Raw genomic sequence first — 115343 nt, 5'->3', positions numbered from 1 at the left:
AGCAGAGTGGTGATGGGGATAGCCAACCATGCAGAGAAAAGCATTCATAAGGGCCAGTATAAAACTGTTAGCCTGATGGGAAAGGCCACCCAGCTAAGTGGGAATATCGCTATAAAACTGGCTAAAACAGTCATTAAACAAGCGATCCAAAAAAGTGTTGGAATGGAAATAGGATATTAATTTGAAAACCAAAACAATATGGCAAAGCTAGACGAAATCACGGAATTATTGGTCGATGAACTGGAAGGACTGAAACAGATATTGGGACAATTGAGAACACTGACCAAGGAACTAACCAGTTCTGAGACCGTAAAGGAAATATCCCAAATACGGTACAAACAGGAGGAACTCAATAAAACACAGGACAACCACTTCAGAGAGCAAAACACGGGACTTAGTGAAGTAAAACAGAAAGTAAGTACGGCTCTCTTATTTCCGAAATGGTTCCTCATTATGATATTGGCGATTCCAATACTTTCCATCTCCACATTGGGCTATCTAGGCTATCAGGTTAGACAATTCGAGGAAGAAAAGGGAAAAGCCTTCCAGGAGGGAAAAACAACTATTTCAAAACAATTTAATACGTATTTCCGTGAGCACCCAGAAGTCTACAAGGGATTTCTGATTTGGACGGAAAAAGAGAAAGAGACAGATCCAAAGTAGGTTGCGCCCTATCCGATTTTTGCTATACGCTTATCTGCCTGAACACTACAAAAATCGGACAGGAACCATGCGCAAAGTTCTTGGGTAAGATTTGGGATGCTTTCTATTATAATGGATTTCTAACCAAACAATATGCACTTAAGAGAAGCTATTTAAGTATATTTCTAGAGCAAAGCTTTCTATCTTGTCGTGAAAAATTAATAATAACAAGGAGCTAAGAAACGATTTGCTCATTAGCGTCATCTAAAACAGAATTATCAAAGCTCTTTAAGTAAATATCAGTAGTTTTAACCGAATGATGTCCCAGCCCTTCACTAATAATTTCAGTAGAAATCCCCATGTTTTTGGCAATAGTGGCCCAAGAATGACGGATGTAGTAGGAGGTGATCTTTTCTTCGATACCAGCATCTTCAGCAATTATCTTGAATAACTTATTAACCAGCCTTCTGTCGGATTTATACTTTGTGAACATTTCAACGGACCCATCATAACCAATTGGGAAAATAAAATCGTTAGGGCTTTTTCCTTTTTTATAATATTCTAAGATACTCGCAAATTCCTCTGTTATTTTAACCGATAGAGGATCCCCTGTTTTGCTTCTTCCATAAAATATTCGACTTTCTCCAATATCTTTTAACCGCAATTTTGCAAGATCGATTAAGTTCATACCCCTACAATTGAACATACACAATAGATAATTTTGGGTGTGCCAGAGGTTGGAACCTTTCTTGTATTTTAAATTTCTAATGGTAACTATACTTTCTTTGGAGAGAGCTTTTTTCTTAGTACGTCGGGATGTTGGTATTTTATAATGATTAAATGGGTTTTTGATCGGGATGTACCTATCCTCCTTTATTGCACTGTTGTATATGGCCCTTACCCCACGCATATAGGCACTTATTCCGTTATTTGAATTTCCCTTAGCTTTATTAACTAGTTCAAACTCATTTAGAAAAGTTACGTTAAGGTGATAGAGTTTAATAGGTGCGCCATTATTGAAGTTTACAAATGCGGCTATTGAATTTTGATACCATTTTGCTGTACTGGGCTTTCCTTCCCTCAATTTCCGGTCAATCAAAACTTGTCCCCACTCCGATAAAGATATTTCATTGGAGAGGTTCTTTTTTAAATCGGAGTCTAATTTCTTATCCCAGGATTCCTTAATATTTTCTATTAGGACATCAACAGATATCTCATTGATAACTTTACCAAGTTTATCAATTATTGATTTGGCCGAGTACAATTTATCGTTCAGCTTTTTATTTATTTCATCGCAATCCTGTTCCCTATTAGCAATTGCTGATTTCTTAAATGCCATGTTTTTCTCGTCCCATCCGTCACTTGAAGTGTAAAATGGAAGTCGAACGATTCTTTGCTTCTTATGAAACACACGCAATGCAATCGGAAATAATCCTTCCGTGTTTTTTGAATGCATACGTACGTCTAAAATTAATCTTGCTCGAGCCATATCTCATAGGTTTTAACTGTAAGATAATTAAAAATGTGCATAGTTTGTGCATAGTTTTATTTGATGCCATTTGATATCATATGATATCAAATGTGTGCAAGTTATTGTTTTTCAATGAGATATAAGTATAAAGGAATCTATGGGAAACTAAAAAAAGCGCCTTCTAAGCAGGCGGTCGAAGGTTCGAATCCTTCTGCCATCACCAGTAAAATAAGGGCCTTATAGATTTTTTAATCTCTAAGGCCTTTTATTTGCACTCAATTTGCACTCATATATTGTCCTTATTTGTTTTAATATGGTTTTATATATATAAGGGATCAAGTCCAAAGTAATGATCGTAGGTCTACATACTTTCCTTTTCTTTGGCCCTAACGAGGCAATGTAGATGATAGAATTAATTTAGACCAATAAACCCTATGAGCACAATACCCGTTTTAGAGTATATCCATAAAATGATTAATGGAAGTCTGGATGAAAATGACTGCACATTTATGACTTATCCAACAGCTATTTCTAAAGTACTAGGTTTTAGGATAGCTGAAGATGATAAAGGAACAGCAATCATTGAAGTAGATACCGACCCTTTAAAATACGGAAACAAACAGGGTACTATACACTGTGGGTATGTATGTGAATTAGCAGATGTAGCAATTGGAAATTTAAAAGAGGAAGGTAAGAGTTTCTCCTCTATAGAGCTTAAAACAAACTTTTTTCGTCCCGTATGGAAAGAGTCACTAAGAGCGATCGCTAAACCAATACAAAATGGAAAAACAATAAGTTGTTATGTATGCGAAATTTATAAAAGCAATGGAAAACTGGCAGCTTCGGTAACTAGCACAGTGATGACGCTTCGGGGTGAAAAAGCTAAAGGGAGGTAGAACTGTTAAGCATTGGAATTTTTAAGAATTTCAGTTATTCGAGTTCTTCAACAATCCTCCTGTTTATTGTATAGACCCATTTAAACTACAGTAATATCAGAGGGTTACGCTAAATTTAATTGATCCAAAGTTTATTCGTGACAAATGAAATACATCATATACTTGATGAATATGGGTTGGCTCTTGATGAAGTTAAAGAGAAAAACCTGAGTGAGTTTTCAAATTTAGAAAAAGTATTAAAATATCTCGGAATATCAATATGCCAAGGTCCGAAATAAATGTATGACCAGGAAAATCAGAAATGGTCGAAATCAATGTACTAAGGTCCCCGGACAAGTAAGAGTACACCAGAATTATTTTCTATAAAAACAAAGGGATCGATTCGGCGATAATGGCCATGTCTTTTTTGCCCGTACCCCCTCGTTCCGTTTTCTTTCTCGACCTCGGAGAACTCAATTATGAAATTGCCCTTGTTCATCTTAATCCCAACTTCCAATATATAACGATCGTCCCTACTGCCTATTGTCTTTCTTAGCTTATTGGCCATTGCCCAGACCGGCTAATCCCGCATTGATTCAATCTGATTTTGGATTTCCGTAATAGGAAAGCCCTTTTTTGTTGTCATAATAAGAACATTGTTGTAATCTATAACAAAAAAGAAAAGGAGGAATTCTGCATGATGGAAACGCTGCGAAGTGATGTCAGGCTCTAGCTCTTTATCTAAAATCTAACTAAATGGCAGCACCTTTTTTGTCGTGATGTTCCTTAAAATATTAAAGACAGGAGGCCTCATTTTCGACATATACTATAAAACTTAACAGATTAATACTTTAAAGTTTAGTCCAGAATTTGTGTTTTTATAACCATTATGACAAAATAGGGATACTCATTTTTTTTCATTGTTATTTTAACTTATAGTTTGGCCATTTATCCCCGTATTTTTAATGTTTCTTTGAACTATTTTTAAATTCGTCGCAATCATTTCCATCTCCAATTCCTTGAACTGTTTAAGGGGAGGGGCCAGATATGGGCTGCACAAGCCTAGGAGTGAGGCGGCCCCTTTTAACCCTTTGAGATAGCTGGATCCATATTTGCCCACATGGTAAAGCATTTTGGCCACTTCCATTACCTGCTCTTGCAGTTGTGCCATTCTTGGGAAATCCCTGTCCAAGGAAGCCCGGTACAACGCAACGTACAGATGTGGAAATAAATTGGCCCCGCCATTGACACCACCATCACCACCCATAAGGACCGTTTCGGCGGTAATTTCTTCCGGACCAACAAAAAGGCCAAAATCTTCCCTTTGGATTCCATGGATGAGGGACTGGAAATAAACGGTGTTGGCAGAGCTGTCCTTCAGACCGATTATATTGGGGTTTTTGGAAAGTTGTATTGCAGTAGCGGTATCGATATGTACCTTGGTAAGTCCGGGCATATTGTACAGGTACAAGGGTAGTGGCAGGCTGTTTGCCAAGTCTTCATAATATTCCAACAATTCCTGCTGGCCCAAATTGAAATAGTAGGGAGGTGCCGCTACCACTGCCATCGCTCCATGTTCCTTGGCCAAATGGGCCAATTCAAGGCTTTCACCCAATGAAGTATCTGTTATACCTACCATTACAGGAATCTTATTCTTTGCCGCCAGGCAGGTCTGCTTTATCATTTCTTGTCTTACACTATACTTTAGGCCCGTGGCTTCACCCGTGGTCCCCAAAATAAATACGCCATGGACCCCTCCCTCCACTAAATGGGCAATTAATCCATGTACTGCGGGTACGTCCAAATTGTAATCGTTGGTCAAGGGGGTCAATAATGGTGGTATAATTCCTTTCATTTTTTGTATCTAATTATTATTATATTAAAGTTGCTTGGGGTCAATGACCACATGTTTTACGGATTGTCTTAGGTATGTATATGTAATATGTACCAAGCCATCCGAGGTCTGGATTATGGCAGGGTAGGAATATCCTGATTCTGCCGGGGCGTTTTCCAAGGTCATTACGGGTTTCCAATTGATACCATCATCGGATATGGCCAGATTTATCATATTTCTGCCTTTGGGATCTTCCCCTTTCTTTGTGGTGTGATTGTATATAAGTAATTGCCTGTAATCTGTCAGGGTTACGGCATCGGTTCCCGAATTGGGATTGGGAAGTTCGGTAGCCGTCATTTTGCTCCAGGTCTTGCCTTGGTCTTCGGACCAGCTTTGGGAAATTACATTTTGCCTTGTTCTGCACAATACCTGCATTTTTCCATTGGGATAGGTAAGTATACTGGGCTGAATTGCATCAAACTCTTTCCCGTCATTAATGGGCCCCACTACCTCCCAGGTTTTGCCATTGTCCTTACTTATTTCAAAGTGTACCATCCAATCCACATCTCCGTCCTCTAGCATAATTTCTGTACTGCTAGGGCTAAGGATAGTGCCGTCCTCCAATTGAATAGGCTTGTTTTTGACCGGGCCCAACAAATATCCAATTTTTTCGTCCATTCCCATTTTTTCTGGTTTGGACCATGTTTTTCCACCATCTGGAGAGGTCATCAACATGCCCCACCACTTAATGGGGTCCGGTCCCTCCTTATAAAATAATAACAGAGGCCCTTCCTTTGGCTGAAATAACACCGGATTCCATAAAGGATAACGTAGGCTGTCGTTTTGCACTCCATTTGCCACTTCTTCCGGCCTGGTCCATTTGCCTCGCACCATTCTGGATACACGGATCCCCACATCCGGATTTTTCTCATGGGTGCCTGCAAAAAATGCACTCACCAAACCAGTGGGCGTTTCCACTATAGTAGAGGCATGGCATTCCGGGGTGGGTTTTTTGTCCAAGGGGAAAATCAACTCTCCACTTATATAAGGACCCTGTCTTGGGTGAGACAAAGAGGGTAACGTGAATTTACCGGTAATGTCATTACCACTTTTGGTCTCATTGGTTGTGGCGGTTTCCCCTGTTTTGTTCTTACAGGAGATTAGTATCAAAGTAATTATGGCAAGAGTATAAATAGTATGTTTCATTGTAGTCTGTGGTTTACTCAGAATAGGTTTTTTGATTAAGACTGTTTGAGATAAATAATAAATGAATCTGATGAATGGATTAATTTTCGGCCCGGAAATCGAACCATAATTTAATGGGATAGTTTTGGTCTCCGGTCCTCCCGGAATAAAAGCCTTTCTGACTTTTAGGACCCAGTTTATCGGCATCCTTGAATTTGGTTCCTATGGCCGGGATATGGTACAAGAAGGAAAGATCGCCCTTGGGAAAAGAGGGGAATACCTTGCTGGTAGCATATTCCGGTTCTTTTGGGACAAAGAGCTGAAAATATAAATTGGGTGTTTCGGAAATAACGGTAAAAGGCGTTTCCGTGGTAGTAAACTTTACCCAATACAAATTACCGTGATATCCTTTAAATTCCGGATAAATTAGGTGGTTAAAGGTTGCTCCGGTAACGGTATTGTTGTACTGTTTTTTCCATACCCCAAAATTACTACCCTTTGTCCTGTTCTTCCATACCCTATAAGGCCCCCTACCCATCCATGTTGCCTCTGTACATTTCTCTTCTGGATAATCGAATGAAATGCCGAGGTAATCCATATCTTCCATCTTTTTTTGAAGGGGACTCGCCTCTAGTTGTAATAGGCCATTTTTAAAGAATTTCCAGATTATTTGTTCAGGATAGCCGTTCCTCAAAACTTCGAGCAGAAAGTTTCCTTCCCTGTCCTTTTCCCATTTTGTACTAATAATTTGCGAAGAACTCCCTGCCGGAACCGGTCCTCCGGAAATCGAAATTTTACCTTGGCTATTTTTAACGGAATTAAGGGTACCGTCCTTTTTGTTAAAAACAATCTGCACTCCACTTGTAGAAACACCAATCGTCTGATCTATTTCCAGTATCTCTATTTCTTTGTCGGTATTGGAAATGGGTTGTATTAGTTCTTTGGCCTTTTCATGGGGTTGAATGACTGGCCAGCTCCATGTATATAGTTCCTGTCCGTTGTAATCCTTGGCCGTAAATTCAAATATATCGGCAATTTGAAGGGCTTCGCTGCAGTCGATCGTTATTTTAGAGGAGGTTCCCGGTTTTGCATCCGGACCGGTAATATTCCCCGAACCGACCAGCTTTTTTTCCGTATCCCCTATGTCCGTCTTTAAGGCTCTCCAGCTAAAGGAACACTGGCTTAAATTGGTATAAATGTATTTGTTTTTTATAATCAACCTTCCGTTCCATTCCTTGTTAATGGTGACAGGTTCAACCTGTACAGGGGACCAAACTTCTTTTATTGTATAAAAACTAGCCTCTTTTTCGCGATGGGGCCCTAAGATTCCGTCAGGGGCATGGTGACCGTCACCATCGAATACTTTGCCCGATTTATCTGTACGCAAAACCGCCTCATCTGAGAACGCCCATAAAAAACCACCGGCAAATAATGGACTTGTTTCGTAATTTCGCCAATATTCATCCAGTCCGGCTCCCAGACCCCCATCATAAAGTCCATGCAAAAGTTCAGTGGCCATAAAGGGATCGTTTCCCGAAACAAATCTTCCAGTGGCATAATTATATTCGGGATAATGGCCCGTGTCTACTCCGTTGCGCAATAACCATGGGTAGATTACCGGTCGTTTTTGGATATCCCAGGTGTGGATCCACTTTTCATTAGCAAAATCCCAGCCTCCTTCGTTGCCATGGTCCCAAATGATCACACTGGGGTGATTTTCATCTTTTAAAATTACTTCTTTTATCATTTTTGGACCTACAATCGTATCGTAACCATCTTGCCAGCCCGTAATTTCATCCAATACAAAGATTCCCAGGGAATCACATAATTCAAGAAAACGTTTATCGGGCACATAATGTGACATCCGCACCGCATTCATATTCATTTCCTTCATTAGTCCAATGTCTTCGAGGTGATTTTTTTCACTAAGGCTTCTTCCCGTTTCTGGCCAGAAGGAATGTCTATTGACCCCTTTGAAGATTACTTTTTCTCCATTTACATAAAACCCATCATGTTTTCGAAGTTCTACGGTACGGAAACCTATTCGTTCCGTAACCTCATGTACAACTGTATTTCCACGTTTTAATTCAAACTTAAGGTCATACAAAGTTGGCCTTTCTGGGTGCCACGATTCTATGTTGTTGAACTTTGTTGAAAAATAACGTTCAGAAATACCTTTCTCCAAGTTGCCCAGAGTTTTTTGATCCATTTTATTGCCTTCCAAATCATAGAGATAAGCAGTGACCGTATAGTTTGATTTAGGGTTGTTGATGGCAATCAAGGTATTCAATGATCCATCGGCTTTGGCATTCACAGCTGTGCGGCTCATATGTGTTTTAGGAAGGATCTCTAAAAAGACCGGGCGGTAAATTCCACCAAAAATCCAAAAGTCGGCCTGTCTTTCGGCACGGTTTATCGATTCGTTTTCGGATTGCTTGGCCACATCCACTTCCAATAAATTGGCCTGGCCATATTTCAATAGCTTGGCTATGTCATATTTGAATCTTGTAAAACCTCCCTGATGTGTTGTTCCGGCCGATACGCCATTAATTTTAACCTTGGTATCGGTCATGGATCCATCAAAAACAATATTGACCGTATTGCCCTTCCAATCCAGGGCAACATCAAATGTATATTGGTAAAGCCCGTGTTCCAGGCCCAATTTTTTATCCTTGCTTTTCCAATCGTGCCCGTAGTTATAGGTACCAAAACCTTGAAGTTCCCAATTGGACGGAACCTCTATTTTGTCCCATTTATTACTATTTTGCCCATCCGTGCAGTAGAAATCCCATTTAACGGTATTGGCGGCATCGGTTCCGGAAAGATATACTATCTCTGTTTTTTGGGCATACAGTTGAATGGAAAAGCCCAACGCGATTAATGAATAAAATGCTTTTTTTAATATCATGTCCTAGTATTGATGGTTCAATTTTGATTTCTTGCAATTGTTGACTTTCGATTCAAATCCTAATTATTTATTAGTATATTTTTATTATTTTATCAGTGTAATGTTATTGAGTAATTTTAGTGGAATAATGGTCAATTCCGCATCAAGTTTATTTTGGTGATAAATGACGTACAAGTTATTATTGTATTCTAATGCATAAGGATATGCCCATTGTTGGTTTGTGAAGTCGTCACCTCCCTTGAAATAGGATGAAAAGGGCGCATCACCTGGCCTTAAACGGAAGATTTTGGAAAATCCGGAAGTTCCTTTTTCCCCAAGACTTATACAGATCCATTTGCGATGATTCAAATTACTGATCAAATACGGTCTTCCGCTGGATAAAATACCTCCATAAGGTTTCGATTTTGTTGCTTTGAAATTGGTTAGGCCAATCGATGTCCAATTTTTTCCATTGTCCGTGCTGGTAGACACACAAAAATGATCTTCATCTTCAGGAAGCGAATAATTACGGATAATCAATAGGATTTCATCTTCCAACACCAAAGTGGTCGGTTCTGGGAAGCCTTTTATGTAATTTTGAGGAATTGGGACCGTTTCCCACATTCCTGGGTTTTGCCCTTTACTTATGGCTACCCTAGCTCTGAGGTCTTTATCAAGTCCGGCCATAATGAAATTCCCATTTGCCATTTGTCTGGGTTCGTCCATCGGAAAAAAATTATTTATGACAATTCCTTTGGAAACCCAGGTTTGGGTTGTCTCTTCCAGATAAAATCGTTCTGTTTTTAAATCGGTAGCAAAAATTCTATTTCCCTTGAGATATCCCCTAGTATGTCCGGTAAAACTGGCACTAAAAAAATTCAATGTATCGTTTACGGACCAGAACGACCCATGACTGTGGTTATATAAACCATCCACGACCGGAGCCAAAACCTGTTCATCCTGCCATGTCGACCCTTGGTCCAATGACCTTTTTACTTTTACATGTTCTAAAGGGCCATTTTCCTTTATACCATCAGGACCGGTAGCCCAACTGGCATACATAATACCTTTGTGTTCCGCTATGGCGGAGCCAATTAGAAAAGTGGATGGCAATTCTGCAGATCGTACCTTTACATGCCTAATATTATCTTGGGGCAAGAGTGGTGGATTTTCAAAGCTTTCATCCGTGTTCTGCCACAAATTGTGTTGTGCATTAATCACCATTGTGCCCATAAACTGAAGAATAGCCAATAATATAGATCGCTTTTTAATTTTCATAATTTCAAATTTTACTGTATTATTCTTTCAATTGGATTTGTGCAAATATAGGAAGGTGATCGGATGGGAAAAGGTTGCCACGCTGTTCCGAAATGCTTACATATTGTTTCACCTTTACTTTTTTATTGCTGAAAATATAGTCGATACGTTCCCGATTTTTTACAGGGACACTTCCAAAACTATGGAAGGTCCAATCTGGACCATATTTGTTTTTTGCAAGTTTCGCCGTATCGAACAACCCTTTATTCTTTTTGTTGGATACTGTAAGTATTTGATAAGTTTGAGATTCGTTCTTAGAGTTAAAATCACCAATAACGATAGCTTGGGATCGGCCTGCAATGTGATGCACTTTTTCCAGTAGCAGTTTGGCACTTTTCTCCCTTGCATATTCCCTATTGTCAAAATGCGTGTTAAAAATGAAAAATGATTCCTCTGTAACCTTATCCTTAAATTTGCCCCAAGTAACAATTCTATAGGTAGCCGCACCCCAGCTAATAGACGGTTTTTCTGGACTTTCCGATAACCAAAATGTAGCCTTTTCTATAAGTTTGTACCGAGCCTTATTATAAAATATAGGACTATACTCCCCTTTGGTTCCTCCGTCATTTCTGCCTATGCCGATATGGCCATATTGGGAAAGTTTCGATTCTATGTAGAGGAGTTGGTCGTGAAGTACTTCTTGCATCCCGATTATACCTGGCTTGTAGAAATGGATTAAATCCCCGACCCATTTTTTTCTATGCTCCCAATCGTTGGAACCGTCTTTGGCATTGGAATTTCGGATGTTAAATGACATTATTGCAACCAAGGAATCCTTTTTTGCTTTGGAAGGGTAATTGGAAGACGCCAATGCAAGGGAGGAACTTACACAAATACCGTAAAATAAGACCAATATTTTTATCTTGGGCCGAACAAGGTTAAAGGTTGCATTCATCTTCTTTAAATTAATTTTATTATTAAATAGGGGTTACTTGATCATTAAGTTGACCGCTGGGATCTGCACATTTAAACTCCCGTGATTTGGCAGGGGATTGTAAAAGTTGGTATTCATTTGCTTTTAGGGTTCTATATAAATATTTTTCATGGGATACGCTTCTAGTTTTATAAGTTCGGCATCATTTCCCTGGGAAAAGAATGATACGCCTAAACTGTCGGCACGTGAGGGAAATACGCGTGCCCCTATACACTGTTTTCCATTTACAAAGACCTCAATTATGCTTTTATCAATAAATATTCTCAGGTTTAGATTCTCATCAGGGTCCAGTAGTACAGGAGCTGTTTCTGGAACCCTATAGTTAACATCGGACAGGCTGGAAGAATAAGTAGTTTCTAGACTCACCAAACTGTATCTTGCCCTTTTATAGTATTCTGCTTCTTTGGTTCCTTTGTTGTATTCCAAGCCTTTATAATCCCCTTTGTTTTTATAGAAAATTATTTTGGTGTACTCTTCCTTATCCGGAGACCTTAGTACATTGATTTCGACCATTTCTGATTTCCTCATATCAACTTCGGCAACAATTTCCAAGGTGTTTCCTTGTACCTTTTCAAGTAGTGTTTCTTTACTCCTGGGCAATTCTATATGATCCATTTTAATTCCTTCTTTTCTGAGACTGCTGAGGGCTTCCACTGGTTCAATTCTTATTTCATCTTCAGATACTAGGGATAGTTGGCGCGGTAAGGACATCACTTGATCCCATTCGTTAAATACCTTGCCTCTATTGATATTGAAAATGGCAATTACACCACCCTTTCCATCAGGAAATGCCGATGGTGCATGTATGCCTGAAGGACGTGATGTTCCAAAATTAAACTTGCCGTGCGAGGTTGCATTAAATTTATCGTTTAGTTCATCGTAATCTCCCAGCAAATATTGTGCTCCGCTCAAATGGCTAAAGAAAAGCAAGATATGCCGGTTTCCAATAGGCCAAAAATAAGGACAAGCACCATCATCTCCGATCTTGGTGAATCGATCATCAACTACAAATTCATGCAGATACTCCCAATCTAGTAGATTTTTGGATTTAAAAAGGTAATGTGCCCTAATGGGCTTTCCTCCCGGCCCGTTCGGCCCCCTGCTTCCCGAGAGGGAATAATAGGTGTTCTCCTTTTTCCAAATGAAGGGGTCGAATACGGTATAGGGTTGAGGAGATTTGGAATTGCTCTCCAAAGGAATAACTGCCTTACCACCTAACTTTTTCCAATTCAATAACAAGGGGTCATCTGCTATGGCAATCATATTCCCTTTTTCCGTACCATGGTACATGACAATGACGCGGTCATCCTCTACCCATGCCGAGCCTGAAAAGGATGCACGCTCAGGGCCGGGATAAATGGCATATGGTAAATCTTTCCAATGTACCAAGTCTTCGCTAACCGCATGCCCCCAATGTTGTCTAGGGTCCTCGGGAGGATAAGCCTGATAAAAAAGATGCCATTTCCCATTCCAGAAACTAAGGCCATTAGGGTCATTAAGCCTTCCTTCAGGACTTACAAAATGATAGGTTGGCCTGTAAAGATCATTGTTAAATTTTGCCCTGGAAGCTTTAAAACGGTGCATTAAGGGGTCAGCTTCCAAGGCTTTCATCTGTTGTTTTAAAGTTGTTGGATAATTAAATTTTGGAACACGTGATTCAAAGTTGTTTTCCTGCCCTTTAATCTCCATATGTGTATTAAAAAATAGGGTAATAAGCCAAATATTTTTAAAAAGAAGATTATGGGTGTTCATAGGGTCGTTAAATTAAAATTAGTAGGGTCTGCTTTTACCAAGAGTTAGGTTGCTGAATTTAACCTTTCCTTGGGCAATTGTAAATTGCAGACTAACGTTTAAAATATTTATATTTTGCGGGTTGTTGTTTTCCTGTTGTGGTCATGGTTGTCGTTATCTCATGATTGGGCCTTTCCCAATAGAATAACGCTCCTGTTTCTGTTCCCACCAATAAGTCAGGAACCCCGTCGTTGTTAAAATCGGAAACAACTGGACCGTCGGTATGCCCCATAAGTGTTTTGGATACTACCCTGCCCATGTATTGCAGTACCATTTTTCCATCTTGCATTCCTATATTTTTCATCCAATCGACTGCAGGTTTAGAGGAAAAGATAAGATCTTCCATGCCATCACCATCCCAGTCGACAAATGTAATTTTCAACCTGCCATGACTTGAACCTGTTCGTTGGTTTAATAAAATGGGGTTTCCATCGGGGAATATGAAATTGCGTTCTGGGTGCCCCAATTTTAAGCTGTCCCCTTCCTTAATTCTTGGATAGACAACTAGGTATCCCTCGTGGTCCAACATCACCAAATCGTTAAGTCCGTCTTGATTTAAATCCATAATGAATGGAGACGTGCGCCATGGTGCAAGCAATTCTTTTCCCTTCGAAACTCCTGGGGTCCAAGCAGGTTTTTGCGGTTCTCCTTTCCACTCTACCTCAATAGGTTTTGGAGCAGAAAGTTTTGGCGCTTTCCGACTTCCAATGTTTTTTAACCAAACGATATTTCCGTTGTGCTCGTTTACCAGGATATCGGCCAATCCATCACCATCCCAATCGCCTACATCAATAGTGGTATACCCCCAATGAGGTTCTTCGGTATTGGGTAGTGTCTCGGTCGGGATTATGCGTATAGGAACTCCTTTCAACTCTAAGGGTTTGGGAGCATCCCATTTAGGCAAATATCCTCCTAAATTTTTTACAAAATATATGTCACCTGCTCCATTTCCACTTATAATGTCTTGGAGTCCGTCCCCGTCCCAATCATAGACACGGGGCGTGGCCAAAGCACCTAAGTCAACGAACTTGGCTTCTTGTTGCAAGAACCTTGGGGGAAAAAACTCCGGGATTCCATCCACTATTTTACCCGTGTTTTTTAGAAAAGAGACTTTTCCGTCTTCATCCCCTGCCAAGATATCCACGAAACCATCTTGGTCTAGGTCAACGGCACGTAATTTGGAAGCATTGCCATATAAAGAATACAATTGGATAGGTACATTTGCAGATTTCAAGGGTACGCCTTCCTGATAACTATGTGTTTTTGAAGTTCCCTCGTTTTTAAAGTATATTATATTTGAAAAATCACTGATGGCAATATAATCCAGATCTCCGTCATTATCGTAATCTGCCAAAGGAACTTCCAAATAAAGATGATTGCCAATAGGTTCTCCAGTGGCGGTAACTACTTTTTGGGGAGCTTCATATTCAGGGGATTCATTACTGCCCTTATTTTTGAAGAAAAGCAGGTAGTTTCCAATCTTGGAGGACAGACCGCACATTAGATCATAATTGGAATCACCATCAAAGTCGATTAATTTCCATGTATTGTAATTGGTGTCCTGTATATGGCCCTTTGCGGGAAGAGGCAATGTGATACGTTTCCAGAATACATTTTCGGGAACATCCGCGTACATCAATAATTGATCGTTAGTTCTATCTGGTGTTAAAACATGGTAATGCCCATTAACATCGGATACCTCAAAAAATTTTCCGTCATAGCCAAGGCGGAACCTATCCGAGGAAATCTTTTCACCAAATCTAAAAACCGGCATATCAACATTTCCACTAATATTTTCATAATAGAAGATTCCCGATTCCACATAACTTCCTGATTGGGATATGAGAAGATCCAGATCCCCGTCCCCATCAAAATCCATTGGCATGGGTACGGATTTGAATCCCACGTCTAGATCTACCAACAAGCCCAGATTGTTGAATTCAAGTTTTTGTATGCCACTATTCAACATGTTGGAAGATATAGGTTTATTACTTGGGTCGGTTTTACAGCAGACTAGGGTGCATAATATTACAAACCCAAAGACACCCATATTTTTAATTAACATTTTATACATAGAAAAAAAGAATTTTAAATTTTAAAAATAGCTCAATAACCATTTTTAGTAATAGCATGCCCAGCAATTATTATGAATTCACCTAATGGCAAAAAAGGCATAATAGGGCAGGCATTCCAAACTTCATCGTATCAAATTGGCCAATATATTTCCTGAATTGTAATTGACCCAATTTAACATTTTACCAACCTGGATTTTGGTTATAAGCATTGGAGGTCCTATCGATCTGATTTTGTGGTATGGGCCGTAATGTGTGCTTTTCAGTAATATTATTCTTTGCATAATTGGGACTGTTGGTGGCATTGGAATACATCTTAACCCTATCCAACAAAACCCCCATACGTGATAAATCATACCATCTTTGCATTTCTCCTAGCAATTCCCTACCACGTTCTTCCAAAATTAAATCAAGCCTCACCTCGCTTTCTGTGATTTTCATTTGGGATTCAAACCCAGGCCATGCAGCTCTTCTTCTGACCACATTTAGCATTTTGGCTGCATTAACTTTATCATCAATTTTTATATAGGCTTCAGCGGCAATAAGATAAGCCTCAGCCAATCGCATTACAAAAAAATCACGCGTTCCTTCTTTCAGATTCGTAGATTCTCTGGTAGGGTCAATAAATTTACCTAAGGATGCATAAACCCTCTCCGTATAACCTGTTCCGGCCTCTCCATTACGTTCTTCCGGAGTATAGATTACATGTGTTTGGTTATGATGTGCGTCAACATAGTTTTGGGTTAATATTTTCTCTACCCTTGATCCGTTTTCGCCAGAAATATAATATTTCTGTCCTATATTGACCCCTGGAAGGAATATGGCAGTGTCCCCAACTTTTTGGGCAGGCAATAGATTGCCAGTATTGTTGGCAAACCATACATGTTGATAACTTTTATAATATCTGGAATCGTATTCCCGATTCCATAAGGAAAGGGCATAAGGTGTTGGGGAATATCTAATATACGGCCTACCATAATCAATGCTTCGCTTCATCCCTGGAAGTTTGTCGTACCCCATAAGAAAGAACAGGTGCGATCTATTCCCGTTGCCACGTGTAAGTGGGTCGGTTGAGTTTTGAATGCCCCATATTACCTCGCTATTTTTTTGATTATCAATTTTCCATAGATCAGCATAATCCGATAGCAGTGAATAATTTTCATTTTTAATTATATCTTCTGCCAACCTAATCGATTTTTTAAAGATTTCTTTATCGTTCTCTAGCCATCCATAAGTTAAATATACCTTGGAAAGAAGAAATTGTGCGGCCGCTTTAGTTGCCCTACCATAGTCAACTTGTTTATCCGGAAGATTGGCTATTCCATATTCCAAATCAGGAATTATGGCCGTTTGGTATATCTCGTTTCTTGAAGTTTTATTTGCCTCTGTTTCAATACCAATGGTTTCTGAAAGAGTAAGATGTACATCACCAAACTGCCGAACCAAAATAAAATAATACATGGCACGCAAAAACCGTGCCTCGGCAGTTAATTCTATTTTAAAGTCTTCGTTAACCTCCTCATTTTTGTCAGTTCTTTCTATGATGGCGTTGCACTGGTTGATTCCTTGGTACATTGTGGACCATACCTCCCAAAGTTCATCCAAGGAAGGGTCAAAGTTGTATTGACCAAGTTTTTTATTGCCATCGGAACCATTAGAGTGAAGGTCTGTACCATATACCGTCATGCTCATACCAGATTCTTGTCCAAAATATTGAACCTTTAGATAGGAATAGGCAGCATTCATGGCATCTTCAAGGCCTTCCTTGGTGGAGTAATAGGAATCTGAACTAACATCAGAAATCATATTTTCCTCTAAATAATCATTACAGGAAAGAAGAGCGAATATTGTTAAAAGCACTGTTGTAATAGCTGCTTTATGTTTTATATTGTCCATATTATTTTTTTTAGAAACTTACATTAATACCAAAAAGAATTGTTCTGCTGCTTGGAACATCATAATATAAAATACCCTTATCATGTTCAGGGTCCCACCCATCGTATTTCGTAAACATAAATAGATTGTCTCCAGAAACATAAAGTCTCATTTGATTCATTTTTAATGTTTTAATAACGGATTCGGGCATGGTATACCCAAGTGTTATGTTACGCAGCTTTACAAAGGAGCCATCAAAGTAATTATTGGAGGAATCAAATCTGGGGTAGTTTTGATTTTGATTGGGTCTTGGATAGGCATTTGTGGGATTATTAGGGGTCCAATAGTCTACATCCAAATTGTTATACCTTCCGGCAAGCGAATTAAATTCATGATGAAATCTGCTGTAAATGGTAGATCCCTGGCGTATATATAGGAATGCGGACAAATCAATACCATTAAATTCAAACCTATTTGTAATCCCCATGTTCCATTTTGGAACACTTGATCCTCGGATAATCCTGTCATCGGAATCGATGATCTTATTGTTGTCTTGATCTTTTAGTTTGATTTCACCTGGAATGAAACCATAGCTATTCGCCAATGTTTCTTCACTGGTCTGCCAAATACCTATTTTTTCATAATCGTAGAATACGGAAATTGGTTGTCCAATAAACCAATTGTTACCTATGTCATCTACTTTACCGTTATATAATTCCAGTATCTCCTCTTTGTTTTTGTACCAATTGAGGTCTATATTCCAGTTTAAGCCCTTTGGTCTCTCCAGTATAGCAGCACTTAAATTTAATTCTACCCCCTTATTGGCTGTTGAACCCACATTTTCAAGTATATTGGAATATCCGGATGTGATGGGCAATTGGCGGAGCATTATTAAATCTGAAGTTTTTGAGTTGTAGTAATCAATAGACCCAGAAATTTTGCCGTTAAAAAATCCAAAATCAATTCCTGCATCGATTGTGGCAGTAGTTTCCCATTTTAAATCTGGATTTGGGATATCACTTAAGGCATACCCATAGCCTGGTGAGCCATCCCAGTCATATACGGTTTGTGATAATGCCCCTTGGGTTTGATAAGGGTTTATTCCCGTATTTCCGGTTACCCCATAGCTGGTCCTTAGTTTTAAATTGGAAACCCATATCTGGTCTTTAAGCCAAGGTTCGTTTGTAATTCTCCATCCTAAAGCGGCTGAAGGGAAATACCCCCATTTTTTTCCTTTTGATAAGCGGGAGGAACCATCAGCTCTAACTGTGGCCTGCATTAAGTATTTTCCATCATAGTCGTAGTTTAGCCTTCCCATAAAAGAGGAAAGCTTCCATTCCTCCAACTGGCTATTCACTCCCAAAATGTTGCTTCCAGTGTCTAGATTGTAAAATTTTTGACTTTCGTAAGGAAGGTTGTCAACTGAAATACCGTAATTCTCCTCTGTAAAACCCTGAACAGATTGCATTGCGGTAAAATTTATGCCATGTTTTCCGGCAAAATCCCGTCCATATTTTAAAATATTTTCCAATGTGTAGGTAAATCTGCCCATATTTTCAACCATTGCATCCGATGCGCCGCCAAGATTTGCATCTGTATATGTTCCACGGAACCTTCCCCTTCTTTGATCTCTACTGTCGATCCCAATATTTATTTTATAGTTTAGATTTTTGGAGAAATCCAGTTCTGCATAAATTGAGGAAAACACACGGTTGATCTTATATTCATCTGTGAAGTTTTCAGATTCAATATCGAAAAGCGGATTTGATAATTGTCCGTCCGTGGTCGGTAAAAAAACGGGTTCGCCAGTAGTTAAATCATATGTTTCCCCAATTGGGGAGTTTAGTAGGGCACTTTCAACCGTGCTGCTATTGCCCACATCGTTTATGCTTCTTGTAAGTAAAGTTGAGGTGCCGACCTTGAACCAGTCGGTAAATCTATGGTCTAGATTTAGCCTTGTAGTATACCTTTTATAGTACATGTTCTTTATGGTGCCCCTTTCATTATAAAAGCCTACCGATAATGCAAACTGAGTTTTATCATTGCCCCCTGAAAAGCTTAATTGATGATCGTTCTTATATCCTTGACCAAAAATTAAATCCGGATAGTTATAGGACACCCCATTTTTTAAATTTGCCAATTGTATTGCTTCAAATAAATGTTCATCATCACTGTAAGAGTTTGTTGACCTATACGCTTCCCTGCGATATTCAGCAAACTCTTGGGCATTCATCATATCTACCATTCTACTAATAGAAGTAGATCCATAGAAATTATTGTAGGAGACCTTGGATTTGGAAGCACTGCCTCTATTTGTACTTACCAATATAACTCCATTGGCCCCTCTGGAACCATATATTGACGTAGAAGAGGCATCTTTTAAAATTTCTATAGATTTAATATCATTGGGGTTAATATCATTGATCCCTCCTTCCAATGGTATCCCATCAACAACATAAAGAGGTTCGTTGGAAGCGCTAAAAGATCTGTTTCCTCTGATCCTTACCGTTGGAGCTGCACCAGGAACTCCACTGCTTTGAACTATATCTACCCCTGCCGCTTTTCCTTGCATTTTCTCTACCATGCTCAGTGAAGGACGTTCTTGTAAATCTTTTACTCCAATAGAAACGACGGATCCTGTTATGTCGGATTTTTTCTGTGTGCCATATCCCACGACCACTACTTCATCCAACCCAGCTGCATCTTCCTTCAAGCTTATGGAAAGGTTGGTTTGCCCATCAACAGTTATTTCTTGTGTAGAAAAACCTAAGTATGAAATAACCAATATAGGCGACTCGTTAGTAAGTGTAATGGAAAAATTACCGTCAAAATCTGCGGTAACCCCATTAGTGGTCCCTTTTTCCACCACGTTGGCTCCTGGCAAGGGTTGCCCTTTGTCATCGGTTATTGTACCTGATATTATCTGTTGTACCAATTTCTCTTCTTTAATAGCTTTTCTTTTTTCTTTGCTTTTGGAAGGGGTTGGTGTATTCTTTACTTTTAAGACAATTTGCTTGTTTCTAAGCAAATAATAAAAGGAAGTACCCTTAAACAGGTAGTTTAGGACATCCGAGATTGGTTTGTTGTTGACCTTTATAGAAACCAATTTATTTGCATCGATTTTTTTATTGTCGTATAAAAATTTAAAATCGGTGAGCGATTCTATTTCCTCAAATACTTTCTGGATAGACACTTTTTCCAAATCTAAGGTCACCTTGGCCTTCTGGGCATAGGAGTTGGCCTGAACGGTAAAGATTGAAAGAATTAAAAGGATGGACGTTAGTTTCATGGCTAAACCAAAATTTACTGAATAAGGCTTGGGGTAGCCTATCCTATTATTTTTTTTCATAATTTTGTATAGTTTTTAGTTGACTAGTAATAGTTGATTATCGCTAATCGGGAAATGGTGCAACATTTTCCGATTTTTTTTATGGATATCAACAGCTTTTAATTGGATTGATCTTAATCTTATATGTTATTCCATAGGCATTTCATTTTCTTTTTTTGATTTATATATTTCAATGTGATTTTCGGTTTTGGTGTACTTAAAAGGGGTTTCAAGGGCAAATGTGGCGAGCACATCATCAATGGATTCTATGTCGAAGGTTGCCGTGAAATCTTGATTGTTCAATTGTTCGTATGTATTGTTTATTGTAACCTTATAATGGCGTTCCAATTTTTGTATTATATTCCGAAAGGGCATTTTCTTAACTACTAATTTCCCATTGATCCAACTAGTATATATCTCCGAGTCCACATTTTGTATAATAACTTTGTCGTTTGAACGGTTCCAGGAGGCTTGGTGGTTCGGTTCTAATAGGCTCGACGTTTCAGTATTGTATTCGGTCTTGTTATTATAAAGTCTTACAGAACCTTCAACCAGTACAGTGTTTATTTCATTGTCTTCCGGATAGGCCGAAATATTGAATTTTGTTCCCAATACCCTGACATCCATAGTTCCATTGGTGACAATAAAAGGATGTTTTTTGTCCTTATGAACATCGAAATAGCCTTCTCCTGTCAGGAATACCTGTCTGTTTTGGCCTTTGATGAATTTCGCCGGGTATTTTAAAGAAGACCCCGCATTTAAATATACTGTGGTACTGTCCGATAATATCAGTTTAAATGTTCTTCCAAAGGGGACCGTTAATATGTTATAGTAGAGTTTGTCGATGTCTGAACTGTTAAGATAATTTAGTTGAATTCCATTTTGTACACCTAGTACTTTTCCCTTGCTATTGGTAATGGTTTGAATCTTTTCAGGGGAAATTCGTTGTATTTCCCCACTTTCCAATTGTAGTGTTATTGCATCTTTATTAATAGGTAGAGTAGTTGCGGAATTGTTGGTTTGCCAGTGGAGGTAACTTATTGTAAAAATCCCAATAAAAATGGCCACATATTTGGTTATTAACGAAAGGACGGGTACTAACTTTTTGTTATTTTTCGTCTTAACAACCTTCAAAACATTGGTCCAAGCAGAATCAATATCCATTTCGTCTACTTCGGGTATTCTTTCACCAGTATTATGCAATGACTGTAAGCGTAGAAAAAGATTTCTGTTTTCATCAGATTCTTTGATCCAATTATCAAAATACTTTTGTTCTTCAACAGAAAGGTATCCTTTAAGTTTCTTTCCTAGTATGTAGGCAATTTCCATATTCACTCTTTTTCATAAAGGCCACATTAAATTGGCCTCTTATTGGTTGAACCATAAAAAGGAAATAGGGTGACGTTAAAATGAAAAAAAACTAAAATAAATGTGAAATATGTAACAAGGAGGAGTGTTGTTTTTACCAGCAAGGAAGGAAAATATATTTATATTTCTGAATCCAATTATAGCGATGTTTGTTGATTCAATAGGAAATTTAGATAGCACATCTTCAATGGAGACTAAGCCAAACGTTACTGTAAAAAATTGGCGCCCAGATGTTCGTTATCATTGTTAATGTTAGGCCTCTAATAACGTTTTAGATTTTTTTTATTTTTGAGCGGTATAATTTGATATTGGGTTCATCGACTTTTGAAATATTATGACCTCTATGATAAAATATCTTTAATCGCAAAAAAAGATATCTGTGATCATCAGATTCTTGGATCCAATTATCAAAATAATTTTTTTCTTCAACAGAAAGTGTTCCATCAAGCTGCTTAACGAGTAGATAGGCTATTTCCATTGTTTCTCTTCACCAGTTCTAGATCAAATATTATGGCGTCTATATTATAGAATCCGAAATAGGGAAATAGGGTGACGTTAAAATGAAAGGAAATTGAAATAAATGGAAATATTTAGTTTTCGAGGAAGAGGAGTATTAATAAATAGTAATTCTTTAGATCTTGCCTTAAAATTTTATAAGCCTTTTTCATCTGTGTTTTTACGGTGTTCACAGAAACGCCCAAATGGTCCGCGGCACTGCCATACTTATGTCCGTCCAAGGCACATAGTTCAAATACGCGCTTGCATCCAAGGGGTAAATTATTTATAGACTCTTGTAGAATAGAAGACCTATTAGTTTCTTCAATTAATGGCTCATCGTCTAATGGTATGGACAAACAGTTTTCATCCAGCGTTTCATTTTTTTTGGTACGAGTAATATATTTTATGCTATTATTCTTTATTGCTCTCCAAACATATGCACTGATATTTAAAAATTTGGTGTTGTCCTTCTTGGTCAAAAGTTGTACAAAGACATCCTGAACAATATCTTCAGCAATATCCCATTGGGCTACGTAACTATAGGAAAGCAAACAATAAATCCGATAGTTTTTTTTAAATAATTGCTCTATTTCAGTTTGCTTATGTGGTTCCATTGTGAAAATGAATCTGAATCTTATTGGTTACTTTAGTTGAATACTCAATTATTATGTCTTAGGTTACTATAATTGCTTTAACGATTAAGCTATATTACTAGAATTATTTAAAAAAAACAATACTATTTTAATTTAATTTAATATTTGGGTCTATTTTATTGTATAATTCTAATTATTGTTGTGAAAGGATTTCTATTTTACAATCTTTCATATCATATATTTATCAATATTAATGCTGGCCTTGAAAGGCCTAATCAATATCCTTTGCACTGCGGAGCATTAAAAGTAGTATTAAACTCTATGGGTATCAGTTTTTCCAATGATCCATTAATCATCTAGTCATTTTTTCCTTAACGTGAGTTCGATATAAGGATTACCCAATTCTTTGGAGGTTGTCAATATTGATGTTGGGTTTTGTGGGATAAAAGGCATATGCAATTAGTCCTGATATCATGTTGGTGATAAAGTTTCCAAAGCTTCTGTTCCTGGTATGCTCGATTTGGCACTGGTTTTTTAGAATATCGTTGACGCTCTACGACAGCCCTTTTTCTGAGCAATATCTTGTCGTATAAATGCATCAAGGTGTTCTTCATATTTTTCTTTATTTTGGTTACCAGATGTATCCCGTCCACGAAGAGCTCCTCGAACAGATCCTTTCCGATGTAGCCCCTATCGGCGAATATCTTCCCGTATCCTTGTTGTGGAAGGTCTTGTCCTTGAGCAGCTGTCTGTCGTCCACATTGCCCTGTGTAATGAGGAAGTCGATGATCTGCCCCCTTTCATTGATGATGATATGAAGTTTGAACCCAAAGAACCATCCCATACTGCCCTTGCCCTTTTCCGCTATTCCCTTAAAAACCCTGTTCTGCTTTTCTCTTTTGGTATGACATACCTTTATCAAGGTGGAATCCATAAAGGAGATTCCCTAACATTGGTCCAAACAGCACATTTGCAGGAACAGTACCATAGGGACCACGGCCTTTTGCTGCAGCTCCACAAAACGGGTATAGGATACCGTATGCGGGAAATCCTCCCGCATGTGTTCGCGTACATGATTGAGGTAAAAGTGCTTAAGGCAACGGTATCCTTTTTGATGGAAAAGCACCATAATGGTAATCACTTCGCTCTGGGTCATTTTAGGGGTCCTGTTGCGTCTTTTTATTCCAGAGCCATCATCGATCCCGTTCTTGTCAAGAACTTGGTCCAATCCTATGCAAAAATCGTCGATAAGGCAAAAAATTTCCGTAATTTTATCGGTAGAAATCATAAGCGGATAATTGGTTAAATATTTGAACGTCAAGAACTTAAATATACCAATTTTCTGCTTTTTCTACAATATAAAACCCTCTTTTATTAAGTCGAACTCACGTTCCTTAAGTTTTTCACGATTAACCAAAAATGGCTAATTCTCTCTCCATAGTCTATTTTTCCTGTACATAGCATTGTGTAATTTGTGTATGGTATGTACTAGACATTCAACGCAGGTGACCTTGTGATCTGCCAATACTTTATCAGCAAAGTATGGCCTTCCAATTGTTGGTAGCCCCTGTATTTTGCTAGCTATTCCTTCGGATTTTTCTGACTGGGCATATAAGGAAACTAAAAGAATCAATACTTGAACGGGATAGTGATGGACCAGCTGATATCATTGGCATACGCTACCCTTTTTGTCCCAATCCGACACTTTGATCGGGCTCTCATCGTTCCGAATATATTAGGACATCCATTTTTTTTTTTTTTTGATTCAGTATGTTAGCAGTTCCGGCAATTTGCAACAATTGGAAGGTCAGTCGATCAAATTATGTTTAGCAGTTTCCCAGCCAATATCGAGTTTTAATATTTCGATTTGGAAATAGAACAAAACCTATTCATGTGCCCGCCAAAATGTTTGCGGGCAAACAAGCTTTCGGCTGTCAATTAGTTGAGGAGTCGGGTCGGGAGTACATAGATTTGTGCCCTTTCGGCATTTGCCTTGGTATAATTGGACAAGAACGTTTGTCTTTGATAAGGCTTGAAGGAATGTATTTCGAAGCCTATGCGGCCTATAAGCAGATTCTCTTTGGCTCCGAGAGTCTCCTTCGGGCACTAAGGTGATTTCCTGCCCGGAATTTGTTCTATATGCACATTTATCGATTTACATGCTCTGGTTATATGTTCGTGCCGACGAAGGCACCGAAATAAAAAGTGCCCTTTACTTGATTCTACCTTTTTTATGGGATATGTTGATTTAATAGCATAGTTCTCCTTGGCTTGTTCAAGGGTATTGGTAAAGAGAAATTGGCATTGTCCCGGTTCATTATAATTGGTTTTAGTTTAGTCATTTTGGATACTGTAATGACTCAATGGTTTATGCCATTACATTTTATCCATTAGCTTAGGATTTACCTACTTCTTAAAAGAGTTATACATAGGCAGATGATTACATTAGTTTTAATTATCCTATGAAAATTGAGTGATATTTGATCTCCTTTGCTCTTAGGACACTCTGCCTTATGTGCCAGTTTATATTGATTACTTTTTAATTAAAATAAATCGTATTCGATTGATCTACTTGAACCAAATGCATTGAGTAAGATCCATCTTATTTCCTGGAAGATAAATTTGTTTGATGATATTCGACATATGTTGTACTGTTTTTTCTGAACCCACTTTTCAGTTACTATGATTTGTAGTTTTTTTATAATTAAATCTCTTATTATCAATATATTAATACTTAGTCCATTGGTGGGAAATCGGATTATTAGACCCAGCAAGTACACCCATAATACAGTGTAGTCCATAGTTCTAGGCAATTTGTTAAAGACATTTTTTATACATTTAACGTCTTTGATAGAATATAGTTGATTTATTAACAATTGTGTCGTTGAAAAATTTTCATACAAACGAATTACTTCTAGCTCACCTCAAAAAAGGTAATCAGAAAGCGTTTAAAACGTTGTTTGATGAGTATTGGGAAGTTATGTTCTGTAAAGCCAATTCCATTCTTCGGAACAGAGATGTGGCCCAAGATATTGTGCAAGAGATTTGGATAAATCTATGGAACCAAAGGGAAAATCTAGAAGTCTCAAATTTCGAAGCCTATATTTTTCGATCAGTAAGTTATGGTTGTTACAAATATTTAAGGGACATTAAATTTAACACCTCGCAGCTTAAAGTTATTGATTCACTGATTTTTACTAGGTCAGAGATCGAAAATCAACATAATGTAGAAGCAACCCAACTTATAATTGATAAATCATTAAAAGAACTGTCTCCAAGATGTCGACAAATTTATAAATTAAGTCGACTGGAGGATGTGACTAATGAAGAAATTGCCTTAAGATTGGGAATATCCAAAAGGTCTGTAGAGAATCAAGTTTCCATTGCATTAAAAGTTATAAGGCGCCATTTGGGCTATCTGCAAACTTTTATATTTTTCTATTTATAATTTTTTAGATAGTACTAAGTGCTACTTAATCAACGTCATATAGAAACGATTTAAGATATGATTTTATAATTCCACATGTTAATAATATGTTAAATTGCATTTTCATATGTGAGTTAAAGGCACTTCTAGGTTCTTAACGTTTGAGTAGTATCTCTATGAAAGAACAAGATTTTAGAAAATTATTGGATAAATACCTTGATGGATCGATTTCTAAAAGGGAAAAGGAACTATTGAATAGTTTTGAGGGAGAGTTACTTTCTAGTAACGACAATGCACATTTTATAAACGAAAGTAATAAAAGGAGAACTAGAAGGGCTATGTGGCAGAAAGTTCAACTTAAAACTATTCCAAATGCTCGTTTAAATGGAAATTGGAGAATTATTTCTACCGCAGCAGCCGTTGTGATAGGTTTTTTGGTGGTCGGTTACATTTACATCCGAAATAATAGTGATTTTAATAATGCAACAATTCCACAAGATGCCATTACTTTAGAACTAGAAGATGGTACGGTAAAAATTATCGATGAAAATGGTTCGATTACTGTGAATGGCAGGGACGGGAGAGTGCTTGGTCAACAACATGGGAATGAAATAGTGTATTCAAATACAGAAAGCGAATCTGAACTTGTGTACAATACTCTAACAGTCCCTTATGGAAAAACTTTTGAGTTGAGTTTGTCCGATGGCACCAAGGCACACCTAAATGCCGGGTCTTCGTTAAAATATCCTATTACATTTTTACAGGGCCAGGAAAGAAACATTTACGTTAGAGGAGAGGCTTTTTTAGATGTGGCAAAGGATTCCCTGCGACCGTTTATTGTAAACTGCGATAATATGAATGTAATGGTTCTTGGCACAAAATTCAATATTTCGGCCTATCCGGAAGATGAGACATATGACGTAGTTCTTATTGAAGGCGCGGTTAGTCTGTATGAGGCAAAGGGAAAATATGACTCCAAAAATGTTGTCTTATTAAAACCTGGTTTTAAAGGTAGCTTCAATAAGAAAAGTAAAATGATTAGTAAAGATTCGGTATTAACAGACCTGTACACAGCATGGATGACTGGAGAATTGATTGTTCGCAACATGGCCTTTGTAAATATCATTCAAAAATTGGAACGCCATTATAATGTCACGATAGTGAATCAAAATGAAGAATTAGCCTCCAAGAAGTTCAACGCAAATTTTGGGAACGAACCCATAGAAAGTGTTTTGGAGGAGTTTAAGATTAATTATGGAATAGACTATTACATCGATGGCAATGGAGATTTCATATTAAAATAACAATTAAACAAAAGTAACCAGTATAAAATCATAGCCAATGAATTAAAACAACCAACTTAATTACTTACATCACTTAGATCATGAAAATAAAAAAAATCGGAAAATGCTCGAACATTTCCCGATTGAATATAAGTGATTAAACTAAAAATTAACCACATTAAAACACTTTAAAAGTATGAAAAAACTTCTTAATATAAAAAGATGTCCATACCCTGTAATTGATTTAGACCTAAAAATGAAATTGAGTTTACTTTTTTTATTGGTCACTTTTTTCTCGCTTAAAGCCAGTGATAGTTATGCGCAGCGTACTAAAATTACATTAAATTTAAGAAATGTTACGGTCGGGCAACTTATAGATGAGATTGAAAGCACTACAGAGTTTCAATTTGTTTATAAGATTGAAGATGTCGATTTAGAACGAATTATTTCAATTCAAGCCCATAACGACAAGGTTGATAATATTCTAAACCAAATTTTTAACAATACAAGGACCACATTTAATTTAAATAAACGAAGGATTTTTTTAGTGCGGAGAAAGGAAGTTCCAATTTCCAAATCGCCCAAGGTTGGAATTAACAACCCTATTTTGCAAGATATCGTAAAGGGGACTGTATCAGATAAAGATGGAAATCCCTTGCCAGGTACCAGTATTGTGGAAAAAGGTACTGCAAATGGTGTGACTTCCGATTTTGATGGTAAATTTTCTATTGAACTAGGGAAAGCTGATCCTATTTTGATATTTTCCTATGTAGGATTTGCCAGTAAGGAAGTCTCTGTAAATGGTCAGTTTGACTTGAATGTCTCACTAGAGGAAAGTGCAGCTGGGCTGGATGAAGTAGTGGTCGTGGGATATGGCACCCAGAAAAGAACGAATCTGACAGGTTCTGTTACTGTTGTTAAAATAACAGAAATCAATGAACAGGCATCTGCAACAGGGAATGTTCTAAAAGCTATGGATGGTAGAATTCCGGGCATCAAGGCGACATACAATGGTGATCCGAATAACGCAGCTGGAATATTGATACGAGGAAAGGGGTCCTTAAGTAGTAGCAATGAGCCATTAGTAATTATAGATGGAGTGCCTACCAACAGAGGTTTGAATGAATTGGCAGTAAATGATATTGAGTCGATTCAAGTTTTAAAGGACGCTTCTGCAGCAACTATATATGGCTCAAGAGCAGCAAATGGAGTTTTCATTGTAACTACAAAATCTGCTGACGAAGGAATGAGAATCAATTTTACATCAACAGTTACTGCAGGTTGGTTGCCCAGAACCACTATTCCGTTGCTCAATACAGAAGAATATGGTAGGGCTCAATGGCAGGCGGCAAGAAATGATAAAGAAGATCCTAACTACGGTGTATATAGTTTTCAGGATCATCAGGATTCCAATGGAAACTGGGTGTTGGACAAAATAGACTTGCCTGAATACCTGGATGAAGCCAAAACAATGAAACCTGCCAATACCAACTGGGAAAAGGTTATAACTCGTTCTCCAATAAGTAGGAATTATAACGTTAGCGTTTCTCAAGGAGGCAAAAACGGAGGAGTGTTATTTTCATTTGATTATTTGGATAGTGAAGGTACTACAAAGGAAAATGGATGGAATAGAGGTACTATACGTTTAAACTCAACTTACAATTTATTTAATAATCGTGTCAAGTTCGGCGAAAATCTAGCATTGATAAAAATGCGATACACTGGGGGTTCGTATTTAAGTTTAGTGCCCACAATCCAATCTATAGTGCCAGTAAGAACAATTGATGGAGAAGGTTGGGGAGGACCAGTTGGTGGAATGAGTGACAGAAATAATCCTTTGTTGGTCATTATGAACAATAGACAAAATCATAAAGATGATATACGTTTAGTAGGATCGGCTTTTGGAGACTTCGAAATAATGAAAAATCTACATCTTAGATCTACTGTAGGCATTGACTACGATGGTTATTGGAATAGGCAAATGAATTTGCAATATCAGGCCGGATATATGTCCGAAACTGTTACAAAAATGCAAGTTAATTCTGGTTATGGCGGAAGTTGGACTTGGAATAATATAATTACATATGACTTTTCCTTTAAAAATAATGAATTTAACTTTATGATTGGTCAGGAAGCGACAAAAGCGAGTGGTACCTCTTTATGGGGTGCACGTGATGGTTTCGCTAGTGAAGATTTGGATTATCTGTATTTGGATGTAGGTGAAAGTAATGTGAGAAATGGGAATGGTGCTTGGGACAATTCCCAAAATTCTTATTTTGGGAGATTAAATTACAATTTCAAAAACCGTTATTTGTTGACAGCAATAGTGCGTCGTGATGGTTCTTCGCGTTTTGGAGCAAATAATAGGTTTGCTACGTTTCCATCTCTTTCTGGAGGTTGGGTATTAAGCCAAGAATCCTTTTTAAAATCAACAACTTGGCTTTCTTTTTTAAAAATCAGATATGGCTGGGGCAAAACAGGTAATCAGGAAATTGACAATTACGCTTCATATGGAATGTATCAAGCACGTTATGGAGATAATGATTCGCCTGTTACAAATGGTACGGCATATGATTTATATGGTATAGATGAGGGAAACCTCCCATCCGGCTATAGACGGTTGCAACTTAGTAATCCAGATTTAAAGTGGGAGGCTACAACGCAAAATAATATTGGATTGGATTACGCGTTTTTAGGCTCCAAATTAAGTGGAACATTTGATTATTATATAAAAAGAACCTCTAATATTCTTGTTAAACCGCCAACTCTTAGAGCTACTGGTTATGGCGCATCTTCGTGGATTAACGGAGCGAATATGAAAAATAGTGGTTGGGAAACTACACTTGCGTTTAATAATAGTTCCGGGGACTTTAATTATTCTATTTCAGCAAGCGCTTACAAAAATATAAATGAGTTTACTTATATTATTCCAGAAGCTGTCGCAGCATACCCTGGAAACGGAAATGATCAAACTATTTTAGGACGCCCGTTGAACTCATATTATGGTTACGTTGTTGATGGTATATTTCAGAATCAGGCTGAAGTTGATAATTCAGCTGTTCAACCGGGTAAAGGAATTGGGAGGCTTAAATATGGTGATATCAATAATGATGGTATTATAGATGCTGATGATCGTGATTGGATAGGCGTAAATGAACCTGAACTTACATTAGGTTTGAGTTCAAAAGTAGAATGGAAAGGATTTGATTTTTCTATGTTTTGGAATTCTGAATTGGGGAGGGAAGTTCCTAGTTCCACTGGTACGCGAACTGATTTTTTCGGTTTTTTTGGAGGACAGAATTACGGTAGGAAGGTATTGGATTCCTGGTCCCCAACTAATACATCTTCTACTATACCTGCAATTTCAAAAACAGGAATCAATGACGAGCAAAGATTTTCTTCATATTTTATTGAGAATACGTCTTATGTAAAATTACAGTCTTTGGTCCTTGGCTACACTTTGCCAAAGGAAATATCAAAGAAGGTATTTATGACGAATACTAGAATTTATTTACAAGGGGAAAATTTGCGATCAATTAATTTACCCGGAAATACATTTTCAGGATTTGATCCAAAAAGCCCTAATATTGATTATCCTCTTCCAACATCGATTACCCTAGGTTTTAATCTAACATTCTAAAAAAAAATATTATGAAACATATTCAACAATTATTAACATTAGGCATTTTATGTTTATTTGTGTCTTGCAGTGAGGATTTCCTTGATTTAAATCCCAAAGGGATAGCTTCGGAAAATTTATTGACAACACCAGAAAATGCTGAAAAAATGGTAATTGCAGCCTATTCCGGTCAAGGAAATGAGAAATATAATTTAAAGCCTTTGTCTCCCTGGCCATATGGTGATCTAAGAAGTGGTGATGCATATAAAGGGGGTGCAGGTGTAGGTGATAGGTCACAATGGCATTCTGCTGAAACGTTTATTAATTTGACACCTACCGATAGAGGGGTCCGGGGGAAATGGGAAATCGAATTTCAGGCAATTTCGAGAACTAATCAGGCGCTATATTTCCTAAATAAAGTTGATTTTGCTGAAAAGACAACTCGGATTGCAGAAATGAGATTTTTAAGGGCAAATAATTATTTTTGGTTAAAGGTGAATTTTAGGTACGTACCATTTATCGATGAGAATGTACCAGTTACTGAATATAATACCATTGGGAATGATTTGTCAGACGCTGAACTTTGGGGCAAGATTATTGAGGATTTACAATATGCGGTTGATAATCTTCCTACGACGCATATAGACGGGGCAGTGGGTCGGCCAACTAAATATGCAGCGCAGGCATATTTGGCTAAAGTATTATTATTTGCAGCATATGAACAAGATGAAACAAATCAAGTTATAAATATTAATACAGAAAAGCTCGACCGAGTGGTTTCATTAGCGGATGAAGTACTTCAGTTATCTGGAAAATCTTTGTTTTCTGATTTTGCTAATAATTTTACATGCGAAACACAAAATGGCATAGAATCACTTTGGGCTATACAATTTTCTCATAATGATGGTACACCTACGGGTCGTGTTAATGGCACAAATCAGGTGGTTTACCCAATGGTTGAGGAATATGGATGTTGTGGTTATCATAGCCCAACACAAAATTTGGTTAATTCATTTAAAACATCTAATGGAATTCCGGATTTTGAAAACTACAATGCGGGTAATATTGAAGGAGCAATTAATATCCAAGAATATTCAATTGATCCCCGTTTACTTCATACAGTTGCAATGGATGGCTTACCATATAAATATAAGGCGGATTTTCTATTAAATGCAAAAACTTGGCCTAGACAACCTGAAACATATGGCTCTTTTATGTCGATGAAAGAAACAGTTATTTATGATAGTCCATGCTATCAGCCTGTAAACCCATGGAAAGCCGATTCAAAGAATAGGGATGTTATCCGTATTGCTGATGTAATACTTTGGAAAGCCGAAGCATTAATCCAATTGGGGAAGGAGCAGGAAGCATTATCACTTATTAATAGCATTAGAAATAGAGCAGCGCAAAGTACAACTAGACTTGTGGATATCAATGGACAACCAACTGGGAATTTTGATGTTCAACCATATGTTGATGGAATCAATTGTATCTGGTCACAAGAATTTGCATTTAAAGCCTTGCAATGGGAACGTAGACTGGAATTTGCCTGTGAAGGTTTTAGGGCGTACGATTTACTTCGTTGGGGTATTATGTCAGAGACTCTGAATGACTATTTTCTTGTGGAGAAAACTCGTCGTGCACATTTATCTAATGCTATATTCACTAAGGGCAGGGATGAATACTTACCAATTCCTAAAGATGAAATTGATCTTAGCCGAAATCTTTATAAACAAAATTCAGGTTACTAAATAATTGTTAATGGCTATTACTTTTTGAGGTGGTTACTAACCTGTGAACTTGCCTTTCAAGGAATATTAGAATAAAATGTAAGTTGTATTAGGTTAAAATACAACCTAAGCTATTCAGCCATTTGTGAACAACACAAATAACTATCGACTTGTATTTGATTCGGAGATATCGAAAATTCGAAGGTAATAGTCTTTAATTGAAAGAACGTCCCTAAACTCCATTTGAATCACTTGGTTACTATAACTAATAGATTCATTTATTAACATTGAATGATTATTTATTGTGAGCTCAAAAAAAGGCGACAAGTATAAAGTTTGTCAATTATAAAAAACTTTGATCAAGCTCTAAACTTAAGGTCGTATTTATAAGTTAGAAATTCTAAGTTATAGGTTTAAGTAGGAATTAGTATTTACATTTTTTAATTGCATTTTGTAAAAGTTGAAAGAACAAATAAGTATGAAAAAAGTAATTGAATGGTCAATGGTTACAGCCTTAGCAGGTTTTCTATTCGGTTTCGATACCGTGGTGATTTCAGGTGCGGACAAAAAGCTTCAAGCCCTATGGCAGACTTCTGAAACTTTTCACGGAACCATAGTAATGGCAATGGCATTATGGGGAACTGTAGTAGGTGCTATTTTCGGAGGTATTCCAACTAATAAAATTGGGAGAAAGAGAACCTTAATTTGGATAGGAGTTTTATACACATTTTCGGCAATAGGATCTGCGTTAGCCAACGACCCAATTACATTTGCTTTTTATCGGTTTATAGGGGGATTGGGTGTCGGTGCCTCGACTATAGCTGCTCCTGCCTATATATCCGAGATCTCTCCAAAAGACAATCGTGGAAAACTAGTAAGTCTATACCAGTTCAATATTGTTTTCGGGATGCTTATTGCCTTTTTTTCCAATTATTTATTAAATAGCTTAGGTGATAATGCTTGGCGATGGATGATGGGAGTTGAGGCCATTCCTGCTATTATTTATACGCTTATAATGTTTAGTGTACCTCAAAGCCCACGATGGCTACTTTCCAAATTCAGGAAAGTTGAAGCCAGAAAAGTTCTAGAATTGATTAACCCTAATGCGGAAATCGATAAAGAAATTTATGATATTGAGCAAGAGATCAAGAATTCAGTAACCAGTGAGAATATATTTATTAAAAAGTATCGCTACCCGTTGTTGTTGGCATTTTTTGTAGCTTTTTTCAATCAATTGTCTGGAATTAATGCCCTTTTGTATTATGCTCCCCGCATTTTTGAAATTGCAGGCTTAGAGGAGAGTTCAGCTATGATGAGCAGTATAGGTATTGGTGCAACCATGGTTATATTTACTTTAATAGGAGTTTTTCTTATTGATAGGATTGGCCGAAAGAAATTATTGTTTTATGGTTCAATAGGATATATAATTTCACTTTCCCTAACCTCTTGTTCATTTTATTATGATTGGGGAGGTTTGACTGTTCCTACTTTTTTGTTTTTGTTTATTGCCGCTCACGGTATGGGTCAAGGAACAGTTATTTGGGTATTCATATCTGAGATATTTCCTAACCATTTGAGAGGTTCTGGTCAATCTTTCGGTAGTTCGGTTCACTGGATATTAGCTGCAGTTGTTCCGTCTTTGATACCATTACTTTTTTCAACTATTGGAGCGGGTACTGTATTTGCCTTTTTCTCCTTTATGATGGGCTTACAATTACTCTTTGTAATATTCATAATGCCAGAGACCAAGGGTGTTTCACTGGAAGACATGAGTGCATTGCTTACAAAATCAAAAGTGTAATTAAATATGTTATCCTCTATTTATTTGGAATATAAGGGTGTTTTTAGATTTAAATAATAATTATAAATGAATTTAACAATGAATATGAATATCAGAATTGCTGCAATGACATTTTGTTTGAGTGTATTATGTGCTTTTTCCAGTTATGGACAGTCGATTGATTGGATTAAAAAGGCTAAGGAAGCTGTTGAAGCAGCCATTCCTGAAGCAGAAAAGGATCCAACCCGACCCCTTTTTCACTTTCGTCCCCCTGCTCAATGGATGAACGATATATGCGGCACTATTTACTATAATGGGTATTATCATGCCTTTTATCAATATAATCCCTTTAGTGGAGATAGTTGGGGGGATGATTATACGCTTTGGGCGCATGCGAGAAGTAAGGATTTAACTTATTGGGAGGATTTGCCATGGAGTTTTATACCCATGAAGGAGCAAGGTGAAAGACGTTGTAATTCGGGTTCTATCGCACTTGATGGAAACGGACAGCCTACAATTCTATATACTTTTGTTCCAGAAGGCAAGAATGTAACCCAACTCGGAAAGCGAGAACAGTGGGCCGTAGCTCCTCTAGATGATGACCTAATTGAATGGAAACGGGTTGGGAATGATCCAGTAATGGCTGCTGGGATGAATGGTATTCCCTCAAGTATTAACGGTGGTTGGAGTGATCCGTTTGTTTTTAAATCAAATGAGCGAACTTTTGTTACTTTCAAAGAAAGCAATGGATTGGTGTGCGAAGCAATGAATAAGGAACTCACAAAATGGAAATTTGTTGGTAATATGGATGGGGTTATCGGAGAATGTCCAAATTTTTTCCCATTGGATGACAAATGGGTGTTAATACGTTCTACTAAACCTATTTCATATGTGGTTGGAGACTTTGATTCGAATGATATTTCCTTTAATCAAAGTGGCTCTGATGGTATTCTCGATTACGGTTTCGGTGATAATCCACCAACAGACCGTTCTTGGACCAGAGGACTTTACGCCACCAATATTTTTACGGATGAAATTGGACGGACCATAATGCTGGGTTGGATTAATGGTTTTAAAGCAAACAGAGGTTGGAATGGCTGCATGTCTCTCCCTCGAGTACTTACACTTGATGTAAAAAAAAGGCTTATTCAAACACCTGTACATGAGTTAAAGCAACTGCGTAATGAGCATCATACAATTAAAAGAATGGTACTAAATAGCAAGGAGAAGAAGTTGGAGGGTATCAGTGGAGATATGCTGGAAATCATTACAGAATTTGAACTAGGGAGTGCCAAGGCCTTCGGATTGAAAATCCGTCAAAGTGATGATGGCAAGGAATATATATCAATACGTTACGATGGCGAAGTACTTGATGTGGCAGGTACAAAGGTTACACTAGATCTACCAGAAGGTAAGCTTAAACTGCAAGTCTTTATTGATAAATCGGTGATGGAGGTCTTTATTAATGATGGTGTGACTAGCGTCAGTCGGGTCGAATATCCGGGCGAACATAATTTGGGTATTTCTGTTTTTGCTGAGAACGGTGATGTTATCGTTAACTCGTTTGATGCCTGGAATTTAAATTCGATTTGGTAACAAATATTTAAAATAATGATAAATACGATCTTACTTATAAGATCTTTTTAAATAAGTAAAGCATATTTTATTATGGAAAATGAAAACTCACGTAGAAAATTTATAAGGTCTATTTCAATGCTAACGGCAGCTACGGCCTTTAATCCAATGGCTTTTGGATTTGAATTAAATAGAAAATTAAAAATAGTTCTTGTTGGAACCGGTGTGCGTGGAACATCATTCTGGGGGAAAAGACTAGTTGACCAATATTCAGATGTTTTAGAATTTGTTGGGCTCTATGATATAAATCCTGGAAGACTTAAGTATGCCAAGAATTATATGCAGGTTAAATGCAATACCTATGATAATTTTGATAAAATGATTATTGACAACAAACCTGACTTAATTATTGTAACTACTACGGATTCAACGCATCATGAATATATTATCAGAGGATTGGAGTTAGACTGTGATGTGTTGACTGAAAAGCCGCTGACAATAGACGAAAATAAGTGTCAACAAATATTGGAAGCTGAAAGAAAATCACAAAAGAATTTAATTGTTGGTTTCAACTATCGATGGAGCCCATATAATACTAAGATAAAGGAATTATTAAAAAATGGATCAATAGGTAAAATTACCTCTGTTGATTTTCATTGGTATTTAAATACATATCATGGCGCTTCCTATTTTAGAAGGTGGCATGGCTTGAGGCAGACAGGAGGTACTCTGTGGGTTCATAAGGCTACTCATCATTTTGATTTGTTAAACTGGTGGCTTGATTCTGATCCAAAAGAAGTTTTTGCATATGGAGATCTAGAAAAATACGGAAGTTCTAATTCATTTTCAGGTAATAATTGTCGTGATTGTCAACATAGTAAAAATTGTGATTTTTATTGGGATATCACAAAATCTGAAAGAGATATGAATTTATATGTAAACCATGAAAAATACGATGGTTACATCAGGGATAATTGTCTTTTTAGAGATGAAATAAATATTTATGATAAAATGTCAGCGCAGGTAAAATATCAAAATAATACTGTAGTAAATTACTCATTAACGACCTATTCTCCTTTCGAAGGTTGGAGAATTGCCTTTAATGGAACGGAAGGGCGAATAGAAGCTTGGCTTGATATTCCATATCATAATAATGAGCAGTTAAGTCAGGAAGAATTACATGCCTTAGAAATGAAACATGGCGGTGAAAAGATAGAAGGTTATGAGCCTATAATTGTACACAAGCTTTGGGAAAAACATAAAAGTGTGCAAGTAGGTTATGGTAGAGGAGGTCATGGTGGAGGTGATGAAGCCCTGCATGAAAATTTATTTGTAAATCCTGGAAAGAAAGATCCTTTTGACAGAGCTGCTGGAATTAGGGATGGGGCAATGTCAATACTTATAGGAATAGCGGCTAGGAAAAGTATAGAGATAGGGAGACCAGTTAAAATAAATGAAATGACAGACCTAGAACCACGTGCAAAAAGGATATTATAAATAATACTCAGTAGGGTAATGTTCGGTTCAAATAATGCGTACATCTAGTTTTAATTAATCATCAATTATAAAACGGAATGGATATTTAGTATGTTTCCTCTGTTGATAGTAATATGTTGCCCTAAACTAGTGGCGTTAATTGTTGCTGTGAATTCTTTTGTGTATAGATCATTTTGCGGGTGATTCCCACTTTTATAATATCTGACCATTCATTATGTATGAAATCATGTAAGAATTAAAGTCATAAACTCTACAGGTATGTTGCCAAAGAATTAAATGATTTAAGTTAGTTAGTTGAGTTGAGTAAGGAACAACGGGAGACTGTTGTTCCTTTTTTTTATTGGTAAATTCTTAAAAGTAGTTGACCAAACTTTCCGTTTTTGGTAAACTTTATTCCCTGTTCTCAACCAACACCTAAGTTTGATTTGGAAATTTATAACACTCGAATTGAGAAAAAAATGGAAAGAAAAATTGAACAAATTAAAAACTGGTTACTATAACCAAGTATTCCTCTGGTCGGTACTGCCTATTCTGTAAATTTTACTAGAGCCAAACATGAAGGCCTTGGTGACTAAACCAGATTCTGTTTCGTCTTGCCATGGAAATAGCCTAATTACCAAATACTTGGTTTCGTTTTGAGCCTCTTTAATTAAAAGCTACCGCCAACTAGGATTTACATCCATTCTCCATCATTTTCCAACCAACTTTTTTCTTGTTCTGAATTGCAATTCCACTAGGGAAGCAAACTTAAATACCCAAGGCTGAATGGTCGCATGAACTACTTTAACATCTCTTATGGCCAATAGTTATTCAATATCTCGTTACTAGGACTGAATTGTAATTTCAAGTAAACAGCATGTAAGATGATTGATTTGGGAAAACAATGGCCTTTCAACATTTCTTTTTTTGCTGACAAATGTAAATGTTTGGTTTTTGCTAACTTAGATGAGACAGAACCATCATAGTTCTTTATACCAAATATCTTTAAACTGGACCAACATTGATTTTCCGGAATGTAGTTGCAAGGCCAGCAAACCGGACGGATCAAAATTTTCTGGATCATTATCAATTACTTCTGCTACTGGTTTTTCGTTTACAAAAAGAGTTATTTTATTTCCTTTACAAATTAAGTGGTAGTTGTGCCATTGCTCTAGTTTAAAATGTGCCTTTTCCTTTGCCTCAGGTAGTGTTGTTTTTGAGGCTACACCTTTTTCGCTAAAAATGGTTCTTTCTCCGCGAAAGGACAATGTATGTCTCCCGAATTCATCGTATAACCTTACCAGCCAGTCCGTTTTTGTATTGTTATCTACCTGGTAGCCCTTGCAATCGGCTAGGTCATAATGTTCGCTCCGAAACTGGAACCCTCCGTTCACATTATGCTGGCTTACTAACCGGTGTTTTAACTTTAGTTCAAAGTCAGCCATCTGACCGTATTCGGAAAAAAGGTATTGGTTTTCGGTGCATGGTTTTTCATCGGTAATCTCTGCTGTAATTGCCCCCTTTTTCACACTCCACCAGCTCATATCTGCAGCCTTCCAACCTTTTAATGTTTCGCCATCGAAAAGCGAAATAAAGCCTTTTGATACATTTTGGGTGGCACTTTCCAGCTCTTCTTTGTTCAATTGAAATTCAGTATTAATTTCTTTTAGAGCTAGATTTTCACTAATGGAGTTGATTCTATTTTGATTCCAATTATTAAGCATAAATGCTCCAAGAATACCTATGGTAATTACAAAAACCTCCAACGGGTAATTTCCCCATTTTCTTGTAAAAGCTTCAAGGATTAGTTTCATAGTAGTCAGAATAAAGGTTAACGGTCTAGCATATGGTTTGTTGCGATGTTTAAGCACCTAATTTACTTAATTAAAACGGAACAGAAAATCCGCAGGACTATTCGTGAGTAGACGAGAAGCAGCAATAAATTATATACATTTTAAGTTTGATTCTTTATAAACTGATAGCATAATCACACATAGGCTATAATTTGAACTTGCAACAAAAAACGGGACAAAAAGTTAAACTACATTTTTAAATTCCTGTATTGTTCGTTTACCCAAAGGCGAATGTCTTCTGTTTCGGTTGGACCCGGTTTCTAGCAACTCGAACACTTTTTCAAATGGATAAAACAGAACCTTCCGGTAAAAACCCTCTGGGTCCATCCCGAAAATGCGGTGAGGGTCCATTTACGGATAGCAAAATGCGTGGACTTGATCGTAGCTTACTAAAAACAACAGATACGAAGGCCGAACTCGGTCTATGAAATGACGCAAATTCTTGGAATATCGACCCTTGCCAAAACACTTGGAAATGAACTGTTTACAGGGAAACATATCAATCAAAATATCAAAGAATAACTTAACTTATTTAATAACAGTGAATTATTAACACAACTGTACTAATTGCCCTTAACTAAGTGTCCAAAAGAATGCAGCAAAACCAATTATATAAACAATTGTAAATCAGTATTTTGAAAATAAATGCTTAGCTAACTAAAGAATTTTAATTTCATTATTACATGCCTAAGGGGGGAGTTTAGTTACCCTTCCGCTCCAATCCTCCCTATACACTCAGGTTCCTCTTGTCCACTGGGGAAGTCTTTATGTTCCAATTTTCTTTAACACTCTCCTGACTGCGGGAGAGAACAAGCTGAAAAGATAGCTTGACTTTTCTTTTCCCTAACCACAGTCATTCCTATCCATTGAAATGATCATAGCCTCCTGGTTGCGCTTGGAACGATTAATTGCACCTAAGAATAAATAATACGGATTGCTGCGGTCACGATATATGTATATATGCCAATATCGATATATGTACATAGGATTTGCGTAATTGGAAGGTTTTTTTGTTTTAAAGTAGTAACAAATCCGACCCGCCCATTTTGAGTAATTTATCATTAAAAAAGAATTGAAAATATTAATCTTCACAGAAGATAGCAAGTTATGTTTTAAGCAACTTAAAACTCCTACTTCTGGCGAAGTGAAAACAGGGTCTGTGATGGTTAGGCGATAATAATTGAATGAGAATATGGCAATCAATAAGGCAGGATAAAACGTTATAGGAAAAAGAAACGTAAGTATTACTTAACACTTAGTTTCAATGGTTCGGAACTAGCTGATTTAAAATACGGATCCCTTAGGGATGCATTTTTGTGTCTAGGGGGAATAAGGGAAATGGGACAAATTCTACTGCACCGATATATATCCGGACAAAACTTATTAAAAATCTATAATTACATTAAATGCTTAATGTAAAACTTAAATCTCCAATCTTTCCTGGTATCCATCCATTATATGCGTAGGGAGATTTTTAATATATATTTCAGTTGTACTGATATCGCTGTGCCCTAGCATTTTACTCAGTGCATTAATAGGAACATCATTGAGGATAAGATTCGTTGCCATGGAATGGCGGCTTACATAGCTTGTCAAATGCTCTTCAATTTCACAAAGCTTGGCGATCTCTTTTAGACGTTTGTTATACCGCTTTCTTTCCCATTGGACATCCTTAAATTGATCTTGCATATCGTTACGCTTTACGATTGGAAAAATATAGTCGGTCTTGTCCTTGCCTATCAAATAACAATCCATAATCGATGATAACTGTGGAGTTAGCTTAATATCGTAATATCGGGCTGTTTTTTGTCTACGGTACTGGATGCGTCCATCAATAATATTATCCAGTTTTAAAAAGGCCATATCAATAAATGAAATGCCGTTCATAAGGTAAGAGCACAAAAAATAATTCCGGGTGTTAAATAAAGGCGTACCAGGTTCTAATTCCAAATTAAGGATCCGTCTTATTTTTTCTATGCTGATTGCCCGTTTTGCCGTTGGCTGGGATTTTATCTTGTATTTCCTAAAAGGATAAGAATCCGCAGATACAACCCCCTGATGTATGGCTTTGTTGTATATGGCCCGAAACGTTCTCATATACATGGATAATCCATTTATACTATTTCCTTTTTTCAAATGTGCCGTCTCAAATCGTTTAAGATAAGTGTAGGTCATCTCTTCAAACCGGAGAGACTCCTTTTTATTGAAGTTCTTCAATGAACCAAGGGCACATCTATAGGCTTTAGCGTTCCCGAAACGATTCGCTTCTTCCATTTCACTTATTAATCGATTGGTAAAATCAAAAAAGGAAATCGTGTTCGTCGGCTTGGTCAAAGTGTTTTTGAGTTCGGTGATGCTCAGCCCTCCGAGCTGTCCAATTTCTTCTAATTCATTAATCCCATCCCGTAATTCGGTCTTTTTCTTTATAAGGAGGTTATTTAAGCGCGCAACGGACGACACGCCATTATAGGTCCTTTTGACCTCTCGATTCTTCTCATTCCAGTACTCGGGCGGAACGGCAAATCCCGTTGAAATGGCAATCGTTTTTCGATGATGGCTCAATCTAAAAATTATCGGACACATGCCGTCCTTGCGCTTGCGCCTAGAGTCCATGGAAAGAGTGATGTTTGTTTTCATATTCTAAAGATATAAAAATTTGCACTCAATTTGCACTCAAAATCGGGTATTATATGGTTTAATATGAATCCTTATGAAATACATAATGTTGATAATCAATATTATACGTATTTATTAAGACAAATAAATACAATAATCCTCCTTCTTCTAAGCAGGCGGTCGAAGGTTCGAATCCTTCTGCCATCACCATCCGAAACCCTCAGTAGAAACTGGGGGTTTCGTCGTTTTAGAACTTTCAGTAAAACAGCTAAACTATCCAAAGTGTGCATAGTTTGTGCATAGTTTTCGATTTTAACAAACTATTAATACATTTTGATGTTAATTGAACCGTTTTGAATGCAAAAAGGTGAAATACATTCAATTTCAGTGAGTTTTCTAATGGGATATAATCTAATTGTGAATAGGTATCTTTCTTTTGCACTTTAATTCTAAAAGTGACCGAAGGATACTTTTAATAAAATATATTCCAATATTATCTCTTGAATCCAGAAAAGTACTTTTTAGAGACTTAATTAGACAGAATTTACCTATTAATTAAATCTTACCGGGAGTATTATAGTTGGCTCCTTTTATTCACCCCAATTTTCTAATTATTTAGGAACCTTTCGTTAAATACCAAAAATTATTTTAGACATTTAGTTATTTAAGATAATATTATATGACCTAAGGCACAAGTTATATTTAAGATTTGTAGTACATGAATTGATTAAATCATAAATTTAAATTTTGACTTACTTCTGTAATTATTCAATTGAAATTATATGGAGGTTTTAAAGGAGTATTTTAAATTTTGTTAAGTTTACCTGCTAAACTCAATCTTATGAGTCCCAATAGGTTTATATTCATATCTGTTTTATTTTTGACATCCATTTTTTTCTCCTGTACGCAGCCAAAAAAAAAGGAAGTGAGAATTGGATTTTCACAGGCCATGATCAATGATGAGTGGAGGCAGTCCATGAATAATTCTATGGAGGTACAGGCATCATTGTATTCCAATATTACTTTAAGTATTTCGAACGCCAACTACAATGTTCAGCAGCAAATAGCTCAGTTAAAGGAATTCATATCGGACAGTGTGGATATTATTATCGTATCTCCTATTCAATCCAAACCCATTACCCCTATAGTGGAAGAAGCAATGAATATCGGAATTCCTGTTCTGGTAGTTGATAGGAAAACCGATGATCAAAAATACACTGCATATGTTGGTGCCGATAATATTGAAGTCGGTAGAAATGCTGGCAAGATTATAGCCTCCAATGTCCAAGATTCATTAAAGGTTGTAGAAATAAGGGGTTTAGCGGGATCCTCTCCTGCGGAGGAAAGGAGTCTGGGCCTACATCAAATTTTGGATAAATTTCCCAAAATAAAATTTTCTGGAACCATTGAAGGAGATTGGGAGAAGGAATCTATTACCGATAGTTTTCGAGAACTATTGTTAAATACGGGACCGGTAGATTTTGTTTTTGCCCACAATGATAGAATGGCAAAAGGTGCATGGGAAGTGGCCAGGAACTTAGGTATGGAGGAAAAAATAAAAATTATCGGAGTTGATGGGCTTAATGGACCCAACGGAGGTATACAATTGGTTAAGGATGGAGTTTTAAACGCCACTATATTATATCCCACTGGAGGTGATGAAGCAATAAATATAGCTTTGAAAATTTTGAACAATGAGGTTGTTCCTGTAAATAATATCCTTGCCACTACAGTGATTGATCGGTTTAATGCCGATATAATGCAAAATCAATTTAATAAGATCAATGAACAACAAGGTTTAATAGAGACACAGGTTTCTGCCATAAAAATGCAGGAGCAGCTCTATTATTCACAAAATAATATTCTGAAAATCATTATCGCATTTTTGGTAATTATACTCGGACTAGCGGTTTATAGTATATATTCCAAAATTGCGATTTCTAAGAAAAATAGACAATTGGAGCTTACCAATAGAAAGATTACTGTCCAAAGAAATCAAATTGAGAAAATTGCCAATGAAGTCAAGGAAAGTAATGAGGCCAAATTAAATTTTTTTACAGGACTATCCCACGAATTTAAAACTCCTATCACTTTAATTATGAGTTCTATAGAATCGCTTAGAGAATGGGACAGGCAAAAAGGAAATAAAACTGGATTTGAAGTGGAGTTGATTCAAAATAACTCCAATCGATTACTCAGGTTAATCAATAATTTATTGGATTTTAGAAAGGTAGAGGACCAAAAGTTCAATGTAAGGGCTTCAAGAACTAATATTTTTAAGTTTAGCAACAACATCTTCAAAGAGTTTAAGGGGGAGGCGAAAAAAAGAGGCATAAAATTTAGTATTACTACTAATAATGAAGATTTGGACCTATACATAGATAGAAACCTAATGGATAAAGTCTACTTTAACCTTTTGTCGAATGCTTTTAAATTTACTCCAGAAAATGGCAGAATTGATATTGATATACAAGATAATTTAGAGGGGAGTAATGTAGAGATTCGTTTTAAAGACAATGGAATAGGAATCCCTGAAAATGAGTTGAAAAATGTTTTTACGCCATTTTTTAAGGGCTCCAATAACAGAAAGAATAGTTCAGGTGTCGGGTTGCATTTAAGTAAACAATTTGTGGAACTTCACTTAGGTAGAATTGAAGTTAAATCCTTTCACGGCACGGAGTTTAAAATTACCCTCTTTAAAGGGAATACTCATTTCAATGAAGATCAAATTGTTATCGATCCAGAATTGGTGGATACTCAATTAAGTGATTTGTCAGAAGAGATTAACTTGGAAGATAACTACATAGACCAGGATGAAGATATAGGGGAGGAGAAATATTCCATACTTTTAATTGAGGATAATAAGGATTTGACGTATTTTCTAAAAAACAAATTGAGTAGTGAGTATGAGGTGATATCGTCTGATGGAACTGATGGGCTCCAACTGGCGTTTGAGCATATTCCAGACGTTATATTATGTGATGTAAACCTGCCTGATAAAAATGGATTTGAAATATGTGAAATCCTTAAGGACGATCTGCGTACCTCGCATATTCCAGTAATTATCTTAACTGCCTTGGGCAATAAGGAATCTTTTATACAAGGACTACAGTGTGGGGCTGATCTTTATTTGACCAAGCCATTTAATTATTCCATCTTAACACAATCCATTAAGTCATTACTTTATAATAGGGAAAAGTTAAGATACTACTATACTAATAATATCCATAAAATAGATCAGGCCCAATCCTTTGGGAATCCTGAACAATTATTTGTACGCCAACTAAATCAACAAATTAAGGCCAATCTCGACAACGCCAATTTTTCTGTGGAAAATTTGGCCGATGCCTTGAGTATTTCTAGGGTTCAATTGTATAGAAAGGTCAAGGCTATGTTGGGAATAAGTGTTAGCGATTATATCGCCAATTATAGATTGGAAAGGGCAAAATCAATGCTAGAAAGCACGGATTATTCCATGTCGGAAATAGGCTATAGCACGGGGTTTTCTTCACCAAATTACTTTTCCACTGCCTTTAAAAGCAAATATGGAGTTACTCCTGGAGCATATAAAAAATCACTTTAATACAATTTGCACTATTGACACATACGCTATGTATCAATTTTAGACTTATGGGTTACATCAGTGTAATTGACCTATTCTAGATTTGTTAAAATATTTTCTTTAACTATTTGATTATAAGTTGCTTGGCATTATTTTTAACAATGTTAACGAAATCACAACAGATTGTAACATTGTCAAAATAACTACTAAATAATTTGTAATAATATAGTCTTCGTATTTAATAATTGCGATATGAAGAAAATATTGGTTTGGTCTATTACTGCAGCTTTGGCTGGATTTTTGTTTGGTTTTGACACGGTAGTGATTTCAGGAGCTGACAAGAAATTACAAATCTTATGGGGTTCTTCGGATGTGTTCCATGGTACCATAGTAATGGCCATGGCCTTGTGGGGAACAGTTGTTGGGGCATTATTGGGTGCAATTCCTACAAATAAGTTGGGAAGAAAGAAAACCTTGTTCTGGATAGGAATTTTTTATACCGTATCGGCTTTGGGTTCTGCATTTGCAAATGACCCCATAACCTTTGCCTTCTTTAGATTTTTGGGCGGATTAGGAGTAGGTGCGTCCACTATTGCGGCTCCCGCATATATATCGGAAATAGCCCCGGCAAAGGATAGGGGTAAATTGGTAGGTCTGTATCAATTTAATATCGTCTTTGGTATATTGATAGCCTTCTTTTCCAACTACCTATTAAGTGGAATTGGTGAAAATGCCTGGCGATGGATGCTAGGAGTCGAGGCCATACCTGCGGTTATATATACACTTTTTGTTTTGACCGTTCCGCAGAGTCCTAGGTGGCTTCTGACCAAGTTTCGTACCGAGGAGGCAAGAAGTGTGCTTCAAGTGATAAATCCAGGTCAGGATGTCGAAAAATTGATGTTGGAAATAAACCAGGAAAATGAGGGTAAGGTAGTCGGCGAGAATATTTTTATGAAGAAATATCGATTCCCATTAGTCCTTGCATTTTGTATGGCCTTTTTTAATCAAGCATCTGGGATAAATGCCTTCTTGTATTATGCGCCTCGAATTCTGGAAGAAGCCGGTCTTGGGGAAAGTACTGCCTTATTGAGTAGTATCGGTATCGGGGTCATCAATTTAATATTTACCCTCTTGGGAATTTTTTTAATAGATAGGCTTGGCCGAAAACAATTGATGTATGCAGGATCCTTTGGATATATAGTATCTCTGACATTGGTGTCTTGTGCTTTTTACTTTGATTGGGAAGGTATGTCTGTAGCTATATTCCTTTTCTTGTTCATTGCAGCGCATGCAGTAGGGCAGGGTACGGTTATATGGGTATTTATTTCGGAAATATTTCCCAATCATTTACGAGGCTCGGGTCAGTCTTTCGGTAGTTCCGTACACTGGGTCTTGGCAGCAATTATCCCTTCCCTAATCCCTGTGCTGTTTACTACCATTGGTGCGGGAACTGTATTTGCCTTCTTTGCTTTTATGATGTTTTTACAATTGCTTTTTGTTGCTTTCATGATGCCAGAAACTAAGGGGGTTTCGTTGGAAGTTTTGAGCAAATCCTTAAGCAAATCAAATACTAAAAAGGAAGTGAAAATTAAAGAGAATTCATAGGTCCAATTTTTTAAACCCAATTATTTGAAATTATGAAAAATTATAAATTAAAATTAGTTGTAACAATGGCAAGCCTTTGCACAGTTTTCGCCTGTAAAGATCAAACCAAGAAGGAAGACAAGGATATTACGGCCCAAAGTGAAATAACACTAAATACTGAGGAGCAATTATACCGTCCAAATTTTCATTTTACACCTAAGGTTGGGTGGATGAACGACCCCAATGGGATGTTCCATTACAATGGATATTACCATTTGTATTTTCAACATTATCCAGACGGTAATAAATGGGGGCCCATGCATTGGGGGCACGCAATAAGCACTGATATGGTAGTTTGGAAGGAGCAGCCGATTGCACTATACCCAGACGATATGGGTTACATTTTTTCTGGAAGTGCGGTAGTGGATTTGGAAAATACTTCTGGCTTTGGCGCTGGAGGGCAAGTGCCAATAGTTGCCATGTTTACTTATCATAACATGGAAATTGAGAAAGCAAAGGGAATTGATGTTGAATCACAGGCAATTGCCTATTCCTTGGATGAGGGGCTTACTTGGACTAAGTATTCGGGAAACCCCGTCATAGAGAATCCTGGAATTAGGGATTTCAGGGATCCCAAGGTATCCTGGAATGAAGAACATAAAAAATGGGTCATGGTCTTAGCTGCACAAGACAAAGTGATGTTTTATGGCTCCAAAGATCTTAAGAGCTGGGAGCTGTTATCGGATTTCGGAGCGGATTTGAATAGAGAGATTGGAACACACGGTGGGGTATGGGAATGCCCAGATCTTTTCCCTCTTCCTGAAGAGGGTACGGATAAAAACAAATGGGTGCTTTATGTAAGTGTTAATCCAGGTGGTCCAAATGGAGGTAGTGCCACACAATATTTTATTGGTGATTTTGATGGTACAAAATTCACCATGGATAAGGATTTTGAAGCGGACCTAAACAAGGGTCAAAACCATTGGATAGATTTTGGGAAGGATAATTATGCAGGTGTTACCTTTTCCAATATAACCTCTAAGGATGGAGGTAAATTTTATATGGGCTGGATGTCCAATTGGGAATATGCTAATGAAGTCCCAACTGAAACCTGGCGTAGTGCCATGACCGTAGCAAGGGAGATAAAATTAATCAAAGACACCCAATCCTATAGATTGGCGTTTGACCCTGTTGATGAAATTGAGGCCTATAAAGGTGTAAAGTATAAGAAAGAGAATATTATGGTTGATGGAGAATTGGAACTCATAAATTCAGAAAAGATAAATCTTTCACGTGCTGCAATCACCTTCAATATTTCAGATATAAAAAAGGATAGCTTCACTTTTAAACTTTCCAACAAAGAGGGGGACGATTTGTCCTTTGGATTCAACGGTATCGATAATACTTTTTTTATCGATCGCAATAAGTCAGGTAAAACAGGTTTTTCCGATACTTTCTCGAATAAGAAAAGTATTGCAAATCGAATTTCCAGTAATGAAAAGCTGTCTGGAACCATTCTCTTGGACAAGACATCGATAGAATTATTTTTTGATGAAGGGTCAACGGTAATGACGGAAATTTTCTTTCCCAATGCCCCGTACGAGACGCTTTCGGTAGAGACGGTAAATCAAGATTTTGTTCTTGATAGTATAGAAGTAAATGAACTTAATATTAACTAAATACAACTCAATTATGAAACTGAAACTCTTATTATTACTAATGACGTTTGTTCCTTTAGGGCTATTGGCCCAGGAACAGATAAAAGGTACTGTGACCTCCCAGGATGATGGAATGCCGTTGCCAGGGGCCTCTGTGGTAGTGGCCGGCACCACCAATGGTACAACCACGGATTTTGACGGTAACTTTTCCCTTGATCAAGTGCCTTCGGACGCAACACTTTCAATAAGTTATGTTGGCTTTTTAAAGATGGAGATTCCCGTAAATGGACAGTCTATCTTCAATATTGTATTGCAGCCTGATGCACAAATGTTGGACGAGGTTGTTCTAACGGGCTATACCACAGAACGAAAGGCCGACTTAACCGGGGCTATAACCGTAGTGGAACTTGGTCCTGTGGAAGGTCAAAGTTTAAGCTCGGGTAATGCCATGCAGGCTTTACAGGGAAGGGTGCCTGGTCTTTTTGTTGAAAAGTCGGGTAACCCTAATGGTACCAGTAGCAGAATTCTAATTAGGGGGGTTACCACCTTGGGAAACAACGACCCCTTGTATGTAATAGATGGGGTGCCAACAGTTCGGCAAGAAGTTTTTTCGGGACTTAATCCCAGTACTATTGAATCTGTTCAGGTTTTGAAAGATGCATCCGCTTCTTCCATTTATGGTTCCAGGGCAGGTAATGGCGTTATTATCGTAACCACCAAGAACAGCACCAAAGCTGGTGGGGAAGAGAAATATAAGGTAAGTGTAAATTCTAACATTTCCGTACAATCCGAAAAAAAGCAGCGTTATGATATGCTCAATTCCCTACAAAGGGGTGAAGCATTATGGAGGGCATCCGTCAATGATGGTGCCGATCCAGCTGGGGGTTATGGGGAAATCTATAATTTTGATTGGAATGGGGACTTTAATAATCCGGTACTAAACAGTGTAACGCTACAGCCCTTTGTTGGCGGGGATGCCAATGTACCTGCAGGTGATACGGATTGGCAGAAGGAAGCCTATGAAACAGGTTATGTGTACAATAATGAAGTTTCCATTTCAGGAGGAACGGACAAATCCTTTCATCTTATCAATATGGGACATCTTAAGAATACCGGGATTCTAAAACATACAGGATACGAAAGATTTTCAGGGAAATTGAATTCCAATTTCAAATTGTTCAATGATAAATTGAAGATCGGCCTAAATACAGCTTTTACTAGCTCTGATGAAACATTGGCCTCTACTGATATTGGTAGCGCCCCAACTCCGGCATTGGCAATTAGCTTGGCGCCTACTATACCTTTGTTTGACAGTAATGGTAATTATGGTGGGCCTTTGGGAGCTGGTTACTCGGATCGTAACAATCCGGTTCTAATGCAATACTTAAATAGATGGGACAATACGGAAAGGACCAATATTTTCGGAAATGTATTTGCCGAATTACAGATATTGGACAATTTAACTTTTAGAACGAGTATTGGACTTGATTTTGGCGACTATAAGCGCAAGGACATTGAGCCTAGGGTAGCCAATGGTTTTGTAAACAGGAGTAATAATAGGTTGATATTGGATACCAACAAATTTACCAGTGTTGTCTTTACCAATACCTTAAATTATAATTTGGAATTGGGCGATCATCGTTTTGGCCTGTTGGTGGGAGCAGAATCCATTAAAAATGATTTTGATTCGGTTACGGCCATCGCCGATGGCTTTGCGGTAGAGACCGAGTCTTATTTTGTATTGGATGCGGCTACTGGCGCTAGGACAAATACTGGACGTTCCAGTGGAAGTAGTCTGTTGTCCCAGTTTGGAAAATTAAATTATGCTTTTGCAGATAAGTATTTAGCCTCTGTTACCGTTCGTAGGGATGGTTCCTCCCGATTTGGTGAAGAAAACAGGTATGGTGTTTTCCCGGCCGCAACTCTGGGTTGGAGAGTTAGCAGGGAAGATTTTTTCAATGATGAAGGTGCGGTTTCGGATTTAAAATTCCGTGCAGGATACGGTGAAGTTGGTAACCAATCTATTGGTGACCTGGCCAGATTTGGTCTTTACGAATCAAGATATGGTCCCAACCAAGATCAATTTATTCCTGATTTTTTCAACCAGTATTATAATGTTGGAACAGCATATGATTTAGGAGGTAATAACGGGGGAACCTTACCTTCAGGATTTGTTTCCATTCAAGCTGCGAACCCGGCGCTTAAGTGGGAAACTACCAAGGAATTTAACTTTGGTGTAGACTTTGGGCTTTTTAACAATGCAGTAGTAGGAACTTTCGATTACTTTACCAGAGAAACCAGTGACATCTTGATTACACCTCCAATCGCCTCAGTCATTGGCGAAGGACAACAGCGTGTTCTTAATGGGGCTACCACAGAAACAAAAGGATGGGAGCTTTCGGTGGCCTATTCCAAAATGTGGGATAGTGGATTTTCAATGGCGGTATCTACTAATTTTGGAGCTTTCAAAGACGAGATAACCTTTTTGCCCGAAGAAGTTAGGGCAGGTTTTCCCGGAACGGCAGAGAATTCTATCCTAGGTCAGTCACAATTTTCCATCTTTGGTTATAAAACGGATGGTCTGTTCCAAAGTCAGGCGGACATTGATGCGAGTCCAGCACAGGTCGGTGCCAGGCCTGGAGGGTTGAAATTTCAGGACCTTAACGGAGATAATGTAATAGATTCCGATGACCGTGATTTCATTGGGAATACCTTGCCGGACTTAGAATATGGTATTAGGATTGACCTAGGATATAAAAACTTCGATTTTTCCATTTTTGGTTCGGGTGTAGCGGGAAGAATTGGTCAAGATCCTTATATATTTTGGAATAATTTTACCCAAGGGAGGGAGAATGCCGGTCTAGGGGTTCTCAATGCTTGGACTCCAACGAATACCAATACTGACATACCGTCTCTGTCATTGGCTTTCAACGATCAAAGAACATCAGATTATTTATTTAGAAAGAATTCCTATTTCAAAATCAGAAACTTACAAATAGGGTATTCTTTACCTGAGGAGGTGATCAATAAATTATGGGGGATGACTGGACTAAGGGTCTATTTTCAAGGAGAGAACCTCTTTTGGTTTACTCCAAAGGATTATATAGGATCGGATCCAGAGCGTACTACTGTCGACAATATTCCTGTGCCGACTGTGCTTTCGTTGGGACTTAATTTGAACTTTTAAAAAATGAAAATCATGAAAAGAAATAAAATATATATAATTGGGGTGCTGTTTACGTTGTTTTTGACCTCTTGTGACAAGGACTTTTTGGAATATGAACCAGAGGGAGTGCTTTCCAATGAAAATGTAGCTACAGCAGATAACGCAGAGGCATTGGTAGTTGCCGCCTATGCTGGGATTGCCAACGATGAAATGATCGGACCCTTGACTCACCAATGGGTATACGGAAGTGTGCGCTCGGATGATGCCTATAAAGGTGGTGGAGGCCGAAGCGATGTGGATGTAGTAGATCGCTATGAGCAATACAATTTAACAATTCCGGATTATGGGGATTGGATGGCGCCAAGAACTTGGACCAACTATTACAAGGCTATTTCAAGGGCTAATTTTGCGTTGACCGTGATCAATGATATCCCAGATGCGGAATATCCCAATAAGACCTTAAGGCAGGCCGAACTTAGATTTTTGAGAGCACATTCACATTTTATGTTGAAGCTTTTGTTCAAAAAAATTCCATATATCATAGAAGGTTTGTCTCAAGAAGAGACGGCTGCCATTTCCAATGATGTGTCCAACGATGAATTGTGGAACACTATAGCGGAGGATTTTATTTTCGCATATAACAATCTTCCCCAATCGCAGGACGAAGTAGGTCGGGCAGATAGGAATGCAGCAGCGGCATATATGGCAAAACTTAGGCTATATCAGGCCTATGAGCAAAATGACCAACACCAGGTAACCGCTATTAATCCTGCGCGACTACAGGAAGTAATAGATTATGCGGATGAAGTTACTTCAAGTTTGGAGGGGGACTATGGAAATAACTTTTTGGATGGTTTTGATAACGGCCCAGAATCAATTTGGGCAGCACAGTTTTCTATAAATGACGGAACAAAGGTAAGTAGAGTAAGTTTTGTGACTGGACTTAATTCGCCTCATGGATCGGCACTGTACGGATGTTGTGGCTTTCATCTGGCCAGTCAGAATATGGTAAATGCCTTTAAGACCGATGTCGCCGGTTTGCCATTATTGGACAGTTTCAATGATACGGATATTTTCACAACCGTCAATGAAGACGGAACTGTAACTCCATCTGCTGGATTAACAGTAGATCCCAGATTGGATCATACCGTGGGAATCCCAGGAAGACCTTTTAAATACAGAAATACTGTGGATGCTGCCGGCGATATGGTATATAACTTTAGTTGGGCCAGGGATCCAGGCGTTTATGGCTATTTCGGAAATATGAAGGAGCAACAGGCTCCCGATTGTTCCTGTTATGTTAAGGAAGGACCGTTTGTTGGTACTTCAAAGAATGTTGATTTTATAAGGTACGCGGATATTTTGCTGTTCAAGGCGGAAGCCTTGATACAATTGGATCGTTGGGATGAAGCTTTACCCTTGATCAATCAGGTTAGAGCACGTGCAGCGATAAGTACCCAACGACAGATCGATGCTGGTGCAACGGATATTTATAACATTCAACAGTACACGACCTTCCCTGATAAGGACTATGCCTGGAAAGCCTTGAAATTCGAAAGGAGATTGGAATTTGGTATGGAAGGACCACGTTTCTTTGATTTGGTAAGATGGGGTGAGGCAGCAACAGTGTTGAACGCTTATTTGGCCGAGGAAAAAACAAAAAGAGATTTCTTGTCCAGTGCAGTTTTTACGGCAGGAAGGGATGAGTATTATCCAATTCCACAACGTGAGATAGATTTTACAGGTGGACTCTATACGCAAAATCCTGGATATTAATTTAAGTCCGAGTTAGTTTGAGTTAGTTTTTAAAGGCACGGATAGTAGTATCTCCGTGCCTTTTATTTAAAGTTTGAATTATGAAAAAATTAAAAGCTATTTGTTTCGGTGAAGTTTTATTTGACAATTTCCCAACTCATTCGAAGATTGGAGGAGCACCATTGAACGTCTCTTTACGATTACAATCATATGGGGTAGAAGTATCCATGATAAGTAGCGTAGGTGATGATAGGGAGGGGAATAAAATTATTAACTATTTAGACAATTCTGGTGTCAATACGGATGGAATACAGATTAGTCCCAATTATGGGACTGGACAGGTAAATGTTGTCTTAAATGATAAAGGGGTGGCATCTTATGATATTGCCTACCCGGTTGCTTGGGATAAAATTTTGCCAAGGAAATTTTATGTAAGCCAATTAAAGATATCGGACATCTTTATTTACGGTAGTTTAGCCTGTAGGGATAATACTTCACGTACAACCTTAAAGCAACTTTTGGAAGTTGCTCAATACAAGGTTTTTGATGTTAATTTGAGAGCACCACATTACAACAAAGAACTGCTCTTGGAATTATTGCAACCCGCCAATTTTGTGAAATTTAATGATGATGAATTGTACGAAGTGGCTGGATATCTTGATTCTAAGTACAATTCTATGGAGCAGACCATAGCCTTTGTTGCCGAAAAAACCCAAACGGAAACCATTTGTGTTACCAAAGGCGCCTACGGTGCAGTCCTATATCACCGAAAGATCTTTTATTATAATAGTGGTTATAGGGTTAAGGTTCTTGATACTGTAGGTTCTGGTGATTCTTTTTTGGCCTCTGTAATTTATAAGTTGTTTACTGGTGAAGACCCTCAAGCCGCTATCAATTTTGGTTGCGCTGTCGGGGCCATGGTGGCTAACAGCGAAGGAGCTAACCCTATAATCACAATGCAGAAAATATCCAAATTTATGAATCCTTAATATATCGGTTGCATATTACTAATTTTAAATCCTCAGAAGATTATTCATAAAAAGCAACAGTGTATTATTACAATTGCAGTAATGTAGAAAAATAAATCTGCGTTTTTTGGGCTCGTATTTACTTCTTCATTGGATTTTAATTGTTAATAACTATAAAATCCCCTATAAATCGACTTTTTTCCACAGATATTAGTTGTTGCCATTTGATATCAAATGAATTCAAATAAAATTAAGGAACTCCATATGCAATAATATTTGTTGTGTTTTGGTTTAATTTGTTGTAATTCAATTAGTTGTGAATAACTATTTGCATTTCCTACTTTCCTCACTTGCCCTTTTTTATACATTTATCCCAACTACAAAACTGTAGGTAAACAAAAGCGCTTTTGTTCATTCTGTAACCCTAAAAAAGAAACAAATGGACAATTTATTAATCCTGGAACGACTTGATCGTTTGGAAAAACTGCTAACGGCCCATAAAGAGGTATTGACTTTTGAGGAAACCTGTGACTATACCGGAATATCGAGAAGTTATCTTTACAAACTGACTTCCTCGGGAAACATTCCCCACTCTAAGCCCAACGGAAAAATGATCTTCTTTGAAAGAAGAAGGCTGAACGATTGGCTACTTCAAAATGGCCGTATACCCAAGGCCAAAACCGTAGAGGAGGAGGTGGGATATCCGACCCAAAATAGAAGGGGATGATAGTCGGTGACCGGGGCGATCAACTTTACAAGGTAAAGGATGCCAAGAAAAAGACTGTCTACGATTATACCATTGAATACTTGGGAGGGAAGTACGATATCATGTACAATGAGATATCCCATGATTTCCAGATATCATTCAAGAAACGAGCTGAATGGTCCTATCTGAATCTCAATTCCCTGATTATTGAACTAGCCAAAGCAGGTGTCGAGATCAGTACCGGGAAACTTGAAATCTTGATCCGGTCGGAACTCATTCCCAAATACAATCCAATCAAGGCTTATTTTAAATCCCTTCCCAAATGGGAAGGGGAGGATCACATACAAAAATTGGCATCCTACGTCCCCACCTATGATGATGAGGCTTTTCTTTACCATTTAAAAAAATGGTTGGTCCGTGCCATAAAATGCGCACTGGAACCGGGCTACTTCAACAAACAAGCATTGATTATAAGCCATAAGGGTCAAAGCTCAGGGAAATCTACCTGGTGTCGGTTTATTTGTCCCCCAGAATTGGCCGATTATATGGCAGAGGATATCAGTAATGATAAGGATGCCCGCATCCAATTGTGCCGCAACTTTCTGTACAACCTGGACGAATTGGCCGTATTGACCAAAAAGGACGTGAATGCCCTAAAATCATTTTTCTCAAAGACCTTTATCAATGAACGCCTGCCCTATGACCGAAAGAACACTACCCTCCCCAGGATCTGCTCCTTTTTGGGCTCAACCAACATGTCCTCCTTTCTAAACGATGAGACAGGATCCGTACGCTGGTTGTGCTTTGAGCTCAAGGATAAAATAGATTTCTCCTACTCCAAGGAAATCGAGATCAAGAACGTCTGGATACAGGCCTACCACCTCGCATATTATGACCCCAGATTTAATCCAGAACTTACGTTAACGGATATTATGGAGAACGAAGAACGCAATAAGAAATATACCAAATTGACTACCGAGGAAGAACTTGTTTCTAAATACTTTGAAAAGTCGAATGATATCAACGACTTTGTGACCGCCTCGGATGTATTGGTCAAGCTAAGTAGCTTAAACGTAAGACTTAACCAAATAAACCTTGGGCGCGCCTTATCGGGGTTCAACTTCCAACGAGTGAAACATCCCAAGCGACAGGTGTATGGGTACCTGGCCAAATCGGTATTTGCAAAGAGCCCTTGGGAATTGGAACAGTAGAAAAGTGCCATTGCACCTACCTACTTACCTAACGGACCACGACCGCCCTAACTGCGGGAGCTACCATAGGTAAGATACATTAACCCCAAGTTACCTAGGTATTACCTATCCTACCTTTTAGGGTAAGAAGGGTAAGATCAAAAAAACATCCCTCCTAAGCGATCGACCCTTATAAACATTGATTTAGGTAAGAAGGTAAGAGAAAAACGAAAAAAAGAATTAACTGATGAAAAAAGAAAGAATTATTAAGCTGACGTGTGAAAGAGCCCGAGCTTTTCCCATCGAAAAAGCGTTGGCAAAACTAGGGCACTTTCGAACAAAGGAATCTAATAAAGAAGCTTGGTTCCTGAGTCCGTTCCGCTCAGAAACCCAAGCCTCTTTTAAGGTATCCAAGAAACTGAACCGTTGGTACGACCACGGAATAGGGAAAGGGGGAAATATAATCGACCTGATTTGCCTGGTCAACAACTCATCGGTAAGGGAAGCATTGGATTGGCTACAAAACGGCCAAATCTCTTTTTCTTTTCAACAGCCCCTTTTTGAAGAGGATAAACAGGATAAGATCGAGATAAAATATATTAAGGTACTGGGCCATTTTGCGCTAGGGGAATACGTAATGAAAAGGGGGATTTCCATCTTGACTGCCAGAAACCTATGCAAGGAAGTCCACTATAGGTTTAAGGACAAGATGTTTTTCGCCCTGGGATTAGCGAACAATTCCGGAGGTTGGGAACTGCGCAACAAATACTATAAGAATTCCAGTTCCCCAAAAGACGTCACCCACCTCCAGAACGGAAACAGTAGGCTGATCGTCACCGAGGGAATGTTCGATATGTTGAGCCTGATGGAGCGGGACAAGCATTTAATGGAAGACTGTGATCTTTTGATATTAAACTCTTTAGGCTTTTTGGAAAGAATGGTTAAAATGTTTGACACCTATGACACCGTTTCGCTCTATCTGGACAATGATAATGCAGGAAAAAGTGCAGTTAAATTGATAATGCGACATCAGTCAAAATGTACCGACAGGTCAAATTTATACGAGAATTTTAAAGACGTAAATGGATGGTGGATTGCTCAAAAGATATGATCTGATGATGATAATATTTTATCCAGAAAATGAAATAACTATTAATAAATACAATTTTAAAGCATAAATAAAATAATCTGATTGAGATGTAATTCAAGATGTGTCTTTGTTGCCACAAAGACAATCTTGCTTTGCTCCCGAAGGTCGCAAAGACGTAAAAAATGAAACGTACCTATGTTAAATTTCGATGTTCTCTATTTGAGAAAAAGTTGCTCCAGATAAAGGCTAAAAAGAGCGGTCTTAGCGTGAGTGAATATTGTAGGCGTGCCGCCTTTGGAATTAAGATCATTGAACGGTTAACAGAGGAACAAATAGACCTTTATAAGATGTTGGCCAAGTACGGTACCAACTTTAAATTGATCGGGAACATGTACCGAAAACGGGATCCTAATCTGACGGCCGAGGTGACCAAGCTGGCAGAAGAACTACAGAACCACCTTTATAATTTCAAAAAATGATAGGCATAGGAAAATCAATATCGCATACCGGAAATTCCATGAGCTATGGCTGGAACAAGGAGAAACAAGCCGAGGTCGTATACTCCAATCACGTAGCTGGGCAAACTCCAAACCAGATTACCAAGGAATTCAACATCATCCAATCCCAGAACTATCAATGCAAAAAGAACACCTTGAGTTTTGTCATCAGCCCTACCATTGAAGATGGAAAACAGCTAAAAGCCAAAGAGCTCAACGAGATGACTGCAAAATTTCTCAAGGAAATGAAATTACAGGAACATCAGGCCATCGCCTTTGTTCATAGGAATCAGCCACATACGCATGTTCATGTGTACGTAAACCGTATCGATTTTAACGGAACTGCTTATAACGACAGTTTTATTGGGAAGAGGAGTCAGCTAGCCGCTGAACGGGTGGCAGAGAAAATGGGGCTTACCACGGTACGGGAAGTACAACTGGAAAGATTGGAACAGCTACTGAATATAAGACAGGAGATTAAGCAGGTACATGAAAAAGTGATGAACGAACAACGCCCCAAGGACCTGGATAGTTATATCAAGCTAATGAAGGAAAAAAACGTACAAGTTATCCCAAGTATCAATAAGTCCAATCAGCTGCAAGGGTTCCGGTTCCAATACAAGGGCCAAAACCTAAAGGGAAGCGAGGTACACCGTTCCATGTCCGGTAGCAGAGTGGTGATGGGGATAGCCAACCATGCAGAGAAAAGCATTCTTCAGGGCCAGTATAAAACTGTTAGCCTGATGGGAAAGGCCACCCAGCTAAGTGGGAATATCGCTATAAAACTGGCTAAAACAGTCATTAAACAAGCGATCCAAAAAAGTGCTGGAATGGAAATAGGATATTAATTTGAAAACCAAAACAATATGGCAAAGCTAGACGAAATCACGGAATTATTGGTCGATGAACTGGAAGGACTGAAACAGATGTTGGTACAATTGAGAACACTGACCAAGGAACTGACCAGTTCTGAGACCGTAAAGGATATATCCCAAATACGGTACAAGCAGGAGGAACTCAATAAAACACAGGACAATCACTTCCGAGAGCAAAATACGGGACTTAGTGAAGTAAAACAAGAAATAAAAACGGCACTCCTAATTCCGAAATGGTTCCTCATTATGATATTGGCGATTCCAATACTTTCCATCTCCACATTGGGCTATCTAGGCTATCAGGTTAGACAGTTCGAGAAAGAAAAAGAGATAGCCTTCCAGGAGGGAAAAGCAGCTGTTTCAACAGAGTTGAATGTTTTTTTCAAGGAACACCCAGAGGTTTACAAGGGATTTCTGATTTGGATGGAAAAAGAGAAAGAGCCAAATCCAAAGTAGGTTGCGCCCTATGCTGTTTTTGCTGGACGCTTATCTGCCCAAATATTAAAAAATGGCCAAAGCTCCTTTTATTCCAATTCCATTTTTGTAATCTCAAAGGGCATGGCGCATATATCCTCCGTTTCAAATGTCTCATACATATACCCACTAAACCTTACCTTTAGACCATCCTCCTTAAATTCTTCTGAAAGGTTGCAGGGGACCAAAGGGAGGTAGATATTAGGAGGTGTAGAAATTCCAATTATGGTATAATTTGACTGACAGCCATCCTTGTCAATTTCGCCAATAAGATCTGTAAACCTTGCTTCAATTTTTCTGTTCTCCTCCTGAAAACAATTCGGCTGGGAGTCATCATTGGAACATGAATGGGTGACCATGAGAAGTAACAGCAGTTTGATAATATTCGTTGGTTTCATAATAGCTTCTTAATGGTATAATGCATGAACTAGTATAATAAAATATCTCTCTAGTCGCTAAATTGAGGATGCATTCTAATCAAAAAAGTTGCTTTAACTTTTAAATTTTTTTCCGGAGGGTTTTTAGGCGAATGATATTGTAACCCTACTACCAATACTGCCCAGGCTCATTTTTTTCCGAATATTGGGTTTTTATATAAAGACCACTTAACGGTCAGGAGTTAGAAAGATTTCTCTTGAGGGCCTTAATAGTCCTTGGTATATACAAGGATGACCGGATATTAGATTTTTAAAACGCCTCCCAAATATTCTCTTCCATGTATTCATCCCAACGTATTAATTTTTCAACGGTAATGTTATGGGGGATCAGTGATCTGTCCTTGAATGTTCCGGGCGGTTCTGCCATATAGAAACTGCCGCGGTATCTATGTTCCTTATACGAGCAATATACTGCCACATTGGGACCGTCATATTCCTCGTACACATACACTATTTTGGTTACAGTAACTAAAAACATATCGCCTTTCTGGGATTTTTCTATCATTTCCTTAAAATCCAAGGCCGATACTAGGCTACCCTCTTGCACCAATTTGGCCATTTTGTGCATGGCACTCAACAAGGCACCCTTAAAGGCTTGTTCTTCGTTACGGTCCAGTTCCATAAATAATAGTTTTAAGAATTCTCTACAACCTTGATTTCCTCCTCCGTTAAGCCGTAAAGTTCGTAGACCTTGGCATCAATTTCTTTTTCCGTTCGGGTTATGTGTGCTTGAATGTCCTGTATTTTTTTCTTTCGTTCGTTAAAATATGTAAGCCATTCGGCCTCCTCGGACAATGAAAGACCCACTTTTTCCTTTTTTAATTCTTTTAGAAAATCACTAAATTCCAATTGATGCCAATTTTCAAGTTTTCTACTAAATTTAACGATACCAAACTTGGATTGCAATAAATCTAATAATTGATTCAAATCACTATTTAATTCCTTTGTATTGACGATCATGGCATTGACCAGAACATCCAATTCGCCATTTAGGTTTGGGATAGGGATTTGACCAAAATACTTCCATATCAGCTGGCAACCATTTTGAATTTGAGTACAGTATTTGGTAATGAGCCACCAACCCATATTAGAATTCAGGATTCCCACGAGACTTTTATTGTTTGAAGGAATTATCCACATTGAATCATTACAGTAAAGACCTTGCTCATCATAAATAAAGCAAGGTTTGACTTGGAATTTTTGATACATGATTTTTGGAAGTTTGAAATCTCGATGGTACGCAATTGCATCTTGTGTCTCAAACCACCTATTGTTGGTTTTTTTTCGACTTCCTTTTCGTCCAGATTGTTCCAGTCTTTCTTTCCCAAAATCCAAAAGGTACTTCTTAACTCCTGGGTAATCCTCAATGTCAATATTTAGTGAAGGAAATGTGCAAATCATAAACATATCACCTAAAGGACCATGATAAGGTTTAATATCTCTTCCTCTCAAAACTGGATGTATTAATTCAGCACTTTTAGGATCTTCCAAAAGAATTTTATCTCGCTGATTACGTTCGAATACGAATGCGTCTGTCAACCCTGTAAGTACACCACGGAGTGATTTTCCATTTGTATATTCATCAAGTGAGGTAAACCTGGTTTCAAGTTTGGAAAGTAAATTATTACCTTTTTTGGACGAAATCACCCAAGTCCTATCATCAAAACTGTTGGTGGAGTAACTTTCAAAACTTAGGGCAACATTGGTTTGGAAATCGGATGCGGTTGCTGACTTTAGTACGGCTATATTAAATTTCTTAGTTGGCGCTGCATTTTCAGCTATAAAAATAAGTGGATATGTCGTTGCTCCCTGAAAAATCTGAATATCCCCAAAATCAATCAATTGCACTATTCTTTTTTTCAAAAAGTACTTTCTCAAGGGTTGACCGTAGCCAGCTTGCAGCCATTTATTTGGCATAATAAAAGAAATAACGCCAGATGGTTTTAAAATTTCAAATCCTTTCTCAACAAACAGCACATACAAATCACCCCTTTTATCAAAGGTTTCAAAACCAATTTGCTTTAATTGTTCAGATGTCTCCTTAATGACCTCTAGTTTAACATAAGGCGGATTCCCGATCACCACATCAAAACCTCCTTTTTTAAATACCTTGGGGAATTGTTGCTGCCAATCAAAGGCCTTATTCCCGGCCACTTTTTTGTCGTCTATGAGACTGTTGCCACATTTAATATTACTGCTAAGGTCGTTCAACTTTCTTCTGGGCTGGGCGGTACGAAGCCATAACGAGAGTTTGGCTATTTCCACACTTTCCTCATTAAGGTCTACCCCATAAATATTGTTTTCCAAAATGGTGTTCTCTATGTCCGCAAAGACCAATCCGCCGCCCAATACTTTGGCCTTTAGCTCATCTATGTACTTGTGCTCTTTGATCAAAAAATCCAGGGCTTGGTTCAAAAAAGCCCCAGAACCACAGGCCGGGTCGCAGATGGTGAGCTGTAAGAGCCAGTCCCTATAATGGTCCAACAACTGCAGTAGTTCTGCCAATTTCTTTTTGGGCCGGTTGGCACGGCTCTTGAAGTATTCCTCCTCAATAAAACCGAGTGTCGATTTCTTTTCTTCGCACAGTTTGCCGATAGTGTTCTCTACAATATATTTGGTAATGTACTTTGGGGTATAGAAAACCCCATCCTTTTTTCGTTTGCTTTTTTGTTGGTCAAAAACAGTTCCTTCGATCTCTGCATTGACACTTTCTATTTCGTTAAGCGAGTTCTCAAAAATATGTCCCAAAATGTTGACATCCACCTGGCTTTCAAAATCGTAATTGGCTAGTTTTAGGGTGTGCTTATAAAGCATTTCATCATCGATCTCCAGTCCGTCCAGAATAGTGTCGGGTTTGAAGAGTCCACCATTATAGGCGTATATTTCTTCCCTATTGGTTGTGCCTTTCCTGCCCGTATCCAAATAATGGAAATACTGTTTAAAGAGATTGTACAGCGGACGTTCGTCCCCAAAGTCCATATCCGCCCGCCATTTTTTCAAGATCTGCACGGTAGAATTGGGGGGTAATAAACCCCTGTCCTCAGAGAAGAAGATAAAAAGGAATCGGTCAATAAGTTTTTGGGATTTTTTAAAAAGTGCCAACTTTACGTTTTTCTCCAAACTTTGCAGCTCCTGTTCCAAAGCCGAGCCAATGGATATTTCCTCCAATTCTTCCTTTCGGGAATTTTTCAGTCTTTTGGCATTCTTTTTTACCAGATCGCGGTACAGTTCCCGTTTAAAAATGGAATAATCCTTATAAAATTCTTTGGTGATCTGTTCCTCTACCACAACGGAGTCTTCCTTTATTTTTTGGGGAAGGTTCTGGAAAATGTTGTCCTTATGGAGGCATAGGTAGAGCAGGGCAAACTCATCTTCGGAAAGTTCAAAGAGATTGAATTCCTCAAAATCGGATGAATCATTAATATAAAAGCGGAGTTTTTCAAAGTTGGAGGTGATGACATAGACACAGCCCTTTTGGTTGGCTTTGTAGTCAAAGGCCTGGCGCCGGATGCTTTCCAGGTCTTTGGTTTTGGTACCTTTTAGTTCTACCACTCCAATCGCTTTTTCTCCCAAAAGAATGGCCCCGTCCGCCTTTCTATTATTCTTTTCGTTCTTAAACTCAGTTGTTAGATCGTAATTTGGACTAGGATTGATAGTGTATCCCAATATATTTACAAACAACTCTGTAAGAAAGGTAGCTTGGAACTGCTCTTCCTTTGAGTTCCTAATATTCTCTTGAATAGTTTGATTTAGAAAATAAGAGGAATACCTTTTATATGCTTTTAGAACAGTTTTGCCATCCTGTAGTTTCAGATACTTTTTAAGGACAGAACTTTGGAAAAATGCCATTTAAATCTAGGTCTGGTTTAGGCTTTTAAAAATAGTGCTTTTTTATGATTAGGAAGGGTAATGTTAATTCAGCATATTAAATTAATTGCCTTATCTCAATTAAGTAGGTTGCGCCCTATGCTGTTTTTGCTTGACGTTTATCTGCCTGAACACTACAAAAACAGCATAGGATCCAAGCGCAAAGTTCTTGGGTAAGATTTGGGAGATTTTCCATTCTAATAGAATTGTAACCAACCGATATGTTTTTTAATGAAAATTTCATAGTGTTTTTTACAGAGCACAGAATCTCCGTCTTATTGGAATAAAAGAAAAACAATAAGGAGCTAAGAAACGATTTGCTCATTAGCGTCATCCAAAACAGAATTATCAAAGCTCTTTAAGTAAATTTCAGTGGTTTTAACAGAATGGTGCCCCAGGCCTTCACTAATAATTTCAGTAGAAATCCCCATGTTTTTGGCAATAGTGGCCCAAGAATGACGGATGTAGTAGGAGGTGATCTTTTCTTCGATACCAGCATCTTCAGCAATTATCTTGAATAACTTATTAACTAACCTTCTGTCGGATTTATACTTTGTGAATGTTTCAACGGATCCATCATAACCAATGGGAAAAATAAAATCGTTAGGGCTTTTTCCTTCTTTATAATATTCTAAGATACTCGCAAATTCATCTGTTATTTTAACCGATAGAGGATCGCCTGTTTTGCTTCTTCCATAAAAGATTCGACTTTCCCCGATATCTTTTAACCGCAATTTTGCGAGATCGATTAAGTTCATGCCCCTACAATTGAACATACATAATAGATAATTTTGGGTGTGCCAAAGGTTGGAACCTTTCTTGTATTTTAAATTTCTAATGGTAACTATACTTTCTTTGGAGAGGGCCTTCTTCTTGGTACGTCGGGTTGTTGGTATTCTGTAATGATTAAATGGGTTTTTGATCGGGACGTACCTATCTTCCTTTATAGCACTGTTGTATATTGCCCTAACCCCACGCATATAGGCACTTATTCCGTTATTTGAATTTCCCTTAGCTTTATTAACTAGTTCAAACTCCTTTAGAAAAGTTACGTTAAGCTGATAGAGTTTAATAGGTGCGCCTTTATTGAAGTTTACAAATGCGGCTATTGAGTTTTGATACCATTTGGCCGTACTGGGCTTTCCTTCCCTCAATTTCCGGTCAATCAAAACTTGTCCCCACTCCGATAAAGATATTTCATTAGAGAGGTTCTTTTTTAAATCGGAGTCTAATTTCTTATCCCAGGATTCCTTAATATTTTCTATTAGGACATCAACAGATATCTCATTGATAATTTTACCAAGTTTATCAATTATCGATTTGGCCGAGTACAATTTTTCGTTCAGCTCTTTATTTATTTCATCGCATTCCTGTTCTCTATTAGCAATGGCTGATTTCTTAAATGCCATGTTTTTCTCATCCCATCCGTCACTGGAAGTAAAAAAGGGAAGTCGAATAATTCTTTGCTTTTTATGAAACACACGCAAGGCAATTGGATACAATCCATCTGTGTTTTTTGAATGCGTACGTACGTCTAAAATTAGTCTTGCGCGAGCCATATTTCACAGGTTTATATTGTAAGATAATCAAAAATGTGCATACTTTGTGCATAGTTTTTTTTGATGTTATTTGATATCATATGATATCAAATGTGTGTAATCTACTGTTTATCAATGATATATAAGTATAAAAGAATCTATAGGAAGCTATGGGAAACTAAAAAAAGCGCCTTCTAAGCAGGCGGTCGAAGGTTCGAATCCTTCTGCCATCACCAATAATTATAGGGCCTCCAAGAAATTGGGGGCCTTTTTGGTTTTACAAAAGGCTCAGAAAAGGCTCACTTTTTTTAAAACTGATAGAACATTTCGGCATGGATACATAGCTGGCTGTTTTATAAATTGTTGATAATCAGTTGTTGACAATTTTTTTATTTTTCATTCTAAAAATAGTTTACAAGTCAAAAAGCAGGGGGTCATAAATTCTAGGTATTCAATGTTTGTGGTTGTGACTACTATATAAATCGGAGGGTGGAAATATGCCAATTTCTAGGCGCAATAGAGACCCTAAATACCTGTCCAGGAGTGTATAGTTCGCAATTTGAAATTCAGTTTGGAATTCATGCTGTATTGTTTTCAGGTTGCATATAACATAAGAGGTATATTTAATAATATTGCTTCTGTGGGTCTTATGGTTGTGTTAAAAAATCATTACTTCAGCTATCATTTCCCGAGTACTATAAGCCCAATTGCTCAATGCAACTATACTTTATGCAGAGGCTGCTATTAGTCAATGTATTATCATAATAGGTAGTTCTATTTTTCAAGTGTTAGTTGCGGCTTGGCAACAACTGCAAACTTATATTTATCTCCTCTATAGTAAGAATGCTCTATTTCTACAATTTGATCAGGTTCACAAAAAACGGCACCATCCAGAACAAAAGCAGCCATAGGCACTTCATTTTCGAAGTTGTTTTTTTCCTCATTTGGAGTTAAAATGGTATTTCCTAAAGTACGTTCAACATTGGTCAATTTTAGATTATATTCCTTTTCATAGGCTGTTATTAATGAGATTCCTTCAAAATCCCGAATGTTTATTTTCGGGCAGAGGGTCATAGAAATGTACCTAGTTTCGTCTTTAAGTAAAATTTCATCGGCATATCGTAGACGGTGAATTTTTAATATTGGACCATTCATTATATAATGCTTGTTATTGATATTTGTAGAAATTCCCTCGTCCATGACTACCTTTTCTATAATTACATTTTTGGGTTTAAAACCTTCCTGTACCAGTTTCGTATTGAAACTTTCCTTTACGGCATCAAAGGCACCTAAAACTCTGGTTATATGCTTATCTTCGAAACGGTTTAGAACATAAGTTCCCTTGCCTCTGATACGATTGGCCCACCCTCTAAGTTCAACTTCAAGTAGGCTCTTTCTAGCGGTAGTGTTGCTGACAGAGTACATCTCAATCAATTCGTTTTCAGAAGGAATTTTATCTCCAGGCTGATATTCGCCGGATTCTATTTTTTGGATTAGTTCCTTACTGATGCTAATATACTTGGGGGTTGCATTTTTCATAATCTAGTTTCATTTATTTGGGATATACTTACAAAATTATCAATAAAATTTTGATATATGCAAAATATGGTTATATTTGTTGTTAACAAATCTTAGTGCGTTAAGTTATGTTTAAGCAAAAAAATGTTTATTGGATAGTTGTGTTTATGGCATTCTTGGCAACTGCGCTAAGTTTCTTGGATAGACAAGTTTTGTCTGTTTCTATAATTAGAATCAGAGAAGACTTTCCAATTTCGGATACGGATTATGGTTTCATCAATACAGGATTTTTAGTAAGCTATGCGATAATGTTTACCTTAGGGGGGATTTTGATAGATCGGTTTGGAAGCCGTAAAGGGCTTGGTTACTCCGTTGGTATTTGGTCTTTGGCCACAGCTCTTCATAGCGTTGCTACAAATGCTTTTCATTTTGGGATATATCGCTTTTTTCTGGGATTGGGAGAAGGCGGTGCTTTTCCAGGTGCTATTAAGGCGGTAGTGGAATGGGTTCCAAAGAAAAAGCAGGCTCTAGCCAATGGAATCGCCATTGGGGGTTCGGCCCTTGGGGCTGTAGCTGCACCACCTTTATGCGTATATCTTATCGGGACTATTGGTTGGCGTGGTGTATTTTTGGTTACTGGTATTTTTGGGTTGTTATGGGTGCTGGTGTGGTTCTTGCTCCCAAAGAACAAGGCTAAAGCAAAGCGTGATTTGAAGGAGGTTAAGTCTTGGGCGGAAACTTTTCGTTCTGTTGGCAAGATATTGAAAATAAAAGAGGTTTGGATTTTTATACTTATCCGGTTTATTTTGGATCCGATCTTTTATTTTTATATGTTTTGGATTCCAAAATACTTAAGTGATTCAAGAGGTGTCGACCTGGAAAAGATTGGTGAACTTTTTTGGATTCCATTTTTGGCCTTGGGGATTTCCAATATGTTGGGAGGTTTCTTTTCAGATAAAGTTTTTAGAAGTACCGGGAATCTGGACTGGGCCAGAAAAGGGGTAATGGGCGTTGCGGCAATTCTGACCTTATCTGCTCTATTTGTTAAGTATATGCCCTCCGAAGAATGGGTGATTGTTATAATGGTGGTGGCCTTTTTTGCGCATGGTCTTTGGATAACCAATTACATAACGGCAATCAGCGATACATTTGGAAAGTCTATTACATCAACTGTTATCGGACTATCCGGGAGTGCAGGTGCTTTATCTTCAGTATTGATAAATCCTTTAATGGGGAATATAATCGAGAAGTTTTCTTATGATCCTATGTGGATTTATTCGGGCCTGATGTACCCTGTTGCTTTCATCCTTTTTTTGGTGTTGATGCCAAAAATCAGGCAGTTAAAGCATATCCCCACTATTTAATTTTTTATATAAAAAATTACTTAGTGCGTTAAATAAATAATATTAAACGTTAATTATATTTATATGAAATTCAATATTAAAAAGGAACCTCAGCGTATCGGTGTTTTTGGAGTAGGGTACGATGTTTATTGGGGGCAATTTGACGGACTCTTGGATGAGCTAATGGGAAAGCATAGTGTTTTATTGGAGAAACTAAGCGATAAGGGTGCGGAAATAGTGGATTTCGGTATGATAGATAACCCAAAAAAGGCCTATGTTAAACTAAAGGATATTCAATCAGCCAACCTGGACCTTGTCTTTTGCAATATGTTAACCTATGCCACGTCGGGTACATTTGGAATTATCGTAAAATCTCTTTCTATCCCGATCGTTATGGTGGCAATGCAGCCTAGAAAAGCTTTGGATTATTCTAAAGCTTCTACCTACATGCAATTGGTAAATGACGATATCTGTGCGTTACCAGAATTTGCAGGCGTTGCTGCCCGCATGGGAAAAAAAGTACCTGACATGATTATTGGAACATTGTATGATGATGATCATGTCGATAAACGAATTGATGAATATTGCCGTATTGCAAAAGTACTTCATGATCTTAAGAACGTTCATTTGGGACACATTGGCCACCCTCTGAATGCCATGTTGGATATGCATACGGATGCCACAATGTTGACTTCAATTTTTGGGTCGCATGTGGTGCAGTGTGAGGCGAATGAAATAATGTCTTGCTACGATAGGGTGACAGAAGAGGAAATAAAAATGAAGGAGCAACAGATTCTGGATTTTTTCGATACCCCAGATCCAGTTTCGGATCCAATATCACTAAAATTAATTGATGAGGACCTGCGCATTGCGGCGAAAGTGAGTATTGCTTTGGAAAAGTTTGTTGTGGAGAGAAATATAGATGGGCTGGCTTATTATTATGATGGCCCTCCAAACAGCGAGTTAAGAAGGGTTATGTCCAATTTAATTGTAGGAAATTCAATTCTAACTTCCAATGGATTCCCTATGTGTGGCGAATCTGATCTAAAGACTCTTATTGCCATGTTAATCATGGATCGACTAGGGATTGGAGGAAGTTTTGCTGAGTTTCACCCGGTAGATTTTAATGATGATTTTGTTCTTGTAGGCCATGACGGACCTCACAACATTTCCATTGCGGATGGAAAACCTATTCTTAGGAGTCTGAAAAAATATCATGGGAAACCTGGTAATGGGGCTGGCGTAGAATTTAAGATAAAGGAAGGACCAATTACAATGCTCTCAATTAACTCTACCTACGACGGTAAGTTCAAATTTGTGATTGCAGAAGGTCAATCTATTAAAGGGGCAATCCCCCCAACGGGAAATACAAATACCCGTGGACATTTTAAGCCAGATGTGCGTTCATTTCTGTATAAATGGATGGCAGAAGGCCCAACCCATCATTTCGCTTTAGGTATTGGGCATCACGCACAGAGTATTGCTAAAATAGCAAACTACCTAAACATTGAATCGGTAATAATATCAGAGAATTAACTCAATAATAAATTAATATCAAGTAATTATGAAACCTATGAAAAATTTTAAAAAATGGTGGGGCGCTAAGAACCCTCGCTTCCTAACGTTTGTTCTTGTCATGTTTAATTCTTTCGGAGTGATGGCCATTGATTTTGATAATCCTTCAGATTTCGATAAGAATGAGATCCAATCAACAATTACAGGAAATGTGGTGGACGCCAATGGTGCGCCCCTGCCAGGTGTGAATGTATTGGAAATGAATACGTCTAATGGCGTTGTTACTGATTTTGATGGAAATTTTTCAATTACAGCCAATTCCTCTAATGCTATTTTGGTTTTCTCTTACATTGGGTTTGTTAAAAAAGAGATTGCAGTTGGCGGACAGAGTAATATAAGCGTAATTCTTGAGGAAGATGTTAGTAATCTTGACGAAGTTGTGGTTGTCGGTTATGGTACACAGCTAAAGAAGGATCTCACGGGATCCATAACACGAGTGGATATGGACGAGGTAAGCCAACCTTCTATTGCAAGTTTTGATCAGATGCTGCAAGGTAAAGTTGCAGGAGTACAAATTTCCCAGACTTCTGGAGCCCCAGGGGGTAATATAAATATTTTGGTTCGTGGTATGAGTTCTATAACCGGAGGCAACGAACCATTATATGTTGTTGATGGTTTTCCAATAGGAGGTGGGGGCAATTCTGATTTTGGATCGTATGGAACGAACCTGTACTCCGCTGCAGGAATTGCGGGTAATACCCAACAACGCATAAACCCCTTAGGGTCAATTAATCCTTCTGATATAGAGTCTATTGATATACTAAAAGATGCTTCGGCTACTGCAATCTATGGTTCTAGGGGGTCGAATGGTGTTATTATTATTACAACGAAGAGAGGAAAGGTCGGGAAATCGGAAATCAGTGTTGAAGCGTCACTGGGAATGCAGTCGGTTGCGAATAAACTTGATATGTTGAACAGTCCCCAATATGCGGAATTTGTAGCCCAAGGAAGGGATAATGCGTGGGTATTTGCTGGCGGCAATGCGGATGACCCAAACAGTGTACGCTCTGGGGCAACACAGGTACCGTCCGCCTTTAGGAATCCTTCTTCGATCAGTGTTGATACAGATTGGCAAGATGTAATCTATAGGGTTGCCCCGGTACGGAACTATCAAGTTTCCTTTAATAATGGAAATGAAAAGACTCGTTTTTTTATAGCTGGAGGTTATTTTGACCAAGACGGTATTATCGAAACGTCAAGCTTCAAACGTTTTAATTTACGCACAAATATAGATTCTAATATTTCTGATAGACTTAAAATAGGGACTTCCTTGACTGGTTCGTACAGTTATGGTCGATTTCCGAATAGTGAAGGCCACTATGGAACAGGTGGGCTCATCATGGCAGTTCTTTCCGCTGCGCCCACTATACCGGTTTATGATGAAAATGGCGAGCCTTATTTCAATCAGGATGATGTCTCCGGCGGTTTAGGGTGGTTGGCAAATCCACTTGATTTGCTTAGTGGGTTTTCCGATAATAGAAGAACCGCTAATATATTGTGGAACAATTATTTGGAATATAAATTGCTTGATGGGCTTACCTTTAAATCCACTATAGGTTTAAACTACACGGCAGGACAAATAGATATTTGGAGGTCCTCTAAGATACCTAATTTTACAAATTTGAATTATCCTGCCAATGCTGGGGCAACTAGAACCAATGTTATCAATTGGCTTAATGAGAACACTTTGAACTATAAAAAAACCATAAACGAAAACCACTTTTTTGATGTTTTGGGAGGGTTTACTGTTCAAAAGGATAGATTCGATAGGCTTTCTGCGGGGGCATCGGATTTCCCAACTGAAAATGTACCCTACATTTCGGCAGGTATCGTTAATGCAGGCGACCAAATTATCTCAGAATGGTCCTTGCTCTCCTTTATGGGAAGAGTTAATTATTCTTATGATAGTAAATACTTATTCACTGCTACAATACGAAAAGACGGTAGTTCTCGTTTTGGAAGCAATAATAAGTGGGGTGCCTTTCCTTCTGCTTCCGTGGGATATAATATTTCTGAAGAGGGTTTTATGGACTCGATTGATTTCATAAATAATTTGAAACTGCGGGCTAGTTATGGAATTTCAGGGAACAACCAGATTGGAAATTATAACCATATAGGTCTTTTATCCCAATCCAATTATGTTGCGAATGGGAGTCAGGTTCCCGGGTTAGTTCCTAGCTCTCTTTCAAATGATAATCTGACTTGGGAAAAATCCAAACAGACCAATGTTGGTCTTGACCTGGGCTTATTCGACGACCGGATCTCACTAACTGTTGATGCTTATAGAGATTTAAAGACAGACCTTCTTCTTGCCGTGCAATTACCATCAGCAACCGGCTTTCAAAGTGCAACACAAAACATTGGAGATATAGAGAATAGAGGTTTGGAGTTCGGATTGAGAACTATAAATATTCAGGCCGGCGATTTTACTTGGAACAGCAACGCTACCTTAAGTACTAACCAGAATAAGGTTCTCAAGTTGGCAACGGAAACTGGGAGAATCTCAAATAATGCTTTTCAGATAACCGAGGTAGGAGAATCGATCTCAAGTTTTTATATGTTAAATGCTATAGGCGTTTTTGCTAATGCAGCGGAAGTAGCAGGTGCAGCGGTTCAGCACCCTAGAACACAGGCAGGCGACCTTATTTTTGAAGATGTCAACGAGGACGGGGTGATAGACAACGATGATCGTAAAATTGTAGGAAGTCCTTTTCCTGATTTTACTTGGGGTTTTGACAATAGATTTTCATACAAAAATCTTAGTCTTGGCATCTCATTGGTAGGTTCAGAGGGAGCCTCTACGTATTTTCAAGCGGGTACTGCAATTCTTAATAGTGCCGGTGTACAAAATCAAATAGCTGATATATCATTGGGTAGATGGGTTTCTGAATCTCAGCCTGGTGAAGGGTTTCAACCTAGGGCTATTAGAAGCAACTATGCAAATGGGTTCGGTACTAGTTCACATTTTTTGTTCGATTCTTCTTTTACCCGTATCAAAAATGTTAATCTGACTTATAATTTTCCATCAGACACCGTTAAAGATCTAGGCATTAGTGCATTGTCTTTATATGCGGACGTTGCTAACCTTTATACCTTTACTGATTATCCGGGATATGATCCCGAGTCCAGTACATCTGGAAGTGATATTGCAAGTTCCGGAATAGATTACTTCACTTATCCGTTGGCTCGAACTATCACTATCGGACTCAAACTTTCTTTCTAATCCTTCAAAAATAGAAATCATGAAAATATACAGAATCATTTTATTATCGCTGCTTATTGCTTTAAGCTCTTGCTCTGATTTTCTCGAATTAGAACCTGAATATTTGACCAACGAAGCATCATTCTACAAAACCGAGGCAGATTTTGAGACGGCTATGATCGGTAACTACTCCGAACTCCAAAATATATATAACGCCTCATTATTACGGCTAACGGAACTTACTACTGACAATGCATATATTCAATGGACCTCTCCAACGGCTTCTGAATTTGAGTGTGATGAAATGAGGCTTAGCGCTGCAAATACTGAAGTAAACACCGTATGGAACTTGAGTTTTAAAACGATTGTACGTAGTAATACTGTTTTGAACAGGATTGCTGATGCAGAACTGAGCGAGGGGGTAAAAAGACAATATCAAGGTGAATCATACTTTCTACGTGCCTATAATTATTTCAACCTTGTGAGACTATTTGGAGATTTACCTTTGATTGAAGGGGTGTTCAATAGTCCTGATGAAATTGCCACGTTTGATATGACAAGACGGCCAGTATCAGAAATCTATAGTTTTATAATTTCTGATTTAGAACAGGCCATCTCATTGCTCCAAGGTGTAGAAATGAGTAAATCAAGGGCCTCGTCTAGTGCCGCAAAAGCACTATTAGGTAAGGTTTATCTCACTCAGAAAAATTATCCTGAAGCTTTAACAACATTAAAATCAGTTATTGATTCACAGGAATATATTCTTCAAGATGATTATGGCACTATGTTTACCAATAATAATGATGAATTGCCAGAATCAATTTTTGAGATAAAGTATATTTCTGGAAATATTGGTGAGGGTAACGGTTTTTCGGGCCTGTTTACTCCACCTAGTTTTAATGCGGCTATTTTTCCTAATAATATGAACGGCTCAGGGCGCATTGTCCCTACTTTGGATGTACGGGGCAGTTATGAAAATGGAGATTTAAGAAGGGAACTGTCAATTAGAGATTCGCTTCTTTTGTTGGATGGTACCTATGAACAACTTCAATATGGCCTAAAATTTGTTGATTTTACAAATGGTCTACAGGGAGATGGAGGTGTAAACTTCACTCCTTTACGATATGCTGATGTCCTGCTCATGTATTCCGAGGCTCTGAACGAATCGGACAGAACCGATGAAGCTTACCCTTTTATAAATGCTATTAGAGACCGTGCAGGTTTGGAAGATCTAAGTGGCCTTTCCAAAGAAGAATTTGCGCTGGCCTTGGAGCACGAGCGTCGAGTGGAGTTTCTAAGTGAAGGACAACGTTGGTTTGATCTGGCACGTACCGGTCGTACTATTCAAGTACTCAATTCTTATTTTCAAAGGATAGGTAGCAGTTTTTCCGTAACACCAGAGGAATTGCTCATGCCATTGCCACAAAGGGAAATTGATATCGATCCCAATTTGAAACAGAATCCGGGTTATTAGTTATTTGAGTTAGTTTTGATTAGTTGTTATGCTCGCTTCTGAAGGTCCTTTGGAAGTGGGCATAAAATTAAAAATATATGATTATACTAGAACCAATCTATTCTATTATGTGCAATAAAATATCATTTTACATAGGGTTTCTAACCCTAACTTTTCTTAATGCTGGTTTGGCCCAAAAGAGAACTATAGACCAAGTTAAAAGACCAAATATAGTTGTTATTCTCACAGATCAACAGCATGTTAAAATGATGAGTGCTGCCGGTAACCCTTATTTAAGTACTCCCGCAATGGATGAAATTGCTGCCAATGGTATAAGATTTGAACAGGCCTATTGCACCTCACCTGTATGTGGACCAGCAAGGAGCAGTATCATAACCGGAATGATGCCACACCAAACAGGAGTTGAGTGGAATGGTCAGGGCGTTAAAAGTACTATTGCTAATTCGGGACAAATATTCCGTGAGAATGGCTATGAAACTGTTTGGGCTGGAAAATGGCATTTACCTGAATCTTATCCAGAAAGTAATAGTGCGAAGCATCAAAGTATAAAGGACTATACGGTTCTTCCCTTTTGGAATCCCGATGAAGAACACCATGGACTCGGGTCTAAAACAGACCCTCCCCTTACAAAAGCAGTGGTTTCATATTTAGAAAATTATAACAAGGAAAAACCTTTATTTCTAACCATTAGCTATCATAATCCCCATGACATTTGTATGTATGCCAGGAAGGATGGATGGACTTCCGAAAATGACTCCTTATTGGAAATAAGATATTTTGGATTTAAGACAAAGCTGGCTCCTATTGTTGGGCAAAATCCACGCTTTATCGATAGCTTACCTCCCTTACCACATAATCATGCAATAGAAAAGGGTGAGCCAAAATTTATAACGGAAAAAAGAATTCATCATAAGGAATATGGCGTTGAAACCATGTTTGCCAATCAAGAGTTCGATTCCATAGAATGGCAAGGGTATCTTAACGCCTATCACAAGCTTACAGAGATGGTTGATGTTGAGATCGGAAAAGTACTTCAATCCATAAAAGCCAACGGTTTTGGAGATAATACAATGGTGGTTTTCTCCTCCGATCATGGCGATGGGGCCGCAGCCCATAAATGGGCCGCAAAGCTTAGTTTTTACGAAGAATCGGCTACAATACCGCTGATAGTTTCTTGGCCTGGAATGACCAAGAGAGGAATCGTTGATTCTAAAAATTCGGTATCTCAAATTGATATTCTTCCAACTATTTTGGACTATGCAAACATTGAAATTCCCAAAAGTTTACCAGGAAGTAGTCTTATGCCATTGGCCAGTCAAGGTAGTATAAAGTGGCGGGATTATACCGTTGTTGAACTTGCGGATTTTGTGCAGGATAAATCGAGAAAAGGTAGAATGATCCGCCTTGGTCCACACAAATATTCCATTTATAGCACAGGTGAGGAACAACTGTTCCATGTTGGAAATGACCCTGGAGAAACTCAAAATCTTGCGTATCAACCATTATTGAATCACGTAAAGAGTAAATGTCGTGCTTCGTTATTGGATTGGGGAAATAAAAGCAATGATAGCTTTATATTATCGCTGTTTTGAAGTATATGTCTTAAAGTTTTTGTGCTTCTTATCATTTGAGCAGTAGTTGTAATCCTTTTTTAGTTATAGTAGTATGTGGAAATCTTTTAGTTATTTTTTAATAGTCCTTTTCTTTTTGAGTGGTTTAACGGGAGTGAACGCTCAAAAGATAATCCCTTCTGACTTAAAAAAAGAATTCAGTGACCCCCCAATGAAATCATGGCCTAAGACATACTGGTGGTGGATAAATGGTAATATTGATACGGTACGCATTAAGGAAGAGATCATCTCCATGAAAAATGCAGGGCTTTCCGGTTTTGATATTTTTGAGATAGGTGTTCCCAAATGGGCACCAGAGGGGACTAAAGTTCCACCTGGGGAAATAACCTTTATGGGTGATGATTTTCTTCATGCGGTGAAGATCGCGTTGGATGAAGCTGGGAAACTGGATATGGAAGTTGGACTAAATATGGCCAGCAGCTGGAACGCCGGCGGATCATGGATTACTCCCGAGTATGCGGCCAAGTCAATATATTTCTCAAAAGTAGAATTTAATAAGAAGGGCATGAAGTTGCCATTTCCAAAACTGGTCAGAACTGTGATTAAGGGAAAGATAGTCCTGGAGGAAGATCAAAAGGAACTGGATATTGAGAAGAACAAACAAGGAAAACCGGTATATTTCAGGGAAGTTGCAGTATTGGCCCTTCCTAAAGGTACATCTTCAAAGAAGGACGCCTTTGAAAATGTCATCGATGTTACCGAATACTTTGACCCTAAAACAGAAAGACTTAATTGGGAAGCTCCCCAAGGTAAGTTTGAAATCTTCCGTTATATCTGTTCAAATTCGGGGGAGAAATTAAAGCTGCCAAGTGAAAATTCAGATGGACTTATCGTTGATCATTTTGATGCGGATGCAACCGCTTTCCATTTTAACCATATCATAGATAGGTTAAAAACAATATTGGGAGACGATTTCTCAAAATCTTCCCTTAAAAGTTTGTATTTAGCTAGTTATGAAGCTCTTGGAACTGTATGGACGGAAACTCTTCCCGAAAAATTCAAGGAGTTAAACGGGTATGGAATAGAAAAATATTTACCTGTACTTTTTAATGATGAAGCTTTTGCCGGGCCCAGTCCAGGGAATCTTCAACGCGATTTTCAGTTTACCCTTTCGGAATTAATGATTGACAATTTTTATAGAAAGGCCAAAGAGGTTGCCAATAGCCATGGACTCAAAATCAATTCAGAATCTGGAGGACCTGGATTTCCGTTACACAACGTACCGGTAGAGCCTCTGAAATCCCTGGGAGTAATGGATCTTCCACGGGGAGAATTTTGGATTAATCACACAAGATTTAACGATGATGGGATAGATATATTAAGGGTGGTGAAAGAGGTTTCCTCTGCGTCGCACATTTATGGTAACGGAGTGGTGGAAGAAGAGGCGTTCACCTCTTTTCAACATTGGCAGGAAGGACCATTTGAAATGAAGCCAATGGGAGATAGGGCATTTTGTGAAGGGATGAATAAGGTAGTAGTACATGGTAGTACCCACAATTCACGAGGATCTGGAAATCCAGGATGGGTATATCACGCAGGCACACATTATAACGATAAAAGGGTATGGTGGCCTAAGGTAAAGCCTTTTAATCAGTACTTGTCCCGAATATCGAATGTGATGCAAAAAACCGATTTCACTGCCGACGTACTTTATTTTTATGGTAGTGCAGTTCCAAATTTTACCGGTTCAAAAAATAGTCGATTTTACGTAGGTACAGGTTTTGATTACGAGGTGGTCAATAGTGAAATATTGATGAGAACTACTGTTGAAAAAGGTCAATTGGTTTTGCCCACTGGGGCAAAATTTAAAATGTTGGCCTTGGCGCCAGAGGAGGAGATAATGCCGGAGATTCTCGATAAGTTAAAGCAACTTGCGGCCAAGGGTGCCAAGATTGTTTCCGAAAAACCCAAAAGTCTTATCGATAGAAGTACAGTATCCTCACCTAACCTTACAACATCCGATATAGATGAATTATGGGCAGATTTGACCAATTCACCTGACAAGGCAATGTCAATTAAAGGTAAGGTTTTCAGTGGGATATCTTCCAAAGAGCTACTGAGGCAAATGGACGTTTCCCCAGATTTCACTTATGATGATACCGGATTCAATATCTTGGATTATATTCATTATTCAAGGAATGGTTCGGATTATTATTTCGTAAGAAATACGACCGACCAATGGGTGTCGAGGAACTGCACTTTTCGTCAGGAAGGGAAAACCCCTGAAATTTGGGACCCCTTAACCGGAAATATTAATGAAGTGACCATTTTTAGATCTAATGGTAGGGGAATTCAATTGCCATTGACCCTTGCCCCATATGGATCTGCTTTTGTGGTATTTTCAAAGGGTGGTACTTCCAGTGGGACCTATACAAATATTTCTACCATATCACAAGATCCACCGTTGCTAAATTATACTGAGAATGGTACCATGATCTTGGATCAAGGGGACTTTACGTTGGAGCAGGGCGATAAGAAAACCTTTATCACTAATCGCATTAAAGAACAGCCGTTGAGCGGGGCTTGGGAGTTGTTCTTTCCAAACGTTCAAGACGCCCCCGAAAGGGTAGTATTGCCTGCGCTTATTCCTTGGTCAGAATCGGAAATTGAAGGAATTAAATATTTTTCTGGGACAGCAAAATATGTGAAAACCTTCACGTACGCAATAAATTCTAGCACAGCTGAAAACCAAAGAATCTTTTTGGAATTGGGAGAGCTCTCAAATATAGGGGAAGTGTGGTTGAACGGTCAGAATTTAGGGGTCTCTTGGACAAAGCCGCACCGTTTTGATGTTACCAAATTGATAAAACCAGGCGAGAATCTACTAGAGATTGAAATAGCAAATACATGGTCCAATCGCCTAAAGGGTGATGCCATCACAGGAAAGAACTTTACAAATACCAATATTCAATCTACCTCTATTAATGGCCTCAATAAAATTAAGGTTCCATGGAAAGAGGTTCCTTTAATGGGCTCTGGACTTAAAGGGCCCGTTAAGTTGATCTTTTTGAGCACTATTAAATAATTTGCTATGAACTATAGAGCATTCAGAATGAAACTTAAGCCGGGTTGTATAGTGGAATACAAAAAACGGCACGACGCAATATGGGCAGAATTAGAAAATCAATTTAAAGCCCAGGGAATATACAAGTACGTTATTTTAATTGATGAAGAGACGCACACATTGTTTGCTTATCAGGAGACGGAGCCAACAACTGCTATATATCCTCAAGATATGGGCCTTATGCAAAAATGGTGGGATTATATGGCAGATTTAATGGAGGTGCATCCAAATAATAAGCCAATAGTGGTGCCATTAAAGGAAATGTATTGCATGAAACAGATATTCTAGTTTGTACAGAGATTTAAAATTCCTTAGATCCTGAGTTATTTTATTGTGCAATAATTATAAATAGGGCAGTTTTTAAAGTTGAACTAAGAGTACTAGTTTATGGACAGATTCGTTGGGGTTACTATAATGACATTTTTACTATTGATGGGTTCATCACTCTTATATGGTCAGAAGCCCTTGTCGAAAGACTTAAAACAGAATTTTGCTAATCCACCAATGGAAGCATGGCCTAAAACCTATTATTGGTGGTTGAATGGCAATATTGATACTGTGCGGGTCAGAGAAGAAATTAAGGAAATGAAAGCAGCGGGACTTTCTGGTTTTGATATATTTGAAACCGGGGTGCCAAAAGTAGATACCATGGTTGCGGCCGGTCCTGCATTTTTAAGTGAAGCTTCCTTAGCCTCGATAAAAGTCGCTCTCGATCAGGCCGGCAAACTCGGCATGAATGTGGGACTAAATATGGCAAGTAGCTGGAATGCAGGTGGATCATGGATAAGCCCTCGGAATTCTGCAAAGTCCCTTTACTTTTCGAAAGTTAAATTTTCCGGTCAAAGTAATTTAGAACTACCTTTTCCAGAATTGCCCAAAATTGATATTGAAGGAAGATTAATCAAAGAACAAGACCAGAAATCCAAAGAAATCAAAAGTGGAGATCGGGATAGAAGGTTCAAAATTTACTTTAGAGAGGATGGTAAGCCAGAGTATTATGAAGAAGTCGTTGTTTTGGCAATACCTGCCAATACCCAAAAAGGAACACTTGATACGTTAAATGTAATTAACGTAAGTAAATATTTCAATCCTAAAACAGAAACTTTAAACTGGTCACATTCGGGTGATTACGATATTTATAGGTTTATTACATCTAATTCTGGTGAACTATTAAAACGGCCGAGTAAAAATTCCGAAGGTCCTATAATTGACCACTTTGACGCAGAAGCAACAGCAGCCCATTTCAACTATGTAATTGGCAAATTAAAGAGCATTACGGATAATGATTTAGAAAATTCCTCCCTAAAAAGTCTTTATTTGGCGAGCTATGAAGCCGTTGGTCACACCTGGACCAGTACTTTGCCAAAAAAATTTAAAGAACTAAACGGTTACGATATTGATAAATATCTTCTTTGTTTGTTTGATCAAGGCATCTTTCCCGAGATGGTTACAAAAAAAGTAAAGAAAGATTTTCAGTACACGCTGTCCGAGCTTATGATCGATAATTTTTATCGTACAGCAAAGAAAATTGCCAATGCCAATTCGCTGCTTATAAATTCCGAATCTGGAGGCCCTGGATTTCCTTTACATAATGTTCCCGCAGAACCTTTGAAGTCCTTAGGGGTCATGGATCTTCCCCGTGGCGAATTTTGGATCAACAGGAAAATTTTTACTGAAGAAGGGGTAGACATTAAACGTGTTGTAAAGGAAGTGTCTTCTGCAGCCCATATTTATGGACGGCCTTTTGTTGAAGAAGAAGCTTTTACCTCCCAACAGCATTGGCAGGAAGGACCATTTGATATGAAATTCTATGCGGATCGAGCTTTTTGCGAGGGAATGAACAAAGTAGTAGTTCATGGTAGCAGCCACAATCCCAGAGGAATAGGATTTCCAGGTATTGTTTACCATGCAGGTACCCATTATAACGACAAACGGATATGGTGGCCCATGATAAAGCCATTTAACGAGTATCTATCCCGTATATCCTATGTGTTCCAACAAACGGATTTTGTTGCGGACGTACTATACTACTACGGCAATGCTGTTCCTAATTTTGCGGGTCATAAAAATGGCCGCTTTAACGTGGGTCCTGGATACGACTATGAGGTTATTAATACGGAAATTCTGAAACAAATTACTGTGAAGAATGGAGAATTAATGTTGCCCACTGGAGGTAAATTCAAACTTTTGGTCCTGGAGCACGAAGATGAGATTTCTTTAGAAGTGTTTTTGAAAGTGAAGGACTTAGTGTCAAAAGGGGCAAAAATAATATGGGAAAAACCTGAAAAAGTTACTGGTCATAAAAATGCATCAGAACCGGTTCCATCCCGTGAAGATATTGATCGGTTGTGGTCAAAAGCTGGAATAAACAACAAAAAAAATAGAATAATCTCTGGCATTACATCAATTGATATGCTTCAAGAAATGGGAGTTGGTCCAGATATTGATTACGCCGATTCTTCGTTCAATATTTTGGATTATATTCATTATTCAAAGAATGATTCGGATTATTATTTCGTAAGAAATACGACCGACCGATGGGTTTCAAGGCAATGTAGTTTTAGGCAAGAAGGTAAAGTTCCAGAAATTTGGGATCCAGTTCATGGTACAATAAGTCCAATATCCATTTATGATCAAAGCGATGGCCGAACAAGCATGCCACTTAATTTACCTCCCTTTGGAGCCTTTTTTATTGTTTTCACTAAAGGAAGTTCCTCACCTGCATATACGAAAATTGATTCTGGAGAGCTCACGACTCTTTGTTTAGAGTATAACGTTAGCGGTATACTGTTGACCAAAAATGGGAAATATGAATTAACAAGAGGTATAGAAAAGGTTACAATATCCAACTATACAAAAGAAATTCCTATTAATGGTGCATGGGAGGTGTTTTTTTCAGAGGGTCAAAATACGCCCTCAAGAGTTATTTTTCCTGATTTAGTTTCTTGGACAGATTCTAAAATAGAGAGTATAAAATACTTTTCAGGGATTGCCAAGTATGTTAAAACCTTCCAGTATGGTATTAATTCATCTACTAAAAAAAATCAAAAATTATACCTGGATTTAGGAGATATGTCAAAAATGGCCCATATAACCCTTAATGGCAATGATATGGGCGTCATTTGGGCAAAACCGTATCGAGTTGAAATAACAGAATATCTCAAAGCGGGTGATAATATTCTTGAAATAGAAGTTGCCAATACTTGGTCCAATAGACTCAAAGGCGATGCTGTTAAAGAAGAAAAATATACATATACCAATATAAAAGCTACGTTAATTGATGGATTAAACGAGATTAAAGTACCGTGGAAAGATGTACCCTTGCTAAAGTCTGGACTCTTGGGTCCGGTAAAAATAATTACCCTACAACCAATTAAATAGAGAATTTAAAAAGGGTTGTATCAAAAATTTAATAGAAAGATGAAACAGAAACCAACAAGTAAATCGAGAATATTCAATTTGTTTTTAACAAAAGGAAGATTGACCTATATCTTAATAATCGCAATACTTTTTTTTGGTGCGGTTTCCTGTGAACAAAACAACAACAATTCTATTGTAGACAATACATATAACTCATTAAAAAAGGGTTTTGAACAACCTAACGATTCGGCCCGTGCCAAGGTTTATTGGTGGTGGTTAAACGGACATGTAGATACATTGCGAATGCGAACCGAATTGCAGGCAATTAAAGAAGCTGGTCTGTCTGGGGTAGATATTTTTGATATTGGAATTAGGGCTACTGGGAACCCAGATAATATGATCCCTGCAGGCCCCAGTTTCATGGGGGAAGAGTCCTTGAAATCCCTAAAATTCGCTCTTAATGAAGCGGCTAAACTTAATCTTGATGTTGGAATTAGTCTCTCCAGTAGTTGGAATGCGGGAGGGAGTTGGGTAAAACCGGAACATGCTGCAAAAACTATATTCTATTCTAAAAAACTATTCACTTCCAATACAAAAAATAATAAATCCCTTCCTTTTCCCACGATTACTCCCGATAAGAGCGGAGAAGCAAGAAATATAGAATATGCTGCCGATGGAAAACCAATATATTATGAGGAAGTATCGGTGATTGCAGTACCATATGGGAAGCAAAATCTTAAGGATACTACCGGAATTATCAATGTTTCCCAATTTTTTAATTCCGAGAATCAGGAACTTAATTGGGAGCCTAAGTCGGGAAAATGGAATGTTTACCGATTTATTTGTTCCAATTCGGGAGAACAATTAAAAATTCCAAGTGAGAATTCCGGAGGTCCTATTATAGATCATTATGATGCCGCCGCTACCCAAATGCATTTGCAGTATTTCATTGATAGATTACAGCCTCTTGTAGGGGGTGAGTTAAGTAAATCGTCTTTAAAGTATTTATATTTAGCAAGTTATGAAGCCAAGGAATATTCATGGACCTCTTCTTTTCCAAATGCTTTTAAGGAGCTTAATGGGTATGATGTTCACAAATTTTTACCAGGTCTTTTTGATTCAAAAACGTTCGAAACTTCACTGCAAAGAAGATTCGATCATGATTACGCGGAGACCTTTTCCGAATTAATGATCAAAAACCATTACGTTAAGGCCAAGGAAATATGTAATCAAAATGGGTTAATGCTTTGTTCGGAATCCGGCGGACCTGGCCATATGCACCATATCCCGGTAGAAACTTTAAAAGCATTGGGGGCATTGGACGTTCCTAGAGGAGAATTTTGGTACGAACGTCCTTATTTAAACAAGGACAGCATAGATATGGTTTGGCTGGTAAAGGAAATTGCGGCCGCATCCAATATTTATAAAAAAGGTTGGGTAGAGGAGGAGGCCTTTACAAGCTATAAGGATTGGCAAGAATCCCCGGCTTCAATGAAGCCATATGCGGACAGAGCATTTGCAGAAGGCATGAATAGGCTTGTAATTCATGGGTTTACCCATAATCCTAGTGAATATGGATATCCAGGAATAGCTTATTTTGCAGGTACCCACTATAACGACAAAAGGGTATGGTGGTCTAAGGTAAGGCCGTTCAACGATTACCTGGCGCGAGTGTCCTATATACTGCAGAACACCAAATTTGTTTCAGATGTACTCTATTATTATGGAGAAGAAATCCCCAATTTGGTGATGCCGAAGAACACCCCATTTGCAATAGGGAAAGGATATGATTATGAGGTGATCAACACAGATATTCTTTTAAAGGAACTAACCGTGGAAAATGGAAAATTGGTACTTCCCGGGGTGGCAACATATAGTGTACTCTACGTTTCTGAAGAGGAATTGAGCCCTAGAACGTTAAAAAAGCTTGAAGAATTAGCGAAAATGGGTGCCGTAATAGTCGGTAAAAAGCCTAAAGGGATAATTGGATTAAGGGATGAAAGCGCAATGGAATCGTTCAATACCTTAGTGAACGATTTATGGGGAGATGAAACCGGAGATAAATCAAATGAAAAGGGAAAAATAGATTCTAAAAGCACTCCATTGGAGGCCTTAAAGTTAGTTGGTGTTTCACCGGATTTTGATTATTCGGACAATCATACTGATCAACGGGAGGCGCCATTGGATTATATACATTATAAGAAAAAAGACATTGATTTTTACTTCGTAAGAAATACGACGGATCAGTGGGTTACTAGAAATTGTTCTTTCCGACAATTGGGGAAACAACCCGAAATATGGGACCCGGTTTCCGGTGACATCAATCCAATTACCATTTTCGATCAACAAGAGGATAGAACTGAACTGCCTCTTACCTTAGCTCCATATGGTTCTTATTTTGTGGTTTTTAGGGAAGGAGGGACTCAGGGGGCTTATAAGAGAATTCCGGTGTTAGAGGAACAATTGCCAAGAATGCAATATACCTCGGAGGGTCCTATTTTTCTCGATAAAGGAACCATAGAATTGGAGGGTGTTGCCCAAAATATCAACAAGGTGGATAATCGACCTGAGGTTACTATTTTGGAAGGAGAATGGGACGTAAGTTTTCCCAAGGATTGGGGAGCACCTAAAACCACGGTTTTTTCAAATTTAGATTCTTGGACCGAATCAAATGAAGATGGTATTCGATACTTTTCCGGTACGGCCACATACAATAAAATATTTGATTTCAAAAAATCCGTGACTAAAGGAAAAATTTACTTGGATCTTGGGCAGGTGGCCGAGGTAGGTGAGGTTTGGTTAAATGCAAGACCACTGGGAATTACCTGGACCCAACCTCATAGTTTTGATGTCAGTGATATTATCATGGATGGAGAAAATACGATTACCATAGAAGTAGCCAACACGTGGTCCAATAGGTTAACAGGCGATGGCATTACTGGAGAGAAATTTACTCAAACAAATATAGTGAAGGCAAATAAAAATGTAGTGCCTTGGGGGGAACTGCCCTTAAAGACTTCAGGTCTAATAGGACCGGTAACCCTTAAAATTTATTCTACATACTAAGGTGGTTCTCCTTTTTTATTGGGAATTTCCGATGAAATTTTATGAAATGAAAAGATATTGTTCCAAGTTGATATTCTTAATTCTTTATTTGATTCCAGCAACAATTTCGAACGCTTATGGGCAGATAAAACCTGCCCAAATCTTTACAGATCATATGGTTTTGCAAAGGGATATGGAAATACCTGTTTGGGGATTTGCAAAACCAGGAGATGTTATTTCGGTACAAATTGAATCCCATAAGACAACGACGACAACCGATTCTAACGGCAGATGGAAGTGTAAATTGCCATCAATGCCGGCCGGCGGCCCTTATAAAATGAGTATCCAATCAATATCGGATGCCATTTTAATAAGTGACGTGATGATCGGTGAAGTATGGTTTGCCTCTGGGCAATCCAATATGGAACATAATTTGGGTGGTTGGCCATGGATACCGCATTCGCAAATAAAGAACTACGAACAGGAACTGAAAGACTTGGATTATCCACAAATTAGAATGTTTACGGTTCCCAAGCTGGCTTCACCGGTAGAAATGGATGACCTGAGAGGGGGTATTTGGGAACTGCCAACTTTAAATACGCTGCCAAGTTTCTCGGCCTCTGCTTGGTTTTTTGCAAAGGAACTTACAAAGGACCTTGGTGTTTCTGTAGGAATAATTCATAGTTCCTGGGGTGGTACGGCCATAGCTCCATGGATGGATAGGCAAGCGCTAAAAACCTTTGAAAACGATATTTCAGTACCCGAAGTTCCAAAGAGTTTCAACAGGGATAAATGGGTAGAGGACGCCAACACTTCGTGGTCTAGTTATATTGCATTCCGAGAGCGAATAAGCAATTCTGGATTGGATCGGGTTTCTTTTTTGTCAAATTCCAGTCAAAGTGAAGCTCCATGGAAAGTTTTAAAAAAAATTACCGAACCAGACGGTACCTCCAGTAGCTGGATATGGCTTAAAAAGGAATTACATTTATCCGATTCCACAAATTCTATGGAATGGTGTTTGGAGTTGGGTTATTTGAACAGACAGGCACACGTCTTTTTGAATGGATTGGAAATAGGATATTTTTTATATCCGAAAAAGGCTAAAATTGAACTCCCGCCCAATACATTGAAGAAGGGGAAAAATGTAATACTTATTCGTATTGCCCAACCTTGGGGAATTCCAAAAGTGGAAGGCAATAAATTTACCCTAATAAGCAATACTGATAAAAAGAAAATAGATATAACTAATAATTGGTGGATATTAAAGCCCGAAGTTTCTCCCAAACCACATGGAAAATTAAATATTGGTTCTGCAACTTATCTATTTAATGGCATGGTGGCTCCCGTAATACCCTATGCTATCAGAGGGTTTTTATGGAATCAAGGCGAATCGGATGCAGGCCGCTCCGATTTTTATAAAAAAGCTTTTCCAGCTTTAATTACCGAATGGAGAAAACGATGGGGCAAGGCCGATATCCCTTTTATATTCGTACAATCTACAAATTATCAGCCTTCTTGGAGCAAGCCTGAGGAATCGTGGTCCAGGGCTAGTTTGCGGCTTGCTCAGGCCGAAGCGCTTACGCTTCCAAACACTTCGATGGTTGTTTCTATGGATATTGGGGATAAGTATGATGTTCATCCCGCCAATAAACAGGATTTTGGATATCGTATGGCAATTCAAGCGCTTTCAAAGGTTTATGGTAAGGACATCCAATCCGATGGGCCAAGATATAAATCCCATTTTATCCAAGGAAATACTTTAATAGTAAATTTGGAAGAGGTAAATGGACTTTTGTCTTCCACTCATAACGATTCAATTTGCGGTTTTGAATTGGCCGGAAAGGAAGGTGAATTTTATGATGCCCAGGCACGCATTCACGGTGACCAAATATATATAGCCTCCAAAAAAATTGAAAGCCCCATAGAAGTACGATATGCTTGGAGTGATAATCCAGAATGCTTTATCTATGATTCGGAAGAACTCCCTCTGGCCCCATTTTCAACAGTTTATTAATATATAAAAATTAATTTTATGAAAAACATGTTTTTAAAGTATTTCAAGAGTTCTATTAGATTTGGGTTAAGCCTACTTTTGTTGGGAGGATGTCAGGAAAATACAGCAAAGAAGGAAGTTTTTCAAGGTGTTCCCGATAAATTAGGAATAGAACGGTTTAACAATATAACCTTGGAAGCATCCCTTAAACCTTTCAAGCAAAAAAACAAAAAGTATTATCGGGAAGTTGCCTATACCATGTATTCCCAATGGTCAGCTTTGTTAAAACATTCCGATACGATATCCATTATGTTATGGACAGCAGACGGTTCTGAAATATTGGATTATAAAGGGAATATGGAACAACCATTGGAATGGGCAAAATATATTGGAAATCCAAACACCAAGCACGAAGTAGGCTCTGGTCCTAAAAACCTCTCGATACATGAAAGGGCCTATGTATATCGTGAGGACGCACCAGATTTTATGTATGGCGACCTTAAAGAAATTATTGGAGTCTTAAAAGAAGTGGGAAAAGAACTTACCCACAGACCTATCAGGATAGGAGCTACTTTTGACCCGGGGCCAGAATTTGCGAAGTCGCCTTTTAAATATGAAAAGCATCCTGAAATTGTGCAAGGTAATGCCATGGGAGAAAAGACCTTTGTAAACTCCTATTCCGTGTTGAAAGCGGATGCAATTTCTTATGCAGGCTACCCTGATGGGATACCCGATAACACGCCTTTTGGTTCATTTTTCGGTAGACAGAGCCAACATTTTTTGACTGACCTTGGATTTGATTATTTGTGGCTGAGCAATGGTTTTGGCTTCGGCATGGAGCCATGGAGTTCTACGGGGACTATTTTTACAGGAAAAGGGTTTGAGACCGATAAGCTATTGGATACTAAAAAGAAAATCATTGATTTCTGGAGCTTGTTCCGTGAGGAATGCCCTGATTTTAGAATAGAGACACGGGGGACGAATATTGCAACTGGAATTGACCTTGCAAAAGACGGCGTGGATCTTCGTTCCATTTACCATGGGGACTTTAACCTGTTGCCCCCACCTAATTCCCCCTGGGCAGCCTTGGATGGTGATTTTGGTTTGGAATTAATGGGGTATATGACACGGATTGCAGATATTCCGGATAACAGGTATCTTTTTCGATATTATACCCACGATCCTTGGTGGCTCAATAGTCCTTGGTTGGATCGTTATGGCAGGGAACCACATGATATATACCTCCCGATGTCTATTTCAAGAATCGATGAAAATGCGGTTGTAGCGTTACCTACTCATTTAAACTTTTTGACCATTGATGATTCTCTGGGAGATATGCCTGACAAAGTTCCAAATGAGGTTATTCCCCATATTCTTACAGCGCGTCAAGATTCTCCGACAGAACCAGGGCCATTGGTTTGGGTATATCCTTTTGATGAATACCATGATTGGGCAGATCAGCAACAAGAACGCGTATCAGAGATGTATTACGGGGATTGGTTAATTAGACAGGCCATAAATAGTGGACTCCCACTAAATACGGTCATATCGACTAAAAATATTCTTTTAGCTATTAAAAAGAAACCATCGCTGTTCAATGAATCTGTTTTATTCTCCATCTTGCCAGATGCCGGTTCCGAAATAGAAGGTTTTTGGATAGACTATATCCAGAATGGGGGTAAAGTGGTTTTTTATGGCCCGGCCAGGCAGGCAAGCCCACAATTTTTGGAATTGGTCAATCTAAAAAATACGACATCTATAGAAGGGGAGTTTAAAATAGAAAGAAAATACACCCAGGATAACCTAGAGCATGCTTATCCGAACATAATAAGTCATACCAGTCTTTTTTCGGGAGGTGGAGTTGAAAGTAAGGTAGCTAATAAATCCGATACTTTTACCAAAATTCTTGCCAAATACCACCAGGGTAACGACGTTAGGGAGGTCATGTGGACCAGGAACCACGCTGATTGGGCGGGAGGAAAGATTGCTTATGTTCGAGGCACCAATTCTTCTAATTATAAGGGAGGGCGACTTTTAACTCCAGATAATCCTAAGGAATATTTTATTGGCCCTAAGATGCTCCGTGATGTTCTATCTGAATTTGGGATTTCCTATAAAATACAAAAAAGCGATCCACAGACCAAGGATCCGAAAATGACCATTGTACGTAGTGATAATGGATTTTTCTTTTCGGGCTATAATCCAAATACGACAGTCGTACAGAAGTTTCGTTTTCAACAGGGGGCACCTTTAATGCTTGGATATGATACAAAATTGGATAAAGGTCATTCCACTTATTCATTTCCGCCGTCTTGGCATAGGGAGTGCCGCATATTTGTAGACCAGTCTGAAGGAACGCTTAGTTGTTCCGAGGAAACAACTGAGGAATTGGGGATTAATAGAAGATTAATGGTAACTGGCTTGGAAAATGCCACGGTTAGGGTGTATCCGCCTAAAGGATTAGAAACGGAAGAAATTCATTTCTATAACAATGCTAGGTATCCATGGCGCGAAGGTAGTATAGAATTTGAAAAAATGCAAGATTCCATGGGCACCTATTACTTGGTAAAAGACATCACTGGTCAGCTCGTAGTTTCTTGGGAATAGTGAATCAATAGAGGGTTAAATATATTTTCGACGTCAGCAGGACTTTAAATTATAGGGTATTATTTAAATTAGGAAGGTTACTTAATTTGAATGTCTAAAATTGAAGTTGCTTTTATATTTATGAGAATATGTATTTCTAAGAATCTGTTAGATTTTATAAAGATAATTGGTGTATAATCTCATATAAGCAAGTATATCAGCTTCGATTAAATAATTAAAATAATTTCTATTATGCAAACTTTATTAGAGTATTTCAAGAATACGATTAAATTGGTACTACTTCTGTTTTTTCTGGTAGGATTCCAGGAAAACACCACAAAGAATATGGTTCAGGGTATTCCCGATAACTCCGGAGTCAAGACGATTAACAATATTACCTTGGAAGCATCCCTTAGGCCTTTCAAGCAAAAAGACAACAAATATTATAAGGAAGTCGCCTATACAATGTATTCTCAATGGGCTTCATTGTTGAAACACACAGATACAGTTTCAATTATGTTATGGACCGCGGATGGCTCTGAAATATTGGATTATAAAGGGAATATGGACCAGCCGCTGGAATGGGCCAAATACATTGGAAACCCTAACACCAAACATGAAGTCGGTTCGGGCCCAAAAAGCCTGTCCTTACATGAAAGAGCATACGTTTATATGGAGGACGCACCCGAATTTACTTATGGCGATCTACATGAAATTATACAGACGCTAAGGGATGTTGGAGAACAAATTACCAACAAAACCATTCGTATAGGAGCAACATTTGACCCAGGGCCAGAATTTGCGAAGTCTCCCTTTAAATATGAAAAGCATCCTGAAATCGTGCAAGGTAGTGCCATGGGTGGTAATACCTTTGTGAATTCCTATGCTGTTTTGAAAGGGGATACCACCTCGTATGCAGGTTATCCAAATGGGATTCCTGATAACACTCCCTTTGGCTCATTTTTTGGAAGGCAAAGTCAACATTTTTTGACAGACCTAGGCTTTGATTATTTGTGGTTGCGCAATGGTTTCGGTTTCGGTATGGAACCTTGGCATTCTGCGGGCGCCATTTTTACAGGGAAAGGCTTTGAAACAGATAAGCTAGCGGATACTAAAAAGAAAATTATTGATTTTTGGAGCCTTTTCCGTGAGGAATGTCCCGATTTTAGAATTGAGACCAGAGGCACCAATATTGCGACGGGAATAGACCTTGCCAAGGACGGGGTGGATCTGCGTTCCATTTACCATGGCGATTTTAACCTATTGCCCCCACCTAACTCCCCTTGGGCCGCTTTGGATGGCGATTTTGGATTGGAATTAATGGGATATATGACACGTATTGCAGATATACCAGATAACAGATATCTTTTTAGATATTATACACACGATCCTTGGTGGCTAAACAGCCCTTGGTTAGACCGCTATGGGAGGGAGCCCCATGATATTTACCTCCCCATGTCCATTTCAAGAATTGACGGGAATGGAGTAGTGGCATTACCTACGCATCTTAATTTTTTGACCATCGATGATTCCCTGGGTGATATGCCAGATAAGGTGCCAAATGAGGTGATTCCTCATATTCTTACCGCGCGTAATGATTCTCCGACGGCCCCGGGTCCCTTGGTTTGGGTATATCCTTTTGATGAATACCACGATTGGGCGGATGCGCAACAAGAGCGTGTGTCCGAGATGTACTTCGGGGATTGGTTCATAAGGCAAGCCATAAATAGCGGGCTTCCATTAAATACGGTCATATCCACAAAAAATATTCTTTCGGCGATTACAAAGAAACCAACATTGTTCAAAGGTCCCGTTTTATTCTCCATTGTGCCAGATGCCGGTTCCAAAATGGAAATTTTTTGGACAGACTATCTTAAAAATGGGGGAAAAGTGGTTTTTTATGGGCCAGTTCAGAAAGCTAGTTCGCAATTTCTTGAAATATTAAACCTTCAGAACACGACACCTTTGGAAGGAGAATTTAAGGTAGAAAGAAAATACATCCTAGATGATTTGGACAATCCATTTCCCGACAAAATACTTCATTCTAGTTTGCTTTCTGGGGGGGGATAGAAAGTAAGGTAGGTAACAACGCCGACTCTTCAACCGAAATTCTTGCCACATTTATTCAAGGCAATGAGAGAAGAGATGTTATGTGGACTAGAACTGATCCCAAATGGGCAGGCGGAAAAGTCGCTTACGTACGCGGCACAAATTCTGCCCATTATACAGGTGGGCGACTGCTAAAGCCAGATAACCCCAATGAGTATTTTATAGGGCCAAAGATGCTGCGGGATGTATTGATGGAATTCGGAATTTCAATTAAAATTGAAAAAGTAGGTCCAGAAATTCAGGATCCAAAAACGACTATTGCCCGCAGTGATAATGGATATTTTTTCTCGGGCTATAATCCCAATACGACAGTTGTTCAAAAGTTTCGTTTTGAACAGGGAGCTCCTTTAATGCTTGGGTACGACACAAAATTGGAAAAGGGGCATGCAACCTATTCTTTTCCGCCATCTTGGCACAGGGAATGCCGTGTATTCGTAGAACAGGAAGAGGGGGTCCTTAGCTCTTCGGAATTAACACCGGTACAGTACGGTATCAAGAGACGCTTGGAAGTTAGCGGTCTAAAGAATGCTAATGTTAGGATATATGTACCAGAAGGAATTGGATCGGAAAGCATCTATTTTTATAACAATCCCAAGAATGCATGGAAAGAAGGCCAAATTGAGGCAGAAAAAGTAATCGATTCCATGGGCACTTATTATTTAGCAAGAAACATTACAGGCCAGCTTGTAGTTGCATGGGAATGAGTTTACAAAGGACGATTGAATAATTGTTCAGCTTTACTAGTATTTTAAACGGATGGTTATCCAAGAATACTGTGATTCAAAGAGGTACAATTTCTAAAACTGAAGTTATTATCATAAATATGAGAATGTCGATTTTACATAATAAAAATAGATTTTGTGTCAACTTAATTTAGGACTGGACATTATTCAATATATATTGAATAAGCCCTGTAAATTAGATAGATTAATTAGCTGGTAAACGATGGTCTTAAATCTAAAAAGGCTAAAAGTTATTTATCTGAAAGCTCATGAAGTATTTTGGAGTGCCTTTTATAAGTTGTTCTCATTCTTCATAGAAATCTTAACGTAACAAATCCTTTAATGTTTATAAAAACATGCATACACGAAAATTAATTTTTGTTATTATCATTACATATTTGCACCTTTTTTTTTCAATGCAATGAAGTAATATTATTTAAGGCAGTTGAATAATCCTAGCTATAATTGAATACATTTTGCTTATGAACATGTTAACAGACCTAAAATTTGACTTAGACCCCAAAAAACCGATATATGTGCAAATCGCAGATTGTTTTATTTCTAATATTTCCAATGGAAGTATTAAGAAGAATGAACAATTGCCGTCTATTAATATGTTTAGTAAAAAATATAAAGTATCTAGAGATACAGTGGAAAAGGCATATAAGGTTTTAAAGGTTAAAAATGTAGTTGTTGCCAAAAAGGGAAAAGGTACTTATGTAAATAATACAGAATTAATGCATAAGCAAACGGTACTTTTTCTTATTAATAGGTTAAGTACATACAATTTAAAAGTATACAGTTCTTTCATTAATTATATTGGTGATAGACACTTTGCTGATATTGAGGTTTACCATTGTGATGCCACTCTTTTTATGAATTTAATCGAAAACAGTATTGAAAAATATGACTATTACTTTATTCTACCACATTTTGAAATAGCGAATCATCAACAGTCGAGTTTTAAAAGAGAATACTTAGAAGTAATAAAAAGAGTACCATGTGAGAAACTTATTATTATGGATGATAATAATCTGAAAATTGGTTGGGAAATCATCCAAATTATTCAGGATTTTGAAAATGATATTTATGAAGCACTTAAAAAAGGAAGAGAAAAAATAAAAACATATAAGAAACTAATTTTAATCCTTCCTGAAAACACTATTTACCCTTACCTCAAAAAGGTTACGAAAGGTTGCAAAAGATTTTGTATTGAACAAGCCATTGATTTTGAAATTTCAATCAAAAAATATGAAGGTGTGAGCATTAATCGAGGTGATTTGTATTTTGTTGTTGAAGATGATGATTTGGTTAATTTAATGGATATAATAAAGGCCAAAAACTTAGTGTTGGGAACTGATATTGGAATTATATCTATTAATGAAACACCTTTAAAAAAGCTATTGGGCATTACTGTGGTTTCAACAAATTTCAATGAAATAGGCAAAACGGTTGCCGGTATGATTCATAATGATAAAAAAGGTAAAATTAAACACCCTTATAGTTTTATTGATAGAGCTTCTATTTAAACCTGAACTAAAATTAAATTCTTTAGTTGGAATTCAAGTGTTTATATCGATTGCAGTTTTCAAATGTTTACAATTGGATAACGGTTATGTTTTGTCTTTGTTCCAGTTCAAGATACCACCATCTCATTCGCCTCATCCAATACATGGTTGGTAAAGCTCTTTAAGTAGATCTGTGTTGTTTTAAGGGAGTTGTGACCCAATCCTTCACTGATTACCTCTGTGGGTATCCCCATGAATTTGGCTATGGTGGCCCAGGAATGGCGGATGGTATAGGTTGTAAAATGTTCTTCGATACCTGCATCCTCGGCAATGATCTTAAGACGGCTGTTCATCCTTCTTCTTAGGGTTTTATATTTTTCATAATGCTTTGTGCTACCATCATAGTTTGCGGGGAAAAGATATTCGTCCATTGATTTTCCTTTCGTATAAAAATTCAAAATTTCCCGTAGTTCCTCCGTAATTCGGACGGAGAGCTGGTCTCCTGTCTTGCTACGGCCGTAGAATATGCGGTCATTGACTATGTCCTTGACCTGAAGCTTTACCAGATCTATGAAATTCATTCCCCTACAGTTGAACATCACCAGGGCATAATTTTTGGCATGCCAGATGGCTGATCCTTCTTTGTAGTTTACGTCCCTGATCTTTATGAAGTTCATTTTTGATATGGCCTTTTTTTTGGTACGTCTGGAAGTGGGAATTTTAAAGTGTTGGAAGGGGTTCTTTTTGGGATAAAATTGATCTTCCTTTATGGCACTGTAATAGACCGCTCTAACGGCCCTCAAATAGGAGCTGATACCATTTTTGGAACTGCTCTTTGCTTTGTGTTCGATCTGGAAATTGGTCAGGAGTGTAACGGTAATCTCGTTCAACCGCAGATCTTTTCCCCCGTTCAGTCTGGTAATGGACCTGATGGCCCCTGCATACCAGGATGCAGTTCCGGGTTTGTTGGATCTTAATTTTCTATCGATGATGACCTTTCCCCATTGCGACAGGGTAATCCCGTTGTCTACATCATCCCGTATCTTGGTGTCCACTTTTTTGTCCCATGCCTTCCGGATATATCCAACCAGCGTATCCGCATCTACCGAGTTGATGCTGTCCCCGAGTCCCACTATGAGCTTATGAGCTGTATGTAGTTTGTCATAAATTTTTTCATTGGCCCTGTCACAATCTACATGGTTGTTTTTGAAGACGGACTTTTTCATCCGCATATATTTATCGTCCCATCCAGCGGGTGAACAATGATAGGGTAGGCGTATGATCCTCGTTTTACGGTGAAACAATCTTAGGGCAACGGGATACAATCCGTTGGCTGCACTTTTTGCCGATTTCCTGGTGTCCAATATCAATCTTACCTTGGCCATAATCTCCTTCTTTTATCTAAAGTTAGTAAAAAACAAGGCTCACTTTAGGCTCACTTTTTTTTGATATCATTTGATATCAAATGATATCAAATTTTATTAAAACGGTATTAAATATCTGTAAATCAATATAATATGATGTATTTTGCATTGATTTGCAGTTCCATTTCAAAGTCTTCTAAGCAGGCGGTCGAAGGTTCGAATCCTTCTGCCATCACGACAATAAAAACGGGGCTTTCAAGAAATTGAAGGCCCTTTTTATTTGGCCAAAAATGGTGATAGGGCTCACTTTAGGGATCATGCCTAATTTCTGGGTATTTGGATATTTATGCAAATAGTTGAGTTAACCTAAACAGGAAGAATTCTGTATTTCTAACGCCTCTGAACTGTGCCCTGAATGCCTTTATTTTAGCATTGAAGGATTCAGCGGATGCATTTGTACTTCTATTTATAAAATAGTTCAGGATCGACCTATAATTGAGGGATATTGTATTTGCAATGGTATTGAAGGCCCTGAATCCAGTATTTTCTACGTCTTCGTACCAATGGGCCAGTTTTGTGTACGCTGCCTGTATGGTTGTTGTCGTATTGAAAATGTGCCTAAGCCCCTGGACCAGGTCGAAGGCGACCTTTATATCCGGATATTGCGAGAACAATATTCTGCTTCTTTCAGATTGGTTCGGGGTCCAATTGTTTGGTGATTTATAAAGGAGGTACCTACTTCTGGCCAAGAGTTGTTTTCTGGTGTCCCCATTGCTGAATTCTTTTGGGACGAAGGCCCTGTTCTTTTCTTTTGCCCGTTTTATGTGTTCGTTCTCCTGGTCTATGGCATCCCATCTGTGCTTGATCCGGATGTCCTGAAGGGCCTCCAGTGCCAGCTTCTGTACGTGGAACCTATCCGTCACCTGTACCGCTTTTGGGAAACATTTTTTGGCGATGGTCTTCATGGAGTTCGCCATATCCAGGGTGATTTCCTTGACCATGGCCCTTTTCTTGTCCGATATCTTCATCAGCTGCTCTATGATCGGATCTACCTTGGTGCCTGAGAATATGGCCACTATGGACCCTTTTTTGCCCTTGGCTTTTTTGTTGGTGATTATGGTGTAGAGCTCCCCCTTGGAGAGTGCCGTTTCGTCAATGGAGAGGTAAGGTCCCAGATTTTCGGGAAAGACGAGCCATTGTTTGGCATGTCCCTTTTGCTCCCAATGCTTGAACTCGCTCAGATAATCCCTGTACTGCCGCTGGAGCTTCTTGCCATTTACCCCGAAGAGGGACCCCAGTTGTTGGCCGCTCAGGGCCGTATTATCCGTTGATCTCTTTTAAAAAAGCAGCGAACTCCTTTGACATACGGGTCCCCTGTGCAATAAATTCGTCCCAATCACGGCTGGTCTTGGTCCACTTTCCATCTACCAGGACATCCCAGCGCCTGCGCTTGAGGCTCAAGCTGACCAGATTGCTGCGGATCGGATAATCATCGATGACCCTGGGCTCCATAAAGCCACTGGCCTTAAAGGTGTGCTCTTTGTAACGCCCCGGCATCTGCTTTTTCTCCTCTAGAAATACAGTCAACCGATTGTCGTATAAGGGATTCTTTATAGGTTTTTGTTCAAAGCCGACGATATCAAAAAAGTCGAGTAATCCCTCTGGTAAAAATAAGCTCAATAACGATAAATCGGTTCCTTTGTCCATCCCTTAAATTTAAAGTGCAAAGAAATAAATTATTCACTTCAGACCCAAGTTTTGTTCTTGATCCTCTAAAGCCCAGAGCGGGAAGACGCAATTCGTCCAGATAATTTTTCCTACCTAATCATTTATTCGGTAGCACTTTTAAAGGCGTCTATACCTCCAACAACAGGTAAGGTTAACGCAGTTGCATCAAGATCAACCGATAATTCCGTTCCGGGATCGGGCAAAAGCGTAAATTCCCTGTCACTAGAGAAAATCATAAGTGCAATTTGTTGGCCTTTTGGTATAACCTGATCATCGGGCATCAATTCAAAGGATAGATTGTAGAAGGTTCCAGGGACCAATGGTTCGCTGTGGGTAAGGGAACTATGGTTTTGTGGATCTGCCCAACCACGGGTTATGATGTTATCCGTTATTTTTACATTCTTGCCATCATTCCAAGGTAAGGAAACCAACCAAACCGATAAATTGGCAGCAGCTTTGTTGCTCGCCACAGAAATACTAATTTTAGGGACTCCTGATAAGTGAATATCCTGGGTCAAGGTTGGGGTAATATAAAGCAGGCGATGATTTGTATTCTCAGCCTTGGCCAAAGTTTCTCCAGAAAAGGAAAAGTTATCCACTAAGGTTTCCACTCCTTGATCGTCCTTTTTTTCTGTTTTTAATCCACCTATCTCCGGTGCACCACCTTCAAGATATAAAGTTACGGGTGCCGCTTCCGGATTTGGATAATCCTCATAGGGCGTAGGATTTAGTTTATCATCATTCTCACGAACAATCCAGGCCTTGGCATCCTCTTCCACTCCATTTTCAACTCCGTGCAAATAATGGGTAAACCACTTATTCATAAGGGTTAGAGGCGGCTCTCCACCATGCCCGTTCTGGTGATAATATATTTGGGTAGGCAAGCCTTTATCCTTGGCGGCCTTGTAAATTCTATAACTATGTTCGGGCATTACATTCCAATCATTAAATCCGTGTGCCATGAATAAAGCAGCCTTCATGGGTTCCATATCGTTTAAATAATCACGCCCCGCCCAAAACTCGTTGTAATCACCTGTAATACGGTCCATACCGTTTTTCATCTCAGTATCCCTAACAACCCTATTATTGTAGGCCCGTTTGGACTCGTCCCCGCTGTGTATAAAATCGTAAAGCACGTCTATATCTTCTCCTAAGAATCCTCCTGGGGAACGTACAAGACCATTGGATCTATAGTAATGGTAATAGGAAGTATTGGGGGCGATGGGAATAATTGCTTCCAACCCCTCAACTCCAGTGGTAGCGGCAGCCAATGGTATGGTCCCATTATAGGAAGTCCCTGTCATACCTACTTTTCCGGTAGACCAATAAGCCTTTACCCTTTCTTTTCCATAAGGCTCCGTATAACCCTTGGCCCTACCACATAACCAATCAATGACCGCTTTAGGGGCCAAGGACTCATTGTCCCCTCCAACAGTGGGAGAACCTTGTGACAACCCTGTACCCGGCGAAGAGGAATGCACTACAATATAACCCCGGGGAACCCAAGTTTTTATATGTGATTTGGAAATATAGGGTCTTTTCCCTGTCCTAACTACATTTGGGTGTAAACGCTCTTTGGGTGTTTCCCCCAATTCATGTCGTACATCCCAAAAAATCTCATTTAAATTGGAAGCCACACCTGCAAAATATGGACTACTGATGTAAATGATAGGCAATTTGAGTCCTTCCGTTTCAGTTTGACCAGGTCGGGTGACCGAGACGTGCATTCTGTCTTTCTTGCCATCCCCATCAGTATCAAATTCAGTTTCAACCCATAGGTCGTGTGTTATCCAAGTTGCTTCATCACTAAATCCGGGAACAATCTGGGCCTCACCGTTCTCGAAAATTGGAATAGATTTTTTTTCCAATAATGTTCCACTCTTCTGGGCGCTAACTATGGTTAGTACACCCATTAAAAATGTGAATAAAAATGCAATTTTGTTTTTTATCATAATCGACTTTAAATTAATATATAGAATTTAGGTTTAAATTATTTGGGAATAGGTTGTTGATGCAAAACCAATCAATGTTCAAGATAATATAGGTTTCGATAAATGATTTTGGGTAGGAAATTTAATGGAAGCTACCAACCCAACACCATAAAACGGACTGGATACAGATGTCCCTATAGTAACCGATAATTTGCTTGGAAAGGAATTTTCAACCCACATGTAGACTTGTACTATATAGCAATTATTTGCAGCGAATATAAACAAAAATTATGGTACAGGGTTTCCAATAAGTTAGCCAATCCATATGATTTAATGACTTTCAATACATTCCGTAATAGGACTTAAAAGCACTTTACAGGCCCTAAGGGGGGAGCATTAAGCACTATAAGAATTTGCTCTTCATTCCTTATTACACTATTGCGGGCCAGGATGGTCGACACAATTTTATTGTCCACCCAACGTATCGGAAAAAACTGATTATTCCAGGCTTTGTATTTGTCTCTCGACCATTTTCAAAATGACATGTAGGATTTAATCCCGATTTTTTATCATATTTAAAGAGAACCCGCCCAGAACCATGATGATAATGGCAATGATGGCCCACAACCATAGCTTATTTTTAAAAATAGGCTCCTGCTCCAAAAATTGTAGATTGCGTAACCTTTGTTCACTACCTACTTTTAAAGGAGCAAGGGTTTCTGGGATATTTTTGGAAAATTGTGCAATGTCGTAGTTCGGAAAGGAACCTTCACTATTTCCATAAGTTAGATAATAAGTTCCTTCCTTGGTAAACCTGGCAACCAATTCATGTAGAAATCCCTTTACTTGAAAATTTTCATAGGTTAGCGGCTGATTATCTCCATTGTAGACCGTTATTTTTATTTTTTGCACAATAGTACTGGGAAAATCAAAACTACTTTCTTCCAATGAACTCAATGTCCCTTTTAGCAAAGTATTATAATTATACTTCCAACCCTTATCGGTTTTAACACTATCTATTATATGTGATATGGCAATTGGTCTATAAAAATCATATTGTTCCCGTACCCCAAAGGAAATGGAACCAACTGGAATAGGCTTGGCCAGATCCACTATTATTTCTGTAGTATTTTTGGCTCTATTCCCATCAATCATCACTTCATTGATCGGATATTTTTTATACTCCCCATCTGTGGATTCATTATCAAAAATTTGGGCAGATATTAAATTAGGCTTTTTATCACTTTTAATGTGTAACCTAAAAAAACGGTATTTGGAATTGGGAAGGATAACGGTCGTAAATTCATAATCCGTCAGTTCATTTTTTATGGATAGAATACGATAATCATTTACCAGAGTAAACCATTCCTCTTGTTGCCAACTACCTTGCAGATCTATATTCCAATCGAAATTCCTCTCCTTAAAATTCAAATCTATTTGATTTATAGAAACCGCGGCAGGCACTTCAAAAGTATAATAATAGCCATTGTTGTTATACGACGTATTCAATGTTTTGAAAGTAATAGCCCTACTGTTGATTTTTTTGGAATTGATACGGAGCAGATAGGGAACTTCAATAGTATCGTTATTGTTCCCCAAGCCATATATTCTAAGATCGGATAAATCCCTTGATACCTTGCCAAAAATTGAATCGGGTAATGGTACCCTGTGCCATTGATCATTTACCCCTGTAATCAATCTCTTGAATTGATAATGGTCCATTTGACCGTAGCACAGGGAACAAGTCAAAAGGAGTATGAGGATGATTTGTCTATTTCTCCACTTCATTGGATATAATATGTTTGTATTTATTGTACAAAAAAGATATAATCAATAATAGCACACCCAAGGAAACGAAGACAACAGTCTTCGCTAGTGTATCCAAATGTGATATGTCATATAGGAAAAGTTTAACCAATGTAACTCCAAATAGGGCAATAGCCATTATCCGCAGATGTTTCTTGTTTTTCCATATACCCAAAACGATTAGAAATAGCGCATAAAGACCCCATAATATACTAAGTCCCAACTTGTAGGACTGTGTAAATTCCATAATATCCATCCAATGGATCAATTCACTACAGGAAATCCAAAGTATTGTAATATATAATAAAAGATCATAGCCAATACTAAAACGCAGTTTTAAAAATTCTTGTCGCTTGTACATATATGTGGCGTATAAAGTAAGACCAACAAAAAAATAAGAGACGTATCTAATTATTATATTCCAGGCACCAATATGGTAATATTCATTATTGATCCTATCCAAATAACTTTCCCGAAGTTCGCTGATCCCATAAAGGCCGATAAACAAAAAGAAAGCAATTGCCAAAGTATTTATCCCTATTTGAAATACACCCAATTGATGACTCTTCAGCCTTTTAATGTTAATAAACGAAAGTACCGACATAAACAACAAGGTATAGTTAATGGTCCAAATATTCCTAAAACTTTTAATGTCATAATTCCACAGATAACTGGGATGATCTTGGCCTTCTGGTGTAATAAAAAGGGCAGAATCTAAGTATAATTGGTCCCAATAGGTGGTTATTTCAATCCTGAGGGCAAAATAAGTTATCAATACCAGAATGACCGGAATGGACATGGAAATGATTCTTAAGTAGGTGTTTCTGGATTTATTGCTAGGGGAGTCCCGTTGATTTAGGTCTGTCCAATACATGAACCCGAAAGCACAGATACTCAGCAATGACGTAAGAAAATTTAAATTCAATAAGGGTCTTATCTTTGTTCCACTATCAACAGGATCGTAGACACTATAAACCCACGACCAATCTTCAAAGATGCTCAATACGGCCAATAGCATTAAGGGAAAGGAGAGTTGTTCATATATGGTAACATGTTTGGATCGTCCAAGCCAGAATAATATGGTGGCCTCCCCAGCCCATAATAGGGTTACCCAATTTCCATCCAATTGAACAGGGACGGCAATAGTTATAAACACCAGGACCAAGCCAATAATAAAATAAAATAAATTAACGTCGGCCAGTTTCTGGCGATAGATTAGAAAGCCTACTACAAAATGGATTAGGGCGTTTATAAGCGTAAATAATCCCAAAAGTTGTTTTCCTGCCTCATGATTATTCAATATACTATAACCCAATCCAAAAAAGATCATGGAATTTAGCAAAAGGAGTATCACATCGGTAATTCCAAATTTTTCTTTTTGCAAGAGTTTATATCCCAGAAAGGCCATGTAAAATATAAGAAAAAACAGGCCCATAAAAATCAAAGCCATTCCAAAATGTTCTTCTGTTTTATACTTTGATAGGTACCAAACAAAAAACATAAACCAGGTCAATCCAAAAGAGGAATAATAAAGTGGTTTCCAATATTTTTTAAATGCGATGATAAGGATACCAATATTAATAATTGCCATGTAACCAAATAGCACCATAACTTCATCCGAACCTTCACTCAACAAAAATGGGATGGCATAGGCACCCACCAATCCAATAAGGGCAATTACTTGCCTATTATAATTAATAGCCGCTACCACTGTAAAAACAGTAAATATGACCATAAGGGCAAAGGCTATTCCCTGTGGATAAAGGTTATAAAAGCTATAAGCGGCAAAGGTGATAAAATAGAAAATGGCCATGGCGCCACTTACCAATACAGCACTATAGTTCTCGAATTTTTGTTTTAATCTTATACCGAATCCCAAGAGTCCCGCACCTGCCAAATAGCCCAATATTATCCTGGTAAGTGGGCTGATCAGATCGTGATCCATAGAGTATTTTGCCCCTATGGCCACACCAATGACCGTAATGATTATTCCTATTTTATTGATTAGATTCTCACCAATAAATTTTTCTATATCCAGCTTTAATTTGGGGTTTTTCGCTGTTCTGGCAGACTCCTTTCCAACAAAAGTATTCCCCTGTCCAGAAACGAATGCCGAATCCTGTACTTCTTCCTCAAAAGGTTCTTTGGTCGGTGCTACCGCTGCAGATAACACCTTGGAAGGACCCGGGTTTTCATGGCTTTTCCTCAGGAGATTGATATCTTTCCGGAGCATTTCTATTTCCCTTGAAAACTCATCCTGTCTGCGGAGCAAAAGTTGGAGCCTCTCTGTTAGTAATTTAATTTGGTCCCGGGGATCTGTCATTCTAGAATGCTTAAATTATTGCGGGGAATTTATAATTTCTTGGGATGTACTTATGGCCATGCACCAATTAAATGGATTCATAAATACAAACGCCATTTTTACCAATGTATTTCACCTGTGGTGTTATCAATCTAAAAGGCTGTCAATTTCCCTTCATATATCCATATCCACTATTGTTCCATAATAATATATTGGCTCATTGTTTAATTGCAGTTGCAATTATGGGCCATATATTGTTGGCAATAATCTTTTGACCTTCGGCCGTAGGGTGTATTCCATCAGGTTGATTTAATTCTGGATTTCCTGCCACATCCTCCAACAGGAATGGAATAAGGCCAATATTATTTTTTTTGGCTAGATCTGGAAATATATTCTTGAATTCCGCAGTATAGTCCTGACCCATATTGGGGGGTATTTGCATACCAGCCAAAATAATGGTCGTCATGGGACTTTTTTGTTGCACCATATGTATAATTTCCTGTAAGTTGCTTCGGGTTTCTTCCAAGGGAATACCCCGCAGACCATCGTTGGCCCCCAATTCCAGGACAAAAACGGCTATTTCCGCATTAAGCACCCAGTCCAATCTATTTTTACCACTGGCCGTAGTTTCCCCACTTAAGCCGGCATTCACCACTTTGTAAGCCAGTTGCAGTGAATCTACCTTCTCTTGGATCAAAGCGGGAAAAGCTTCATTTGGGTCAAGCCCCATACCTGCTGTTAGGCTATTACCAAAGAACAGAATTACTTCGCTTTCGCTCTTCGCCTCCATCTTGCTTTCTATGGAATTTTCCTCTTTTTCCCCGGCATCGGTCTTCTTGGTTGCTATATTTCCACAAGAAGCGAAAAAAATGAAAAATAAATAAGAAAATCTTAACAAGGTTCGCATGGGATATTGGATTAAAATCAAAATCATTTCTGTATTTTGCCTACTTTGGAAAACCACGAAATAGAAATTATATGGCAAAGATATTAAACGTAAGCAATTTAGGGAAAATCTATACCAGTGGCTCTAAAAAATTGACGGTATTACAGGATATTTCTTTTGATGTGGAGGAAGGGGATACTTTTTCCATTGTAGGCCCATCAGGGAGCGGAAAAACAACTTTACTTGGTATATGTGCGGGTCTGGATCGACCCGATTCGGGAATGGTAACCCTATGCGGCACCGAATTAGGGAGTTTAAATGAAGATGAGAGGGCCATACTACGCAATGGGAACGTAGGCTTTGTGTTTCAGGATTTCCAATTGCTACCAACACTGACCGCTTTGGAAAATGTAGCCATCCCTCTGGAATTACGGGGGGATAAAAATGCTATGAAGAACGGGATGGAACTTCTGGATAAGGTAGGTCTACAAAATCGCTTCCATCATTATCCGTCCCAGCTCTCAGGTGGGGAGCAACAGCGCGTTGCCTTGGCCCGGGCATTTTCCAACAAGCCTTCCATTTTATTCGCCGATGAGCCTACCGGTAATTTGGATGCGGAAACAGGTGAAAAGGTAATACAATTACTTTTTCAACTTAATGCAGATGCAGGCACTACTTTGGTTATAGTTACCCACGATTTGGAATTGGCAGCCAAAACCCAACACATACTAAGGTTAAAAGGAGGTAGGATTATTGCCAACCAAGAAACAACTACACTGTGAAAGGACATAATAGTACTTCAAGATCAGGTTTCCTATGGCTACTAAAAATGGCATGGCGCGATGGAAAGGCAAGCAAAAGAAAACTTTTTCTTTTTATGGCCTCCATTATTATGGGGATTGCTGCGGTGGTATCCATACAATCTTTTGGCGAAAATCTTAAAAAAAATATTTCCCTACAGTCCAAATCCTTAATGGGGGCCGATTTTATTGTGGATAGTAGAAATCCACCAAATGAAAGGGTTGAAAGACTTTTGGATTCCCTTGGCGGGGCCGATGCCAAAGAAATAAACTTTCCGTCCATGGCAGCCTTTCCCAAGTCAGGGGCCTCCAAATTGGTACAGGTTAGGGGTATTGAAGGAGAATTTCCTTTTTATGGTACATTGGAGACAGTACCAACGACGGCAGCGGGTAACTACCAACATAAAGGTGCGGCTCTAGTGGATGCTACCGTTATGCTTCAGTATAACCTAAAAGCCGGAGACAGCATTAAAATTGGGGAAGTTACCTTTCCCATTGCCGGGTCAATAAAATCGATACCAGGTAGCTCTGGCCTGTTTAGTTCCGTGGCACCACCGGTAGTGATTCCATACAGGTTTATTAAAGAAACGGGCTTGATACAGCAGGGCAGTAGGTTGGATTATGAATTCTATTTTGTTCAACCTGATACAGATCTTGAGGCACTGGATAAAGAGTTGGACCCTATATTGGACGCCGAAGGTGCCGATTTGGATACCCACACCTCTACGAGTGCCAATTTAGGACGCCGTTATGGAAATTTTGGTAAGTTCCTCAATCTGGTCGCTTTTATAGCCCTCCTCCTTGGTTGTATTGGCATTGCAAGTGCCATCAATATTTATATAAAGGAAAAATTAAGATCGGTGGCCGTTCTAAAGTGCCTAGGTGCTACCAAAAAACAAACCTTCCTGATTTATTTATTGCAGATTGCAGTACTTGGTCTGTTTGGGGGAGCCGTAGGTACAGCATTAGGTATTGTTTTACAGCAAATATTCCCATTACTTCTTGGAGATCTATTGCCGGTGGATGTACATTTAACTTTGGCTCCAAAGGCAGTTGCCATGGGACTACTCTTGGGCCTTTTCATGTCCGTTCTTTTCGCTCTCTACCCACTAATGAATACCCTGTATGTCTCGCCACTACAAGCTTTAAGGGTTCAAGAAGTGGATAAGTCAAGATCTAGACGGGGATTGATTGTGGTTTCTTTGGCCATTTTGGCCTTCTTATTTCTTTTTTCATATTGGTTATTAAAGGATTGGAAATATTCCTTGTTTTTTGTGATAGGCATGGTAGCTACCTTCGCCATCATGGCCGGTTTGTCCGCATTGGCCATGATGGCAATAAAAAAATATTTTCCTACTTCTTGGGGTTTTACTGCCCGTCATAGTTTATCCAACCTTTTTAGACCGCAGAACCAAACCTTGACCTTGGTCCTTGCCATTGGTATTGGCACCTTTTTAATAAGCACCCTATACTTTACCAAAGACTTCTTACTGGCTAAATCTTCTTTGGAAACAGATGCCAATAGTCCCAATATAATTCTTCTGGATATTCAAACCGAACAGAAAGAAGCCGTAGCCACTACAATACGGAGCGACGGTCATGCTGTATTGACGGATATCCCGATAGTTACTATGCGCGTAAATAGCATACAGGGGGAGACTGTAAACGAAATCAGAAAGGATACCACTTCAAGGATTAACTCTTGGATATTGAACCATGAATTTAGGGTAACCTACAGGGATAGCCTTATCGCCTCCGAAAAATTGGAAGCTGGGGAATGGGTTCCAAAAGTAATCTCTAAAGAACAAATACCTATTTCCATAAGTGATAATTTTGCCAGGGATGCCAAGGTGAAAGTGGGGGATAAGCTAAGCTTTAATGTTCAGGGGGTAATTATGAATACCGTTGTATCAAGCATTAGAACAGTGGATTGGGGCCGAATGCAACTTAACTTTTCCATAGTATTTCCCATAGGTGTCCTGGAAAAGGCTCCCCAATTTACAGTACTTACCACCAATGTGCCCGATGAAAATGCATCGGCCAAACTGCAAAAGGAATTGGTTAGATTATTTCCCAATGTATCCATTCTGGACATAAGGCAAATTTTAGTGGTCATCGAGGGGCTGTTGAACAAAATTTCATGGATTATAAATTTTATGGCATTTTTTAGCATCCTTACGGGGATAATTGTACTAATGGGTGCAGTAAGAACCAGTAAATATCAGCGTATTCGTGAAAGTGTACTACTAAGGACCCTAGGTGCCAAGAGCAGGCAAATACTTAAAATAGTAGCTCTTGAGTACCTTTATTTGGGTATCTTGGGAGGTTTATCTGGAATTTTGCTGTCTTTGGTAAGTAGCCAGTTACTGGCTTTTTTCGTATTTGAATCAGCTTTTAAACCATCCTTATTTCCTTTTCTGGTACTATTCCCTGGAATTACTTTATTGGTCTTGTTGATAGGTATAACCAATAGTAGAAGTGTTATAAAAAGTCCTCCGTTGGAAGTATTGAGAAAGGAGGTTGGATAACCATAATCTGACCTGTCTCTGTTTACCAAACAAAAAAGGATGGTCAAAGGAGTGACTAACAATATCCACGGCATCCCAAAGTTGTCATTACTTCAGTTGATAAAGGTATTTTGCCTTACCGATGTCCGTTTTTGGATGCTGACCAATTCCCAAATAATATTCCAACTGCCATTTCTGGGTAGATAGAGCTGTTTTGTTGGTAGGTTGGGACCAGGGAGGATATATCCTAAAGCCACGTTTCCCTTCTTTTTTGGTATGGGATACTATGCCTTTTTCCATCAGAACGTCCTTGGGAAATACAAATTGTCCACTATGTGGTCCTTCTTGGATATTTATTACGAATAAATCTACCTTATCGGTCTCTTCATAGGGAGTTGTTTCGCCATTCGCACCTCTTTTCCATAAGGTGACGAATTGCCCAATTTTCTTTGGAGTGATCTTAGCCTTTCTTGATATAACCCGTAACGCATCCAATTGAAATGAGGAGGCTTCATATTCTTTACCTTCCTTGTCCTGCACATGGTTGGACACTTTTAGTCCGCAAGGCGTATAGACCTCTTCCAAAAGGGTAGTAAAATCGATATTTGCTCTAACCTTCATTTTAAAAAAATATCCCAACTTCTAATTTAACTGATAATAATTTTAAAACCCTAAATGTTATTTTCCGCCAATTTAAGCCTTTCGGCTTCCCAACCGTGGTCTATGTACTCCCATGAAAAGTCGTTTCCACTTACCCTAATTTTAACAAAGCCTTCCTTGGTATTGTGCCTTCTTCCTTTCCATCCGTTCCCTGCAATGGAGCCTCCCGTTAAAAAATGAAATCGGTCATTGATAAATCCGTATTCCTTCCAATGAATATGTCCTTGTAAAACCAGTTTTAAATTATGGCCTTCCAATATCTTAAATACATCGGAAGCATTGTTGACGGTTCTACTACCTTCACTACCGTTTAATTGGGAATAGGTGCAAATCATAGGAATATGGGTGGTGATGATTATGGGGGTGTCTTTATCCACCTTTGCAATATCCTCTCTTAACCATGCCAACTGTTTATCATGAAAGGTGCCCTGATATCTTTTATTTTCTGTTACATCCAAGGAATTTAATGTAATAAAATGCCAGCCTTTATGATCAAAAGAGTAGTAAGTGTCCCCAAAATGTCTTTCCCACATTCCGTATTTATAATCGGGATGATCTTCAGACTCCGGACTTTCCTCATAGATGGCAAAAAGGTCATGATTACCAATACAATTATAAACAGGCATATTAAAGCCCTTACACATGTTCTTATAGAGGGTGAACAAAGATTCACTTTGATCAAAATTACCGCGCATAGTGTCATATACCAAATCCCCTCCGGTAAGTACAAAATCCGGTTTCAATTCATTTACCTTGTCTATGGCCATTTGAAATCCTTTTGGCGCATTCATTTCCGGTTTTATATGTATATCCGTAAGAAACGCAAATTCAAAGGAATCCTCATTTTTTTCTATTGCTTTCCTTTCATTTGAATTTTGACAGGAAATCTGTGTAAATGGTATGGCTACAACGGCCAGGCCCGATTGAAGAATAAACTTTCTTCTACTGGCCCAATCTTTCTTTTTCTCCTCCATGACTTACTTTTTATTCATTTCATCTTCATTTATAATCCAAATTTCGGAAACTTGGGATCCCCGTTCTCCCTCCCCACAGCTCCATTCCAGTTCAAGTATTCCGTCCTGTAAGGTGTTGGCAGGAACTTTAAACTCATATATGGGCTGGTCTCCGGTAATAATGTAATCGTGTATCAATTCGTTCTCTGCCATCAATTTAATTTTTGAACGGAAACGCCCTGTATAACCCACCCTAATTAAATAGGAGCCCTCAGGATCCAAATTAGTGTACACCATTTGTAAGGGTTCGTCATACAAGGCCGTAACTTGGTTCATCCAAGATAATGGAGTTGTATGCCCATCAAAGCCCACGGCCGTTATTTCATGTACCCATTCTTCACCTCGCAGGCCTACGCCAAAACTGACCCGGGGGGATTTCAACCCGCCAGGGTCTTCTTCATAACTAGAATCGGAAACCACCCTGTTCCAACTACCTGGTGTTCCGAAATTGTCATAATATCCACCAGGCCCCGGGTTATTCCGCTCCAACAAATTGGCTATGGCCTCCATTTTATCAACCTCAGTTCCATTCCTTTCAATCATGGAAAGTTGGTCTATTAGCCACATACCATCGTTCAAGGGAACATCAATATTATCTATAAAATTTCCTCGCCCAGCAGCGGCAAAGTGTTTGTCTACCGTTAATTGGGCGCCTATGCTTTTAAACAGTCCATCGGCCAAGGAAAAGCATCTATTTTTCCATTCCGGCATTACAGGTTGCAACTTCGCCTTATATAAAATAGCTTTGGCTGCTGCAATGGCTTTGATAGGCCCCATAGTTCTTGCCTCGGATAAAATTTCCCTTGCCCTTTGTTCCAATTCCGTCTCATAAATCAATCTTCTATATTGATAAGCGTCAAAATAGGCCCTTATGAGTCCCATTTGAAAACGAAAATTACCCAATACCTCCTTTGTAGCATTTTTTTCCAGTTCCTGCCACTGCTGCAAGGTTCTAATTACACCATCGTTGGTAAGTAAGGGGCCTTGAAGGTTTTTTTCCAAGGCCATTAATCCTTGGGAAACAGCCTCAATATATTGGGGACCCATAAAATAGCGTGCATAATCCCGTAAGGTTTCCATTACGGGTGTTTCCGGATCCCAATCCTGATCACTCCATACCATCTTGTTAACATCGTCATTGGTACCTTCGGAATAACTTATACTTCCCTGTGCATATTGGTCAAAGGCATTGTGAATAATTTTCTGGTCGATGGGCCTTGGATTAATACACTCCCTGCCAAGGGTAATGGCATAGGCCAAATCCCAATGTGGAATGGGGTATTGACTGCTTAAACTATGGGTTATATCCGGGTATCGTCTTATAGGAATCCCCGGATTTAAGCGCTCCCTGATTTCTTTAATAGGTGTTTTAATCCATGGTCCAAATACAATGCCACCAAACCAAGGGTAGCCTTTGTTTACATGTGCATAAAAAGTTTCAAACCAGGCATTGGTGGGTCTAAAAACCTGAGGGGATACCCAAATTTTGGCATTGGGATGATACTCCTGTAGCACTGCGGCTTCCTTTTCCAGCCAGTTGAACAATTCATCAGGCTCCAGATCCCCTGGATCTCCTCCTGGAACAAATAACGCATCCAATCTAGGCACTGCTTTGAACACCTTACGGCGCTCCTCAATTTCCAACTTTAAGGAGTCGGGACTTGTATAATCCGATCCCATATTGGGATACCACATCCAAACATCCATGCCATATTTATCACAGATTTTGGATTGTTCCACAATCATTTCAATCGCTGGGATCTTCATATGAACACTGGTGAAGTCATCATCGGTACGGGGTGGCATTATTTCAATACTATTGGCACCAAAAACTACCAAATCACGGATATATTCATCAAATTGTTCTACTGAAAATGCGTCATAGGAATTGGTCTTTGGGCGATAGCCCAATTGGTGGCCCCTTATCGGAAAGGCCGGACTGGTAGCCATATTCAGATCGGAAGGCAACAAAATTTGTCTCTGGGACATTTCCAATTTCCTTAAAAGTTTTCCAACTCCATATAGCACACCTCTGGCATCGTTCCCCACCACAAGTACAACTTTAGTTTTGGGAACCACGGTTATCTTGTAACCTTCCGATTTTATTTCTGGCATAGCCATCAAGAGCCGCCTGTATTCCAACGGAAATTTATCAAGATCCTTTTCAAGCCCGACAATTATAGCACTTTGGGTTTGTTTCGGTATTTTATTTCCCTTAGACAGTGCAATACTACTCCTTTTAGCTACTTCCTCCTGTAAAAGGGTGATGGCATTTAGGACCAAGGGATCCCTCTTTCCCAAACTGATTATTTGAGCTTCACTTAAATCGACCTTTTGTCCAAAAAGAGTAGATGGAACAAAAACTATAAACAGAATTAAGTACAGGGAAAGTTTAAAAATTCTGTTCATATAAATTAATTTAATTACCTAGTAACGAGCTGTATTTCCTTTACTATTAAATTGCCAACTCGCCGCCGGCCGACAAATTGTGGTTATCGCCCAAAGCCTGTTTAATACTACTGAGATCCTCAGAAAGTTTTTGACTAAAGAGACGCATATCCGAACTGTGCAAAACAATATTGGCACCTTCCTTGACGTACTTTATCTGATATTCCGGATGGGCGGGAAAATGAATTCCCGCAGCCAGCCCTTTTGCCCTGGCCTTGCGTATTATATTTTTCACGGTCCCCACAAAATCGGGGTGATCATATTGTTCCGGCAATCCCATATTTATCGATAGATCGTGAGGGCCTATAATGATTCCGTCCAAACCAGGAACTTTAATAAGCTCGTCCAATCTCTGTACCGCGATGGTACTCTCTATATTTATAAAACACAAACTGTCCTGATTGAAGTTGTGCAAATACGATTTTAATGCTGCCGATAATTCTTCCTTTCCGCTAAGCACATTTTGCAGTCGCTCCCCCTTCAAGGGTCTATACTTGGTGGCGCCTACCATTTGTTGTACTTGATCTATATTTTCAATGTAAGGGGCAAGTACCCCCACAGCCCCAGCATCTTTGGCCATACATGCCGAATAGGGGTCTGGACTTGGTATACGAACAACTGGGGACATACCATGGGCGCTATACACCTGACATAAAAGGGTTAGTTCCGTTCTGTCCAAGGGAACATGTTCCGTGTCCAGAAAAACAAAATCCAGGCCCATCCCTTTTACAACCTTGGACCAAATGGGAGAAGTAGACAAAATACAGGTCCCATAGATATTTTGGTTGTTACTTAGTTTTTGTTTTAGGTTCAATGCCATTGGTCTGGAATTTATGGTCTCTGGAATAAGGATATGGACTTAATTGTTCACTACATTAATAGGGTTCCCGTTTAAAAAAGCTTCCAAATTTTCAAGGGCGGTATTTAACAATCTACTCCTTGATTCCTTTGGGGCCCAGGCAATATGGGGCGTAATGATACAGTTATTGGCCCTTAGTAATGGATTGTCCCCAGCAATGGGCTCCTTGGAAACTACATCAAGGGCCGCCCCGGCAAGTTTACCATTGTCCAAAGCTTCCTTTAAATCCTGCTCTACGATCAATTGTCCACGAGAGGTGTTAATAATCATGGCTCCGTCTTTCATTTTGGAAATATTGGAAGCATTTATAATTCCTTCCGTTTCAGGGGTAAGAGGACAATGTAGACTTATTACATCCGATTGCATTAGGAGTTCATCCATAGCCACCTGTTTACAACTGCCGCTCTCCAATTCAGGTCTCTTTCTGCTCCCTGAAGTCAAAATATTCATACCAAATGCCTGGGCCAATTTGGCCGTAGCCTGCCCAATTCTACCAAAACCGATAATACCCAAAGTTTTGCCATCCAATTCTATAAGGGGGTAGTTCCAAAAACAGAAATCTTTGCTTTTGGACCATTCCCCTTCCTTCACGGCACGATTATGGTCTCCTACATGATGGCACATTTCCAACAATAGGGCCATGGTCATCTGCGCCACGGCGGTAGTTCCGTAGCTGGGCACATTGGTGACTACCATACCCAATTTTTTGGCGGTGTCCACATCAACAACATTGTAACCCGTGGCCAACACCCCTATATATTTCAAGGAAGGCACTTTGTCCAAAACTTCTTTGGGCAAGGGTGTTTTGTTGGTAAGGACAATCTCTGCATTACCTATGGTTTTAATAATTATATCATTATTATAATCGGTTCTGTCATGAACCGTTAGCTCACCAAATTCCTTTAATTTCCCCCAGCTTAAGTCGCCCGGATTTAAGGTATGTCCGTCTAGAACAACAATTTTCATATTCAAAATTATTTTTTTACTTATCAATAGTCTTTTTCAACTAAATACAACTACTTATTGGCCACGCTTCAAGTTAACAACACCTATTATATATAACCTAACATTGCCGCTTAAAATTGACATCAATACTTAAATTTAAAAATTAAGTAAATATCTTTAAATCACTGGTCATCAATTTAAAATCCATAATTGAAACAACTAAAAATTAAACATCAAACTTTATGTGTATCAATAGGCTCGGGGCACACCATTGAGAAAGACCTTCCATACAAATATAACCTATATCATAGACGTTTTATAGCCTAAATTTTATCCAATTCAGATTATATATTGACTTTAGTGCTTAATAAATCATTAAGGTACTTAGAGGGTTTCATGGGGTACCGTATTTAATCCTATTTTATCTTTTAAACAAAAAAGGATAATTTATTTAAACTGTTTTTATGATATTAGGGGAAAATTCATATCCATATAATCATTCTAAATTATAGTTAAGCCATGAAAAAGCTAGTTATTTATATGTTTTTGGCAGTATTGCCCTTAATTGCCAATGGTCAGGCCCTTAGCTATAAGACGATAGAAAATATATTTTACTACGATACCCCAACTACCGATCGGAGCACATATATGCAGGACCAAAACCTTTTGGATATCCAATATCCGGAAGTGGATCATAAAGTCCCAGTGGTTATCTGGTTTCATGGGGGAGGTTTAACTGCTGGTAAAAAAGAAATACCATCTGCCTTAAAAGAAAAAGGATTTTGTGTAGTTGGTGTAGGGTATAGGCTTTCCCCAAAGGTAAAAGCCGAAACCTGTATCGAGGATGCTGCTGCAGCAATTGCTTGGGTATATAAAAATATTGATAGTTATAATGGCGATTCCAGTAGGATATTTGTCTCCGGACATTCAGCAGGGGGTTACTTGGCCTTAATGGCGGTTATGGATAAAAGCCGACTTGAAAAACATAATTTAAGTTCGGATATGATCGCTGGCCTAGTCCCATTTAGCGGCCATACCATTACCCATTTTACCATAAGGCAGGAAAGGGGTATTCCGGGGGAACAGCCTGTCATAGACAAGCTAGCGCCTTTGTACCACGTGAGAAAAAATGCACCGTCCACCTTATTGATTACTGGAGATAGGGAAAAAGAAATGCTGGGACGCTACGAAGAGAACGCCTACTTCTACAGGATGATGAAAGTTGTTGGACATAAAGACATTACCCTATACGAAATGGACGGTTACGGACACAATATGACAGAGCCGGCCTTCCCGTTATTGGTTGATTTTGTGCGATTAAAATCGAAAATTGATTAGAAGTATTTGCTAATTAACAAGACATATTTAATTTATTACATGTTGATATTTAATAAATTATCGACATGTATTTAAGATTCCAAAGATAACCTTGCCAATTAATACATAATGAAAATCGTAATAGCCCCTGATTCTTTTAAGGAGTGTTTATCGGCCCAAGAAGTGGCTGCCAATATAGCTGTGGGAATCAGAAAGGTAGCTCCGAATGCCGAAATCTTCGAAATCCCTAT

Annotated in this window: 75 protein-coding genes (1 of these 75 running past the window's edge); 40 read left to right on the top strand and 35 right to left on the bottom strand. The window is 38.5% G+C overall.

The features are described 5' to 3' along the window. Positions 1-180, top strand: the 3' portion of a protein-coding gene (locus tag QSE00_RS13970) for a relaxase/mobilization nuclease domain-containing protein (protein WP_286106424.1). Its footprint begins 690 nt before the window's first position; the window shows 180 of its 870 coding nt (coding positions 691-870); its start codon lies off the left edge, out of view; its stop codon occupies positions 178-180. 18 nt (positions 181-198) lie between these two features. Further along, complete coding sequence (locus tag QSE00_RS13965) at positions 199-663, top strand: DUF6730 family protein (RefSeq protein ID WP_286106423.1); 465 nt, start codon at positions 199-201, stop codon at positions 661-663. Between the two features lie 214 nt (positions 664-877). On the opposite strand, the gene QSE00_RS13960 is transcribed toward QSE00_RS13965, so the two are convergent. After that, complete coding sequence (locus QSE00_RS13960; RefSeq protein WP_286106421.1) at positions 878-2098, bottom strand: tyrosine-type recombinase/integrase; 1221 nt, start codon at positions 2096-2098, stop codon at positions 878-880. Between the two features lie 449 nt (positions 2099-2547). On the opposite strand from QSE00_RS13960, the gene QSE00_RS13955 reads away from it, so the two are divergent. Then, positions 2548-3009: a PaaI family thioesterase gene (locus tag QSE00_RS13955; protein ID WP_286106420.1), complete on the top strand. Its 462-nt coding sequence runs from the start codon at positions 2548-2550 to the stop codon at positions 3007-3009. 319 nt (positions 3010-3328) lie between these two features. Here the strand turns inward: QSE00_RS13955 and QSE00_RS13950 are convergent, their stop codons facing one another. The 15 genes from QSE00_RS13950 to QSE00_RS25220 all read right to left on the bottom strand — a co-directional run bounded on the left by QSE00_RS13950 (position 3329) and on the right by QSE00_RS25220 (position 23958). Next, the gene (locus QSE00_RS13950; protein WP_286106419.1) at positions 3329-3556 is read right to left on the bottom strand and encodes a hypothetical protein; all 228 of its coding nucleotides are present in this window, start codon (positions 3554-3556) and stop codon (positions 3329-3331) included. Positions 3557-3916: 360 nt separating this feature from the next. Next, positions 3917-4843, bottom strand: coding sequence for a dihydrodipicolinate synthase family protein (locus tag QSE00_RS13945; RefSeq protein WP_286106418.1), 927 nt, complete (start codon positions 4841-4843; stop codon positions 3917-3919). 24 nt (positions 4844-4867) lie between these two features. Continuing rightward, positions 4868-6028 carry a sialidase family protein gene (locus QSE00_RS13940; RefSeq protein ID WP_286106417.1) on the bottom strand — a complete coding sequence of 387 codons (1161 nt, stop codon included), beginning with the start codon at positions 6026-6028 and terminating at the stop codon, positions 4868-4870. Positions 6029-6107: 79 nt separating this feature from the next. Then, on the bottom strand, positions 6108-8915 hold the full coding sequence (locus QSE00_RS13935) for a glycoside hydrolase family 2 protein (RefSeq protein WP_286106415.1): 2808 nt from the start codon (positions 8913-8915) through the stop codon (positions 6108-6110). Positions 8916-8999: 84 nt separating this feature from the next. Beyond that, on the bottom strand, positions 9000-10172 hold the full coding sequence (locus tag QSE00_RS13930; protein WP_286106414.1) for an exo-alpha-sialidase: 1173 nt from the start codon (positions 10170-10172) through the stop codon (positions 9000-9002). Between the two features lie 19 nt (positions 10173-10191). After that, positions 10192-11106, bottom strand: coding sequence for an endonuclease/exonuclease/phosphatase family protein (locus tag QSE00_RS13925; RefSeq protein WP_286106413.1), 915 nt, complete (start codon positions 11104-11106; stop codon positions 10192-10194). Positions 11107-11229: 123 nt separating this feature from the next. Then, the gene (locus QSE00_RS13920) at positions 11230-12897 is read right to left on the bottom strand and encodes a glycoside hydrolase family 32 protein (protein ID WP_286106412.1); all 1668 of its coding nucleotides are present in this window, start codon (positions 12895-12897) and stop codon (positions 11230-11232) included. 91 nt (positions 12898-12988) lie between these two features. After that, positions 12989-15010, bottom strand: a complete 2022-nt coding sequence (locus QSE00_RS13915) for an FG-GAP repeat domain-containing protein (protein ID WP_286106411.1) — start codon at positions 15008-15010, stop codon at positions 12989-12991. 181 nt (positions 15011-15191) lie between these two features. Continuing rightward, entirely contained in the window at positions 15192-16904 is a 1713-nt protein-coding gene (locus QSE00_RS13910) for a RagB/SusD family nutrient uptake outer membrane protein (RefSeq protein ID WP_286106410.1), read from the bottom strand. A 10-nt stretch (positions 16905-16914) separates the two neighbouring features. Next, a complete protein-coding gene (locus QSE00_RS13905) occupies positions 16915-20232 on the bottom strand; it encodes a TonB-dependent receptor (protein WP_286106409.1) in 3318 nt (1105 codons plus the stop codon). Positions 20233-20358: 126 nt separating this feature from the next. Continuing rightward, the gene (locus QSE00_RS13900) at positions 20359-21540 is read right to left on the bottom strand and encodes a FecR family protein (protein ID WP_286106408.1); all 1182 of its coding nucleotides are present in this window, start codon (positions 21538-21540) and stop codon (positions 20359-20361) included. 629 nt (positions 21541-22169) lie between these two features. Next, positions 22170-22691 (bottom strand): sigma-70 family RNA polymerase sigma factor, encoded by a 522-nt coding sequence (locus QSE00_RS13895; RefSeq protein ID WP_286106407.1) that lies wholly within the window; start codon positions 22689-22691, stop codon positions 22170-22172. Between the two features lie 395 nt (positions 22692-23086). Beyond that, positions 23087-23353 carry a transposase gene (locus tag QSE00_RS25230; RefSeq protein WP_353477475.1) on the bottom strand — a complete coding sequence of 89 codons (267 nt, stop codon included), beginning with the start codon at positions 23351-23353 and terminating at the stop codon, positions 23087-23089. After that, the gene (locus tag QSE00_RS25225) at positions 23302-23604 is read right to left on the bottom strand and encodes a transposase (RefSeq protein ID WP_353477473.1); all 303 of its coding nucleotides are present in this window, start codon (positions 23602-23604) and stop codon (positions 23302-23304) included. Before QSE00_RS25225 ends, QSE00_RS25230 begins: the two co-directional genes overlap by 52 nt. Positions 23605-23616: 12 nt before the next feature. Continuing rightward, complete coding sequence (locus QSE00_RS25220) at positions 23617-23958, bottom strand: hypothetical protein (protein WP_353477472.1); 342 nt, start codon at positions 23956-23958, stop codon at positions 23617-23619. A gap of 1596 nt (positions 23959-25554) precedes the next feature. Between QSE00_RS25220 and QSE00_RS13885 the strand changes: the two genes are divergently transcribed. From QSE00_RS13885 to QSE00_RS13855, 7 genes are all read left to right on the top strand, one after another. Beyond that, the gene (locus tag QSE00_RS13885) at positions 25555-26118 is read left to right on the top strand and encodes an RNA polymerase sigma factor (RefSeq protein ID WP_286106406.1); all 564 of its coding nucleotides are present in this window, start codon (positions 25555-25557) and stop codon (positions 26116-26118) included. Positions 26119-26273: 155 nt separating this feature from the next. After that, positions 26274-27401 (top strand): FecR family protein, encoded by a 1128-nt coding sequence (locus QSE00_RS13880; protein ID WP_286106405.1) that lies wholly within the window; start codon positions 26274-26276, stop codon positions 27399-27401. A 175-nt stretch (positions 27402-27576) separates the two neighbouring features. After that, the gene (locus QSE00_RS13875) at positions 27577-31020 is read left to right on the top strand and encodes a SusC/RagA family TonB-linked outer membrane protein (protein ID WP_286106404.1); all 3444 of its coding nucleotides are present in this window, start codon (positions 27577-27579) and stop codon (positions 31018-31020) included. A gap of 11 nt (positions 31021-31031) precedes the next feature. Beyond that, positions 31032-32750 (top strand): RagB/SusD family nutrient uptake outer membrane protein, encoded by a 1719-nt coding sequence (locus QSE00_RS13870; RefSeq protein ID WP_286106403.1) that lies wholly within the window; start codon positions 31032-31034, stop codon positions 32748-32750. 457 nt (positions 32751-33207) lie between these two features. Further along, positions 33208-34530 (top strand): sugar porter family MFS transporter, encoded by a 1323-nt coding sequence (locus tag QSE00_RS13865; RefSeq protein ID WP_286106402.1) that lies wholly within the window; start codon positions 33208-33210, stop codon positions 34528-34530. Between the two features lie 66 nt (positions 34531-34596). Continuing rightward, positions 34597-36105 carry a glycoside hydrolase family 32 protein gene (locus QSE00_RS13860; RefSeq protein ID WP_286106401.1) on the top strand — a complete coding sequence of 503 codons (1509 nt, stop codon included), beginning with the start codon at positions 34597-34599 and terminating at the stop codon, positions 36103-36105. A 72-nt stretch (positions 36106-36177) separates the two neighbouring features. After that, on the top strand, positions 36178-37581 hold the full coding sequence (locus QSE00_RS13855) for a Gfo/Idh/MocA family oxidoreductase (protein ID WP_286106400.1): 1404 nt from the start codon (positions 36178-36180) through the stop codon (positions 37579-37581). 959 nt (positions 37582-38540) lie between these two features. Here QSE00_RS13855 and QSE00_RS13850 read toward each other — a convergent pair. Further along, positions 38541-39374, bottom strand: a complete 834-nt coding sequence (locus QSE00_RS13850) for a 3-keto-disaccharide hydrolase (protein WP_286106399.1) — start codon at positions 39372-39374, stop codon at positions 38541-38543. A gap of 1461 nt (positions 39375-40835) precedes the next feature. Further along, positions 40836-42050 (bottom strand): site-specific integrase, encoded by a 1215-nt coding sequence (locus tag QSE00_RS13845; protein ID WP_286106398.1) that lies wholly within the window; start codon positions 42048-42050, stop codon positions 40836-40838. Positions 42051-42954: 904 nt separating this feature from the next. On the opposite strand from QSE00_RS13845, the gene QSE00_RS13840 reads away from it, so the two are divergent. The 12 genes from QSE00_RS13840 (at position 42955) to QSE00_RS13785 (ending at position 59536) form a co-directional block, all read left to right on the top strand. Continuing rightward, positions 42955-45612: a substrate-binding domain-containing protein gene (locus tag QSE00_RS13840; protein ID WP_286106397.1), complete on the top strand. Its 2658-nt coding sequence runs from the start codon at positions 42955-42957 to the stop codon at positions 45610-45612. Between the two features lie 231 nt (positions 45613-45843). After that, positions 45844-47196, top strand: coding sequence for a sugar porter family MFS transporter (locus QSE00_RS13835; RefSeq protein WP_286106396.1), 1353 nt, complete (start codon positions 45844-45846; stop codon positions 47194-47196). 32 nt (positions 47197-47228) lie between these two features. Then, positions 47229-48854 (top strand): glycoside hydrolase family 32 protein, encoded by a 1626-nt coding sequence (locus QSE00_RS13830; RefSeq protein WP_286106394.1) that lies wholly within the window; start codon positions 47229-47231, stop codon positions 48852-48854. A 13-nt stretch (positions 48855-48867) separates the two neighbouring features. Continuing rightward, positions 48868-52020 carry a SusC/RagA family TonB-linked outer membrane protein gene (locus QSE00_RS13825; protein ID WP_286106393.1) on the top strand — a complete coding sequence of 1051 codons (3153 nt, stop codon included), beginning with the start codon at positions 48868-48870 and terminating at the stop codon, positions 52018-52020. Positions 52021-52032: 12 nt separating this feature from the next. After that, complete coding sequence (locus QSE00_RS13820) at positions 52033-53775, top strand: RagB/SusD family nutrient uptake outer membrane protein (protein ID WP_286106392.1); 1743 nt, start codon at positions 52033-52035, stop codon at positions 53773-53775. Between the two features lie 80 nt (positions 53776-53855). Next, the gene (locus QSE00_RS13815) at positions 53856-54743 is read left to right on the top strand and encodes a carbohydrate kinase family protein (RefSeq protein ID WP_286106390.1); all 888 of its coding nucleotides are present in this window, start codon (positions 53856-53858) and stop codon (positions 54741-54743) included. 418 nt (positions 54744-55161) lie between these two features. Then, entirely contained in the window at positions 55162-55449 is a 288-nt protein-coding gene (locus QSE00_RS13810; RefSeq protein ID WP_286106389.1) for a helix-turn-helix domain-containing protein, read from the top strand. After that, entirely contained in the window at positions 55446-56639 is a 1194-nt protein-coding gene (locus tag QSE00_RS13805; protein ID WP_286106388.1) for a virulence-associated E family protein, read from the top strand. Before QSE00_RS13810 ends, QSE00_RS13805 begins: the two co-directional genes overlap by 4 nt. Positions 56640-56865: 226 nt before the next feature. Further along, complete coding sequence (locus QSE00_RS13800; RefSeq protein ID WP_286106387.1) at positions 56866-57729, top strand: toprim domain-containing protein; 864 nt, start codon at positions 56866-56868, stop codon at positions 57727-57729. Between the two features lie 161 nt (positions 57730-57890). After that, a complete protein-coding gene (gene mbpA / locus QSE00_RS13795) occupies positions 57891-58187 on the top strand; it encodes a mobilization protein MbpA (protein WP_286106386.1) in 297 nt (98 codons plus the stop codon). Beyond that, on the top strand, positions 58184-59053 hold the full coding sequence (locus QSE00_RS13790) for a relaxase/mobilization nuclease domain-containing protein (protein WP_286106385.1): 870 nt from the start codon (positions 58184-58186) through the stop codon (positions 59051-59053). Before mbpA ends, QSE00_RS13790 begins: the two co-directional genes overlap by 4 nt. A gap of 18 nt (positions 59054-59071) precedes the next feature. Next, the gene (locus QSE00_RS13785; RefSeq protein WP_286106384.1) at positions 59072-59536 is read left to right on the top strand and encodes a DUF6730 family protein; all 465 of its coding nucleotides are present in this window, start codon (positions 59072-59074) and stop codon (positions 59534-59536) included. A 68-nt stretch (positions 59537-59604) separates the two neighbouring features. On the opposite strand, the gene QSE00_RS13780 is transcribed toward QSE00_RS13785, so the two are convergent. The 5 genes from QSE00_RS13780 to QSE00_RS13760 all read right to left on the bottom strand — a co-directional run bounded on the left by QSE00_RS13780 (position 59605) and on the right by QSE00_RS13760 (position 66935). Next, positions 59605-59952, bottom strand: a complete 348-nt coding sequence (locus QSE00_RS13780) for a hypothetical protein (protein ID WP_286106383.1) — start codon at positions 59950-59952, stop codon at positions 59605-59607. 289 nt (positions 59953-60241) lie between these two features. Beyond that, positions 60242-60613, bottom strand: coding sequence for a hypothetical protein (locus tag QSE00_RS13775; RefSeq protein ID WP_286106381.1), 372 nt, complete (start codon positions 60611-60613; stop codon positions 60242-60244). Positions 60614-60624: 11 nt separating this feature from the next. Next, positions 60625-63840, bottom strand: a complete 3216-nt coding sequence (locus QSE00_RS13770) for an Eco57I restriction-modification methylase domain-containing protein (RefSeq protein ID WP_286106379.1) — start codon at positions 63838-63840, stop codon at positions 60625-60627. Positions 63841-64163: 323 nt separating this feature from the next. Then, positions 64164-65417 (bottom strand): tyrosine-type recombinase/integrase, encoded by a 1254-nt coding sequence (locus tag QSE00_RS13765; RefSeq protein WP_286106378.1) that lies wholly within the window; start codon positions 65415-65417, stop codon positions 64164-64166. A gap of 753 nt (positions 65418-66170) precedes the next feature. Further along, a complete protein-coding gene (locus tag QSE00_RS13760; RefSeq protein WP_072864300.1) occupies positions 66171-66935 on the bottom strand; it encodes a GntR family transcriptional regulator in 765 nt (254 codons plus the stop codon). Between the two features lie 107 nt (positions 66936-67042). Between QSE00_RS13760 and QSE00_RS13755 the strand changes: the two genes are divergently transcribed. The 14 genes from QSE00_RS13755 to QSE00_RS13690 all read left to right on the top strand — a co-directional run bounded on the left by QSE00_RS13755 (position 67043) and on the right by QSE00_RS13690 (position 94547). Continuing rightward, positions 67043-68278: an MFS transporter gene (locus QSE00_RS13755; RefSeq protein WP_093978957.1), complete on the top strand. Its 1236-nt coding sequence runs from the start codon at positions 67043-67045 to the stop codon at positions 68276-68278. A gap of 63 nt (positions 68279-68341) precedes the next feature. After that, positions 68342-69793, top strand: a complete 1452-nt coding sequence (locus tag QSE00_RS13750; RefSeq protein WP_093978958.1) for an L-fucose/L-arabinose isomerase family protein — start codon at positions 68342-68344, stop codon at positions 69791-69793. Between the two features lie 28 nt (positions 69794-69821). Then, a complete protein-coding gene (locus tag QSE00_RS13745; RefSeq protein WP_093978959.1) occupies positions 69822-73055 on the top strand; it encodes a SusC/RagA family TonB-linked outer membrane protein in 3234 nt (1077 codons plus the stop codon). A 19-nt stretch (positions 73056-73074) separates the two neighbouring features. After that, positions 73075-74508, top strand: a complete 1434-nt coding sequence (locus tag QSE00_RS13740) for a RagB/SusD family nutrient uptake outer membrane protein (protein WP_093978960.1) — start codon at positions 73075-73077, stop codon at positions 74506-74508. Positions 74509-74585: 77 nt separating this feature from the next. After that, entirely contained in the window at positions 74586-76100 is a 1515-nt protein-coding gene (locus QSE00_RS13735) for a sulfatase family protein (RefSeq protein ID WP_286106377.1), read from the top strand. 115 nt (positions 76101-76215) lie between these two features. Further along, positions 76216-79164, top strand: coding sequence for a glycosyl hydrolase (locus tag QSE00_RS13730; protein WP_157730832.1), 2949 nt, complete (start codon positions 76216-76218; stop codon positions 79162-79164). Positions 79165-79170: 6 nt separating this feature from the next. Next, positions 79171-79491: an L-rhamnose mutarotase gene (locus QSE00_RS13725; protein ID WP_093978963.1), complete on the top strand. Its 321-nt coding sequence runs from the start codon at positions 79171-79173 to the stop codon at positions 79489-79491. 99 nt (positions 79492-79590) lie between these two features. Beyond that, positions 79591-82584 (top strand): glycosyl hydrolase, encoded by a 2994-nt coding sequence (locus tag QSE00_RS13720; RefSeq protein ID WP_286106376.1) that lies wholly within the window; start codon positions 79591-79593, stop codon positions 82582-82584. Positions 82585-82623: 39 nt separating this feature from the next. Next, positions 82624-85629, top strand: a complete 3006-nt coding sequence (locus tag QSE00_RS13715) for a glycosyl hydrolase (RefSeq protein ID WP_093978965.1) — start codon at positions 82624-82626, stop codon at positions 85627-85629. A 46-nt stretch (positions 85630-85675) separates the two neighbouring features. Then, on the top strand, positions 85676-87622 hold the full coding sequence (locus QSE00_RS13710) for a sialate O-acetylesterase (RefSeq protein WP_157730834.1): 1947 nt from the start codon (positions 85676-85678) through the stop codon (positions 87620-87622). Positions 87623-87640: 18 nt separating this feature from the next. After that, positions 87641-90208, top strand: coding sequence for a hypothetical protein (locus QSE00_RS13705; RefSeq protein WP_198319124.1), 2568 nt, complete (start codon positions 87641-87643; stop codon positions 90206-90208). A gap of 231 nt (positions 90209-90439) precedes the next feature. Further along, positions 90440-92257 (top strand): hypothetical protein, encoded by a 1818-nt coding sequence (locus QSE00_RS13700; RefSeq protein WP_286106375.1) that lies wholly within the window; start codon positions 90440-90442, stop codon positions 92255-92257. A gap of 80 nt (positions 92258-92337) precedes the next feature. Beyond that, positions 92338-93000, top strand: a complete 663-nt coding sequence (locus tag QSE00_RS13695) for a hypothetical protein (RefSeq protein WP_286106374.1) — start codon at positions 92338-92340, stop codon at positions 92998-93000. Positions 93001-93500: 500 nt separating this feature from the next. Beyond that, entirely contained in the window at positions 93501-94547 is a 1047-nt protein-coding gene (locus tag QSE00_RS13690; protein ID WP_093978968.1) for a GntR family transcriptional regulator, read from the top strand. A gap of 107 nt (positions 94548-94654) precedes the next feature. Here QSE00_RS13690 and QSE00_RS13685 read toward each other — a convergent pair whose 3' ends face one another. The 7 genes from QSE00_RS13685 to QSE00_RS13655 all read right to left on the bottom strand — a co-directional run bounded on the left by QSE00_RS13685 (position 94655) and on the right by QSE00_RS13655 (position 104591). After that, complete coding sequence (locus QSE00_RS13685; protein WP_093978969.1) at positions 94655-95911, bottom strand: tyrosine-type recombinase/integrase; 1257 nt, start codon at positions 95909-95911, stop codon at positions 94655-94657. Between the two features lie 323 nt (positions 95912-96234). Next, positions 96235-97188 carry an ISAon1 family transposase gene (locus QSE00_RS13680; RefSeq protein WP_286106431.1) on the bottom strand — a complete coding sequence of 318 codons (954 nt, stop codon included), beginning with the start codon at positions 97186-97188 and terminating at the stop codon, positions 96235-96237. A gap of 22 nt (positions 97189-97210) precedes the next feature. Continuing rightward, positions 97211-97597, bottom strand: coding sequence for an ISAon1 family transposase N-terminal region protein (locus QSE00_RS13675; RefSeq protein WP_286106373.1), 387 nt, complete (start codon positions 97595-97597; stop codon positions 97211-97213). Between the two features lie 122 nt (positions 97598-97719). Continuing rightward, positions 97720-99570, bottom strand: a complete 1851-nt coding sequence (locus QSE00_RS13670; protein ID WP_286106372.1) for a Xaa-Pro dipeptidyl-peptidase — start codon at positions 99568-99570, stop codon at positions 97720-97722. A gap of 531 nt (positions 99571-100101) precedes the next feature. After that, positions 100102-101337, bottom strand: coding sequence for a DUF3999 family protein (locus tag QSE00_RS13665; RefSeq protein ID WP_286106371.1), 1236 nt, complete (start codon positions 101335-101337; stop codon positions 100102-100104). Further along, the gene (locus tag QSE00_RS13660; protein ID WP_286106370.1) at positions 101321-103678 is read right to left on the bottom strand and encodes a DUF2339 domain-containing protein; all 2358 of its coding nucleotides are present in this window, start codon (positions 103676-103678) and stop codon (positions 101321-101323) included. Before QSE00_RS13660 ends, QSE00_RS13665 begins: the two co-directional genes overlap by 17 nt. 196 nt (positions 103679-103874) lie before the next feature. Further along, positions 103875-104591, bottom strand: a complete 717-nt coding sequence (locus QSE00_RS13655) for an arylesterase (RefSeq protein WP_286106369.1) — start codon at positions 104589-104591, stop codon at positions 103875-103877. Positions 104592-104635: 44 nt separating this feature from the next. Here QSE00_RS13655 and QSE00_RS13650 point away from each other — a divergent pair, with 44 nt between their 5' ends. Both QSE00_RS13650 and QSE00_RS13645 read left to right on the top strand, forming a co-directional pair. Beyond that, entirely contained in the window at positions 104636-105325 is a 690-nt protein-coding gene (locus tag QSE00_RS13650) for an ABC transporter ATP-binding protein (protein ID WP_286106368.1), read from the top strand. Positions 105326-105372: 47 nt separating this feature from the next. Then, entirely contained in the window at positions 105373-107871 is a 2499-nt protein-coding gene (locus QSE00_RS13645) for an ABC transporter permease (RefSeq protein ID WP_286106430.1), read from the top strand. Positions 107872-107958: 87 nt separating this feature from the next. Here the strand turns inward: QSE00_RS13645 and QSE00_RS13640 are convergent, their stop codons facing one another. From QSE00_RS13640 to QSE00_RS13620, 5 genes are read right to left on the bottom strand one after another with little or no spacing between them, the layout of a single operon-like run. Beyond that, a complete protein-coding gene (locus QSE00_RS13640; RefSeq protein ID WP_286106367.1) occupies positions 107959-108471 on the bottom strand; it encodes a MepB family protein in 513 nt (170 codons plus the stop codon). Positions 108472-108521: 50 nt separating this feature from the next. Next, entirely contained in the window at positions 108522-109484 is a 963-nt protein-coding gene (locus QSE00_RS13635) for a metallophosphoesterase family protein (RefSeq protein ID WP_286106366.1), read from the bottom strand. A gap of 3 nt (positions 109485-109487) precedes the next feature. Further along, positions 109488-111932, bottom strand: a complete 2445-nt coding sequence (locus tag QSE00_RS13630) for an alpha-glucuronidase family glycosyl hydrolase (protein ID WP_286106365.1) — start codon at positions 111930-111932, stop codon at positions 109488-109490. A gap of 46 nt (positions 111933-111978) precedes the next feature. Next, on the bottom strand, positions 111979-112791 hold the full coding sequence (locus QSE00_RS13625) for an HpcH/HpaI aldolase family protein (RefSeq protein WP_286106364.1): 813 nt from the start codon (positions 112789-112791) through the stop codon (positions 111979-111981). A gap of 39 nt (positions 112792-112830) precedes the next feature. Then, the gene (locus QSE00_RS13620) at positions 112831-113796 is read right to left on the bottom strand and encodes a D-2-hydroxyacid dehydrogenase (RefSeq protein ID WP_286106362.1); all 966 of its coding nucleotides are present in this window, start codon (positions 113794-113796) and stop codon (positions 112831-112833) included. A 498-nt stretch (positions 113797-114294) separates the two neighbouring features. Here QSE00_RS13620 and QSE00_RS13615 point away from each other — a divergent pair, with 498 nt between their 5' ends. Both QSE00_RS13615 and QSE00_RS25215 read left to right on the top strand, forming a co-directional pair. After that, complete coding sequence (locus QSE00_RS13615; protein WP_286106361.1) at positions 114295-115113, top strand: alpha/beta hydrolase; 819 nt, start codon at positions 114295-114297, stop codon at positions 115111-115113. 108 nt (positions 115114-115221) lie between these two features. After that, on the top strand, positions 115222-115343 hold a 122-nt coding region (locus QSE00_RS25215), incomplete at its 3' end, for a glycerate kinase (protein WP_353477474.1).

Source organism: Arenibacter flavimaris, assembly GCF_030291335.1.
Classification (GTDB): Bacteria; Bacteroidota; Bacteroidia; order Flavobacteriales; family Flavobacteriaceae; genus Arenibacter.
This window is presented reverse-complemented; position numbering and strand designations above follow the sequence as displayed.

Excerpts from the sequence above, each read along its gene's own strand:
- QSE00_RS13965 (WP_286106423.1), top strand. The coding sequence starts at position 199 with ATGGCAAAGCTAGACGAAATCACGGAATTATTGGTCGATGAACTGGAA.
- QSE00_RS13960 (WP_286106421.1), bottom strand. The coding sequence starts at position 2,098 with ATGCATTCAAAAAACACGGAAGGATTATTTCCGATTGCATTGCGTGTG.
- QSE00_RS13955 (WP_286106420.1), top strand. The coding sequence starts at position 2,548 with ATGAGCACAATACCCGTTTTAGAGTATATCCATAAAATGATTAATGGA.
- QSE00_RS13950 (WP_286106419.1), bottom strand. The coding sequence starts at position 3,556 with ATGGCCAATAAGCTAAGAAAGACAATAGGCAGTAGGGACGATCGTTAT.
- QSE00_RS13945 (WP_286106418.1), bottom strand. The coding sequence starts at position 4,843 with ATGAAAGGAATTATACCACCATTATTGACCCCCTTGACCAACGATTAC.
- QSE00_RS13940 (WP_286106417.1), bottom strand. The coding sequence starts at position 6,028 with ATGAAACATACTATTTATACTCTTGCCATAATTACTTTGATACTAATC.
- QSE00_RS13935 (WP_286106415.1), bottom strand. The coding sequence starts at position 8,915 with ATGATATTAAAAAAAGCATTTTATTCATTAATCGCGTTGGGCTTTTCC.
- QSE00_RS13930 (WP_286106414.1), bottom strand. The coding sequence starts at position 10,172 with ATGAAAATTAAAAAGCGATCTATATTATTGGCTATTCTTCAGTTTATG.
- QSE00_RS13925 (WP_286106413.1), bottom strand. The coding sequence starts at position 11,106 with ATGAATGCAACCTTTAACCTTGTTCGGCCCAAGATAAAAATATTGGTC.
- QSE00_RS13920 (WP_286106412.1), bottom strand. The coding sequence starts at position 12,897 with ATGAACACCCATAATCTTCTTTTTAAAAATATTTGGCTTATTACCCTA.
- QSE00_RS13915 (WP_286106411.1), bottom strand. The coding sequence starts at position 15,010 with ATGTATAAAATGTTAATTAAAAATATGGGTGTCTTTGGGTTTGTAATA.
- QSE00_RS13910 (WP_286106410.1), bottom strand. The coding sequence starts at position 16,904 with ATGGACAATATAAAACATAAAGCAGCTATTACAACAGTGCTTTTAACA.
- QSE00_RS13905 (WP_286106409.1), bottom strand. The coding sequence starts at position 20,232 with ATGAAAAAAAATAATAGGATAGGCTACCCCAAGCCTTATTCAGTAAAT.
- QSE00_RS13900 (WP_286106408.1), bottom strand. The coding sequence starts at position 21,540 with ATGGAAATTGCCTACATACTAGGAAAGAAACTTAAAGGATACCTTTCT.
- QSE00_RS13895 (WP_286106407.1), bottom strand. The coding sequence starts at position 22,691 with ATGGAACCACATAAGCAAACTGAAATAGAGCAATTATTTAAAAAAAAC.
- QSE00_RS25225 (WP_353477473.1), bottom strand. The coding sequence starts at position 23,604 with ATGGATTCCACCTTGATAAAGGTATGTCATACCAAAAGAGAAAAGCAG.
- QSE00_RS25220 (WP_353477472.1), bottom strand. The coding sequence starts at position 23,958 with ATGATTTCTACCGATAAAATTACGGAAATTTTTTGCCTTATCGACGAT.
- QSE00_RS13880 (WP_286106405.1), top strand. The coding sequence starts at position 26,274 with ATGAAAGAACAAGATTTTAGAAAATTATTGGATAAATACCTTGATGGA.
- QSE00_RS13875 (WP_286106404.1), top strand. The coding sequence starts at position 27,577 with ATGAAAAAACTTCTTAATATAAAAAGATGTCCATACCCTGTAATTGAT.
- QSE00_RS13870 (WP_286106403.1), top strand. The coding sequence starts at position 31,032 with ATGAAACATATTCAACAATTATTAACATTAGGCATTTTATGTTTATTT.
- QSE00_RS13865 (WP_286106402.1), top strand. The coding sequence starts at position 33,208 with ATGAAAAAAGTAATTGAATGGTCAATGGTTACAGCCTTAGCAGGTTTT.
- QSE00_RS13860 (WP_286106401.1), top strand. The coding sequence starts at position 34,597 with ATGAATTTAACAATGAATATGAATATCAGAATTGCTGCAATGACATTT.
- QSE00_RS13855 (WP_286106400.1), top strand. The coding sequence starts at position 36,178 with ATGGAAAATGAAAACTCACGTAGAAAATTTATAAGGTCTATTTCAATG.
- QSE00_RS13850 (WP_286106399.1), bottom strand. The coding sequence starts at position 39,374 with ATGAAACTAATCCTTGAAGCTTTTACAAGAAAATGGGGAAATTACCCG.
- QSE00_RS13845 (WP_286106398.1), bottom strand. The coding sequence starts at position 42,050 with ATGAAAACAAACATCACTCTTTCCATGGACTCTAGGCGCAAGCGCAAG.
- QSE00_RS13835 (WP_286106396.1), top strand. The coding sequence starts at position 45,844 with ATGAAGAAAATATTGGTTTGGTCTATTACTGCAGCTTTGGCTGGATTT.
- QSE00_RS13830 (WP_286106394.1), top strand. The coding sequence starts at position 47,229 with ATGAAAAATTATAAATTAAAATTAGTTGTAACAATGGCAAGCCTTTGC.
- QSE00_RS13825 (WP_286106393.1), top strand. The coding sequence starts at position 48,868 with ATGAAACTGAAACTCTTATTATTACTAATGACGTTTGTTCCTTTAGGG.
- QSE00_RS13820 (WP_286106392.1), top strand. The coding sequence starts at position 52,033 with ATGAAAAGAAATAAAATATATATAATTGGGGTGCTGTTTACGTTGTTT.
- QSE00_RS13815 (WP_286106390.1), top strand. The coding sequence starts at position 53,856 with ATGAAAAAATTAAAAGCTATTTGTTTCGGTGAAGTTTTATTTGACAAT.
- QSE00_RS13810 (WP_286106389.1), top strand. The coding sequence starts at position 55,162 with ATGGACAATTTATTAATCCTGGAACGACTTGATCGTTTGGAAAAACTG.
- QSE00_RS13805 (WP_286106388.1), top strand. The coding sequence starts at position 55,446 with ATGATAGTCGGTGACCGGGGCGATCAACTTTACAAGGTAAAGGATGCC.
- QSE00_RS13800 (WP_286106387.1), top strand. The coding sequence starts at position 56,866 with ATGAAAAAAGAAAGAATTATTAAGCTGACGTGTGAAAGAGCCCGAGCT.
- mbpA (WP_286106386.1), top strand. The coding sequence starts at position 57,891 with ATGAAACGTACCTATGTTAAATTTCGATGTTCTCTATTTGAGAAAAAG.
- QSE00_RS13790 (WP_286106385.1), top strand. The coding sequence starts at position 58,184 with ATGATAGGCATAGGAAAATCAATATCGCATACCGGAAATTCCATGAGC.
- QSE00_RS13785 (WP_286106384.1), top strand. The coding sequence starts at position 59,072 with ATGGCAAAGCTAGACGAAATCACGGAATTATTGGTCGATGAACTGGAA.
- QSE00_RS13780 (WP_286106383.1), bottom strand. The coding sequence starts at position 59,952 with ATGAAACCAACGAATATTATCAAACTGCTGTTACTTCTCATGGTCACC.
- QSE00_RS13775 (WP_286106381.1), bottom strand. The coding sequence starts at position 60,613 with ATGGAACTGGACCGTAACGAAGAACAAGCCTTTAAGGGTGCCTTGTTG.
- QSE00_RS13770 (WP_286106379.1), bottom strand. The coding sequence starts at position 63,840 with ATGGCATTTTTCCAAAGTTCTGTCCTTAAAAAGTATCTGAAACTACAG.
- QSE00_RS13765 (WP_286106378.1), bottom strand. The coding sequence starts at position 65,417 with ATGGCTCGCGCAAGACTAATTTTAGACGTACGTACGCATTCAAAAAAC.
- QSE00_RS13760 (WP_072864300.1), bottom strand. The coding sequence starts at position 66,935 with ATGAAAAATGCAACCCCCAAGTATATTAGCATCAGTAAGGAACTAATC.
- QSE00_RS13755 (WP_093978957.1), top strand. The coding sequence starts at position 67,043 with ATGTTTAAGCAAAAAAATGTTTATTGGATAGTTGTGTTTATGGCATTC.
- QSE00_RS13750 (WP_093978958.1), top strand. The coding sequence starts at position 68,342 with ATGAAATTCAATATTAAAAAGGAACCTCAGCGTATCGGTGTTTTTGGA.
- QSE00_RS13745 (WP_093978959.1), top strand. The coding sequence starts at position 69,822 with ATGAAACCTATGAAAAATTTTAAAAAATGGTGGGGCGCTAAGAACCCT.
- QSE00_RS13740 (WP_093978960.1), top strand. The coding sequence starts at position 73,075 with ATGAAAATATACAGAATCATTTTATTATCGCTGCTTATTGCTTTAAGC.
- QSE00_RS13735 (WP_286106377.1), top strand. The coding sequence starts at position 74,586 with ATGATTATACTAGAACCAATCTATTCTATTATGTGCAATAAAATATCA.
- QSE00_RS13725 (WP_093978963.1), top strand. The coding sequence starts at position 79,171 with ATGAACTATAGAGCATTCAGAATGAAACTTAAGCCGGGTTGTATAGTG.
- QSE00_RS13720 (WP_286106376.1), top strand. The coding sequence starts at position 79,591 with ATGGACAGATTCGTTGGGGTTACTATAATGACATTTTTACTATTGATG.
- QSE00_RS13715 (WP_093978965.1), top strand. The coding sequence starts at position 82,624 with ATGAAACAGAAACCAACAAGTAAATCGAGAATATTCAATTTGTTTTTA.
- QSE00_RS13710 (WP_157730834.1), top strand. The coding sequence starts at position 85,676 with ATGAAAAGATATTGTTCCAAGTTGATATTCTTAATTCTTTATTTGATT.
- QSE00_RS13705 (WP_198319124.1), top strand. The coding sequence starts at position 87,641 with ATGAAAAACATGTTTTTAAAGTATTTCAAGAGTTCTATTAGATTTGGG.
- QSE00_RS13700 (WP_286106375.1), top strand. The coding sequence starts at position 90,440 with ATGCAAACTTTATTAGAGTATTTCAAGAATACGATTAAATTGGTACTA.
- QSE00_RS13695 (WP_286106374.1), top strand. The coding sequence starts at position 92,338 with ATGTGGACTAGAACTGATCCCAAATGGGCAGGCGGAAAAGTCGCTTAC.
- QSE00_RS13690 (WP_093978968.1), top strand. The coding sequence starts at position 93,501 with ATGAACATGTTAACAGACCTAAAATTTGACTTAGACCCCAAAAAACCG.
- QSE00_RS13685 (WP_093978969.1), bottom strand. The coding sequence starts at position 95,911 with ATGGCCAAGGTAAGATTGATATTGGACACCAGGAAATCGGCAAAAAGT.
- QSE00_RS13675 (WP_286106373.1), bottom strand. The coding sequence starts at position 97,597 with ATGGACAAAGGAACCGATTTATCGTTATTGAGCTTATTTTTACCAGAG.
- QSE00_RS13670 (WP_286106372.1), bottom strand. The coding sequence starts at position 99,570 with ATGATAAAAAACAAAATTGCATTTTTATTCACATTTTTAATGGGTGTA.
- QSE00_RS13665 (WP_286106371.1), bottom strand. The coding sequence starts at position 101,337 with ATGAAGTGGAGAAATAGACAAATCATCCTCATACTCCTTTTGACTTGT.
- QSE00_RS13660 (WP_286106370.1), bottom strand. The coding sequence starts at position 103,678 with ATGACAGATCCCCGGGACCAAATTAAATTACTAACAGAGAGGCTCCAA.
- QSE00_RS13655 (WP_286106369.1), bottom strand. The coding sequence starts at position 104,591 with ATGATTTTGATTTTAATCCAATATCCCATGCGAACCTTGTTAAGATTT.
- QSE00_RS13650 (WP_286106368.1), top strand. The coding sequence starts at position 104,636 with ATGGCAAAGATATTAAACGTAAGCAATTTAGGGAAAATCTATACCAGT.
- QSE00_RS13645 (WP_286106430.1), top strand. The coding sequence starts at position 105,373 with ATGGCATGGCGCGATGGAAAGGCAAGCAAAAGAAAACTTTTTCTTTTT.
- QSE00_RS13640 (WP_286106367.1), bottom strand. The coding sequence starts at position 108,471 with ATGAAGGTTAGAGCAAATATCGATTTTACTACCCTTTTGGAAGAGGTC.
- QSE00_RS13635 (WP_286106366.1), bottom strand. The coding sequence starts at position 109,484 with ATGGAGGAGAAAAAGAAAGATTGGGCCAGTAGAAGAAAGTTTATTCTT.
- QSE00_RS13630 (WP_286106365.1), bottom strand. The coding sequence starts at position 111,932 with ATGAACAGAATTTTTAAACTTTCCCTGTACTTAATTCTGTTTATAGTT.
- QSE00_RS13625 (WP_286106364.1), bottom strand. The coding sequence starts at position 112,791 with ATGGCATTGAACCTAAAACAAAAACTAAGTAACAACCAAAATATCTAT.
- QSE00_RS13620 (WP_286106362.1), bottom strand. The coding sequence starts at position 113,796 with ATGAAAATTGTTGTTCTAGACGGACATACCTTAAATCCGGGCGACTTA.
- QSE00_RS13615 (WP_286106361.1), top strand. The coding sequence starts at position 114,295 with ATGAAAAAGCTAGTTATTTATATGTTTTTGGCAGTATTGCCCTTAATT.